This window comes from Rhizomicrobium sp. (assembly GCA_037200045.1).
Taxonomy (GTDB): Bacteria; Pseudomonadota; Alphaproteobacteria; order Micropepsales; family Micropepsaceae; genus Rhizomicrobium.
Window position 1 is genome coordinate 687,196 of sequence record JBBCHM010000001.1, and the last position, 115,343, is coordinate 802,538.

At 63.5% G+C, this 115,343-nt stretch carries 93 protein-coding genes, 1 tRNA gene and 1 pseudogene (2 of these 95 only partly in view); 52 read left to right on the top strand and 43 right to left on the bottom strand.

The window, feature by feature from the left end; all coding sequences use genetic code 11:
• From WDM86_03050 to WDM86_03065, 4 genes are all read left to right on the top strand, one after another.
• Positions 1-854 carry the 3' end of a prolyl oligopeptidase family serine peptidase gene (locus WDM86_03050; GenBank protein MEI9988993.1) on the top strand. Its footprint begins 958 nt before the window's first position, so the window shows 854 of its 1,812 coding nt (coding positions 959-1,812); its start codon lies off the left edge, out of view; it ends in the stop codon at positions 852-854.
• Positions 848-1,075: a hypothetical protein gene (locus WDM86_03055; GenBank protein MEI9988994.1), complete on the top strand. Its 228-nt coding sequence runs from the start codon at positions 848-850 to the stop codon at positions 1,073-1,075. The genes WDM86_03050 and WDM86_03055 overlap by 7 nt, the downstream gene beginning before the upstream one ends.
• Before the next feature lie 727 nt (positions 1,076-1,802).
• Positions 1,803-2,933: an alkene reductase gene (locus tag WDM86_03060; GenBank protein ID MEI9988995.1), complete on the top strand. Its 1,131-nt coding sequence runs from the start codon at positions 1,803-1,805 to the stop codon at positions 2,931-2,933.
• Positions 2,930-3,460: a flavin reductase family protein gene (locus WDM86_03065; GenBank protein ID MEI9988996.1), complete on the top strand. Its 531-nt coding sequence runs from the start codon at positions 2,930-2,932 to the stop codon at positions 3,458-3,460. Before WDM86_03060 ends, WDM86_03065 begins: the two co-directional genes overlap by 4 nt.
• A gap of 88 nt (positions 3,461-3,548) precedes the next feature.
• On the opposite strand, the gene WDM86_03070 is transcribed toward WDM86_03065, so the two are convergent.
• Both WDM86_03070 and WDM86_03075 read right to left on the bottom strand, forming a co-directional pair.
• Positions 3,549-6,362, bottom strand: coding sequence for an amino acid permease (locus WDM86_03070; protein MEI9988997.1), 2,814 nt, complete (start codon positions 6,360-6,362; stop codon positions 3,549-3,551).
• Between the two features lie 4 nt (positions 6,363-6,366).
• Positions 6,367-7,185, bottom strand: coding sequence for an SDR family NAD(P)-dependent oxidoreductase (locus tag WDM86_03075; GenBank protein ID MEI9988998.1), 819 nt, complete (start codon positions 7,183-7,185; stop codon positions 6,367-6,369).
• 98 nt (positions 7,186-7,283) lie between these two features.
• On the opposite strand from WDM86_03075, the gene WDM86_03080 reads away from it, so the two are divergent.
• A complete protein-coding gene (locus WDM86_03080; GenBank protein ID MEI9988999.1) occupies positions 7,284-7,892 on the top strand; it encodes a TetR/AcrR family transcriptional regulator in 609 nt (202 codons plus the stop codon).
• On the opposite strand, the gene WDM86_03085 is transcribed toward WDM86_03080, so the two are convergent.
• Entirely contained in the window at positions 7,889-9,127 is a 1,239-nt protein-coding gene (locus WDM86_03085; GenBank protein ID MEI9989000.1) for a hypothetical protein, read from the bottom strand. The genes WDM86_03080 and WDM86_03085 overlap by 4 nt on opposite strands.
• 175 nt (positions 9,128-9,302) lie before the next feature.
• On the opposite strand from WDM86_03085, the gene WDM86_03090 reads away from it, so the two are divergent.
• The 3 genes from WDM86_03090 (at position 9,303) to WDM86_03100 (ending at position 13,611) form a co-directional block, all read left to right on the top strand.
• The gene (locus WDM86_03090) at positions 9,303-10,010 is read left to right on the top strand and encodes a TetR/AcrR family transcriptional regulator (protein MEI9989001.1); all 708 of its coding nucleotides are present in this window, start codon (positions 9,303-9,305) and stop codon (positions 10,008-10,010) included.
• Between the two features lie 167 nt (positions 10,011-10,177).
• Positions 10,178-12,385, top strand: a complete 2,208-nt coding sequence (locus tag WDM86_03095) for a TonB-dependent receptor (protein MEI9989002.1) — start codon at positions 10,178-10,180, stop codon at positions 12,383-12,385.
• Positions 12,386-12,402: 17 nt separating this feature from the next.
• Positions 12,403-13,611 (top strand): aminotransferase class III-fold pyridoxal phosphate-dependent enzyme, encoded by a 1,209-nt coding sequence (locus tag WDM86_03100; protein MEI9989003.1) that lies wholly within the window; start codon positions 12,403-12,405, stop codon positions 13,609-13,611.
• A 50-nt stretch (positions 13,612-13,661) separates the two neighbouring features.
• Here the strand turns inward: WDM86_03100 and WDM86_03105 are convergent, their stop codons facing one another.
• Positions 13,662-15,281, bottom strand: coding sequence for a peptide ABC transporter substrate-binding protein (locus tag WDM86_03105; protein ID MEI9989004.1), 1,620 nt, complete (start codon positions 15,279-15,281; stop codon positions 13,662-13,664).
• Positions 15,282-15,343: 62 nt separating this feature from the next.
• The gene (locus tag WDM86_03110; protein ID MEI9989005.1) at positions 15,344-16,930 is read right to left on the bottom strand and encodes a peptide ABC transporter substrate-binding protein; all 1,587 of its coding nucleotides are present in this window, start codon (positions 16,928-16,930) and stop codon (positions 15,344-15,346) included.
• A gap of 96 nt (positions 16,931-17,026) precedes the next feature.
• Here WDM86_03110 and WDM86_03115 point away from each other — a divergent pair, with 96 nt between their 5' ends.
• The gene (locus WDM86_03115) at positions 17,027-17,707 is read left to right on the top strand and encodes a hypothetical protein (GenBank protein ID MEI9989006.1); all 681 of its coding nucleotides are present in this window, start codon (positions 17,027-17,029) and stop codon (positions 17,705-17,707) included.
• On the opposite strand, the gene WDM86_03120 is transcribed toward WDM86_03115, so the two are convergent.
• From WDM86_03120 to WDM86_03140, 5 genes are all read right to left on the bottom strand, one after another.
• Positions 17,708-19,516, bottom strand: a complete 1,809-nt coding sequence (locus tag WDM86_03120) for an ABC transporter ATP-binding protein (protein MEI9989007.1) — start codon at positions 19,514-19,516, stop codon at positions 17,708-17,710.
• 1 nt (position 19,517) lies between these two features.
• Positions 19,518-20,456: an ABC transporter permease subunit gene (locus WDM86_03125; GenBank protein MEI9989008.1), complete on the bottom strand. Its 939-nt coding sequence runs from the start codon at positions 20,454-20,456 to the stop codon at positions 19,518-19,520.
• Positions 20,453-21,400 carry an oligopeptide ABC transporter permease OppB gene (gene oppB, locus WDM86_03130; protein MEI9989009.1) on the bottom strand — a complete coding sequence of 316 codons (948 nt, stop codon included), beginning with the start codon at positions 21,398-21,400 and terminating at the stop codon, positions 20,453-20,455. Before oppB ends, WDM86_03125 begins: the two co-directional genes overlap by 4 nt.
• 152 nt (positions 21,401-21,552) lie before the next feature.
• The gene (locus WDM86_03135; GenBank protein ID MEI9989010.1) at positions 21,553-22,656 is read right to left on the bottom strand and encodes an extracellular solute-binding protein; all 1,104 of its coding nucleotides are present in this window, start codon (positions 22,654-22,656) and stop codon (positions 21,553-21,555) included.
• An 8-nt stretch (positions 22,657-22,664) separates the two neighbouring features.
• Positions 22,665-24,608: an AsmA family protein gene (locus tag WDM86_03140; GenBank protein ID MEI9989011.1), complete on the bottom strand. Its 1,944-nt coding sequence runs from the start codon at positions 24,606-24,608 to the stop codon at positions 22,665-22,667.
• Between the two features lie 113 nt (positions 24,609-24,721).
• On the opposite strand from WDM86_03140, the gene WDM86_03145 reads away from it, so the two are divergent.
• Positions 24,722-24,798: transfer RNA gene (locus WDM86_03145), tRNA-His, on the top strand.
• 424 nt (positions 24,799-25,222) lie between these two features.
• Here WDM86_03145 and WDM86_03150 read toward each other — a convergent pair.
• The 3 genes from WDM86_03150 to WDM86_03160 form a co-directional block, all read right to left on the bottom strand.
• A complete protein-coding gene (locus WDM86_03150) occupies positions 25,223-26,887 on the bottom strand; it encodes a recombinase family protein (protein ID MEI9989012.1) in 1,665 nt (554 codons plus the stop codon).
• A complete protein-coding gene (locus WDM86_03155; GenBank protein MEI9989013.1) occupies positions 26,884-27,390 on the bottom strand; it encodes a DUF2924 domain-containing protein in 507 nt (168 codons plus the stop codon). The genes WDM86_03150 and WDM86_03155 overlap by 4 nt, the downstream gene beginning before the upstream one ends.
• A gap of 319 nt (positions 27,391-27,709) precedes the next feature.
• Complete coding sequence (locus WDM86_03160; GenBank protein MEI9989014.1) at positions 27,710-28,912, bottom strand: ATP-binding domain-containing protein; 1,203 nt, start codon at positions 28,910-28,912, stop codon at positions 27,710-27,712.
• A gap of 121 nt (positions 28,913-29,033) precedes the next feature.
• Here WDM86_03160 and WDM86_03165 point away from each other — a divergent pair.
• A protein-coding gene (locus tag WDM86_03165) for an IS5 family transposase (protein MEI9989015.1) occupies positions 29,034-29,875 on the top strand; the annotation gives its coding sequence in 2 pieces (ribosomal slippage) (positions 29,034-29,421 and positions 29,421-29,875; 843 coding nt in all).
• Here the strand turns inward: WDM86_03165 and WDM86_03170 are convergent.
• Positions 29,867-30,271 carry a nuclease-related domain-containing protein gene (locus WDM86_03170; GenBank protein ID MEI9989016.1) on the bottom strand — a complete coding sequence of 135 codons (405 nt, stop codon included), beginning with the start codon at positions 30,269-30,271 and terminating at the stop codon, positions 29,867-29,869. The two genes, WDM86_03165 and WDM86_03170, sit on opposite strands and share 9 nt — an antisense overlap.
• Entirely contained in the window at positions 30,271-32,106 is a 1,836-nt protein-coding gene (gene drmB / locus WDM86_03175; protein MEI9989017.1) for a DrmB family protein, read from the bottom strand. The genes WDM86_03170 and drmB overlap by 1 nt, the downstream gene beginning before the upstream one ends.
• Positions 32,107-32,459: 353 nt before the next feature.
• On the opposite strand from drmB, the gene WDM86_03180 reads away from it, so the two are divergent.
• The 3 genes from WDM86_03180 to WDM86_03190 all read left to right on the top strand — a co-directional run bounded on the left by WDM86_03180 (position 32,460) and on the right by WDM86_03190 (position 34,849).
• A protein-coding gene (locus WDM86_03180) for an IS5 family transposase (GenBank protein MEI9989018.1) occupies positions 32,460-33,301 on the top strand; the annotation gives its coding sequence in 2 pieces (ribosomal slippage) (positions 32,460-32,847 and positions 32,847-33,301; 843 coding nt in all).
• Positions 33,302-33,434: 133 nt separating this feature from the next.
• Complete coding sequence (locus WDM86_03185) at positions 33,435-33,869, top strand: very short patch repair endonuclease (GenBank protein ID MEI9989019.1); 435 nt, start codon at positions 33,435-33,437, stop codon at positions 33,867-33,869.
• Between the two features lie 33 nt (positions 33,870-33,902).
• Positions 33,903-34,849 (top strand): IS630 family transposase gene (locus tag WDM86_03190; GenBank protein ID MEI9989020.1). Its coding sequence is split into 2 segments (ribosomal slippage): positions 33,903-34,242 and positions 34,242-34,849, totalling 948 coding nucleotides; the frame shifts between segments, so codons are not numbered across the junction.
• 196 nt (positions 34,850-35,045) lie between these two features.
• On the opposite strand, the gene WDM86_03195 is transcribed toward WDM86_03190, so the two are convergent.
• Positions 35,046-35,887 (bottom strand): IS5 family transposase gene (locus WDM86_03195; GenBank protein ID MEI9989021.1). Its coding sequence is split into 2 segments (ribosomal slippage): positions 35,046-35,500 and positions 35,500-35,887, totalling 843 coding nucleotides; the frame shifts between segments, so codons are not numbered across the junction.
• A 135-nt stretch (positions 35,888-36,022) separates the two neighbouring features.
• Here WDM86_03195 and WDM86_03200 point away from each other — a divergent pair.
• The 4 genes from WDM86_03200 to WDM86_03215 all read left to right on the top strand — a co-directional run bounded on the left by WDM86_03200 (position 36,023) and on the right by WDM86_03215 (position 40,527).
• Positions 36,023-36,223 carry a hypothetical protein gene (locus WDM86_03200; protein MEI9989022.1) on the top strand — a complete coding sequence of 67 codons (201 nt, stop codon included), beginning with the start codon at positions 36,023-36,025 and terminating at the stop codon, positions 36,221-36,223.
• 61 nt (positions 36,224-36,284) lie between these two features.
• Positions 36,285-37,577, top strand: a complete 1,293-nt coding sequence (locus tag WDM86_03205; GenBank protein MEI9989023.1) for an HlyD family efflux transporter periplasmic adaptor subunit — start codon at positions 36,285-36,287, stop codon at positions 37,575-37,577.
• On the top strand, positions 37,574-39,706 hold the full coding sequence (locus tag WDM86_03210) for a peptidase domain-containing ABC transporter (protein ID MEI9989024.1): 2,133 nt from the start codon (positions 37,574-37,576) through the stop codon (positions 39,704-39,706). The genes WDM86_03205 and WDM86_03210 overlap by 4 nt, the downstream gene beginning before the upstream one ends.
• A gap of 8 nt (positions 39,707-39,714) precedes the next feature.
• Positions 39,715-40,527: a Fic family protein gene (locus WDM86_03215; GenBank protein ID MEI9989025.1), complete on the top strand. Its 813-nt coding sequence runs from the start codon at positions 39,715-39,717 to the stop codon at positions 40,525-40,527.
• Here WDM86_03215 and WDM86_03220 read toward each other — a convergent pair.
• The gene (locus tag WDM86_03220; protein ID MEI9989026.1) at positions 40,524-41,279 is read right to left on the bottom strand and encodes a Stf0 family sulfotransferase; all 756 of its coding nucleotides are present in this window, start codon (positions 41,277-41,279) and stop codon (positions 40,524-40,526) included. The two genes, WDM86_03215 and WDM86_03220, sit on opposite strands and share 4 nt — an antisense overlap.
• Positions 41,280-41,482: 203 nt before the next feature.
• Here WDM86_03220 and WDM86_03225 point away from each other — a divergent pair, with 203 nt between their 5' ends.
• Genes WDM86_03225 through WDM86_03235 form a run of 3 tightly spaced genes read left to right on the top strand, consistent with a single transcriptional unit; the run spans position 41,483 to position 43,199 of the window.
• On the top strand, positions 41,483-42,010 hold the full coding sequence (locus tag WDM86_03225; protein MEI9989027.1) for a hypothetical protein: 528 nt from the start codon (positions 41,483-41,485) through the stop codon (positions 42,008-42,010).
• 54 nt (positions 42,011-42,064) lie between these two features.
• Positions 42,065-42,760: a hypothetical protein gene (locus WDM86_03230; GenBank protein MEI9989028.1), complete on the top strand. Its 696-nt coding sequence runs from the start codon at positions 42,065-42,067 to the stop codon at positions 42,758-42,760.
• Positions 42,723-43,199: a hypothetical protein gene (locus WDM86_03235; protein MEI9989029.1), complete on the top strand. Its 477-nt coding sequence runs from the start codon at positions 42,723-42,725 to the stop codon at positions 43,197-43,199. Before WDM86_03230 ends, WDM86_03235 begins: the two co-directional genes overlap by 38 nt.
• A gap of 112 nt (positions 43,200-43,311) precedes the next feature.
• Here WDM86_03235 and WDM86_03240 read toward each other — a convergent pair.
• Positions 43,312-44,072, bottom strand: a protein-coding gene (locus WDM86_03240) for an IS5 family transposase (protein ID MEI9989030.1) whose coding sequence is annotated in 2 segments (ribosomal slippage) — positions 43,312-43,745 and positions 43,745-44,072 — 762 coding nt in all. Because the reading frame shifts where the segments join, the coding sequence is not laid out codon by codon here.
• Between the two features lie 135 nt (positions 44,073-44,207).
• Between WDM86_03240 and WDM86_03245 the strand changes: the two genes are divergently transcribed.
• The 3 genes from WDM86_03245 to WDM86_03255 all read left to right on the top strand — a co-directional run bounded on the left by WDM86_03245 (position 44,208) and on the right by WDM86_03255 (position 46,355).
• Positions 44,208-44,807: a hypothetical protein gene (locus WDM86_03245; GenBank protein ID MEI9989031.1), complete on the top strand. Its 600-nt coding sequence runs from the start codon at positions 44,208-44,210 to the stop codon at positions 44,805-44,807.
• Positions 44,807-45,274, top strand: a complete 468-nt coding sequence (locus WDM86_03250) for a hypothetical protein (GenBank protein ID MEI9989032.1) — start codon at positions 44,807-44,809, stop codon at positions 45,272-45,274. Before WDM86_03245 ends, WDM86_03250 begins: the two co-directional genes overlap by 1 nt.
• A gap of 134 nt (positions 45,275-45,408) precedes the next feature.
• Positions 45,409-46,355 (top strand): IS630 family transposase gene (locus WDM86_03255; protein ID MEI9989033.1). Its coding sequence is split into 2 segments (ribosomal slippage): positions 45,409-45,748 and positions 45,748-46,355, totalling 948 coding nucleotides; the frame shifts between segments, so codons are not numbered across the junction.
• A 41-nt stretch (positions 46,356-46,396) separates the two neighbouring features.
• Here WDM86_03255 and WDM86_03260 read toward each other — a convergent pair.
• The 3 genes from WDM86_03260 to WDM86_03270 all read right to left on the bottom strand — a co-directional run bounded on the left by WDM86_03260 (position 46,397) and on the right by WDM86_03270 (position 48,261).
• On the bottom strand, positions 46,397-47,266 hold the full coding sequence (locus WDM86_03260) for an aspartyl protease family protein (GenBank protein MEI9989034.1): 870 nt from the start codon (positions 47,264-47,266) through the stop codon (positions 46,397-46,399).
• A 483-nt stretch (positions 47,267-47,749) separates the two neighbouring features.
• A complete protein-coding gene (locus WDM86_03265; GenBank protein ID MEI9989035.1) occupies positions 47,750-47,971 on the bottom strand; it encodes a hypothetical protein in 222 nt (73 codons plus the stop codon).
• Positions 47,968-48,261 carry a hypothetical protein gene (locus tag WDM86_03270; GenBank protein MEI9989036.1) on the bottom strand — a complete coding sequence of 98 codons (294 nt, stop codon included), beginning with the start codon at positions 48,259-48,261 and terminating at the stop codon, positions 47,968-47,970. Before WDM86_03270 ends, WDM86_03265 begins: the two co-directional genes overlap by 4 nt.
• Here WDM86_03270 and WDM86_03275 point away from each other — a divergent pair.
• Positions 48,145-48,768 (top strand): UDP-N-acetylglucosamine 2-epimerase, encoded by a 624-nt coding sequence (locus tag WDM86_03275; GenBank protein MEI9989037.1) that lies wholly within the window; start codon positions 48,145-48,147, stop codon positions 48,766-48,768. The two genes, WDM86_03270 and WDM86_03275, sit on opposite strands and share 117 nt — an antisense overlap.
• Before the next feature lie 186 nt (positions 48,769-48,954).
• Here the strand turns inward: WDM86_03275 and WDM86_03280 are convergent, their stop codons facing one another.
• The gene (locus tag WDM86_03280; protein MEI9989038.1) at positions 48,955-50,394 is read right to left on the bottom strand and encodes an efflux transporter outer membrane subunit; all 1,440 of its coding nucleotides are present in this window, start codon (positions 50,392-50,394) and stop codon (positions 48,955-48,957) included.
• A 91-nt stretch (positions 50,395-50,485) separates the two neighbouring features.
• Here WDM86_03280 and WDM86_03285 point away from each other — a divergent pair, with 91 nt between their 5' ends.
• From WDM86_03285 to WDM86_03295, 3 genes are all read left to right on the top strand, one after another.
• A complete protein-coding gene (locus WDM86_03285) occupies positions 50,486-51,115 on the top strand; it encodes a TetR/AcrR family transcriptional regulator (protein ID MEI9989039.1) in 630 nt (209 codons plus the stop codon).
• A gap of 83 nt (positions 51,116-51,198) precedes the next feature.
• Positions 51,199-52,281: an efflux RND transporter periplasmic adaptor subunit gene (locus WDM86_03290; protein MEI9989040.1), complete on the top strand. Its 1,083-nt coding sequence runs from the start codon at positions 51,199-51,201 to the stop codon at positions 52,279-52,281.
• Entirely contained in the window at positions 52,278-55,328 is a 3,051-nt protein-coding gene (locus WDM86_03295) for an efflux RND transporter permease subunit (GenBank protein ID MEI9989041.1), read from the top strand. Before WDM86_03290 ends, WDM86_03295 begins: the two co-directional genes overlap by 4 nt.
• Here WDM86_03295 and WDM86_03300 read toward each other — a convergent pair.
• The 3 genes and pseudogenes from WDM86_03300 to WDM86_03310 form a co-directional block, all read right to left on the bottom strand.
• Complete coding sequence (locus WDM86_03300) at positions 55,325-55,537, bottom strand: hypothetical protein (GenBank protein MEI9989042.1); 213 nt, start codon at positions 55,535-55,537, stop codon at positions 55,325-55,327. The genes WDM86_03295 and WDM86_03300 overlap by 4 nt on opposite strands.
• 225 nt (positions 55,538-55,762) lie before the next feature.
• Positions 55,763-56,422 carry an MFS transporter gene (locus WDM86_03305; protein MEI9989043.1) on the bottom strand — a complete coding sequence of 220 codons (660 nt, stop codon included), beginning with the start codon at positions 56,420-56,422 and terminating at the stop codon, positions 55,763-55,765.
• Positions 56,411-56,617 (bottom strand): annotated as a pseudogene (locus WDM86_03310) (MFS transporter). Before WDM86_03310 ends, WDM86_03305 begins: the two are co-directional and overlap by 12 nt.
• A 17-nt stretch (positions 56,618-56,634) precedes the next feature.
• Here WDM86_03310 and WDM86_03315 point away from each other — a divergent pair.
• Entirely contained in the window at positions 56,635-57,180 is a 546-nt protein-coding gene (locus WDM86_03315; protein MEI9989044.1) for a beta-propeller fold lactonase family protein, read from the top strand.
• A 64-nt stretch (positions 57,181-57,244) separates the two neighbouring features.
• On the top strand, positions 57,245-58,492 hold the full coding sequence (locus WDM86_03320; GenBank protein MEI9989045.1) for a mannonate dehydratase: 1,248 nt from the start codon (positions 57,245-57,247) through the stop codon (positions 58,490-58,492).
• Here WDM86_03320 and WDM86_03325 read toward each other — a convergent pair whose 3' ends face one another.
• On the bottom strand, positions 58,493-58,927 hold the full coding sequence (locus tag WDM86_03325) for an alkaline phosphatase family protein (protein ID MEI9989046.1): 435 nt from the start codon (positions 58,925-58,927) through the stop codon (positions 58,493-58,495).
• 118 nt (positions 58,928-59,045) lie between these two features.
• On the opposite strand from WDM86_03325, the gene WDM86_03330 reads away from it, so the two are divergent.
• From WDM86_03330 to WDM86_03340, 3 genes are all read left to right on the top strand, one after another.
• A complete protein-coding gene (locus WDM86_03330; protein MEI9989047.1) occupies positions 59,046-59,789 on the top strand; it encodes a phosphatase PAP2 family protein in 744 nt (247 codons plus the stop codon).
• A gap of 82 nt (positions 59,790-59,871) precedes the next feature.
• Complete coding sequence (locus WDM86_03335; protein ID MEI9989048.1) at positions 59,872-62,025, top strand: phospholipase C, phosphocholine-specific; 2,154 nt, start codon at positions 59,872-59,874, stop codon at positions 62,023-62,025.
• A gap of 73 nt (positions 62,026-62,098) precedes the next feature.
• Positions 62,099-62,677 (top strand): phosphonate degradation HD-domain oxygenase, encoded by a 579-nt coding sequence (locus WDM86_03340; GenBank protein ID MEI9989049.1) that lies wholly within the window; start codon positions 62,099-62,101, stop codon positions 62,675-62,677.
• 196 nt (positions 62,678-62,873) lie between these two features.
• Here the strand turns inward: WDM86_03340 and WDM86_03345 are convergent, their stop codons facing one another.
• Positions 62,874-63,707, bottom strand: coding sequence for a DeoR/GlpR family DNA-binding transcription regulator (locus WDM86_03345; protein ID MEI9989050.1), 834 nt, complete (start codon positions 63,705-63,707; stop codon positions 62,874-62,876).
• 284 nt (positions 63,708-63,991) lie between these two features.
• Between WDM86_03345 and WDM86_03350 the strand changes: the two genes are divergently transcribed.
• From WDM86_03350 to WDM86_03370, 5 genes are all read left to right on the top strand, one after another.
• The gene (locus WDM86_03350) at positions 63,992-66,781 is read left to right on the top strand and encodes a TonB-dependent receptor (protein ID MEI9989051.1); all 2,790 of its coding nucleotides are present in this window, start codon (positions 63,992-63,994) and stop codon (positions 66,779-66,781) included.
• Between the two features lie 75 nt (positions 66,782-66,856).
• A complete protein-coding gene (locus tag WDM86_03355; GenBank protein ID MEI9989052.1) occupies positions 66,857-67,495 on the top strand; it encodes a sulfotransferase family 2 domain-containing protein in 639 nt (212 codons plus the stop codon).
• The gene (locus tag WDM86_03360) at positions 67,492-68,109 is read left to right on the top strand and encodes an aspartyl/asparaginyl beta-hydroxylase domain-containing protein (protein MEI9989053.1); all 618 of its coding nucleotides are present in this window, start codon (positions 67,492-67,494) and stop codon (positions 68,107-68,109) included. The genes WDM86_03355 and WDM86_03360 overlap by 4 nt, the downstream gene beginning before the upstream one ends.
• Positions 68,106-70,025: a sulfotransferase gene (locus tag WDM86_03365; protein MEI9989054.1), complete on the top strand. Its 1,920-nt coding sequence runs from the start codon at positions 68,106-68,108 to the stop codon at positions 70,023-70,025. Before WDM86_03360 ends, WDM86_03365 begins: the two co-directional genes overlap by 4 nt.
• 3 nt (positions 70,026-70,028) lie before the next feature.
• Positions 70,029-71,009, top strand: a complete 981-nt coding sequence (locus WDM86_03370; GenBank protein ID MEI9989055.1) for an aspartyl/asparaginyl beta-hydroxylase domain-containing protein — start codon at positions 70,029-70,031, stop codon at positions 71,007-71,009.
• Here WDM86_03370 and WDM86_03375 read toward each other — a convergent pair.
• Entirely contained in the window at positions 71,006-71,413 is a 408-nt protein-coding gene (locus WDM86_03375; GenBank protein ID MEI9989056.1) for a MarR family transcriptional regulator, read from the bottom strand. The two genes, WDM86_03370 and WDM86_03375, sit on opposite strands and share 4 nt — an antisense overlap.
• Positions 71,414-71,497: 84 nt before the next feature.
• Here WDM86_03375 and WDM86_03380 point away from each other — a divergent pair, with 84 nt between their 5' ends.
• A complete protein-coding gene (locus WDM86_03380; protein ID MEI9989057.1) occupies positions 71,498-72,583 on the top strand; it encodes an aldo/keto reductase in 1,086 nt (361 codons plus the stop codon).
• A gap of 53 nt (positions 72,584-72,636) precedes the next feature.
• Here the strand turns inward: WDM86_03380 and WDM86_03385 are convergent, their stop codons facing one another.
• Entirely contained in the window at positions 72,637-78,756 is a 6,120-nt protein-coding gene (locus WDM86_03385; GenBank protein MEI9989058.1) for an autotransporter domain-containing protein, read from the bottom strand.
• Positions 78,757-78,890: 134 nt separating this feature from the next.
• Between WDM86_03385 and WDM86_03390 the strand changes: the two genes are divergently transcribed.
• A complete protein-coding gene (locus WDM86_03390; GenBank protein ID MEI9989059.1) occupies positions 78,891-80,015 on the top strand; it encodes a LuxR C-terminal-related transcriptional regulator in 1,125 nt (374 codons plus the stop codon).
• 7 nt (positions 80,016-80,022) lie between these two features.
• A complete protein-coding gene (locus tag WDM86_03395) occupies positions 80,023-80,865 on the top strand; it encodes a hypothetical protein (GenBank protein ID MEI9989060.1) in 843 nt (280 codons plus the stop codon).
• 303 nt (positions 80,866-81,168) lie between these two features.
• Here the strand turns inward: WDM86_03395 and WDM86_03400 are convergent, their stop codons facing one another.
• The 6 genes from WDM86_03400 to WDM86_03425 are packed head-to-tail and all read right to left on the bottom strand — an operon-like array spanning position 81,169 to position 87,709.
• Positions 81,169-83,133, bottom strand: a complete 1,965-nt coding sequence (locus WDM86_03400) for an acyltransferase family protein (GenBank protein ID MEI9989061.1) — start codon at positions 83,131-83,133, stop codon at positions 81,169-81,171.
• 3 nt (positions 83,134-83,136) lie between these two features.
• Positions 83,137-84,279 carry a nucleotidyltransferase family protein gene (locus WDM86_03405; GenBank protein MEI9989062.1) on the bottom strand — a complete coding sequence of 381 codons (1,143 nt, stop codon included), beginning with the start codon at positions 84,277-84,279 and terminating at the stop codon, positions 83,137-83,139.
• Positions 84,272-84,955: a glycosyltransferase family A protein gene (locus WDM86_03410; GenBank protein ID MEI9989063.1), complete on the bottom strand. Its 684-nt coding sequence runs from the start codon at positions 84,953-84,955 to the stop codon at positions 84,272-84,274. The genes WDM86_03405 and WDM86_03410 overlap by 8 nt, the downstream gene beginning before the upstream one ends.
• A gap of 19 nt (positions 84,956-84,974) precedes the next feature.
• Positions 84,975-86,132, bottom strand: coding sequence for a glycosyltransferase family 4 protein (locus tag WDM86_03415; protein MEI9989064.1), 1,158 nt, complete (start codon positions 86,130-86,132; stop codon positions 84,975-84,977).
• Positions 86,133-86,180: 48 nt separating this feature from the next.
• A complete protein-coding gene (locus tag WDM86_03420) occupies positions 86,181-87,236 on the bottom strand; it encodes a hypothetical protein (protein ID MEI9989065.1) in 1,056 nt (351 codons plus the stop codon).
• Positions 87,237-87,271: 35 nt separating this feature from the next.
• The gene (locus WDM86_03425; GenBank protein ID MEI9989066.1) at positions 87,272-87,709 is read right to left on the bottom strand and encodes a PqqD family protein; all 438 of its coding nucleotides are present in this window, start codon (positions 87,707-87,709) and stop codon (positions 87,272-87,274) included.
• A gap of 227 nt (positions 87,710-87,936) precedes the next feature.
• Between WDM86_03425 and WDM86_03430 the strand changes: the two genes are divergently transcribed.
• Both WDM86_03430 and WDM86_03435 read left to right on the top strand, forming a co-directional pair.
• On the top strand, positions 87,937-89,112 hold the full coding sequence (locus WDM86_03430; protein ID MEI9989067.1) for a nucleotidyltransferase family protein: 1,176 nt from the start codon (positions 87,937-87,939) through the stop codon (positions 89,110-89,112).
• Positions 89,109-90,860 carry an ABC transporter ATP-binding protein gene (locus WDM86_03435; GenBank protein MEI9989068.1) on the top strand — a complete coding sequence of 584 codons (1,752 nt, stop codon included), beginning with the start codon at positions 89,109-89,111 and terminating at the stop codon, positions 90,858-90,860. The genes WDM86_03430 and WDM86_03435 overlap by 4 nt, the downstream gene beginning before the upstream one ends.
• Before the next feature lie 128 nt (positions 90,861-90,988).
• Here WDM86_03435 and WDM86_03440 read toward each other — a convergent pair whose 3' ends face one another.
• Together WDM86_03440 and WDM86_03445 are read right to left on the bottom strand one after the other, a co-directional pair.
• Positions 90,989-91,783: a hypothetical protein gene (locus WDM86_03440; GenBank protein MEI9989069.1), complete on the bottom strand. Its 795-nt coding sequence runs from the start codon at positions 91,781-91,783 to the stop codon at positions 90,989-90,991.
• A gap of 702 nt (positions 91,784-92,485) precedes the next feature.
• Entirely contained in the window at positions 92,486-94,414 is a 1,929-nt protein-coding gene (locus tag WDM86_03445) for a hypothetical protein (GenBank protein MEI9989070.1), read from the bottom strand.
• On the opposite strand from WDM86_03445, the gene WDM86_03450 reads away from it, so the two are divergent.
• The 3 genes from WDM86_03450 (at position 94,397) to WDM86_03460 (ending at position 95,755) form a co-directional block, all read left to right on the top strand.
• Positions 94,397-94,696, top strand: a complete 300-nt coding sequence (locus WDM86_03450) for a hypothetical protein (GenBank protein ID MEI9989071.1) — start codon at positions 94,397-94,399, stop codon at positions 94,694-94,696. The two genes, WDM86_03445 and WDM86_03450, sit on opposite strands and share 18 nt — an antisense overlap.
• Before the next feature lie 9 nt (positions 94,697-94,705).
• Positions 94,706-95,182, top strand: a complete 477-nt coding sequence (locus WDM86_03455) for a hypothetical protein (GenBank protein MEI9989072.1) — start codon at positions 94,706-94,708, stop codon at positions 95,180-95,182.
• Positions 95,183-95,500: 318 nt separating this feature from the next.
• Positions 95,501-95,755, top strand: coding sequence for a hypothetical protein (locus WDM86_03460; GenBank protein ID MEI9989073.1), 255 nt, complete (start codon positions 95,501-95,503; stop codon positions 95,753-95,755).
• Between the two features lie 252 nt (positions 95,756-96,007).
• Here WDM86_03460 and WDM86_03465 read toward each other — a convergent pair whose 3' ends face one another.
• From WDM86_03465 to WDM86_03480, 4 genes are all read right to left on the bottom strand, one after another.
• A complete protein-coding gene (locus tag WDM86_03465) occupies positions 96,008-96,748 on the bottom strand; it encodes a hypothetical protein (GenBank protein ID MEI9989074.1) in 741 nt (246 codons plus the stop codon).
• A gap of 35 nt (positions 96,749-96,783) precedes the next feature.
• Entirely contained in the window at positions 96,784-99,519 is a 2,736-nt protein-coding gene (locus WDM86_03470) for a filamentous hemagglutinin N-terminal domain-containing protein (protein ID MEI9989075.1), read from the bottom strand.
• A 52-nt stretch (positions 99,520-99,571) separates the two neighbouring features.
• Positions 99,572-101,323, bottom strand: a complete 1,752-nt coding sequence (locus WDM86_03475) for a ShlB/FhaC/HecB family hemolysin secretion/activation protein (protein ID MEI9989076.1) — start codon at positions 101,321-101,323, stop codon at positions 99,572-99,574.
• A 346-nt stretch (positions 101,324-101,669) separates the two neighbouring features.
• Positions 101,670-103,355, bottom strand: a complete 1,686-nt coding sequence (locus tag WDM86_03480) for a DUF6065 family protein (GenBank protein ID MEI9989077.1) — start codon at positions 103,353-103,355, stop codon at positions 101,670-101,672.
• Positions 103,356-103,793: 438 nt separating this feature from the next.
• Here WDM86_03480 and WDM86_03485 point away from each other — a divergent pair, with 438 nt between their 5' ends.
• Positions 103,794-104,150 carry a hypothetical protein gene (locus tag WDM86_03485; GenBank protein ID MEI9989078.1) on the top strand — a complete coding sequence of 119 codons (357 nt, stop codon included), beginning with the start codon at positions 103,794-103,796 and terminating at the stop codon, positions 104,148-104,150.
• Between the two features lie 61 nt (positions 104,151-104,211).
• On the opposite strand, the gene WDM86_03490 is transcribed toward WDM86_03485, so the two are convergent.
• A complete protein-coding gene (locus WDM86_03490) occupies positions 104,212-107,220 on the bottom strand; it encodes a hypothetical protein (GenBank protein ID MEI9989079.1) in 3,009 nt (1,002 codons plus the stop codon).
• A gap of 19 nt (positions 107,221-107,239) precedes the next feature.
• Positions 107,240-108,877 (bottom strand): peptidoglycan-binding protein, encoded by a 1,638-nt coding sequence (locus tag WDM86_03495; GenBank protein ID MEI9989080.1) that lies wholly within the window; start codon positions 108,875-108,877, stop codon positions 107,240-107,242.
• 341 nt (positions 108,878-109,218) lie between these two features.
• Here WDM86_03495 and WDM86_03500 point away from each other — a divergent pair, with 341 nt between their 5' ends.
• The 5 genes from WDM86_03500 to WDM86_03520 form a co-directional block, all read left to right on the top strand.
• Positions 109,219-110,859 carry a Na+/H+ antiporter gene (locus tag WDM86_03500; GenBank protein ID MEI9989081.1) on the top strand — a complete coding sequence of 547 codons (1,641 nt, stop codon included), beginning with the start codon at positions 109,219-109,221 and terminating at the stop codon, positions 110,857-110,859.
• Positions 110,860-111,312: 453 nt separating this feature from the next.
• Positions 111,313-111,711: a spore coat protein U domain-containing protein gene (locus WDM86_03505; GenBank protein ID MEI9989082.1), complete on the top strand. Its 399-nt coding sequence runs from the start codon at positions 111,313-111,315 to the stop codon at positions 111,709-111,711.
• A 1-nt stretch (position 111,712) separates the two neighbouring features.
• A complete protein-coding gene (locus WDM86_03510; GenBank protein ID MEI9989083.1) occupies positions 111,713-112,447 on the top strand; it encodes a fimbria/pilus periplasmic chaperone in 735 nt (244 codons plus the stop codon).
• A 42-nt stretch (positions 112,448-112,489) separates the two neighbouring features.
• Positions 112,490-114,850 (top strand): fimbria/pilus outer membrane usher protein, encoded by a 2,361-nt coding sequence (locus WDM86_03515; protein ID MEI9989084.1) that lies wholly within the window; start codon positions 112,490-112,492, stop codon positions 114,848-114,850.
• Positions 114,829-115,343 carry the 5' portion of a spore coat U domain-containing protein gene (locus WDM86_03520; protein ID MEI9989085.1) on the top strand. It continues 397 nt past the right edge of the window, so 515 of the gene's 912 nt are visible here — the first part of the coding sequence; its start codon is at positions 114,829-114,831; its stop codon lies beyond the right edge, outside the window. Before WDM86_03515 ends, WDM86_03520 begins: the two co-directional genes overlap by 22 nt.

Consider the following 115,343-nt stretch of genomic DNA (forward strand, 5'->3'; position numbering starts at 1 on the left):
ATGGGCAAGGTGTTATCCACACGGAAGGGCGCTTCAACTCACGCGAGCTGTTCTCCACGTCTCTCGATGGACAATCTCGTGCGCTGACCAGGGGGCCAGGGCTTAACAGCGCGCCAAAATTCTCGAGTGATGGAAAATACCTCGTATGGCAATACACGTCGCTCGATCAGCGGCGGGTGCTGAGAATCGCCCGTTGGGGCGGCGGCGCCCTGATGGATGTCCGAGATTTGCTCGAATTGGAAAATCCTCTTGAAGGGTTTCGGGTTGGCCCGACCAAAGCCCTTCAGTGGAAAAGCGCGGATGGATCGATCGTCGACGGCGTGCTCATACTGCCACCGGATTATGACAGGCGACGTCGCTATCCGCTTATTGTCGATCTGCATGGTGGTCCGGAAGGTGTTAGTGCTACGCTGGCGCAATCGGGAATGCCAACTGAAGGCTTTTTCCCCTACATCATGGCGAACTTCGGCTATGCGATCCTTGTGCCGGATTATCGCGCGAGCGGCCTCATGGGGTACGACAAAATACTGTCGGCGCGCGATCACAATCAGCTGTTTGAGCCGGATTTCGAGGACATCGACAAGGGCGCGGATTCGCTCGTTGCAGGCGGCATCGCGGATCCACGGCGCTTGTTCTTGATCGGTCACAGCTGGGGCGGTGATGAGACCAATTATATCATCACACACAGCCATCGGTACCGCGCCGCGATCTCCTACGAAGGATCTGATGCGCTCACGAGTTGGGCCTGGATAAATGCTACCGTACACGGCGTGAATACCAGCAGCGAGTGGGACATGCGCGGCTCTCTCCCTTGGATCACATCGGCATGTACTTGCGAGAGTCCGCAGTGGTAAATGCCGCCGCCATCACCACTCCCACCTTATTCATCGCGTGTGAAAACGGGGTCAATGATCCGGCGTTGGAGTGGCTTTACGTGGTGTCGCAAAAGCTGAATGTGGATAGCCAATATCTTTTCTATCGCGGCGAACCGCACTCGATTGCCAAACCGGAAAACATTGCCGACTTGATGGGCCGTATAATTGGCTGGTTTGGGCAGCACGACAACCGGCATTGAAAGTTGACCACGAAGTGTTACGCGTAATTCACTCCCGACACGTTCCTGGAGTGACCAAGGGACTGCTTCCTCGCGAGCCGCTCAACATTAGAGACCGTACTCACGACGCACATAACTCATGTATGAGTCAAAAGGGCAGGCGAGCGAGAATGCCATGCAAAACACGCCGCCGATGGTCGTGGACGGCCACCTTCTGTCGCAGGACAAAGCTGCACTCGCTGCCCAAATTCTGAACAAGGCTGGGACGCTGCTCGACCGGTATCTTGACGCTCAAACTCGCGCCATAATTGGGAATACGGCCCTGTGCATTATTGTGGGAGATGTCAAATTTGGGCTCCAAAAGGCTAGCCGACATTCCGCCCTTTTCGGCCGAATTCGGAAGGCAGAATGTCTGAAATCGCTCGGAAACGCTGGTCCGCGCCGGTTTAGGAAACCGTTGCTCTATCCTGCTGAGTTACGGGGTCGTCTAATCGAAACAGATACTTGGCGATGCGTTCACGTGCAAGTTCTGACCGATTGCCACCGGACAGGCGCCCAATCGTTCGCGTTTGTACCCGGTTTCAGCACCTTGGAGAACGCCGAGTCGACGCGCTCCGCCGCGCGATTTCCGGCGGTGCGCCACAGACAAGGATCGGGCCTTGGGTTTGCGGCGGTTGCCTGACTTCCGTCAAAGATGATCGCGGCGCTGGCTGCTCTTGTAGCTAGACAGCAACCGCATGAGGCGATGATGACGACGACGATCCATTCGGCGGACAGCGACTTGTTCGAGCCGGTGCGGCTTGGCCGTTACCGGCTTTCCAACCGCATCGTCATGGCGCCGCTGACGCGCAGCCGCGCGACCGCGGACGGCGTGCCTCGGCCGATCATGACGGAGTATTATCAGCAGCGCGCCTCGGCCGGGTTGATCGTCTCGGAAGGAACCAACATCTCTCCGCAAGGTCGCGGCTATGCCTTCACGCCGGGGATTTACAGCCCGGCACAGATCGAAGCCTGGCAGCCGGTCACCGAGGCCGTTCACGGCCGGGGCGGGCGCATCTTCGTGCAGCTCTGGCATGTCGGGCGCATCTCGCATCCCTCCCTTCAGCCGGGCGGTGCGCTTCCGGTCGCGCCTTCGGCGATCAGGCCGGCGGGCCATGCCTTCACCGAGTCCGGCTATCAGCCCTGCGTCACGCCGCGCCCGCTACGGACGGACGAAATGCCCGAAATCGTCGAGCAATATCGCCTGGCGGCGCGGAACGCGCTGGCGGCCGGCTTCGACGGCGTCGAAATTCATGCGGCGAACGGCTATCTGATCGAGCAGTTCCTGCGCGACAGCACCAACCAGCGGACCGATGTCTATGGCGGCAGCCGCGAAAACCGCGCGCGGCTGTTGCTCGAAGTGACCGAGGCGGTGGCGTATATCTGCGGCGGCGATCGCGTCGGCATCCGGCTCTCGCCGGTGACGCCGGCCAACGATATCGGCCCCGACAGTGATCCGCAATCGACCTACGGCTACGCGGTCGACCAGCTCAATGCGTTCGACCTGGCGTATCTGCATGTGATCGAGGGCGCCACGCAGGGACCGCGCGAGGTGTCCGGCGGGTTCGATTTCCAGGCGCTGCGGCGGTCGTTCAAAAGTCTTTATGTCGCGAACAACGGGTACGATCGCGCTCTTGCGCTGGAGGCGCGCCGACACAACGACGCAGACCTGATCGCCTTCGGCAGACCGTTCATTTCCAATCCCGATCTGGTCGAGCGCCTACGCATCGGTGCGCCCCTGACGTCGCCCAACAGCGCGACGTTCTTCGGCGGCGGCAAGGAAGGCTACACGGACTATCCCGTCCTGACGAAGGATGAGCGCAAGGCGACGGCGGCATGAAGGGGCTTCCTCTCGCCAAGGTCTATCAACTGCTTGAGCCCGGCCCGGTGGTTCTCCTGACGACCGCGGATAAGGGCCGGCCGAACGTCATGACGATGTCGTGGCACATGATGCTCGATTTCGAGCCGCCGCTGCTTGCCTGCGTGGTCTCGCAAGGCGATTACAGCTTTGCCGCGCTGCGCCGACACGGCGAATGCGTGATCGCGATTCCCGCCGTGGCGCTCGCGTCCAAGGTGGTGAAGATCGGCAACGCGCATGGCGATGCCATCGACAAATTCAAGTCCTTCGGCCTTACGCCGGTTCCCGCGCAAAGCGTGGCCGCGCCGCTGGTCGCGGAATGTTTCGCCAATCTCGAATGCAAGGTCGTCGATACGCGCATGGTGAAACGGTACGATCTCTTCGTCCTGGAAGTGGTCAAGGCCTGGATCGAGCCCGCGCAGAAGAACCCCAGGACGATTCATCATCACGGCTACGGCACGTTCGTGGTGGATGGCCGAACGCTCAAGCTCAAATCGAAGATGCGGTGAATATAGCGCCGGTGTGACGAGCCCGCCGCCGATGGAAGATCGGGCCAAGAACCGCGCCGACCTCGGCGGCACCGGCTGCGCGCCGGTGCTATTTCTTGAGCGGCGCGTAGAGCGCGTCGCTTGGGTCGGGCCAGCCGAACTGCTCGCGGCGCTCCGCCAGGACGCGCCGATAGATCGCGACGTCGACATAGTTCGCATGTCGCGGCGAGTCGACATAGTTCTTCGTGCCGCGCAGATTGGGCCGGTCCTCGCGCTTCAGGCGCTCCCACTCCGCGGCGCCCTGTCCGCTCTGTTCGATCCACGCATCCATCGCCGCCATCTGGGCCATCTCGTCGAAGCGCTGATATCCGGCGGAGGCAAACTCCACGAATCCCACGATCGCCAGGCCGTGCAGACGGCGGTGGAAGATGTTGAGATACAGCTCCGGGTGACCCTGCTTCCAGCTGAACAGCTGCTCGTCGAGATAGGGAATCTTGTAGTTGTAGCCGGTCGCGAACAGGACGAGATCGAAGCTCTCCTCGCTGCCATCGGCGAAGATCGCGCCGGTCTCGGTGAAGGTCTTCACGTCGCGCTTGGCCTTCAGATCGCCATGCGCAAGGTAGTGCAGGATCTGGGTGTTCATGATCGGATGCGATTCCAGCGCCTTGTGATCGGGCGCCGGCAGGCCATAGCGCGTCAGGTCGCCGACGACCGCATCCAGCATCTTGCTGGGATCGTCCGGGATCACGACGCCCTTGGGCGGATGGACGCCGCTCAGGAACACGTCGGTCGGTATGCCGAAGATATGCTTGGGCACGAAGCGATAGCCGCGGCGAACGCTGATGAAGGCGGCATCCGCCGTGCGCGCCGCGTCGCAGGCGATATCGACGCCGGAATTGCCGGCGCCGACGATCAGCACACGCTTGCCGCGCAGGATGTCGGCGCTGCGATAGGACACCGTGTGCATGACCTGGCCTTTGAAGCGGTCGAGACCGGGATAGTCGGGCAGGCTCGCATGCCAGGTCACGCCATTGGCGCTGACGATGCCGCGATAGATCCGCGTCTCGCCGTTCGACAGCGTCACGCGCCAGCCGTCCTTCGCGTCCTCGCCCAACGGTTCGGCATGGCGCACTTCGGTGTTGAACGTGATCGCGCTTCGCAAGCCGAAGGTTTCGGCGAAATCGCGAATATAGGCGAGAAGCTGACGATAATTCGGATAGTCGGGATAGTCCTGCGGCATCGGTAGGCCGAAGAAGTTCGACGTGTATTTCGACGAGATGAAGTGCGCGGACTCGTACATCGACGAGCCCGGATTATCGATATCCCAGATGCCGCCGACATCGCCGTGGCGCTCGAATTGATCGTAGGGTATTCCGGCGAGCCGGAAGGCGCGCGCCGCAAGCAGGCCGCAAGGCCCCGCGCCGACGATGCAATAGCGGCCGTCATAATGCGTCATGGGCACCGCGCGTGCGCTCTCTGTGCGCAGATCGGCTTCGGCCATCACGCTGTAATCGGCCGGCCGGTTCGCCCGCATCCAGGCGGCGAAGCCGATGCCGGCGAGGATCACGGCGGGATAGATCGCCGGCAGCCACTTGACCCAGGCGAGGTCGGCCGTCGCCAGCAGCGGGAAGTTCACGGAAACCAGGATCGCCGCCGCTACAAGTCCCGCGGCGCCGATGACCGACGCCACCAGCAAGCCCACATTCCCCAGCATTTTGCGCCGCGCCAGCCACGCGATGATGGCAAGGGCCGCGAATGCCTGCAGCACGATGATGCCGAGCGTGCCGGTGCCGATCAGCACGGGGATGCCGGCCTGATAGGGATCGACGCCGCTCGCGGCGAAAGCTGCGACGCAGATGAGCGTGAGCACGCTGACGGCAAGGCTGGCATTCGACGGCGCATAGCGCGCCGGATGGAAACGGCCCAGAAACTGCGGCAGGAGCTTCTCGCGGCTGAGCGCAAAGAGGTAACGCGCGGCGGCGTTATGGATCGCGAGGTAGGACGCCAGGATCGAGGTGCAGACGAGAAGCGCCGAGATATCCGACATCGTCTGGCCGCAGAACCGTGCGAACAGGCTGAACATCAGCATGCCGCCGCCCGCCGCCGCCGCGCTTGCGGCATGCTCGAAGGTCAGCGCGCCCACCGTCACCCAGGCGGTGAAGAGATAGAACACGCCGATCAGGATCACCGCGGCATAGGTCGCGGTCGGAATGCTGCGCTTGGGGTCTTTCGCCTCCTCGCCATAGAGCGCGGCGGATTCGAAGCCGATGAAAGACGTGAAGGCGAACATCAGCGCCACGCCGAAGCCCGGCGAGAACAGCACCGCCGGCGCAAAGGAGTCGGCGGGAAATGCCATCAGGCCTTTCTGCGTGATCACGGCCGCGTCGAACACCGCCAGCACCAGGATTTCCGCCGTCATCAGCACGCCGAGGATCCGCGACGACAGGTCGATGGAGCGGTAGCCGAGCACGGCGACGATCGCGATGCCGCCGGCCGCATAGACCAGCCATGAGATCGTCACGCCCAACGGCGCCAGCGCAAGCGCCAGGAAGTATCCCAGGAACGCCGCCATGCCGATGGTGAAGCTGACATAAGCGATCATGGCGATGAACGCCGCGCCCACGCCAAGTGGCTTGCCCAGCCCCTGCGCGACATAGGTGAAGAACGCGCCGGTGCTCACGATGCGCCGGCTGATCGCGGCATAGCCGACGGAGAAGCAGATCAGCGTCAGCGTCGCGAACAGGAAGGCGGCCGGCACGCCGCCGCCATTGCCCCTGGCGAGCGCGATGGGAAGGTTGCCGATCATCGCCGCCAGCGGCGCGGCCGCGGCGACGACCAGGAAGATGATGCGCGGCGTGGAAAGGACGCGGCGGTGCTTGCCGGTCTCGAAACGTCGCGTGATGTCGCGGAGCGAGGCGTCCATCTGGTCAGCCCTCCGCCGTCAGGCCGCGGCTTTCCAGGAAGCGCTTCAGGCCCTTCTCGCCCTGCTTCTGGAAGGTCGGGATCATGCGCGGCAAAAGTCCCGGCGCGATGCAGACGATTTTCGCCGTCACGCTGTCCCAGAAGGGCAGGTGGGTCTCCAGCCTCGTGCCGTCGAGCGCGCGCAGGCAGGCGGCGGCGACGTCCTCGGCGCTCAGCACGTCCTTGTTGAGGAAATTCAGCACCGAGCCGCCATGGGTGGCTTCGTAGCGCAGCATCGGCGTGTCGACCGCGCCGGGAAACACGCCCACCACCTTCACGCCGTGCGGCGCAAGTTCGAGGCTTGCCGCCGTCAGGAACCCGCGCAGCCCGAATTTCGAGGCGCTGTACGCGGCGCTTCCCGGCAGCGCGACGAGACCGGCGGCGGAGACGATCGACAGGATCGCACCGGTCTTGCGCTTCACCATGACCTCGGCCGCCGCTTTGGTCAGTTGCATCGGCGCGATCAGGTTGATGGCGATGTGGCGCTCGATCTCGGCGAAGGAAAGATCGACGATATTGCCGGGGCGGATGATCCCGGCATTGTTGACCAGCAGATCGGGTTCGGGGCGCGCCTGGATAAGCTGGGCGACGGACTCGCGGCCCGCGCCGGTGGACAGGTCGGCGACCACCGTCTGCGTGCCGTCCGGCAGCGCGGACCGGTTGGTGGCCAGTCGCGCCTCGTCGATGTCCACGAGGGTGAGCGCATAGCCGCGCTCCGCCAGCTTGCGCGCCAGCGCCGCTGCGATGGCGCCGCCGCCGCCGGTGATGATCGCCGTTTTGCCCATGACCCGTCCGCACACAGATGTTGAATTTCAATACGTGATACAGTATCACGTTTTTCATGACAAGCTGGAACGCTCGGAAAAAGAAGCAGCCGCGCAAGGTGGCCCGGACGAAGGCGCAGCAGGTACGCTCGAAAGAGACCGTGCAGCGCATTCTCGATTCCGCGATGGCGCTGACGGCGGAGAAGGGCGAGGCGGTCACGATGTCGGAGATCGCCAAGCGATCGAGCGTCGTGATCGGCGCGGTCTATCGCTATTTCGCCGACAAACGCGCGATCAACCGCGCCATCCTGTTGCAGCATTTCGCGCAGGTGGAGGCGATGCTGCGCGAGCACATCTGGGCGGCCGCCAGCGCGGACGAGTTCATCGCCACGGTGCAGTCGGTCTATGAGCTCTATTTCGAGATGCACCAGCGCGATCCGCTCTATCGCAACATCTGGTCGGTCGTGCAGACCGACGCGGCGCTTCAGGCGCTGGACGTCGCCGATACGCTGAAGAACGCACGGTTATTTTACGATGTGGCACGGCCCTTCTTCCCGAAGGCCGACCGCGAGGAGTTGATGGCGGTCTGCGTGTTCCTGCTCCACTTCGCGGCATCGAGCAGCCGGCTCGCGCTCGCGCTGCCCCGGCCGATGGGCCGGCGGATGCGGCCGATCTATCAGGAGGTCATCGCCAATGCGCTGCAGAATCTCGTGCTTGCCGGGCGTTAACTCCCGGGCCGGGCACGGTAATGCGCGATCATCGACACCGCGAACATCGCCGACCCGAGCGTCGTGAGCGCGGCGGCGATCCAGAACGCGCCGCGCACATCGCCCGGCGTGACGCCGAACGAGGAGAGGAACGGCCCGGCGCTCAGGCCGAAGATGGTGATCGCGGTTCCCAGCATCACGGCGCGTCGCGACGGCTCCATGTCGATTAGCAGGCGCACCTGGAACGGATTGAGCGCCAGCCAGAACAGGCCGAACAGCGCCGTTGCCACGACATAGGCCGCGGTCGATTGCGCCGTCGCGATCAGCGCGATCACGATCGCCTGGCACAACGGCCCCAGCACGGTGACGGCGCGAAACGGCAGCCGCCAGGCGAAGCCCGCGACGGCGAAGGCGCCGGCCACCTGGGCCAGAAGGCTGAAGGCGAGCGCGGACCCCACGACGTCCGGCGCGATGTGATATTGCGCGGCGATGCGCTCAGCATAGTCCCACGCCCCGCCGATCGCGGCGTTCTGCAAGGTGATGCCCGCCAGGATCCCGATGACGGGCAGCGTCCACACCTTGCCGCCGGCCGCGGCTTCGGCGCTGGGCGGCGGCCGTCGCTCGGTGAGGACGAACGCCGCCGCGGCGGAAATCGCGGCTATCGCGGCCAGGATGAGAAAGCCGCCATCGGCGCCGATCCGCGGCAGCAGGATCGCGGGAAAGACATAGGCCAGCACGGCCTGCGGGATCGTCTGCAGCGCCAGGAACAGTCCGTTCAGGCGATCGGGACTCTTCGAATGGGTGATGACCACGATGGCGGCGCCCAGGATGAAGCCTTCCAGGAAACCGGCGGCGCCGCGCGTGGCGAACAGCATGAGCGTGGTGTGCGAGACATAGATCGCCGCATCCAGCAGCGCCAGCAACACCGCGCCGGCGGCGACCTTGGCGGCGATCCTGCCCCGGCTCAGGACCTGTGCGCCCACCGCCGATCCGATCGCCAGCGCCAGCACCTCCACCGTCGCGAGCCGGCCGAGCGAGGCTTCATCGACGCGGCCCTCCTGCGCCAGCGCGCCCAGCAGCACCGGCTGCACGCCCAATATCATCAGCGAGGCGGTGCCGATCACCATGCTGCTGGCGATGACGTGCCAGGAATCTCGCGGGCCGCTGGGCACGAGGCCCGATTCCAGTTCCAGCCCGGCGACGCCGCTCGGCGCCGGGCCGAGCGGGGGGACAGTTTCGGATGAAACGGATTGCATCTGGCCTTCACATCATCGCATGTCGCCGGCAGGCTAACAGCGGCGCCCCGGCACGGCCAGCGCACACCGCGTCCTGCGGCGAAGATTCTTCCGCGCACGGCGCGCGGTCCTTGCCAGAATAGTAGCGGTCGCTATCTTCTTTCGGTCGGTGAACACGGATGGTCGAGCTGTCGATATGCAGAAGCGGGTGACGCCACGCGCCGGCCGGCTCGCGAAGAAAAGCCGCCCGGCGCCGCCGAAGGTTCGGCTCGAGATGAACGGCCCGCCGCTGCAGGATCGCTCCCGCTCCACCTACGATGCGATCCTCAGGTCGGCCGGCGAGATTCTGGTCGAAGTGGGCATCGAGCGGCTGTCGACGAACCTCGTGTGCAAGCGCGCGGGGCTCACGCCGCCGGCACTCTATCGCTACTTCCCGAACAAATATTCGCTTCTGAAGGAGCTCGGCGCGCGCCTCATGACGGTGCAGGACAAGGCGGTCTTCGCCTGGCAGGACCGTTACGGCAGCGCCTGGCCGGCAAGCGTTGGCGGCATGGCGAAGGCGCGGCAGGCCATCCTGCGCGATGTCGATCGCATCACGAAGACATTCCCGGGCGGCGGCTGGATCATGCGCGCCCTGCGGGCCGTGCCGACGCTCAGCGCGGTGCGCATTGCGTCGCGCGAACAGGTGGCGGAGCGCGACTTTGCCGCGCTGGTCGAGCGCTATCCGGACGCCGACCGGAAGACGCTGCGCGTCGCGGCCACCCTGTGCGTCGAGGTCATGCACGCCACGCTGGAACTGGTCGTCGACCAGCCTGAACTCGACGGCGATCTCTTCCTGCGGGAGATTTCGTACATGACCGCGCTCTACGTGGCGTCGTTCGCGAAGCCGCGAGTCAAAAAATAACTTGCAAACTATAGTTATAGCTATCATATTTTTGTTGCACTTGCGTAGGGGGAATTATGTTGCGTATTCGCCTCCAGTCGGCAGTACTCTGTTTGGCCATTCCCTGTGCAATCGCTCCGGCATTTGCACAAACTTCGGACACCGCCGGCGGCGTCGAGACGGTGGTGGTGACGGCGGAGCGCCGCGGCGAAGACATCCAGGCCGTCCCCATCACGATCCAGGCGATCACCGGCAAGCAGATTTCCGACCTCGGCATCAAATCATCGACCGATCTCAGTCAGTTCACGCCGAATGTCGCCATCGCGCTGCCGGCCGGTGCGGGCAATCAGCCGATCATCACGATCCGCGGCGTCGGCCTGAACGATTACGACACCAACAATGCCGGCCCCAACGGCGTCTACATGGACGAGGTCTATCTCGCCTCGCCGGCGTCGCAGACCTTTCAGGCGTTCGACCTGGAACGGATCGAGGTCCTGAAAGGGCCGCAGGGCACGCTCTATGGCCGCAACACATCGGGTGGCGCGATCAACTTCATCTCGGCAAAGCCGACCGACGCCTTCACCGGCAACCTGCACGCCGAGTTCGGCTCCTTCGACGACTACCAGGTCGAAGGCGCGCTGGGCGGCGCCATCACCGATAACCTGGACGGCCGCATCGCCATCGTGAAGAACGGTTCGGGCGGCTACACCTACAACAGCTTCACGGGTACGCGCGAGAACGGCGCCAACAACATCGCCGGCCGCGCCCAGCTTCTCTGGAAGCCGACTTCGGACCTCACGTTCCTTTTGAACGTCCATGGCGGCTCAGTGGCGAACCGGCCCGCGGAATACCGCCACCTCGGCGCTCTCGATCCCAACACCTTCGCGGAATGCAGCCCGCAGCAGGTCTCCTCTGCGAACAGCACCTGCGTCGACCTGTTCGGCTATGGCACGCCGAAGAACTTCTACAGCGGCGCCTATAACCGGCGCGAGCATCTGGATGTCCGTTCGGGCGGGGTCTCGCTGCGCGCCGACTATACGCTGGGCTCGCTCACGATCACCTCGCTGTCCTCGTTCGAGCGGGACGACAAGAACCATCCGGAGGATACGGACTCCGGGCCGAACCGGCTGCTGGAGATCAATTTCGGCGTCCATTCGACGGACGTCTCGCAGGAACTGCGCATCTCGCAGTCCACCGATACCTACAATTGGCTCGTCGGCTTCTATTATCTCGGCGAGAACCTGCACCAGAACCAGCCGATCTCCGAATTGCTCGACGTCGACGATTTCTTCGGTCCGGGCGCCGGCGACGCTTCGCCCGACCCCAACAATCCCAACCCGCTGACCGCGACAATCCTTTTCGACAACAGCCGGCAGATCACGAACTCCTACGCGGTGTTCGGGCAGGGCGACTACAGCATCACCGATGCGCTGAAGGTCACGCTCGGCGCCCGCTTCACCGGCGAGAGCAAGAGCTTCCTCTACAATTCGGGGCAGCAGGTTCAGGTGAACGGGATCGACAATCTCGGCCCCGTCACGCCGATCGTGTCGGGGTATTTCAACAAGCTCGCCGACCAGTCGTTCAACTGGAAGGCGGCGGTGGATTATCACGTCAGCGACACGGTGATGACGTATGCATCGGTTTCGACCGGCTTCAAGAGCGGCGGCTTCAACGGCAGCTTCCTGTCCACCGACCCGGCGCAGGCCGTGGCCCAGCTCCAGCCGGTCAAGCCGGAGAACGTCACGTCGTTCGAGGTCGGCGCCAAGACGACGTTCTTCGACGACCGCCTGCTGTTCGACGCGTCGCTGTTCTACAACCAATACCGCGATCTGCAGATTTTCGTGCTGACGCCGGTTCTCGGCACGCTCACCGAAGCGAACGTGCTGTCCAATGCGCGGCATGCGCACATGATGGGCGCCGACCTCAGTGTCGTCGGCAAGCCGATCGACAACCTCACGCTGACGGCCCAGATGGGCCTTCTGCAGGCGAAGGTCGATTCCGACGAGACCCTGTCGCTCGATCTGGCGGGCAACCCCGTCACCGACCATGGGCACCAGCTTCCGCTGGCGCCGCATGTCACGCTGACCACGTCGGCCGACTATCGCGTGCCGTTCGAGGACGGCAATCTCGACTTCCAGGTGAATGCGTCGTTCAAGAGCCACCAACTCTTCGACATCGCCAACAGCCCGTATCTCGCCCAGCGGGCCTACTGGCTTGAGAATGCGCGCATCGCCTATTCCTTCGATGACGACCAGTGGGAAGTCGCGGGCTTCGTCCACAACCTGTCCGGCCAGAAATATTATCTCGACATCTTCGATCTGAGCTCGGTCGGCTTCTTTCAGGGCATCATGGGCGAACCGCGAACATTCGGCGGCGAGCTGAACTACCGTTTCTGAGGGCGCGCGCGATGGCCATGACGAACTCGCAAGACCGTGCGCTGCGCGACCGCGCCTTCGCGGTCATCCCCAACGGCATGTACGGGCACGAATCCGTGCGGATGCAACCGGAGAACTATCCGCAGTTCTTCGCGCGCGCCGAAGGCGCACGGCTCTGGGATGTCGACGGCAACGGCTACCTCGATTTCATGTGCGGATTCGGCCCCAATCTTCTCGGCTATGGCCATCCGGGCGTCGCCGAGGCGGCGGCGCGGCAACAAAAGCTGGGCGACGCCATGACAGGACCCGCTCCGGCGATGGTGGAATTCGCCGAGAAGCTCGTCGCGATGGTCGGCCATGCCGATTGGGCGATGTTCTGCAAGAACGGAACCGACGCCACGACGATGGCGATGATGGCGGCGCGGGCGCACACCAAGAAGCGCAAGATACTGGTTGCCAAGGGCGCCTATCATGGTGCCGCGCCTTGGTGCACGCCCAATCCGACGGGGACGCTGCCCGAAGACCGGGCGCACCTCATCACTTATATATACAACGATATCGAAAGCTTCGACGCCGCGGCAAAGGAAGCCGGAAACGATCTCGCCGGCGTCTTCGCCGCCCCGTTCAAGCACGACGCCTTTGTCGATCAGCAAATGCCCGACCCGGCCTATGCGAAGCGCGTCCGGCAGCTTTGCGACGAGCGGGAGGCGGTTCTGATCGTCGACGACGTGCGGGCCGGCTTCCGCCTGGCGCGCGATTGCAGCTGGTCGCTGGTCGGCGTGACGCCGGATCTCTCCTGCTGGGGAAAGGCCATCGCGAACGGCTATCCGATTTCCGCGCTGCTCGGCTCCGACAAGCTTCGCGCGGCCGCCGGCTCTCTCTACGTGACGGGGTCGTTCTGGTTCGCCGCCGTCGCGATGGCCGCGGGCGTCGCGGCCATGGAGATCATAAAGACCACCGATTATCTGGAGCATACGACGCGGGTCGGCCAGCGGTTGCGCAGCGGGCTCGCCGCCATCGCGCGGGACCGCGGCTTCGGCATCCGCCAGACCGGGCCGGCCCAGATGCCGCTGATCCTGTTCGACGGCGATCCGGAGCTCAAGAAGGGCTATGCCTGGGCATCGGAAATGGTCCGTCGCGGCATCTACGTTCATGCCTGGCACAACATGTTCATGTGCGCGGCAATGACCGACGCCGACATCGACGAGGCGCTGAACAAGGCCGACGAAGCCTTCGCCGCGCTCTAGAAAGCCGCTTGCGCGATATCACGGCACGAGCGCCGGGATGCCCGGCCAGTTCAGTTGCCGCGCTCGGGCGTCGCGGTCGGGTCGATCCATAGCCAGCGTGAGCGGTTCATGTCGCGGATGTTGGGAATCCACCCCTTCACATAGGGCTCCACGATGTCCTGCGTGACGTTGAAGCGGCCCGGAATGACGCCGACATCGTCCAGCACGATCTGTTCCGCGTCGCGCAAAAGCTCGCCGCGCGCCTTGAGGTCGAGCGTCTGGTAGGACTTCGCCAGCAGTGCGTCGAATTTCGGATTGTTGTACTTGCCGTAATTGTTGCCGCTCTCCGATTGCAGCAGATCGAGGAACGTGCCGGCGTCGTCGAAATCGCCGATCCAGGCGCTGGTGGCGATTTCGAACTGGCCTTCCTGCAATTTCTTGTAGAAGAACTGCCCATCCGAGGTGACGATATCCACGTCGATATAGACCGCGCGCAGCATCGATTGCAGCACCGCGGCGCTGCGCTTCGAGTCGGGCGTGGTCGAGGTGTCGAAGGTGGTGCGGAAGTGGTTGTTCGGGCCATAACCCATCTCGACCATCAGCGCACGGGCCTTGGCCAGGCGCTGCTCATGCGTCAGGGACTGGAAGTCCAGATGGGCGCCGCCCGGATAGTTCGCCACGCCCGGCGGCACGAAGTGATAGGCCGGAACGTCGCCCAGCCGCAGGATCTTGTTGCACAGGATCTCGCGGTCGAGGGCGAGCGCTATGGCCTCGCGCAGGCGGCGGTCCTGGAACGGCTTGCGCTGGAAATTGACCACCAGATAGCTCACCGCCAGCGTCGGGTTGAGCTGGAGGGCGCGGGGAATGTTGTGGCGCATCCAGGCGATCTCGGCCGCGGGGATGAGGGTCTGCGTGTCCTGCTCGCCGGCGCGGATCGATTTGAGCGCCGCCAGCGTGTCCGAGGTCGGCTTGTAGATGACGGTCTGCAGCCGCACATTGGCCGCGTCATAGAAGCGCGGATTCTTGACGAGCGTCAGATGGTCGTTCGGCACCCATTCCTTCGGCAGGAACGGGCCGTTTCCGACATAGTTTTCCGGCTTGGCCCAGGCGTCGCCCTTCGCCATCACGACGTGGCGCGGCACGGGAAACACCGCCTGGTGCAGAAGATATTCGAGCATGTAGGGCGCCGGATGTTCGAGCTGCACGACCAGCGTCTTGTCGTCCTTGGCGGCCACGCCGAGCGCGTCGGTCGGCAGCTTACCCTCGCTGATCTTCTGGGCGTTCTTGATCAGCCAGAGATAATAGGCATAGGGCGCGCCGCGCGCCGGCTCCAGGATGCGGCGCCAGGCGAACACGAAATCCTGCGCCGTCACCGGCACGCCGTCGGACCAGACATGGTCGCGCAGGTGGAAGGTCCAGGTCTTGCCGTCCGGCGAGGTCTCCCAGCTCGTCGCGGCGCCCGGGATCGGCTTGCCGTTGGCCGCCTCGGTCGTCAGCCCGACCAGCAGGTCGCCGACGACGAAGGCCTCCCAATTGCCGTCGATATAGTGCGGGTCGAGGCTCTTGATCTCGCTGCCATTGCCGCGGACGAGATAGTCGGGCGAATGGATCGTCCGGCTCGCCGTGCCGAACTTGGTGCAGGCGCTGAGCAGGATCAGGACGGCGATAGCGGCGAACCGCGCTGCGGACATGTACAAAAGCCCCTTGTCGACACAATCTATATAGCGGATTCGCCGGCGACCCGTGCTGCGGCTCAATGGGCCGCCCGGTCGAGCCACAGCCAGCGGGTCCGGTGCAGATCGCGCGGATTGTCCACCCAACCCTTTACATAAGGCTGAACGAGGTCCTGGCTGGTGCGGAAGCGCATCGGGATCCAGGGATAGTCCCTGAGCGCCACGCGTTCGGCCGCGGCCAGAAGCCGGCCGCGCCTGGCCGCGTCCGGTTCCTGCTGGGCCGTGTTCAGCATGGCGTCGAAAGCCGGGTTCCGGTAGCGGCCGTAATTGTTGCCGGCGTCGGACCGCAAGAGGTCGAGGAAATTGCTGGCGTCGTTGAAGTCGGCGTACCAGGACGCGGCGCCCAGGTCGAAATTGCCCTGGTTCATGTTGCGGCCGTGCACGGCGGCGTCGATGGCGCTGATGTCGATATAGACCCAGATCTCGCGCAGCATCGCCTGAAGCACGGCGGCGACGCGCTTGTTGTTCGGCTCGTCATAGGTCTCGAAATTGAGCCGCAACGGGTTGTCGGGCCCGTAGCCGGCGCGGTTCATCAGCCATTGGGCCTTTTTCAGGCGCTCGGCGGCGGAGAGGGGCCGGAAGTCGTAGGACTGCTCGCCCGGATAGTTCGCGGTGCCCGGCGGCACGATGCCATAGGCGGGCGGCTCGCCCAGCCGCAGGACCTTCTGCGTCACTATCTCGCGGTTGAAGGCGAGGTTGAGCGCGCGGCGCACGCGCAAATCGTTCAGCGGCGGGTGCTGCAGATTGATGGAGATGTAGGACAGGGCAAGCGCCGGCTTGGTGTGGAGCAGGGCCGGCATGGTCCGGCGAAGCCATTCGATCTGCGTCAGCGGGATCGGCGTCTGGATGTCGAGTTCGCCGGCGCGGATCTGGCGCAGCGCCGCGTTGCTGTCGGCCGTGGGATAGAAATTCACGACGTCGATCCGCACGCGCTGGGCGTCGTAGAAGCGCGGATTCTTGACCAGCGTCAGGTGGTCGTTCGGAACCCATTCGCGAGGCACGAACGGCCCGTTGCCGACGAAATTGCCGGGCCTGGACCAGCCATTGCCCTGGGCGAGCACGACATGGCGCGGCAAGGGATAGGTGGTGTCGTGGGTCAGAAGCTGCGGCAGATAGGCGGCCGGGTGCTCCAGCGTGACCACCAGGGTCCGGTCGTCGACCGCCTGAACGCCCAAGGCCGTGGGCGGCAGCGTCGCCGCGCTGATCGCATGGGCGTTCTTCACGACCCACAGATTATAGGCATAGGAGGCCCCGGTCCGGGGATCGAGCAGGCGCCGCCAGGCGAAGACGAAATCCGCCGCCGTCACCGGCCGCCCGTCCGACCAGACATGCTCGCGCAGGTGGAAGGTCCAGGTCTTGCCGTCGGGCGACACGGTCCAGTCCGTCGCCGCGCCGGGGATCGACACGCCCGCCGCGTCCGACGTCGTCAGGCCGATCAGGAGGTCGCCCTCGATGGTGGATTCGGCGACGCCGTCGATGAAATGGGGATCGAGGCTCCGGATTTCCGATCCGTTGCCGCGATTGAGCACCGTCAGGGCCGAGGCCGGCGCCGCGCCGGTGCCTGCGGCAAGCCCCGCAAGAAGGACGGCACGCGCCCATCGGTTCATTGCCATGCCGTTCGAAGCCCTCGCAGACCGCCCGTCGATACCATATTCTTCGCGCTCTCGACCGCCGGCCGGAAGCCTCAAGACGGATAACCATCGATGACATTCTCCCGCCTCGCCGCCGTTGCCCTCCTGGCGCTGATCCCGCTGGCCGCCCAGGCCGATCCCCGGCAGGATCTGGTGGACGGCTTGGCGAAATGCGGGGTGATCGCCGATAGCATCGACCGGCTCTCCTGCTACGACGCGCTTTATGCGCAGGCCCGGGCGGCGCCGCGCGTGGCGCCGTTCGTGGCGACGGGCCCTGCCGCGCCGGCAGCGACTGCGCCCGTTGCGGTGGCCCCGCCGGCCGCTGCCTCGCCAGTCGCTGCCGCACCGTCCACCCCGGCAGCCGCTCCGCCGGTCGCCGACAACCGGTCCCCGCAAGCCGCTACGCCCGCCTTGGGCGTGTCGCCCAACGCGCAGACCAAGCCGGAGCAGTTCGGCGGCGAGAACCTGGCGCCGCCGCCTCCGCCGCCGGGCGAAGTGGCCGCGAACCAGCCGCCGCCCGGGCTCGACAGCATCACCGCCATCGTACAGGACTATTCTTTCACCCCTTACGACAAGTTCATCGTAGTGCTGGACAACGGACAGATCTGGCGCCAGCTCGAGAGCGACAGCAACAAGGCGCACTTTATGAAAGGCGCGCAGAACACGGTCACCATCAGTCGCGGGCTGCTCGGTTCGTACAACCTCGTGGTGAACGACTCCATGATGCCGTTCAAGGTGAAGCGGCTGAAGTGATCAGGCGGGGTCGAACTCGGCGACGAGATGGCCGGGACCGACCTCCAGCAGCTTCGGCCGGTATTGCTCGACTTCGGGGTCGTCGACCAGCTTCGATTTGAGGAAGTTGAGCTGGGCCCGCGTGTCGAGCGGCGAGGGCAGATCGCCCGAAAGCTTGGCCCGCGACTTGGCGCGTTCGAGCTTGGGATCGGGGATCGGCACGGCCGAGATCAGCGCCTTGGTGTAGGGATGCCGCGCGTCCATATAGATCGCGTCGCGGTCGGCGAATTCCACGATGCGGCCGAGATAGAGCACCATCACGCGGTGGGAAATCTGGCGCACGACCGACAGGTCGTGGCTGATGAAGATCAGCGACATGCCCAGATCGGTCTGCAGCTTCACGATCAGATCGATGATCTGCGACTGGATGGAGACGTCGAGCGCGCTCACCGCCTCGTCGCAGATCACGAGCTTGGGCCCGACGATCATGGCGCGGGCGATGCCGACGCGCTGGTTCTGGCCGCCGGAGAATTCGTGCGGATAGCGGTTGATCCAGCCCGGTTCGAGCCCGACCTGCTGCATGATGGCGCGCACCTTGGCCTTGACCTGCTCGCGCGACAATTCGGGGTGCAGCGTGCGCAGCGGCTCGGCGATCGACTGGCCGATCGTCATGCGCGGATCGAGGCTGGCGAGCGGGTCCTGGAAGACGATCTGCAGGTCCTTGCGCAGCCGCCGCTGCTCGGCCGGCGAGATCGCGCCGAGGTCGCGCGTCATCCACACCACGGTGCCGTCGGTCTTGGGCAGGAGCTTCAGCACGGCGCGCGCCAGGGTGGACTTGCCGCAGCCGGATTCGCCGACGATGCCGAGCGTTTCGCCCTCGCGCAGCGTGAAGCTCACGCCGTCGACCGCGCGCAGCGGCTTGGGCTTGGCGAAGAAGCCATTGCCGCGCACCGGGAAATACACTTTCAGGTCGCGCACATCGAGGATCGGCTTGTCGCCGGTCGGCGCCGGGGCATGCGTGTGTCCTTCGCGCTCCGGCCGGTCGAGGCGCGGCATCGAGCTCAGCAGCATCTTCGTGTAGTCGTGGCGCGGCTTGTAGAAGATGTCGTCGACCGGTCCGCTCTCCACGATCGCGCCCTCGCGCATCACCTGGACGCGATCGGCGACGCCGGCGATCACGCCCATGTCGTGGCTGACGAGCACGATGGCGGTCTTCAGTTCGGTCTTGAGGTCGCGCATGATCTCCAGGATCTGCGCCTGCACCGTCACGTCGAGCGCGGTGGTCGGCTCGTCGGCGATCAGAAGGTCGGGGCCGCACGCGGTCGCCATCGCGATCATCACGCGCTGGCGCATGCCGCCGGAGAGCTCGTGCGGAAACTGCTTCATGCGGCGGCGCGCTTCGGGGATGCGCACCAGTTCGAGAACCTCGATGGCGCGCTTCTCCGCCTCGTCGCGCGGCAGGCCGGAATGGACGCGCAGCGCCTCGATGATCTGCGACCCCGCCGTCATGTGCGGCGTCAGGCTCGTGAGCGGATCCTGGAAGATCATCGTGATCTTGGAGCCGCGGAAGCGGTTCAGCTTCGTCTGGCTGACGCCGAGGATCTCCTGTCCGCGATATTTGACGCTGCCGGTCGCCTTGCCGTTGCCGGCGAGCAGGCCGATCGTCGCCATGAAAAGCTGGCTCTTGCCCGAGCCGGATTCGCCGACGACGCCCAGGCACTCGCCCTCGTCGATCGCGAAATTCGCGTTCTTGACGGCGTGGACCTCGCCGTCGGGCGTGGCGAAGCGGACGTCGAGATTCTTGACTTCCAGGATCGGGCCGGTGGGCATGTCAGCGGTCCTTCGGGTCGAGGGCGTCGCGCAACCCGTCGCCGATGAAATTGAAGCAGAACAGCGTCACCGCCATAAAGGTGGCCGGGAAGATGAGCATCCACGGCGCGGTTTCCATCTGCGCGGCGCCCTCCGAGATCAGCACGCCCCACGAGGTCAGCGGTTCCTGAATGCCGAGGCCGAGGAAGGAGAGGAAACTCTCGGCCAGGATCGATGCCGGAACGGTCAGCGTGACGTAGACGATCACCGGTCCGAACACGTTGGGGATGATGTGGCGGGTGACGATGCCGAAGCCGCTGACGCCGCCGGCGCGGGCGGCCTCGACGAATTCCTTCTGCTTGAGCGACAGGGTCTGGCCGCGCACGATGCGCGACATGGTGAGCCATTCCACCGCGCCGATGGCGACGAACAGAAGGTAGAAATTGCGGTTGAAGATCACCATCAGGATGATGACCAGGAAGATGTAGGGGATCGAATAGAGCACGTCGACGAAGCGCATCATCAACTCGTCGACCCGGCCGCCGATATAGCCGGCGGTGGCGCCGTAGGTGACGCCGATCACCAGGCTGACCAGCGTGGCGATCAGGCCCACCGCGAGCGACACGCGCGCGCCGACCAGGGTGCGGGCGAGAAGGTCGCGGCCGAGCGAATCGGTGCCGAACCAGTGCGTGCCGCCGGCATGGCACAGCACGACCTTGTCCGGCCACCAGTCCGGCGCGCAGGAGACGATGTCGTAGTTCTGGTAGGAATAGTCGTAGGCGAGCAGGAAGGGGCCGAAGATCGCGGCGAGCGCGATGAGGCCGAGGACCGCGATGCCGACCACGGCCGCGCGGTTGCGGATCAGGCGGCGAAACGCGTCGTCCCACAGGCTGCGGCCCTGCACGTCGAGCGTGCGCTCCATGACCTCTTCGATGCGGTCGGGCGTGAAGGGAATGCTCATCGCGCATACCTCACGCGCGGGTCGAGCACCGCATAGACCAGGTCGGCCAGGAGGTTCAGCAGGATCACCGCCGCGGCGTAGTAGATCAGGACGCCCATCACCAGCGTGTAGTCGCGGTTGAGCGCGCCCTGCACGAAATAGCGGCCAATGCCGGGAATGCCGAAGATCTGCTCGACGATCAGCGAGCCGGTCAGGATGCCCGCGATGGCCGGTCCCAGATAGGACACCAGCGGCAGGACGGCGGCGCGCAGGGCGTGGCGCACGACGATCATGAAGCTCGACAGGCCCTTGGCGCGGGCGGTGCGGACGTAGTTGGAATGCAGGACCTCGACCATGCTGCCGCGCGTCAGCCGCGCGATATAGGCGATCTGCGGCAGCGCCAGCACGACGACCGGCAGGATCATGTTGCGCAGCGCCCCGCCGCCCCATCCCGCCACCGGCAGCGACAGGTCGTAGCCGAACAGCGTGATGCCGTAGACGCCGAACAGCAGCGTCAGGATCGGGGCGGTGACGAAGGTCGGGATCGTGATGCCCACCATCGCGGCCGACATCACGGCATAGTCGGTGATCTTGTTCTGCTTCAGCGCCGCGAGCGTGCCCAGCAGCATGCCGATGAAGATCGCCAGCACGATGGCCGACAGGCCGAGCCGCACCGTCACCGGCAGCCCGTCGGCGATCAGCTCGGTGACCGTGAAATCCTTGGTCTTGTAGGACGGCCCGAAATCGCCATGCGCCAGCTTGCCCAGATAAATGAAATATTGCTCGTAGACGGGCTTGTCGAGGTTATAGGCCGCCTCGATGTTGTGCTCGATCTCGGGGGGCAGGCGGCGCTGGCTGTCGAACGGGCCGCCCGGCGCCATGCGCATCATGAAGAACGACAGGGTGATGATGATGAACAGCGTGGGGATCGCGCCCAGAAGCCGCCGGATAGCATAAGAGAACATCGCTTGCTGCCGGCCCCACCCACGCTGCTTCGGCGTTAATCAAACTCGGCGACGGTTAAGGCGATGTCAATGCGCGATAGCGCGCGACGGGGCGGACGCCGCCGAAGATTTCAGCGAATCGTGCGTGCACGTAATATTCGCAAAAAGCTGCCTCATTGAGCGGCGATCCAGACCTCCCAGCGCGGGTCGATGTCGGCGCCGTGGAGCTGCCACCACTCGTCGTCCACCGCGAAGGCGGTCGCGAAGTGCGACGGCACCGTGGGAAGGTAGGGCGTCATGTCGGTCCCAAGCTCCGGATTCTTCCCGACCAGGGGCAGGGCGGACCTGCGCGCCGGCCCATAGGGTACCCAGCTCGCGACGCCCGCGAGCCGCGGCGCGGCGGTCGCAAACCGTACGAAATCCATCGCGATGTCCTTGTGCGGACTGGCCTTGGGCACGCCGAACACGTCGAGCTCATAGAGCTGGTCGTCCCAGATCACGTCCACGGCCCGATGGTGCTGGGCGGCGTCGTAGACGTCGCCGTCGAGCACCGTCGCGAAGGCGGCCCGGCCGTCATTCAGCATGGCGATCGCGTCGGCCGAATTGCTCCACCAGACCAGCGAGCCCTTGAGGGTGGAGAGTTTGGTCAGCGCCCGGTCGATCCCGACCGGGGTCAACAGAGCATCGTAAACATCGTCCGGCTTCACGCCGTCGGCGAGGAGCGCGAGCTCCAGGTTGAACTTGGCGCCGCGGCGCAACGCCCGGGGGCCGGGAAACCGCTTCAGGTCGAAGAAATCGGCCGCCGTCTGCGGCCTGGCCTCGCCATAGCGGCGCGGCGCATAGGCAATCACCTGCGAATAGACCACGCTGCCGACCCAGCAGGGACCGATGGCGTTCTTCACGAAATCCTTCGCGGCCGGCGTTCCGTCGGCGCCCGGCGGCAGGCTGGCGACGTCGATATGCTCGAGCAGGCCCTGACGGCAGGCCGCGATGGCATCGGGCAGCTCGAAGTCCATCACGTCCCACTCGTAGCGGCGGTTGACGACCATCTGCTGCAGCTCGTTCAGGCCGCCATCGTAAAGCGCGATGCGGACGTCATAGCTCTTGGCCTCGCCGAAGGTGCGGAACATGGCGTTGGCCTGGGCGCGGCTGTAGGGCCCGGACCAAGTGGCGACGGTGAGCACGGGCAGGGTGCGCGTCAGCCAGAAATAAGCGCCCACGAGCACGACCAGCACCGCGCCGGCCACGCCCAGGATGATGATCGTGCGTCTCGCCATGCTTCGCCTCAGTGGATCCCGAACATGCCCTTTAACGTATCGCCGACCGATTTACTTTTCTTCTTCGTGCCCGCGGGCGGCCCCGCCAGGCCGTCCAGGAGCCCCTCGATGGGCGCGGTGCCCTTGCCCAGCACGCTGCCGATCAGGCCGCTCACGGCGCCGGCGAGGTCGGGCACATAGCGCAGATGGCTCCAGGACCCGGTGATGGCGAAGGGCACGCCGACATCCAGGAGGTTCAGTTTGCCGCCGATCGAGGCCTTGGGCTCGATCCGATAGGCGATGGTCTGGTTGCCCAGGTCGAGATGGCCGGCGCCCGTCATGTTGATGAAAGGACTGGATAGTTTGAGATCGTTGTTCGTCAGAATGCCGTTCGCGATCGTGAAACTGCCGCCGAACCGGTCGAAATCGGTGGCGGCGCTCGTCCCGGTCGCCCCGGCGCTCAGGATCGTGGTGACCGTCCGTGCGACCATGCCCATGTCGACGCCGCGGACGCTGCCATGCCCGATGACGACCGAGCCCTTGCCCGACAGGCCGCGCATGATGGCGTCCGGCGAGGCGCCCTTGGACGTGACGTCGAGCATGATCGTGCCGCGGCCGTCGATCTTGTCGACGCCGATCGTGTCGGCGAGGAACGGCCCGAATGCGATGTTGCTGAAAACAAGCTTGTTGGCGACGAGCGGTGCGGCCGCGCGGGCATCGACGATCAGCGTCGCCGCGCCGGTGCCGCCATAGAGCTGCATCGGGCTCATCGTCGCGGTCATCGATCCGCCGGCGAGCGTGGCGGCGATGACGGTTTTCCCGAGCTTGAGGTGCAGCACGTCCAGCCGGCCGACATTCAGCGTCAACCGTCCGTTCATCAGCTTGAGCAGGTCGAGATTGATCGCGGTCTTGCTCCAGCCGCCGCCCGGCGGCCTGATCGGGGCCGGGGCTTTCGGCGCCCCGGGAGCCGGCGGTCCGCCGCGCAGATAGGTGTTGAGATCGAGCCGGTCGACCGAAAGCACGCCGTTCACCGCCGGCACGGGCGCGCGCAGATCGGCGTCGAGATAGCCCGAGACGGTCATGCCGTCGATCTTCGCCGCAATATTGGTGAGCGACGCGCTGCGATCGTGCACCGCGACCGCGGCACGGATATCGAGCGGACCAAGACCGGCTCCGGCCGAGGCGGGACGGCCGAGCCACGCCGCCACGTCCTTCAAGGACGGCGTGCGCAGCGAACCGGTTCCGCTGATCAGCCCGTCGCTGCCGATTGCGCCGAAGAACCCGGCGTTGAGAAAATCCGACGCGATGGCGACCGTGACGCGGGTGCCCTTGCCGGCCAGCAGCGTCTGGGTCGTCGCGGCGGACAGGCTGTAGTTCAGGCGGCGGCCGCGAAACGCGAAGGCGCCGCTCACGCCGGCGGGGCGGTCGAGCCGGGTCAGCGCCACCCTGGCGCTGAGATGGTCGATCTCGCGGCGGCTGCCCAGCCGGGCATTGTCGTAGGTGACCGTGCCGTCGCTGACCGCGATGCCCGCGAATGCCGTCTTGACGGCGACGCCGGTGCCGGCCTCGGCGCCACGGCCCGGCCTGAGCTCCCAATTGGCGCGGCCGTCGCGCGCGACTTCGAGCGCGAGCAGCGGCCGGTCGCATTCGATCTCGTCCGCCTCGATCCGTCCCGACAGCAGCGGCAGCAGCTTGACGCCGATGCGCAGCACGTCGATCTCCGCCAGATGCGGCGCGCGCCCGCCGGGCATGTTCGCCAGCGTCACATGATGCGCGGTGAACCCCAGCGCCGGAAACAGCGTGAAGGCGAGGCCGCCCTCGATCTTGAAGGCGCGGCCCGTCGCCTGGCTGACGCGCTGCTCGATCTCGCCGCGAACCGCGCCGGTCGGCACGACGAAAGGAACGGCCGCGACGGCGACCGCGACCAGCGCGGCCAGTCCGCCCAGAAAAATGAGGAGAAATCGACGATTCATGGCGCGGCGAGCATAGCGCGCCGGCCTCGATTTCGCAGGCGGGATTGCCGGGGCGGAAAGCCTTGCTTTTGCGGGGGGCGGGCCATATTTTCCCGCTCCCCGCGCGGGAACGTGCAGTTGTAGCTCAGCTGGTTAGAGCGCCGGATTGTGGATCCGGAGGTCGGTGGTTCGAGCCCACCCAACTGTACCATTCCGTTTCCCAAAAACTCCGAACCTCCACTTGCCGGCGCGAATGACGCCGATTGCGGCGGCATTGGGCGCGTGTCCGGTCTCCGGCCTTACGGCAGAGACTCAAAGATCAGGGAATTTTGGCGCCATCCGGCCGCCAGTCTCCATCGCCAGATCGCAGACCTCCACTTCGGCCCGAACTGGAGGTTGGGAGTTTATGCCGGGGCAGTCTGATCGACGAACCATGCTCCCCCGCAGACGAAGTATCAGGGATAAATACAGGGAAGATTCCCAGTTGAGCGCACATTTCGCGCGCGTACGGGTCAGAAAACATCGATTCCATGGTTTTTTGTGCGATTTCTCTGCCCGAAATCGCGCTGGTGATAACAGGGAACGCGCGGCGCGATAACAGGGAAAGAATTTCAGGTAACAGGGAAGAATGGCGCTTACATCCCCTGTTTTTCGCGCACCGCCGTGTTCGGGAAAAATGCCAATTCCTGCTCTCGCCATGAGAGGGGTACCCCATCGCGAAGGAGACGATTGAGCCGCAGACCCGGGGGCTGCTCGCCGCGCACGATGGCACGAGTCAGGGTGGGGCTCAGGAAGGCAAGGTTCAGAGTGAGACCGACGTGCCCGCGATCCATACCGAAGCGCCTTGCCAGATCCTCCATCGAGGTGGCTTCGCCGCTCAGAAGCATCTTGCGCCACTGGTGGGCTCGGGCGAGGGCCTTGATAAGCGTCATGTCGGGGCGCGGCGCCGCCTTGCCGGCTGGGTCGGTCATCGTTGCGGCACCGCCCCGGAAGCGCGCGCGGATCGGCAGGGACAAGATGAGATGCTCGCCGTCATCGATGAGCGTCTCACCGGGTTGGAGAAGCTCCTGCCGGTCGCTGAGAATTTGCCGATCGGTCAGCGAATGGGCGCCAGGCACATCTGACCGCCAGGCTGCGAGTGCGTCGGCTCGCTTGAGGCGGATGACGATATCGTTGGCCCGAACATCCATCCGGTGCATAGCCGCCCACGGTTCGTCCGATGGAAGGCCCACTCGCCGCAACGCTCCGAACACGAGACTTTCAAGTGGCGGAGCCGAGATGTGGGAGATGGCGGCTTTGGAGGTTTCACCCTTCGTGGCTGGCCTACTCACATAATATCGATAGCGATGGCTCCCTCCTTTGACCGTATAGGTCGGAACCATCATCGTCCCCGTGTCGTCAAACAGTCGACCTGCAAGGGGGGCTTCCTGCGGCGCACGCGTGCCGGCAGTCACGGGTGGCCGCTGTTCCGCCAGCCTCCGATGGACTTGGTCAAACAGGCCGCGGGGCACGATGGCCTCGTGCTCACCAGGGTACGAGTTACCCTTGTGGGTAGTCTCGCCGATGTAGGCTCGGTTGTTGAGGATACAATAGATGGCACTGCGTTCGATCGGCTTGCTACCGCGCACAGCGCCAGTACCTGACAACCTGGGCTTGGACAGCACACCTCGTTCTTTGAGATCGATGCAAAGAAGACGCGCGCAGCCCAGGTCCAGGTACCGCTGGAAGATGAAACGGACTGTCGCTGCTTCGGCGGGTTTCACCACCAACTTGCGGTCCAAGACATCATATCCAAGAGGCGGGTTGCCTCCCATCCAGATGCCCTTGCGCTTGGAGGCGGCAAACTTGTCGCGGATGCGCTCGCCAGTAACCTCGCGCTCGAATTGGGCGAAGGACAACAGCACATTGAGCGTCAACCGCCCCATCGAGGTTGTCGTATTAAACGACTGGGTGACCGACACGAAGGTCACGCCAATTCGGTCGAACACCTCGACCAGCTTGGCGAAGTCCATCAGCGAGCGGCTGAGGCGGTCGATCTTGTAGACGACCACGACGTCGACGGCGCCGTGTTCGATATCCTTGAGGAGACGTTGCAGGGCAGGGCGCTCCAGCGTTCCGCCCGAATAGCCGCCGTCGTCGTATCGGCCGGCGACCGCGGTCCAGCCCTCGGTCTTCTGGCTGGTGATATAGGCAGCACATGCCTCCCGCTGGGCATCGAGGCTGTTGAAATCCTGCTCAAGACCCTCCTCAGTCGATTTGCGGGTGTAGATCGCGCAGCGGATCTGGCGTTTGGTGCTCATTGCGCAACCTCTCGCGAGGAGCGTTGCTCCCTTTGCTCCAACCCGAAAAATCGGGGACCAGACCAGCGCGTGCCGGTTATGGTGCGGGCTATGTCCGAAAGGCTACGGTACTTCTTACCCCGATAATCAAAGCCTTCGACGGCTACCGTCACGCGATGAACGATGCCCTTCCACTCGCGAGAAAATATCACGCCGGGCGAAAAACCACTTCGTATCTTGGGTTCGTATGAGCCGTCGCGCTGCAGGGCTTCTGCAATCTTCGTCAACGCGCGCTCGGTGGCGCTATCCAAGCTGCCAGCTGCGTCGGACTGAAGTTTCCACGCGAGCAGCTGGCATAGAATGGCGCGAGAGCGGATTGGCGGCGCATCGCCTGTGACCTGGGTCTTCCAAGCTTGGTGTAGTTCAGAAATGGTCAGCTCAGCGAGCGCCAGAATCCTGGCGTCAAGTAAGCGGGTACTGTCGTGGGAAACGGCCTTTGATCGGTGCCTTGCGCTGATGGCCAAATCCTCAATCTCCAGAGCTGCACGGGATGGACGCTCCAACAAGCGCCGAAGTCGAGGAAAAAGGAGAGCAATCTTCTGGCGAACTTTGCTCTGTTCACGCCACTAATGGGCAGCAGGCCTAAAGACCCTTTGTTACAAGTCGGGCGCCTGTAACAGCCGCCGCCCCAAGGAGAATATGAATATGCTCGTCCGGGCCTAGTGCAACCCCAGCCGAAATCGGCTTTCGGTAGCAATCGAATAGCTCGAGAAGGTCACCGGCACAGGAGAACGACGGCACACGCGGTAGCGCAATCTGCAAATTCAATATGCGGACGCACAATCAATGTGCTTTCAGCCAAGCGAGTATTTGCTTTTCGCCTACGACCACAAGGTGCGTACGAGCGCGCGAAAGCGCAACATATGCGAGCTCCGCTTCATCAGCCAACTCACGCGATGTTGCGAGAATAATTACCTTCCGCTCAAGGCCTTTGAAATTCCTGATAGTCGACACCTCCACGCCTTCAGGAAAACCAGTACGATTTCGTATGACTGCACCGGATTCCTCCTCTGCAGTAAGGACCACAATTTCTCCGGGAACGACTTTCTCTTTGATTAGACGTCTCGCGGCTGCCACCGCCGACGAATGAATCTCCCCACTACTTACCTCAAGCCATTCGACAGTCAGTCCTTCGGGGCCATCTGCCGTGATTGGAATGCCCCTATAAAAGCGTGAGGCTGTCTCATGGATGTTACGAGTGTTACGCAGATTGCGTGTCAGGTGAATCGGAACAATTTTGAACGCGGCAAGCTCCTTAGCCAAATCACCATATACGCTCTGGTTTGTGTCGAAATACGCGTGTAGCCACGAGGCCTCGTGATCCTTGACGGCTTCCTCTATAGCAATCCACCAGTGAGTCCGGAAATCCTGCGCTTCATCGACGACTATCGCGTCGAATTTCAGCGACGGCTTTGCTCGAACCGCTTTCATGAGACACTCAATGCGCCTTTCCACGTCGTTTGTTGCTTCGCAGTCATATCCAGCATCTTGTGAAAGTGCAGAACACAGTGCGCCCAGACTCCATACACCGACGCTCGGGACGACCTTCGACAGCTTTTTCCGCATGTACGCTGCCAACGGTTCTGAATAACAAATAAGGGCTGTTCTCAGGCCGCGCTGCGCCAAGCGCACCGCGTCTTCCATGGCGAGAATGGTCTTGCCGGTGCCCGCTCCTCCACCAGCGGCAACGCGGTTCAGGTGGCCGACGGAATCCAGAATATGAAATTGTTGTGGTGTAAGAGCCGCTATTACCTGATCGTCGTCGTCCAGATAATGCCCCAGCGGAACGCGAAGCGTAAACGGCTTGGCAAGCAACTCTTCAAACGCGCGTATGCCATCTGCTCCCAGTTCATCTGCCGTTCCATCTGAAAGCCGGGACTTGATCCAGCGAGCGATTGTAGGCAGTTCACTCCTGCAGCAGAAGATCTCGCGCGGACTATCAGCGCCGAGTTTGCCGGGTGGGGTTTCAGAGTCCGGAAAGATCACCCCGTGCCTCTGCCTGATGAATCTGCCCGGCCAGCTACTGAGAGCCGATCCGGAAAGAAGTTGAGTCGGGTGAATCGGTTGTGATTCCGTTGTGGGTGCTGATTCGCAACAGGAGCACCCGATGTGGAAGCCGGAGCACCGGCTGTCGGCGAGACGCAATGGTCTTCGCTATTCCAGCGACATGACGGATGAGGAATGGTCACTTGCGGCGCCGTTGATACCCCCGGCCAAGCGCGGCGGGCGCAAGCGCACGACGGATGTGCGTGAAGTCTTGAACGCCATTTTCTATGTGCTTTGGACGGGCTGCCAATGGCAGGCGCTGCCGAAGGATTTTCCGCCCAAGAGCACGGTTCACGACTATCTCGAACTGTGGAACTGGGACGGGACGTTGGAGCGCATCCATCACGCGCTCTATGTGGCAGTGCGCGAGAGCCAAGGCCGCGAGGCCAGCCCCACCGCCGCCATCATCGACAGCCAGAGCGCCAAGGGAGCGCTCAAAGGGGGGCTCTGCTCGATCCTTCAGGCTACGACGCGGGCAAGAAGGTCAAGGGCCGCAAGAGGCACATCCTCGTCGATACGCTCGGCCTGTTGCTGAGCGTCGCCGTCCACAGCGCCGACATCCAGGATCGCGACGGCGCAGCGCTGGTCCTCGACAAGCGGACGCGGCGATCGTTTCCCTTCATCGAACGTATCTTCGCCGACGGCGGTTACAACGCCAAAAAGACCGCCGATGCCGTCGCCGCCACCGGAACCTGGGTCATCGAGATCGTCAAGCGCAGCGATGCCCACCGCTTCGTGGTCATGCCAAAACGCTGGATCGTCGAACGCACCCTGGCCTGGATCAGCCGCAACCGACGCCTGGCGCGCGACTTCGAGCGCTACGCCACAACCGTCGCGGCCTTCATCCGCCTCGCCATGATCCGCATCATGCTCAGGCGACTTGCCGCAAATCCCTCAAAATGATTCAGTTCTTTCCGGATCGGCTCTGAGAGTTTTCACCTGTTTAAGCAGTTCATGCTTGGACGCAACTGCCTGTCTGACGGGGTTTTTGATGTTGTGCCGAATATTGTGACGATCAATTGTTCTCCATTGGTCTTTCACGGGGTCATACGAAATTCCTCCGCCCTTAACCTCCAATGTCAGATAGCCCCAGGCTGGATGCATCACGACGAAATCACACTCTCCATCTTTCTCTTCGCCCGAAGGGGTCATGCCAAGCCAGGGGCGGCTGTAAAACACTACCCATCCACTGCCGAGTGTATTTGCCAGCAGATCGTATACCTTCACCTCAGAAGCGCGCAGTGAACTCTCGCGTATCTGACGTGGCAGGATCGCTGGCCACATGCGCGGTCCGGCCATCATGCAGCTCCCGGAAGCAAGCCCTTGAAAAAGCCAGAGTCGGGATCAGCTGGCGTCCCCACCAGCGTTGCCCGGTCGAGAAATCTGTTGAACTCCTCGCAGGAGGTCTCCGGAGAAAGTACACACGAGTGGCAGGCAGCAAGAGAAAGTCCATCATCTCCGCTGAGTACATTTTCGATACAGAGGGGATCAGACGAACACCACGTCTGCGCTTTCAGAGCCGATCTTACGGTGCGTTCAATACGAACTGGGTCGCCCTCACGTTGAAGCCCACCAAGCGTGCCATCGTCATCAGTGGTCGCTGTGTAGATAAGTACTCCCGCCATCGCGGTGTCACCACTTTCGACGTAGAGGCGCTCCCGCAACGCTGTTGATGAATAACCACATTCAAGGGTCAACTGACGCATCAATGCATGGGCAAATGTATGTACGAGCAGAAAGCGCGGTGTGATCTCCCGCGGCGACACTGAATCCGCTCCATGACGCTCCTTCCATTCCTTAGACCAGCGAGCCTGAATTTCGGCGGCCCGCGCAGCCATATTTGAGCCCGCTTCCCACGACGCAAGTTCGGCGGCCGCGAATTCCAGAAAAATACCCTCGCCACGTACTTCTATCGCAGGGAGCCAGCCCAGTTCCTCATTTATGGATAGCGGAGCTATATTGGTGTCCGATGAATCCCCCGGAGGCTGAATCCTTGTAAACCCTATCAGCGCCCTCACTTCGCGCAGGCGAGTAACTTTTAACAGCCTGGAAAACCATTTCTGCAGGGCAGCTGGCACGGGCTGAGGTCGAATTTCAAATTCGCGATCCAGGCCCTGCACCGGAACGCCGCCAGTAAATTGCCGATACTCCTCCAGGCGGAGATTATCTGTATCAATTGCATCCTGTGCACGCAGCCGCCTGTCGATCTCGCCTGCCAGATCTTCCGGAGAAAGATTCAGTTCCTGAAGGACTGCAGCCAAATCAGCCTTTGCAACCATCCGGATATATTGTGCACGGTCCTCCGGCTCAACGCTGATGATCGTATTCCAGTGGACTCCCAGCGCTTCCTGCAACCGGTCCGACCATGGCGGAATGCTCAGTGCTGATTCAATTAACGGGAAATAGAGATTGGATGCTCCGCGCTGTACGGTCCGGGGCTTATGCGGACAGAGTTCAGGACCGGTGGCCAGCCAGGGGCGGCGCCCCCTACAATTGGAGAAGCGCTTCCATGTATCCTTGGAAAAAATGCCGTCCATCGAACGTCGGGCATTGCATTTCGGACAGCTGAGAATGAGACCTGCGAGGCCGGGCTGCTCCGATTGCAATTTCAAGAGGCCTTCGCGATTGGTACATCCTTCGCGGTGCCCAACCCACATGTGCCAGGGAAACTCATCAAGGTGACCAGCCTCACAGGCCATGACGAAACGCACCGGGATAGCAAAAACGTTCTGACGTGACGGCGCCTTGTTTGTGCAGCTCTGGCAGATACGGCCAGCACGTCCCGGTTCATCGTTCCAGCGATCTTCTTGCCCGATCCGGTCACATTGGGGGCATTGCAGCCATAGGGGGAAACGCACGGCGACGAGCGCGCGTTCGTTGTCGGACTCCTTCGCAGGGTCTCTTACCGGAGGAAGGCGAAAGCCCCTGACGTTCAGCTTTTTCTGAAGCCGCTCCTCCCTGATGGCCTGCGGATGCAGCATCCCCCCAGGAGGAAAATTACGGTCCCATTCTTCAAGGCCTGCGACAATAGCTGAAATTGTTGCTTCACCAGCCCGAAAATCTACGACAGCACCAGGACCAAAGGTCGTAGCGGCTGCGCTTCTTCGCAACGGTCCGATTTCGTTGGACGTCATCAGGTCGCCCTCCTGAGTCCGTTCACCAACTTGTAAATCGTAGCCGGCTCAACCCCGCGCATTGAATTAGGCGTTGGCCAAGCTTGCCCCACTATACGTCCTGCGGCACGCAATGCGGCAGCTCTCTCTGCGCTCTGGAGCAGAGAAGTCTTCGGATACTGACTCCAATATTGCTGGGGAGCGCGGCGGACCCAGCGTGCAAGTCTCTCTCTCAGCTCAATTTCCACACCGGTCTCAAACGGGTCGACGCGTTGTGCCCGTGCGCCGGTCTAAGAGCCGATCTGGAAAGAAGTTGAGTCGGGTGAATCGGTTGTGATTCCGTTGTGGGTGCTGATTCGCAACAGGAGCACCCGATGTGGAAGCCGGAGCACCGGCTGTCGGCGAGACGCAATGGTCTTCGCTATTCCAGCGACATGACGGATGAGGAATGGTCACTTGCGGCGCCGTTGATACCCCCGGCCAAGCGCGGCGGGCGCAAGCGCACGACGGATGTGCGTGAAGTCTTGAACGCCATTTTCTATGTGCTTTGGACGGGCTGCCAATGGCAGGCGCTGCCGAAGGATTTTCCGCCCAAGAGCACGGTTCACGACTATCTCGAACTGTGGAACTGGGACGGGACGTTGGAGCGCATCCATCACGCGCTCTATGTGGCAGTGCGCGAGAGCCAAGGCCGCGAGGCCAGCCCCACCGCCGCCATCATCGACAGCCAGAGCGCCAAGGGAGCGCTCAAAGGGGGGCTCTGCTCGATCCTTCAGGCTACGACGCGGGCAAGAAGGTCAAGGGCCGCAAGAGGCACATCCTCGTCGATACGCTCGGCCTGTTGCTGAGCGTCGCCGTCCACAGCGCCGACATCCAGGATCGCGACGGCGCAGCGCTGGTCCTCGACAAGCGGACGCGGCGATCGTTTCCCTTCATCGAACGTATCTTCGCCGACGGCGGTTACAACGCCAAAAAGACCGCCGATGCCGTCGCCGCCACCGGAACCTGGGTCATCGAGATCGTCAAGCGCAGCGATGCCCACCGCTTCGTGGTCATGCCAAAACGCTGGATCGTCGAACGCACCCTGGCCTGGATCAGCCGCAACCGACGCCTGGCGCGCGACTTCGAGCGCTACGCCACAACCGTCGCGGCCTTCATCCGCCTCGCCATGATCCGCATCATGCTCAAGCGACTTGCCGCAAATCCCTCAAAATGATTCAGTTCTTTCCGGATCGGCTCTCAGCCAAAACAGGTTGTTCCGCATCCCAATGCCTCCGAATCACGAAGCAACGGAATCATCAACCGATTCAACCGACAATGACTTTTTTGGGTTTCGGCCCTAGTGTTTTATGGCGGATGTTCTCACCACTGAGCAACGACGGCTCAATATGAGCCGCATACGCGGTAAAAACACGAAGCCAGAGATGCTTTTGCGTAAGGCACTTTATTCCAAGGGATTGCGTTTCCGGATTCACCGCAATGATCTTCCAGGCGCGCCGGATATCGTTTTCGCATCTCAGAAAATTGCAGTTTTTGTAGACGGCTGTTTCTGGCACGGGTGCCCAGATCATGCGGTTGAACCGAAAACGAATCGCCTGTTCTGGCGAGACAAAATTGATAAGAACAAAAAAAGGGATGATCGGGCTACTGACGAATTAAGGGCGCTTGGGTGGAAAGTCATACGCATCTGGGAGCATGACATTAAGCAAAGTATTTCTCACGCCGCTAGAGCATCTTCCCTGAAACGCGAGTCGGAAGGGATTCCCGGCTTGTGCGATCTGTGATTCGCTTCATCTGGATTTTGGCAGGAGATTCGGGTGGGCAAGCCCTACAGCATGGATTTACGCGAGCGCGTGATCGCGGCGATTGAAGGCGGGGAGTCGACGGGGGAGGCGGCGAAGCGGTTTGCGATCGGCAAGGCGACGGCGGGGGCCTGGGCGCGGCTGAAGCGGGCGACGGGGGGCGTGAAGCCGCCCCAGCAAGGCAAGCCGAAGGGTTCGGTGCTGGACGCCCATGCAGACTTCATCTTCGAGCTGATCGAGGCTCGGCGCGACATCACGCTGGAGGAGATCGCGGACCGTGTCGCCAGCGAGCGCGGTGTTCGGGTGGTGTCGACGGCGGTGTGGAAGTTCCTCGATCGCCACGCCATGACACACAAAAAAAGACCGCTCATGCCAGCGAACAAGAGCGCGCCGATGTGAAGGCGGCGCGCCGGGCATGGTTCGCGCGCCAGCCCGAACTCGATCCAGCGCACCTGTTCTTCGTCGATGAGAGCGGCCTGTCGACGAAGATGGCGCGGCTGCGCGGCTGGGCGCCCAGAGGTGAGCGCTGTCGGGCATCGGTTCCGCACGGCCATTGGAAGACAACGACCTTCGTCGGCGCGCTGAGCCTGTCGGGCATGGGCGCACCCATGCTGATCGATGGGGCAATGGACGGCGAAGCCTTCCGGGACTGGTGCGAGCAGATGCTGGCGCCGCTCCTGGAGCCGGGCGACAGCGTCATTATGGACAACCTGCCGGCCCACAAGGTCGCCGGCGTGCGCGAAGCCATCGAAGCGACCGGGGCGACGCTGACCTACCTGCCGCCCTACAGTCCCGACTTCAACCCCATCGAGAACGCCTTCTCAAAGCTCAAAGCCCACGTGCGAAAGGCCGCCGCAAGAACCGTCGAAGCCTTGGACGAAGCCGTCGCAACAGCACTGCTGACCTTCAACCCGAGCGAATGCGCAAACTTCTTCGCTCATGCCGGATACGACTTGGATTAATGGGAGTCTGCTCTAGTTCACTTGAACGAGTTGTGCGAGCGAGGAGGAGGAAGACATGACAACGTCTTGGTCGAATCTCCTTACTCAGAGTGATCTCCTTATCGACAAGGTCTACACGGGCGGTCGTAATGGAAATTCGTCCGATGATCCGCTTTCACATCTCACCGGTGTTAGAGCCGATCCGGAAAGAACTGAATCATTTTGAGGGATTTGCGGCAAGTCGCCTGAGCATGATGCGGATCATGGCGAGGCGGATGAAGGCCGCGACGGTTGTGGCGTAGCGCTCGAAGTCGCGCGCCAGGCGTCGGTTGCGGCTGATCCAGGCCAGGGTGCGTTCGACGATCCAGCGTTTTGGCATGACCACGAAGCGGTGGGCATCGCTGCGCTTGACGATCTCGATGACCCAGGTTCCGGTGGCGGCGACGGCATCGGCGGTCTTTTTGGCGTTGTAACCGCCGTCGGCGAAGATACGTTCGATGAAGGGAAACGATCGCCGCGTCCGCTTGTCGAGGACCAGCGCTGCGCCGTCGCGATCCTGGATGTCGGCGCTGTGGACGGCGACGCTCAGCAACAGGCCGAGCGTATCGACGAGGATGTGCCTCTTGCGGCCCTTGACCTTCTTGCCCGCGTCGTAGCCTGAAGGATCGAGCAGAGCCCCCCTTTGAGCGCTCCCTTGGCGCTCTGGCTGTCGATGATGGCGGCGGTGGGGCTGGCCTCGCGGCCTTGGCTCTCGCGCACTGCCACATAGAGCGCGTGATGGATGCGCTCCAACGTCCCGTCCCAGTTCCACAGTTCGAGATAGTCGTGAACCGTGCTCTTGGGCGGAAAATCCTTCGGCAGCGCCTGCCATTGGCAGCCCGTCCAAAGCACATAGAAAATGGCGTTCAAGACTTCACGCACATCCGTCGTGCGCTTGCGCCCGCCGCGCTTGGCCGGGGGTATCAACGGCGCCGCAAGTGACCATTCCTCATCCGTCATGTCGCTGGAATAGCGAAGACCATTGCGTCTCGCCGACAGCCGGTGCTCCGGCTTCCACATCGGGTGCTCCTGTTGCGAATCAGCACCCACAACGGAATCACAACCGATTCACCCGACTCAACTTCTTTCCAGATCGGCTCTTAGCGCGCGGGATCGGAACGAAGCGCCACCGGCGTGAGACTTTCGAAGTCTCACATGAGACTTGGGGCCGGCATGCCCGTCACTCGCCATCGCATCCTTGAACATCGCGGACCGTCCGGCGACGGCTGGATGCGCCAGTTCGCCCTCACGGGCGGCGATGTCGAGGCCTTCGTGCGCTACATCGCGATGGACCATGGCCACAACTACAAGCCTGCGCTGGCGCCGCGTGGGCCGCAAAGTGTTAGTTTAATATAAGACATAGTACTCGATTCATTTGAATTGCAGAAGAAGTGTCTTTTGTGGTTAATTGTTTGTGATGAGCCAATCAGATGGTGGTTCCGACGAGATTGGCGCCGTTGCACCAATTAACTTGTTTCGCCCTGAGGCGCTGCAGGCAAGATCAGCTTCGCTGGATGGCGATGTCATCATACCTTCAAGCAAATTCATCAGGATCGCGTCTGGGGCATTGTTCGCAATACTTCTGCTGATCGCCGTCAGTCTTTGCTTCGTACAGTTCTCCCGCGTGCAACAAGTTCCAGGCTGGTTGACCACAACGCGGGGCCTTGTGCTCGTGCAGCCCTTCCGGGCCGGCGTCGTGGAGTCCGTGCGGGTCGCCGAAGGACAGTTGGTGAAGCCCGGCGATGTCCTCGCGACGGTGCGGATCGAGGAAATGCAACCCGATATCGGCGGGACCCCGCAGGTGGCATCCCTTGCGTATATCGCGCAACAGGATGGGTGGCTGAAACAGCAAATCGATATTACGGCGCAGCAGACGGAAGAAGATCGCAAGCGGTTGCAGGACCAGATTTCGATGCTGCATCTCGAGATCGCGGATCTGGATGCGCAGATCGTTCAGCAGCAGGTGGTTGCAGCGGTCGCCCATCAGGACGCCGACGCGGGCAAGAGCCTGGCCGAACAGGGCTACCTGCCGCAGCGCGAAGCGAGCAACCGGCAGAGCGCGTGGGCGGTTACAGTCCGTGACCTGGCAGCCTTGCGCGAACGGCGCGCCGCGCTGGGAGAGCAGATGTCGGCGGCTGAAAACGCCTTGGGCAAGCTGGATACCGACAAGGCTTCGAAGATCGCCGATCTTCAAGGCAGCCGCGCTGCGCTCCTGCAACACCGTGCCGAAACACAGGGCGAAAGGCTGTATGCGCTTACGGCGCCGATAGCGGGCCGTGTCTCGAACCTCAGTGCCCGGCCCGGCTACCCGGCCGATACCAAGCGTCCGCTGCTCGCCATTGTGCCGCAAGGCGCGGCGCTCGAGGCGGAGTTGTTCGTTCCTTCGAGTGCTGCGGCGTTCATTCGGCCGTCGCAGGAGGTACGACTGCTTTTCGACGCCTTTCCCTTCGAACGGTTTGGCAGTCAGGCCGGCCATATCAAGATCATCTCGGGAAATGCCATCTTGCCGACAGACGTGGCGGCGCCCGTCGAGATCAAGGAGCCCGTATATCTCGCCTCCGTCACGCTGGACCAGCAGGCGGTCCAGGCTTTCGGCTCGCGTGTTCCCTTGCAGCCCGGGATGACGCTGCGCGCCGACGTGATACTGGAACATCGCTCGCTGTTCGAATGGATTTTCGAGCCGTTGTTTGCCGTCAAGGGGCGACTGTGACCGGCGCGGCAGATCTCTTGCGGACGTTCTCCAACCGCAAGCTTCCTTTGATCCTTCAAACGGAAGTGACGGAATGCGGCCTTGCCTGCCTGGCAATGATCGCTGGCTATCATGGACTGAACGTCGATTTGACGGCGCTGCGACGGCGGTTTTCGGTATCCCTCAAGGGAACCTCGCTCAAAAGCCTTATGACGATCGCCGATGCGTTGGGCTTCTCGTCGCGCGCGGTCAGACTTGAAATCTCCGAATTGTCGTCCTTCCAATCGCCCGTGATTTTGCATTGGCATATGAGCCACTTTGTGGTTTTGAAAGGCCGTTCGGGAGACCGCTGGGTCATTCACGACCCGGTGGCTGGCGTCAAAAAATTGAGCGCTGCCGAGATGTCCGCCGCATTCACCGGCGTCGCTCTCGAGTTGACGCCCGCAGTCAATTTTCAGGAAACGCCGAAAATTCCGGGCATCAAGCTCACACAGCTATGGACGCGGATGGTCGGACTCGGCCAATCGCTTACCCAGGCGTTGATGCTCACTTTCGTTTTGCAGGCCTGGGTCATCGGCAGTCCGCTTTTTCTCCAGATTGCCATAGACGACGTCCTGCCCCGCAGCGACATGCCGCTGCTCAGCGTTCTGCTGGTCGCATTTGCGTCCTTCGCCATCATCAACGCCGTGGCATCCGGCGTCCGGCAATTGCTTTTTTTGGTCGTGGGAAACCTGCTCAGTTTTCAAATCGCGTCGAACGTCGCCAAGCATCTGCTGAGGCTGCCCATCTCCTATTTCGAGCGGCGCCATGCCGGCGACATTATTTCTCGCTTCGGCAGCATCCTGCCGATCCAGAACGTCCTCACGAGCGGACTTATCGATGGTGCGATCGGTGGGCTCATGGCGCTCATCCTGTTGATTTTGATGCTCGTCTACAATCCATGGCTCGCGCTGATCGCGGTGGTGGCCGTCGGATTGATCGCCATCGCGCGGCTTTCGTCGTTTCAGGCGATGAAGCGCAGAAATGACAGCTCCATCGTCGCGCAGGCAAAACAGGACACCTACCTGCTTGAAACCGTACGGGGCATATCCACGCTGCGCCTGTTTGCTGCGGAGATTCCACGTCATGCCGCGTGGCAGGCGAAAATGGTGGACGTTACGAATGCCCGCATCGGATATGGCCGGCTGCAGGCTTTTTACAACGCCTCGAACGAGGCGCTGGTTGGCCTGGAACTCGTCATCAGTGGCTATGTCGCCGTGCGCCTTTCGCTCGATGGCGGATTTTCCGTCGGCATGCTGTTCGCGTACATGGCTTACAAGGGCCAGTTCATATCCAAGGCAAACACGCTTCTCGACCGCTGGATGGATTATCGGATGCTCGACCTTTATCTGCGGCGGCTGGGCGATATTGCTCTCAGTCCCGCCGACCCGGCTCTCGCCAGGCCGACGGCATACGAGCGCTTGACGCCACTCGAAGGCTCGCTGGAGTTGCGCGGCATCTCCTACCGGTATGGCGAAGGCGAGCCTATGGTTCTGCGTGATCTCGATTTCACGGTGGCGCCGGGCGAGCATGTGGCGATCATCGGCCCGAGCGGCGGCGGCAAGACCACGCTCATGAAGATAATGGTCGGGCTGCTGCGGCCCGACCAGGGGCTGATCCTGATCGACGGTGAGCCCGTCGATCAGTTCGGTCAGCGCGAATTCCGCCGCCAGATCGCGGCCGTGATGCAGGAGGACCGTCTTTTCGCCGGCTCGATCGCCGACAATGTTGCCTTGTTCGATCCGCAGCCCGATATGGCGCTGCTGCAGCATTGCGCCCAGCTCGCCGGCATTCATGTCGAAATACAGAAAATGCCGATGCGCTATGAAACGCTCGTGGGAGACATGGGCAGCTCGCTTTCGGGTGGGCAAAAGCAGCGCGTCCTTCTCGCGAGGGCGCTATATCGCAAGCCCAGGATGTTGTTCATGGACGAGGGGACTTCGCATTTGGACCCGCTGAACGAAGCGTCCGTGAACAAGGCCATATCGGAACTGGGCATAACACGGATCGTCATCGCGCACCGGCATGAGACGATAAGGCATGCCGATCGCGTCCTGCTGCTGGCCGATGGACGCATCGCCAGCCAGCGGGTGCGCGCGGTCAAGCCGTAGAGACCGCGGTGAGCGGGCCGGCCAAAACGTTGCGGTATGGGCGCAAGATCGCACCGCTCTTTCCGATTCCCGCTCTCGATTCCATCTCGCGGGCTGGGCGCGGATTGTTGGAGCAGATCGACTGCCTTGCCGGCTCGGCGCGCGAGTCGGACATGCATTTCATCTTGCAATGGCTTGCAAAAGACCCCGCGAACAATCCGCGCACGCAGCCTTTGCCGGTTGCCGTCCTGCGGCACGATCTGTCCGAGTATTTCATGGCGCTGTCGCCGCCGAAATCGCGCCCCGCGCGATCTTTGGCCGAAATCGGCGCACTGTCGGCCTTGTCGACAAGCGCCCGCGAGCTCTTCACAAAAACGCCGGACGGGATGCAGCAGGCCGTCGTGCGGATTGCGGGGACAGTTTCCGGTGACGATGCCGCATTGCGCTCGGGTCCGGTGCGCACGACACAAGACCTCGCAGGAAATTATGTTCTTTACCCGCCAGCAGCGGACGTTCCCGCCCGGCTCGACGCGCTCGGACTGTTCCTTGAGCGTTATGGAACGTGCGCGCCGTCCTTTGCCGCGATGGTGGTGATGAACGGAATTTGCAATTGCCATCCCATCGCCGACGGCAATGGGCGGGTTTCGCGCATTGTGTTCAACGCGATACTGCGAGAACGAGCCGGGACGCGCTTCTATCTGCCCCTGTACGAGCTGGCCGCGCTCTCCGACGGCGGCTTCACCATCCGCCAGCGGCAGGCGCAATACCGCGGCGACTGGGATCCTCTTATCGCCTATTTGTTCGACGCGGCGCGCATCGTGCTTTGCCGCGGGGATCGCTAGATACTGGCGGCTGCCGCGCTTTGCGCGTGGGCCTCTTTGCGATAACGGGCGAGCCATTCGCGATTGATGGCGTCCGACTGTACATCCGTGCCGGGAATATCGAGCCTGGCGTCGGCGGATACTGCGACGCCGATATGGGCGGCGACCCGCTCAATGGTCCCGGCAGGGTCCTTTCTCACTTCGCCATATTCCAGGCGCAAGGGACAGGCGTTCGTTAGATTGAAGATCCGTTCCCACGTTGCTTCCTGGTTGTCGATCATTCCAAGGCAGCGGCTGATCGCTTCAAAGCTGTACTCCGGCGCGCGCTCGGGCTCGACGCCGGCAAACCAGATTCGGGTCTGCATCGCGCGCGCGTAAGAAACAGCCTGCGCGAGCTTGTCGCCGCGGACGAGATAGATCACGTGCGCGGGCGCCAGATGCGGCAGCAGCTGCGGAAATCGCCGGCTGATGTTGAGAAAATTCATCGCGAACGACTTGTAGCCGAACACCCCGTTCGGCCCCGTTCGCCGGGCCTGCACCTCCGACCAGTAGCGCAGGATGTCGCCGCCCCCCAAACGCCCCGTGATGGCGCCGATGTTGCCGACGTTTATATATTCGAGCGGCGACCCGAGTACGCCGCTGCGCCACAGCTCGATGGACAAATGTGTGCTGCCCGATCGCGGCAGTGTCGCAATCGTATAGGAAATATCCGGCGCCTCCGTTCTCAATGGAAAGTCGAACTCGTCACTATAAAGGCGGCCGATGACGTGCATGTGCTGTCTCATTTCTGCAATCTTCGTACGAAGCGCGAGTGTTGCGGCCGGGCACAAGAATAGAATAGCGAACGACGAAGTGGAAAGTTCGATATTGTTCTGATGACCGGTTGTCAGAAAAATAATGAGATTTCAGTGAGAGAATTCTTGATCGCGTATTCTTTGAGTCTTATCTTAGCGACAGACGATCGGCAGGCTGAAACATGCGTGGATTGACGCCGGAAGAATTGGAGCTCGTCGCAGGTGGTTATGACACTGCATATACAAACGTCACCGGGACGGGGGGCGTAAGCGAGCAAGACGATCCCTTTGCATTGTCGTTGTCGGTCGGTGCGCTGCACGGCACTGGGTACGGCGATACCGTTGCCCATGCTGCGCCCGCCCATTATGCCGTCGTCAACAATCCGGCAATGACTTTCGACAACCTCGACCATGTGGAAGCCGGCGTATCAGCGATGACGACGAGGGATGCCGCGGATTCTCATTTGCGACCGGGCGAAATGGACGAAATCGGCGCCAATGCGGGGAACCATGCCGTTGAGCAAAACCTGGTGGTGTTGACGATCGAGGATTCGGCTGGCGTTGCGCATAGCTATTCGTACGCGCCGGAGTCCTATTATCGAAGTTTGAATCCGATGATGACGGCAGCCGCCGCGCATTTGAGCGCTGATGGCGAGACCAGCGCCTCGGTTTCGCCGTCGCGTGGTGTGATATCTGCGCAGTCTGGCTGAATTGAATCGTCAATGGCTTGGTGAAGAAGCGGAATAAAATCACGGAGATATCAAATGCGCGCATTGACCAGGGAAGAACTGGAACTTGTAGCGGGTGGTGACGGGACGACCGGGTCGGGCCCGACCGAAACGGTCACCGTGACAGGGACGTACGATCCTTATGGCGGAGACGGCGGCGGCTTCGACCCGGGTGGCGACGGTGGTGGTGGCGGCGGCGGCAACCCGGGCGATCCTCCGCCGCAGAACACCTTCGAAGGGCAGCATTGCGCGGTCAACGCGATTAAGGACGACATCGCCCAACAGTCGGACCACACGTCAGCGGAGCATCTCGGGATCGTCTATCACGACAGCACCGGCTACCACACGAGTCCGACCTTCACCGGAAACGGATCGCAGGCCTCTCTGACATCCCTGTTCACATGGATGACCGACAATGGCGTTGCCTTCAGCGAGGTCACGGATTTTTACCACAACCATGATCAGGCCCAATATGGCCAGGATTCCGCGACGGCGGAGGTGAATCGCTATCCATCGGGTACGACGGCGCTGGGCGGCCAGGATTGGAATACCGCGGATTATTTCGTCGCGCATGGCGCTGATGCCAGTGTTTTCACCATGACCGTTGAGGATACAAATGGGGTCGCGCGCGATTTCGCCTATTCGCAGGAGTCGACTTACAAGGGATTGTCGCTTGGTCAGCTGGAGGCGGGACATGATCTGCCAACGGCTGATGCGCCTTGCGGCGGTTGATCCCATGCATCGTCTCAAGAGTGTGGCTATAGGGCTGGTGGCGGCAGGCATGCTTGCCGCCCCAGCGCTGGCGGGTGCGGCGCCGAATGTCATGGTGGACGGCGGCAGCCATGCGCCAAGCCGAACGCAAAAGTCGCTCGTCTTCGAATGCGATGGGCAGCGATATGCCATTGCTCTGGATATGCACCCGGCGCGGCAAGACGTGCGTCTGGTTCGCCTCGACGTGGCCGGCCGCGCCTTATCGTCCGGCGACCGCGCCAAGGTCCAGGCGGCGCTGGATAGGTTTTTCGTGGTGTACGAGATTGGACTGCGCTGCGGTGATAAGGACGATTTCTATATCAACGGGCCGCCGCGCTTCAGCGGCACGACGCCGGCGGCCGGAAACTTGGGTCTCGTCCTCAGGTTTAACGACGGTCACCTAGTTTCTGTCATTGAATAGGGTTGGCGTTTTAAGGCGCAGCTTTCAACTTTCTTTGGATTTCATAACTGCAACACCGGAGTTAGGGGTCGCACAATGCGCGCTTTGACACGAGAAGAACTAGGGTCCAGACTCATAAAGTCCACCACACGATAGCAGCGACGAGGCATACGGAGGCTAGGAAGTTTCTGGCGAGCCTGTCGTAGCGTGTGGCGATGCGCCTGAAGTCCTTGAGGCGGCAGAAGGCGTTCTCGATCTTGTGTCGCTGCTTGTAGGATTTTCTGTCGAAGCTGAAGGGCTGCTTGCGGTTCGATCTGTTGGGCACGACGGGTTTTGTGCCGCGCGCCGTCAGCCATAATCGCAGTTCTTCGCTGTCATAGGCTTTGTCGCCGAGCAGCTTCCTGGCGATCTTGCTTCGGCGGATGAGACGCTGGGCTGGCGGGCAATCGTGCGCCTGGCCGCCGGTCAGGAGGATGGAAAGAAGACGGCCCTTAGCATCTGCGATTGCGTGGATTTTCGTGTTTCGCCCGCCGCGCGAGCGGCCGATCGCCAGCTTAAGCTCCCCCTTTTTGCGCCCGAGGCCGAGCGGTGGGCTTTGACATGCGTCGAGTCGATCATCTGGGTATCGGTGGATCGTCCGCGCTCCGCCAATTTGCGGAACAGCCGCTCCCAGATGCCGCGCTCGGCCCAGCGCACGAAGCGATTGTAGATTGTCGTATGGGGGCCGTATTCCGGCGGGCAGTCGCACCACCGGCAGCCGCTCTTCAAGACATGTAGGATGCCGCTGATTACGCGACGGTCGTCCACACGATCTTTGCCGCGCACGTCCGTCGGCAAGTGCGGCGCGATCCGAAGCCATTGCTCGTCGCTCAGCCAAAACAGGTTGTTCCGCATCCCAATGCCTCCGAATCACGAAGCAACGGAATCATCAACCGATTCAACCGACAATGACTTTTTTGGGTTTCGGCCCTAGAACTGGTGGCCGGGGGCGACGGGACAACGGGATCGGGTCCGACCGAAACGGTGACCGTGACGGGGACGTACGACCCTTATGGCGGAGACGGCGGCGGCTTCGACCCGGGCGGCGATGGCGGCGGCGGTGGTGGAAGCGGGGGCTCTGGAGACGACGGTCATCCGGGGGGAGTTGCGCTGGATCATGAAGACTGCAAGGCCAATCACATCGCGGCGGATATAAAATCGCAGGGCGATTACGCCGGCTCCGCCGACCAGCATGCGGCGCATGAGTTCGGCAGCCTCCTGTATCTGGATCCGGACGGCAATCTGCAGTCGACGACACTGTCGGAAAGTCCGGCAAGCCTGACCGAGCATCTGTCGATTTCCGGCGGCATTCCGGCCGGGTCCACGATTGTCGGCATCATTCACGATCATCCCGCCGCAGCGGGCACGGATGAAAGCGAGCCGAGCGCCTACGACTGGGGTCAGGTGCGGAGCCTGGAAGACACCAGTTCAAGCGGCTTGCTGGCGCAGCTCGGGCTGCACGACATCAACGTCGACCCCAACCTCGAAGAATACATTTTGGACGACAAGTCGGGGCAGCTCTTCCGGTACGATATGAGTCAGATAGACGACACCACGCACCCGGGCACGGCGGTCGCGCCATGCGGCTAATGCTGCGCGGTCTCGCCGCGATGGTGCTGATCGCTTCGCCGGCGCTTGGCCAAAATCGGATCGTGACGATGCAGACGTCCGAGCCGTCGCCTGCACAGGGCGCGCACCAAATCGCCGCGGGCTTATGTGATGGCGAGACTGTTTCGGTTCTTGTGCAACCAAGAGGGCAGGATATCGACGGGAAAATCGTTTTCCAGATCGGGCGGCACACGGCCGAGGTACCGCGGGACAGCGCGTTCTCGTCCGATCTCACCAGTCCGCGCCGTATCTTCCGCCTGGTATTGCGGTGTACCGATGACTGGGACCCGCACATCGAACTCGGCTGCATCGGCGCGGAATTCGACCGCGACGGAACGATGCGCGCCTTTCGCCTGAAGGCCGAAGTGTCGTCCAAAGGCATCATCGAGCAATACTCGGGCCTGGACTACAGGGATCCGGCGGAGTTTGGGCATGGCTTGTCTGATTGAGTGCAGGCCAAGTTTTATGCCCGGCAGTTGCGAGAAGGCGCGCTAGAGCATCTTCCCTGAAACGCGAGTCGGAAGGGATTCCCGGCTTGTGCGATCTGTGATTCGCTTCATCTGGATTTTGGCAGGAGATTCGGGTGGGCAAGCCCTACAGCATGGATTTACGCGAGCGCGTGATCGCGGCGATTGAAGGCGGGGAGTCGACGGGGGAGGCGGCGAAGCGGTTTGCGATCGGCAAGGCGACGGCGGGGGCCTGGGCGCGGCTGAAGCGGGCGACGGGGGGCGTGAAGCCGCCCCAGCAAGGCAAGCCGAAGGGTTCGGTGCTGGACGCCCATGCAGACTTCATCTTCGAGCTGATCGAGGCTCGGCGCGACATCACGCTGGAGGAGATCGCGGACCGTGTCGCCAGCGAGCGCGGTGTTCGGGTGGTGTCGACGGCGGTGTGGAAGTTCCTCGATCGCCACGCCATGACACACAAAAAAAGACCGCTCATGCCAGCGAACAAGAGCGCGCCGATGTGAAGGCGGCGCGCCGGGCATGGTTCGCGCGCCAGCCCGAACTCGATCCAGCGCACCTGTTCTTCGTCGATGAGAGCGGCCTGTCGACGAAGATGGCGCGGCTGCGCGGCTGGGCGCCCAGAGGTGAGCGCTGTCGGGCATCGGTTCCGCACGGCCATTGGAAGACAACGACCTTCGTCGGCGCGCTGAGCCTGTCGGGCATGGGCGCACCCATGCTGATCGATGGGGCAATGGACGGCGAAGCCTTCCGGGACTGGTGCGAGCAGATGCTGGCGCCGCTCCTGGAGCCGGGCGACAGCGTCATTATGGACAACCTGCCGGCCCACAAGGTCGCCGGCGTGCGCGAAGCCATCGAAGCGACCGGGGCGACGCTGACCTACCTGCCGCCCTACAGTCCCGACTTCAACCCCATCGAGAACGCCTTCTCAAAGCTCAAAGCCCACGTGCGAAAGGCCGCCGCAAGAACCGTCGAAGCCTTGGACGAAGCCGTCGCAACAGCACTGCTGACCTTCAACCCGAGCGAATGCGCAAACTTCTTCGCTCATGCCGGATACGACTTGGATTAATGGGTGTCTGCTCTAGAACCACGATATGAACTTGCACGCCTTCAACGCGCCGGCGCGATATAGAGCGTCTGCGTGTTCGCTGCCATGAACAGCCGGAACATCTTCAGCGTGTTCATTCCGATGATAAGGCGCGGCTGGCGCGGTCCCGGCTTGCTCGAGAGGCGGACAGGCACGCTGCCCAAGTCAAGACTTCCCAGATGCAGAGACTTCAGCACCAGAAGGTCGTTTCCGCGCGCATCGGGTTTTGAGTCGACGGCGTCCTCCCGCCAACCCAGGGCAGTGCGCGCATCGTCCTGGTTCATATGCGTGATGCTGCTTCCCGTATCAATCAGGACCTCGATGGGCCGTCCGTCTGCGTCGGCCGATGAGAGAATGTGACCGAAGGCGTCGCGATGAATGGGAACGGCGGAATAGCCGGCATCGTCCGGGAGCGGCGGCGGGCTGGAACAACTGCCCCCCGCGAACAATGCCAGTTTTCCGAGCGCAAAATCGAAGGCCAAGTCGGAGCTGGCAAAAACGTCGAGTGCGAGGGTGCCGGCGTCGCTCGCCGGCACCACGCCGTCTGGAATGACAAGAAAGTGGAGATCGGATACTGCAAGACCGCCAAACGACAGCTTCTTGACGATCGCGCTTTCGCGGATCGCAACGCCGTGCGCCGTCAGCGCAAGGCGCGGTGGCAACGGGCGTCGCGCAAGCGCCAGCTGATCGCTGACGGTCCGGGTCAGCATGCTTGCGGCGCCGCCGGTATCGATGAGCATGGTCTCGGGGTGATCGTTGATGGTTGCAGCAACGGTCGGACCGCCAGCCGGATCCATGCCGAGATCGAGCACCGCCAGCTTTTCGCACTCGCCTTCGGCCGCAAGAGGACTAAAAATCACAAGACATATGCAGAGCGCAATCGGGATTCTCATGGTTTGGAGCCTCTGCCGATGCGACGCGGAGATTATACAGCGCCAGATTAGTTCAGGCTGCAAAAAAAAGTCTTTCGACGCTCGTGCCGCTTCGGGAATCTTGAGCAGATTTTCGCCGCCAGGAATTCACCTACGGCGTCGACGATAACCGACGCCGCCTTGGTCTGAGCCGCGGGAAGTTGGGGCGAATATGCTCTTGCGAATAGCTTTTATTGCGGAGCAAATTTCAGGCAAAAAGCCCGCTGTACCATTCCGTTTCCCAAAAACTCCGAACCTCCACTTGCCTTCGCGAATGAGGCCGATTGCGGCGGCATTGGGCGCGTGCCCGGTCTCCGGCCCTTCGGCAGAGACCCGCAGATCAGGGAATTTACGCGCCGCCCGGCCGCCAGTCTCCATCCCCAGATGGGAGACCTCCGCTTCGGCCCGTACTGGAGGTCGGAGTTTATGCCTGCTCGGGCTGATCGATCGAACGGTGCTCCCCCCTCAAGCAAGAATATCAGGGATAAAAACAGGGAAGATTCTCCGTTGAGCGCAAATTCGGTCCGCCGGCGTGTCCGGAAAGCGCGATTCCATGGGCACGTGTTCGATTTTTGTGCCTGAAATCGCGTTGGTGAAAACAGGGAACGCGCGGCGCGCATCCAGTTCGGCGGCGGTCCGCAAGGTGATGGCATTGTCGAAGATGGACGGTGCTGTACCGGTTCTCACAATCTGAGCGCCACGCCAACGCCGACCGCGATCTGATAGATCACCGCGGTGATGTCCTTGAGGATCGCTAGAGTCTCGGGGGGCTCTTCGGGCAGCACGATGATGCGATCGCCGGCGCGCACCGGCGTCGAGACGCCCAAAACGGTCTCGCCGCTCGCCCGCTGCACGATGACATGACTCGTATCGCCGCGCGCCGTCACGCCGCCGGCGAGTTCGAGATAGTCCGAGGCCGAGAGCTTCTCGTCCCACACCACGGCCTGGGGAATGGTCACCTCGCCCGTGACGTCCACCAGATCGGTTCGCGGCGGAATGACGATGACGTCGAAGCTCTGCGCACACTATCGGAGCGTGGCGATGTCGAAATCGTCTACCCGGTCCACCTCAATCCCAATGTCGCCGGCCCGGTGCGGAAGATACTGGGCGGTCTCGCCAACGTTCATCGTATCGCGCCGCAAGGTTACATCGCCTTCGTCCATCTGATGAAGAGCTGCGATTTGATCCTGACCGACTCGGATGGCGTTCAGGAGGAGGCACCGTCCCTGAACAAGCCGGTGCTGGTGATGCGCGGCATGACCGAGCGTCCCGAAGCCGTCGAGGTCGGCACTGCGCGTCTCGTCGGCGCGATCCGCGAGAAAATCGTGGAGGGGGGGCATGGCCTGCTCGACGACGCCGGTGCGGCGCGCCGGATGACCGGCGTCGCCAATCCCTATGGGGATGGCCACGCGGCGGCGCGCATCGTGCGGTCGCTGCTCGACACGGTGGCAGTGCACCCGGGTCAGCGTGCTCGTTCTTGCTGACATGCGTGGCGAAAGCGGTCTTGCCGCTCTCGACATTGGGCGCGGTCAGGATGGTTTCGGTGATAAAAAACTGCGGTTCGGTCTGGCGGCGGGGCCGGGTTCCAGAAGCATTCGAACTGCTCCGCCGCAAAGCCGATTACAGATCCAGACAAACACTCCCAACCGGAGCGCGGTGAACAGTTGCTCCTATCCCTGCCAACCACCGCCCAAAGCGCGAAAAGACGAAACCGCCGCACGCGCCGCGTCCGATTGGGCAGTAACACGCGCATCGCGCGCTTGAAGCAGCTGACCGGTGGATTGCAGCACGTCGATCAAGCTGACGACTCCGCGCGCCTGTGCCGCACGAAGACTCTGGAGCTCCCGGTCGAGCGAACCTTCGCTCGACTCAAGCAGGCGTGCCCGCTCCTGATTCTTGGCCAGCGATGTGAAGGCATTCTCCACGTCGGACGTGGCTTGGAGTACCGAAAGTCGATAAGCGGCCAAGGCTTCGGCATAGCGCCCATGTGCCGTGGCGACTTCGGAATCGACGCGACCGAAATCGAACAGGCGCCAGCGCACGCCCGCAATCGCCTGTGCCTGTGCCGCGCCGGAACCGAACAGGCTCGCCGCCGATGCGCTCGAAAAGCCGAGAAGCGCGGAAATCGAGAAGTGCGGGTAATATTCGGCAATCGCGGCGCCGATCCGTGCGCTGGCGGCGGCGAGCCTGCGCTCGGCGACGATGATGTCCGGGCGGCGGCGCAGCAGGCTTACAGGACCCTCCGCGTCCACAATGGCGGGCGGGGCAGGGATGGGGGAAGGCGCGGCGAGCGCCGCATGCCAGCTTCCCGGCGCTGCTCCCATCAGCACCTCGAGCGCATTGGTGGCCGTCTCGAGCGACGATTCGAGCACCGGGACTTGGGCGGAGACAGTGCTGCAGACGCTTTCGGCCTGGTGCAGGCTGGCGCCGGCGATGACGCCGCGCGAGAATTGCTGGCGCACAAGGTTCAACAAATGCTCCTGCGTCGCCAGTTCCTCGTGCGCGACGGTCAGGCGCGCTTGCAGCGTGCGCACGAGGATGTAGATGTCGGCTGCCTCGGCGACCACCTCGACGCGCGCTGCGGCCGAACCGGCATCGGCGGCTTGGTAGTCCGCCAGCGCCGCCTGCCGGTCTCGCCGCAGGCCACCGAAAATATCGGCCTCCCAGCTCACGCTGCCATCGACGTCGTAGAGATTGCCGTCACGGTCGACGCCGAGGGCTTGCTCGATTTGTCCAATAGGAGTCTCCACCGATTGATGGGCAGCCGCCGCCGAAGCATCGAACGCGCCGCTCGGCAGCAACGCCGCACGGGCGACGTCCGCGGCGGCGCGCGCCTGGCGGACACGCGCGACGGCTTGCGCGAGATCGAGATTCTCGGCGAGCGCCTGGTCAATCACCTTATCGAGCATCGGATCGCCGAATGCGCGCCACCAGGAAGCGAGGTCGGCTTGCGGCGCCGCTGCGGGCGGCAGGCCGGCGGTGGCGCGGAAGCTGGCAGCCATCAGGGGATGCGGTGGCGTATAATCCGGACCGACCGCGCAACCGCTCAACACGATGCCGGCGGCGAGCAGGACGGTGAACCGCATTGAGCGTGCCAGAAGGTTCGGCATGTGGGGCTCCTCCGTGGGCGCGCGGGACGAGTGACGAAAATACATATCCGTCACTATCCGTCAATCGGGAAACTGGTGTAGGAAAAGAAGCATGGACAGCGTCACCGACAAGCGGCGCCCCAAGCGGACCGGGCAGCGCGGGCCCGTCGAGCATCAGCGGCGCGAGCAGATCATCCGCGCGGCCGAGCAGCACATCCACCAGGTCGGCTATCGCCGCACCTCGGTCGTCGATCTCGCGCGCGCGATCGGCTTCTCGACGGCCTATATCTACAAATTCTTCGATTCGAAGCGGGCGATCGGCGAGGCGATCTGCGCGATGACGCTGGGCGGGATCGACGAGGCGCTCTGGGCGATCGCCGAAGGGCCCGGCTCGGCCGAGACGCGGCTCGGGCAGATATATAAAGCGCTGGCAGAGCAGGGGCGCGCGCTGTTCTTCAACGATCGCCAGCTTCACGAAATCACGCTGGTCGCCGTGGAGGAGAATTGGAGCTCGGTCGGTGAGCATGTCGAGGCGCTGCGGCAGATCATCCGCCGCATCGTGCTCGATGGGCGCGAGGCCGGCGAATTCGAGCGCAAGACGCCGATCGACGAAGTATCCGGCGCCATCCTCCAGACGATGGCGCCTTTCTCCCATCCGATGCTTCTCCAGGCCAGGCTGGATCATCTGGAGGAGAGTGCCGGCGCCGTGGCGCGGCTGGTGCTGCGCAGCCTGGCGCCGTGACGTCGCAGCCTGAGAGTGACGGATTGACTGGATCGTCACTGAGTGACAGTTTGTAAAAATCGTCACTCATTCAGGGTTGTTCCATGCGCGGTCCGTTTCCTTCGTCGCGGTCGGCGGCCGCGACGCTCGTCCTGCTTTTGGCCGGCTGCGGCGGTGCCGCCGATCGCGATCCGCGCGCTGAGCCGCCGCTGGTGCAGGTCGCGACCGTCCGCCCGGCGAGCAACGCCAGCCGCAGCTTCACCGGCGTGGTCGCAGCGCGCGTGCAGAGCGACCTCGGCTTCCGCGTTGGCGGCAAGGTAGTCGAGCGGCTCGTAAACGTCGGCGACCTTGTGCGCCGCGGCCAGCCTTTGATGCGCATCGATCCCACCGACCTCGGGCTCGCGGTTGCCGAACAGCAGCAAGCCGTCGCGGCCGCCCGCGCCCGCGCGGCACAGACCGCAGCCGACGAGAGGCGGCTGCGCGGGCTCGATCAGACAGGCGCGATCTCGGCCCAGGCCTATGACCAGGCCAAGGCGGCCGCGGACAGCGCGCGGGCGCAGCTTGCCGCAGCCGAAGCCATCGCTCGCACGGCCGGCAATGCGCGCGACTATGCGGTGCTGCGGGCCGATGCCGACGGCGTGGTGGTGGATACGCTCGCCGAGCCGGGCCAGGTGGTCGCGGCCGGGCAGGTGGTGGTCCGGCTCGCCCAAGGAGGGCCGCGCGAAGCCGCCGTCAGCCTGCCGGAAAGCGTCCACCCGGCGATCGGCTCGACGGCAGTGGCGACGATCGAGGGCGCCACCGCCGCTTCGCCCGCGCGGCTGCGCCAGCTCTCCGACGCCGCCGATCCGCGCACGCGCACCTTCGACGCGCGCTATGTGCTGACGGGCGATGCCGCGCAGGTGCCCCTGGGGCGCACGGTCGATGTCGCGCTCGTCATGCGTGGCGACGGCAACGTCGCCGTGCCGCTCGGCGCGTTACATGATTTCGGCTCCGGGCCGGGCGTCTGGGTGCTACCGCCCGGCACCGGCCGGGTGCAGTGGCGCGGTGTGCGCGTCGCGCGGCTCGATGCCGAAAGCGCCGTGGTGGCCGCTGAGCTGCGCCCAGGCGAGCGCGTGATCGCGCTCGGCGCCGACCAGCTTCACGCGGGCGAGATCGTCCGCATCCTCGGGGCTGAGGCGGCACGGTGAGCGGCTTCAATCTTTCCGCGCTCGCGGTGCGCGAGCGCGCCGTCACGCTGTTTGTGCTGATCATCGTGGTCGTCGCCGGCGCGCTTGCTTTTCTGAACCTTGGCCGCGCCGAGGATCCGACATTCACGGTAAAGGTGCTGACCGTGACGGCCGCGTGGCCCGGCGCGACGGCGCAGGAAATGCAGGACCTGGTCGCCGAACCCCTCGAGAAGCGCCTCCAGGAGCTGGAATATTACGACCGGGTGGAGACCTTCACCCGGCCCGGTCTCGCCTTTCTCATACTTACGCTGAAGGATTCGACTCCTCCCGGTGCCGGGCCCGATCAATTCTACCAGGCGCGCAAGAAGCTGGGAGACGAAGCCTCGCGCCTGCCGCAAGGCGCGCTCGGGCCTTTCATCAATGACGAATATTCGGACACCGATTTCGCCCTTTATGCGGTCAAGGCCAGGGGAATGCCGCCGCGCGAACTCGCCCGCCATGCCGAAACGCTGCGCCAACGGCTGCTGCACGTGCCCGGCGTCAAGAAGATCGACCTGATCGGCGAGCAGCCCGAACGCATCTTCGTGGATTTCGCCTTCCCGAAGCTGGCGACGTTGGGCGTGCCGGTCGGCGACGTGCTGAGCGCGCTCGCCCGGCAGAACATCGTGGCGCCGGCCGGCTCGATCGAGACGGCGGGGCCGCGCGTGTTCGTCCGGCTGGACGGCGCTTATTCGGATCTCGACCAGATCCGCGCCACGCCGATCGTGGCCGGCGGCCGCACGTTCCGCCTCTCCGATATCGCGACGGTTTCGCGCGGCTATGAGGACCCGCCCACCTTCCTGGTCCGCAACGGCGGCGAGCCGGCGATTCTCCTCGGCATCGTGATGCGCGACGGCTGGAACGGTCTTTCGCTCGGCAAGGCGCTGGAAGCAGAAGAGCAGGCGATCACGCGCGACTTGCCGCTGGGGCTGCAGCTCAGCAAGGTCTCCGACCAGGCCGTGAACATCGACGAGGCGGTCGGCGAGTTCATGCTGAAGTTCTTCGTGGCGCTCGCCGTGGTGATGGTGGTGAGCCTGATCAGCCTCGGCTGGCGCGTGGGCATCGTCGTCGCCGCCGCCGTGCCGATCACGCTCGCCGCGGTGTTCGTGGTGATGGAAGCAACCGGCCGCGTGTTCGACCGGATCACGCTCGGCGCGCTGATCCTCGCCCTCGGGTTGCTCGTGGACGACGCGATCATCGCCATCGAAATGATGCTGGTGAAGATGGAGGAGGGCTGGGAGCGCACCAAGGCCGCAGCCTACGCCTGGACCTCCACCGCCGCGCCGATGCTCGCAGGCACGCTGGTGACGATCATCGGGCTGATGCCGGTGGGATTCGCCAAGTCGAGCTCGGGCGAATATGCCGGCAACATCTTCTGGGTGGTGGGTTTCGCGCTCATCGTATCCTGGATCGTGGCGGTGACCTTCACGCCCTATCTCGGGGTGCGATTGCTGCCGGCGATCAAGCCGGTGCCGGGCGGGCACCAGGCGATCTATGCGACGCCGCGCTATGAGCGCTTCCGCGCGCTCGTCCGCCGCGCGATCGCGGGCAAGTGGATCGCGGCGGGCGCCGTGGTGGCCGCGTTCCTGCTCTCGGCGCTGGGCATGGGGCTGGTGAAGCAGCAATTCTTCCCGATTTCCGAGCGGCCCGAGCTGATCACCGAAATCTACATGCCCGAAGGCAGCAGCATCGAGGCGACCGAGGCCGCCACGCGCAAGGTCGAGCAATGGCTGCGCGCCCAGCCCGAGGCGAACGTGGTGACGAGCTATGTGGGACAGGGTGCGCCGCGCTTCTTCCTTTCGCTCAGCCCCGAACTGCCGGACCCGGCCTTCGCCAAGATCATCACGCTCGCACCCGACGCCAAGGCGCGCGATACGCTCAAGGCGCGGTTGCGCGCGCGCATCGCCGGGGGCCTGGCGCCTGAAGCGCGCGTACGCGTGACACAGCTCCTGTTCGGCCCGCCGGTGCCCTATCCCGTGTCGTTCCGCGTCGGCGGTCCCGATCTCGATCGGCTGCGCGCGATCGCGGATCAGGTCGCGGCCGCCCTGCGCGCCAACCCACACACGCGCCAGGTCAACACCGATTGGGGCGACCGCGTGCCGACCGCGCATTTCGTCCTCGACCAGGCGCGGCTGCGGGCGATCGGACTCGACCCGCAGTCGGCGGCGCAGCAACTTCAGCTCCTGCTGAGCGGCGTGCCGGTGACGCAAGTGCGCGAGGACATCCGCACGGTGGAAATCGACGCCCGCGCCGGGGGCGCGCAGCGCTTCGATCCCGCGCGACTCGCCGACCTGTCGCTGGCTACGGCGGACGGGCGAAGCGTGCCGCTCGACCAGATCGGCCGCGTCGAATACCGGCCCGAAGCGCCGATCCTCAAGCGCCGCGACCGCGTTCCCACCATCACCGTGCGCGGCGACATCGACGAAAGTCTCCAGCCTGCCGAAGTGAGCGCACAGGTGGAAGAGGCATTGGCGCCGATCCGCACCGCGCTGCCGCAGGGCTACAGTATTGACACCGGCGGCGCCGTGGAGGAATCCGTTAAGGCCAATGTGGCGCTGGCAGCGGTGTTCCCGACAATGATCGTGCTGATGCTTGCGGTGATCATGCTGCAGGTCCGCTCTTTCGCGGCAACGGCGATGGTGTTCCTGACGGCGCCGCTCGGGCTGGTGGGTGCCGTTCCGGCGCTCCTGCTCTTCCAGCAGCCGTTCGGGTTCAATGCCATCCTGGGCATGATCGGCCTCGGCGGCATCCTGATGCGCAACACGCTGATCCTGATCGGCCAGATCCACGACAACCAGAAGGCCGGGCTTTCCACCCATGACGCAATCGTCGAGGCGACGGTGCAGCGGGCGCGGCCGGTCCTGCTGACCGCGCTCGCGGCCGTGCTCGCCTTCATCCCGCTGACGACGTCCAGCTTCTGGGGACCTATGGCCTTCGTGCTGATCGGCGGCACCGCGGCTGGCACGCTGCTGACTTTGCTTTTCCTGCCGGCACTCTACGCCATTTGGTTTCGCGTCGCGGCGAACTAGCGATCTCGTTTGGGCGTCGCCACATGACGTCGGTTTGAGACGCGGAAGCGCTCGGCACCGCGATCGCGATCCAGCTCACGCAAAATTCCGATTTCCGGAAGAAATACGAGGCCGCTGCCACCGAACTCACTGACGCGCATCTTCGATAGCGCGACCGCATCGAGGAGGAAGCCTTCAGAGGTGCCTGGCATGTCCGCGCCAAGGATCACGCGCCCCGAATCTCGCAGATCTGTATCCTTGCGCGAACGCGATCAGACGCGAGCGGAGCGCGGCCTTCTCCTGGTCGATGACTGTGGTTTGTTGCGTCGGCTTGATCCGAATTGCCCACGAGTCCGTTGGCTGTCCGCGCTCGCCTGTTCGAAATCCCGTCAGTGTGCTGCGTTTGCCCGACGATGGGCGGCGGCCGACCCTGTCGTCTCCGACCGCCGACATATTCAAATCTGTGTCGTCGATCCGGCCGTGGCTGGCGGCGTGATGCCGCTGTCCGCCGGACGGCGCATCGCCAACGAAGCGACGAGGGCGAGGGCGAATGCAGCGGTCATATACCAGTAAAACCAGGTCTCGTGCCCGGCCTTCTTGAAGCTGAGGGCGATCAGTTCCGACGTTCCGCCGAAGATCGACACGGAGGTGGCGAAGGATATGCCAACTGCCATGGCGCGGATTTCGGTAGGGAACAGTTCCGCCTTGAAGATCGCGCTCACGGCGGTGTAGGGGCAAAGCAGCACCATGTCCAGCAGCAGCACCCCGAACGCCAAGTGAGGATCGGTCGTGGTCGACAGAGTCATCATGATCGGCACGGTGGCGACGAGGCCTGCCGCGGAAAATGCGATCAGCATGGGCTTTCGTCCGATTCTGTCGGAGAGCCAGCCCATGGGGGGATGGATGACGGTGTAGACCAATAGGGCTGCCATGGTGATTTCGGTCGACAGGTCAGGGCTGAAGCCCGTGGTGTTGACCAGATATTTCGGCATATAGGTGCCGTAGGTCTGGAACGCGATCGTGCCCGCCATGGTGATGACGAAGACGATGAGCAATTCGCGCCAGTGCTTGGCGAACAGCGCGCCGTGGCCGGCACGGGCGGTGTTCGTTTGCACGGCGGCGAAGGAGTCGCTTTCCTTGACGTTGAGCGTGATGAGCAAGGCGAGGATCGCCAGCAGCGCGCCGACGAAGAACGGTATGCGCCATGCCCATGCCGCGATCTCCTTGTTGGCGACCGTATGCTGAAGCACGTACAGCAGACCGATGGCGAGCAGGAGGCCAAGCAGCAGCGTCACATAGTGGAAACTCGTCCAGAAGCCGCAATCGCATGGACGTCTATGGCATTAACGCGGACAGCACGCTCACGCGCGAGGCGCTTTTCATGCGAAGCACGCTGCGCGATCCGAACGACACCCACATACTGGGTCAGGGACCGGGACCGATCCACGCCCATCCCAATGGCCGCATCGTCTATGTCGGCAATCGCAGCGAGCGCACGGCGGATTGGCAGGGAAAGAAGGTCTGGATCGGCGGCGAGAACAACATCGCGGTGTTCTCCATCGATCAGAGCACCGGCGAGCCCACGTTGATCCAGACGGCCGACACGAACAGCATCGAGCCGCGCACCTTTGCGATGGACCCGAGCACGAGGATTCTCGTCGCGGCCAGTCAAGAAGCCATGCCGATCCTGACGCAGGATAAGGGCATCGCGCCATCGATGATGAGCGCCGGGCTTTCCGTCTTCCGCATCGGCGACGGCGGCAAGCTTGCCTTCGTGCACAAGTACGACGTGGACACCGCGTGCTGCAAGCTGGGCGAGTCGCCGGCCGCCGCGGGCATCCAGTTCTGGTGCGGCACGCTGGCGGTCGTGTGAAACGGCTTGGGCAAAGCGGTGTGGAACGTCGGCATGGGGCAGTCGACTCGAAAAGGATAACCTCATGAAAGACGAACAGCCGGATTTCGCGCACCGCGCCAAGCGGTCACGGCAGTATTTCGAGACGGACGCCGGACTTTCAAGGCGGGCGCTCGGCCTTATTGCGATGGGCGGGGCGGCCGCGGTGGCGGCGCTGGGCAACCTGCGCGCGGCCAATGCCATGGCAAGCGACTCTCTCAAGAACGGCGGCGGCATCAAATTGTGCGGTCAGGGAAGCACCAATCCGACTGACGACGACCTCAAATTTATGAATGAGGTGGGCTACAACTATGTCTACGCCACCGCGACCCGAGGCGCGATGTTGACGACCGATGAGCAGCTCGCGGCGAAGAAGCGTTATGCGGATGCGGGCATTACCCTGCATTCGATCCGTTATCTGCTGGGCGGCAAGGGCGGAAACGACATCAATACAATGCTGCTGGGTCTTCCGGGCGCCGACGAGTCGCTCGAAAGCGTGAGGTCCTGGATTCGCAGCACCGGAAAGGATGGCGCAGGCTTCGACTATACCGGCTCACGGCTGATGATCACCGGCGTGTGGGAGGACGGCATGGTCGACATACGCGGCGGCGCCATGGAGCGCGAATTCGACCCCACGAATCCGAACGTGCATCGCGGAGATTTTCTCGGCGATCTGGCGCCGGATGCCAAGCATCCGGAACGTGGCCTGAATACGCTCTACTGGGGTCGCGAGTGCGGTTACGACGAGGTCATGGCCAATTTCAAGAAATACATCGCCGAGGGCCTTGGTCCGGTGCTGGACGAGAACAATGTGTTTCTCGCCTTCCATCCTGATGATCCGCCAGTATTCGAGAGTCTTGGCGGCGTGGCGCGCATCATGTGCAATTATGCACGCTACAAAGCCATGTTCGCGGCGGCCAACAGCTCCCATATCGGCATCCAGATGTGTTGCGGCACCTGGAACGAAGGCGGCCCTAAGATGGGCAAGGATCTGCTGTCGGTGTTGAAGGAATTCAACACACTCAAGAAATACCGCGAGATCCATTTCCGCAACATCTCGAGTCCGCCGGTCAAGGGCGTACCGAACTTCCATGAGACATTTCAGGACAACGGCTATTACGACATGTACAAGATCATGAAGACGCTGATGGATATCGCCTTCCAGGGTCTGGTGCATCTCGACCACCATCCCAACAATATGCCCGGTTCGCCCTATTCATATCTGGCCTACGTGGCCGGTTTCATGCATGCCTGCCTGGTCCGTGCCAAAGCTGAACCGAAGGGCACGCTATAGCTACGGGGAAAGATGGCTGAGCGGCGGCCGACGCTCGGCCGGGAAATCGAAATCAGTTTGGCATGCTGCTCCAATTCTTGAGACAATGGCGAGCAGAGTTAGGTTCAGGCGGCGCGCTGTACCAGCCGTCTCTCCGCAAAATGCCCCGCTTCTCCGGACCTCGCGAACGCCGCCCCTGACGCCGCGCATCGTGCCGAAATAATGGTCGAAGGAGCGGTTCTCCTGCGTGAGGATGACGACATGGCCGACATCCTTCAACGTGCCCGTCCGGCGATCGGCGGGGATCTTCAGGGCGCGGGCGATGGCGGGGGTGTAGGCCGCCGCCGCGCCCGCCGTCGCCATCATGGCGCGGATGAAGCTGCGACGATTCTGCATCGTTACCATGCTGGTCTTCCTGATCGATTGCAGTGAACAAGAATCCGCAGGCGCTTTCACGCGGCATCGAATCCTGCGGGGCCTGTGCGGGCAGATGCCGCGATCGATTCGTCGCCAGTCCGTCGCACTACCGTGATGTAGACCACAGCTGTGGCGGTTGGGTGACGGGAAAGCTGCGATGTGGAAGACGGCAGCCGCGCTCGTGGCCAGTTTCGTCCTGTCGGCGAACGGCGCCTATCTGTCGCCGGAGGCCACGCCGGACGGCATCCGCATCCTGCCGCCGCCACCGGCACCGCGCAGTCCGGTCGCGATTGCGGATCGTCAGGTGTTCGCGGCGACGCGCCGGCTTAAGGGCTCGCCGCGATGGAAGGTGGCGACGTCCGACGTCGACACCGGGCCCTTCGAGCACTTCGCCTGCGCCCTGGGCGTCAAGCTGACTCCGCAGACGGCGCCGGCCCTGGCGCGTCTCCTGGGCCGCGCCGAGACCTCCGGGGTGGTCGATCCGGTCAAGCAATTCTATCGCGTGCCGCGTCCCTATATCGGCTCGGCGGCGCCGATCTGCCAGGCCAGGACGGCCGCTCTCGCCGCCAATGGCGACTATCCGTCCGGCCATGCCGCGAACGGGTGGATGGAGGCGCTGATCCTCGCGGAGCTCGCGCCGGACCGGGCGACCGAGATCCTGGCACGCGGACGCGCCTTCGGCGAAAGCCGGCTGATCTGCGGCGCGCACAGCCTGAGCGCGGTCGAGGCGGGATGGCTGGCCGGCGCCGCAGCGACCGCGGCCCTGCACGGCTCCGCCGCGTTTCGCGCTGATCTGGATGCCGCGCGCGCCGAGATGACGACAGTCCGCGCGAGCGCGCCGGCGCCCGACGCCGCAACCTGCCGCGCCGAGGCGGCCGCGCTGGCGAAAGCGGCCTATTAGGTTTGCAGCGGTCAGGTTTGCGCGGGGTCACGAAACCATTGCCGATTTCGTTGTAGTCCAAACCACCTATTGGGAGAGTGATATGCGGACCGATCGGCGCGATTTCCTGCAACGGATGGGAGGCGGCTTGGCCGCCGGCGTCGGGCTCGGCGCTCTGCCGGCGAGCATCGCCAAGGCGATGGCCATCCCCGCCCACAGCGCCAGCGGTTCGATCATGGATGTCGAGCATGTGGTGATCTACATGCAGGAGAACCGTTCGTTCGATCACTATTTCGGGGCGTTTCGCGGCGTGCGCGGGTTCGGCGATCCGCGCCCCTTGCGCCTGCCCGGAGGCGCCGCGGTCTGGCGCCAGCCCAGCGGCGAGCATCCGGACGGCTACGTCATGCCGTTCCACGGCGATGCGCGGACAACGGATGCCTATGTCGTCGACGGCGCGGAGCAGAGCCATCAGGAGAACACCACGATCGTTCATGGCGGCCGCTACGACCGCTGGGGGCATACCGGCGAACTCCACAAGCGGATGGCGTATTACCGGGGTTCGGATCTGCCTTATTATTATGCCCTGGCGAGCGCCTTCACCATTTGCGACGCCTATCATTGCTCGACCCTGACCCAGACCTACCCGAACCGGCTGCATCTGTGGACCGGGTGCAACGGAGGCGGCAAGGTCGGCGGCGATCCGGAGATGAGCAATTACGGGGAGGACGAAACCCCGAGCGCCGACATGGCCGAGGACCGCCCCATGGCGCAGGGGCCGCATGCGTGGACGACCTATGCGGAGCGGCTGCAGGCGGCGGGAATTTCCTGGAAGGTTTATCAGGAATACGACAATTTCGGCGACAACATCCTGTCCGTGTTTAAGCCGTTCCGGCCGTGCGCCAAGGATTCGGCGCTATACGAACGCGGCCGCTCCTGGGTGTCGGAGCATAAGCCGGGCGTGGATCGCACGCGCTCGGACGGCGAGCAGCTGGTGGAGGCGTTCCGCGCCGACATCGCCGCCGGCCGGTTGCCGCAAGTGTCCTGGATCGTCACCGCGGCGGATTTGTCCGAGCATCCGACGGCCGTGCCGTCCAAGGGCGAGCATGTCTGCGCCAAGCTGATCGAGGCCCTGGTCGAACATCCCGAGGTGTTCGCCAAGACGGTCTTCATCATCAACTATGACGAGGCGGGCGGCTTCTACGACCATATGCTCCCGCCGATGCCGCCGCTCGCCGAGGCGGACGGGTTCAGCACCGTTTCGACCGAAGGCGAGGCCAAGGACTATCGGGATGTCGCCGGGGTCGCCAATCGCGGCCGCTATCCGCTCGGGCTTGGCATCCGGGTGCCGGCGATCATCGTGTCGCCGTGGAGTCGCGGCGGGTTCGTCTGCTCGGAAGTCTTCGACCATACCTCGACCCTGCGGTTCATCGAGAAACGCTTCGGAGTGGGGGAGCCGAACATCAGCGACTGGCGGCGTGCGGTGTGCGGCGACCTGACGTCGGCCTTCGATTTCAGGTCGCCCAACCGCGACTGGACGAGCCTGGCCCTGCCGGACACCGCCGATTACCTGCAAAGGGTCGCGCGGTCCTTGGCCTCGCCGAGCCTGAGGATACCGGCGCAGCAGGCCGCGTCTTACCAGGATGAGGGCCAGCGGCCGTCACGCCCCTTGCCCTATCAACTTTCCGCCGACGCCCGTGTCGAGCACGGGCGGTTGTGGATCGACCTGGTCAACACCGGAAAGACGGGGGCGGTGTTTCAGGTGTTCGACGCCACCGATTCCGTGGGCGACTCCGCGGGTCCTTGGCGCTTCACCCTGGGCGCCGGCGAGCGCTATGCGGCCGGTCACTGGAACGGGGTAAAGCCTCTCGAGGCCTATGACCTGATCGTGCATGGCCCGAACGGTTTCTATCGGCGCTTCGCGGGTCGGAGCGATCAGGAGCTCTCGGTTACCCTGACGGAAACGGCCGCGGGCGACGTCGTTCTGAACGTCGCCAACCCCGGCGCGGCGCTCCGTGAGGTCGAGGTCGCGATGGACGAATCATATCCGATCGCGGGTGGAGAACTCCGCCGGCGCACGGTCGCCGTCGGACCTGGCCAATCCACGCGAACGGTCTGGAACTTGGCGGCGAGCGATCACTGGTACAGCCTGACGGTCTCTGCCGAAGGTCTTCCCGATTTCCTCCGACATTTCGCCGGCCACGCCGAGACGGGGAGCGCCAGCCGGACCGATCCGGACATCGGCCTGATGCGACTCTAGGTCCCCCGCTGCCGTCACCAGGTGTTCTGTCGCTTGGTATAGTCCGATTGCTGTGTTGATCGATGGATCGTTCATGACCGCCACCTCCTTCGCCGAGCGCTTTGTCGACCGGCTGTTTGATTTGTTCGCCGAGCGGGGCCAGCGCCACTATGGCGAGGGGGTCAGTCAATTGGACCACGCGCTGCAGACGGCGCATCGCGCCAAGCTCGACGGCGCCTCGCCGGCGCTGATTACGGCGGCGCTGCTGCACGACATCGGGCATCTGCTGCAGCGTCTGGGCGAGGATGCCGCCGATCGCGGCCTGGAAAGCCAACACGAAAAGATCGGCGCCGGCTATCTGGCCAAGGCTTTTGGGCCGGCGGTCACCGAGCCGGTCCTCTGGCACGTGGACGCGAAACGCTATCTGGCGGCGTTCGAGCCCGGCTATATCGAGCTTCTCAGCCCGGCCTCGCTGCAGAGCCTGGCCTTGCAGGGCGGGCCCATGACCGCGGCCGAGGCGGAGACGTTCCTGAACCGTCCAATGGCCGCCGACACCCTTCGCCTGCGTCGTTACGACGAGATGGGCAAGGTGACCGGCGCCGAGATCGAAGGCCTCAGCGCCTATCGGCCGCTGGTGCTGTCCCAGGTCATCGATCGCGCTTCGGAACAGTGACCTGACGACATTTTGGATGATTCAATTCATTCCAAAACAGCTCTAGCAGGCTGTTGAAAAAGTCTATGATCAGTATGCTGAACAACAATGATCGAATCGAATGGCACGTTACTTTGAATCATTCGTGCCGATTTGTAGCGGAGAATGAATCAAAGTTGCCTGGCAGGCCAGGGCAAAATCGTTTTTCAACGGCCTGCTAGCCCAAATCGGCGCTGCCCTTGTGATGATCGCCGGGCGCGTCCTCGCTGAAATGAAGCCTCGTGCCCGACAGCGAGGCGGCCCGCACGGTGTCAGCCGGCGGTTCCCGATCCGTCACCAGATCCTGAACATCGGCGAAGGACGCGACCAGGATGAAGCCGGACTTGGCGAATTTCGTATGGTCGGCAAGCACGACGACCCGCCTTGCCCGTTCGAGCAGGGGCTGTTTGAACGCAGCCTCGTCGGCGTCGAAATCGAGAAAGCCCCGCTCCGCGTCGACCGCGCTCATCGAGAGGACTGTGAGGTCGGGCGCGAAGCGGCGGCAAAAGGCGCTCGCTTCCGGGCCGAACGCGGCATGATGAATCTGGTTGACCGGCCCGCCCGCAAGCAGCAGCCGCTGCCCCGGATTGCCGAGGATTTCGTGGCCGATCTCGACGCTGTTGGTCACGATCGTGAGGTTTTGCATATGCGCGAGGCTGCGTGCCAGCCAATGGCAGCTCGTGCCCGAATCGAGCAGTAGCGTCATCCCCTCGCTCACCAGCGCCGCGGCCGTTTGTGCCATGCGCTGCTTCGCCGCGACATTTTCACGAAAACGGATTCGATAGGGCGCCTCGATCTTGTTGCTGGTTGCCGAGATGCCGCCATGCATTTTCTGGATAACACCGCTCTGCTCAAGATGGCGCGCGTCGCGGCGGATGGTCTCCTCGGAAACCTCAAAACGGTCCGCAAGCTCCGAGACAGCCCAAAAGGCCTTCTCTTCCAGCAATTGGAGGATCGCCGCGAGCCGAGCGCCCTGGCTCAATTGCTTCGTGCTTGAGTTCGAACTGATCATCGTGCGGCTGCTCTATTACTTAGCTCTTTGTCTGGCCGAGGTTAGGGACGGAAAACCTTGGTGCCCTCTATATATCCTAGAACCGCTCCAGCAAGGCAAAATCCACACGAAACTCACATATTGCCAATTTAATTCCCACAATATGTCACACGGATGCAATGGGCCCGAACCATGATCGCGGTGGGCCAGAACCAAACACTGCGCAACCACGTGGAACGTCGGTGTGAATTTCTGGCGGCCGCTCGATCAAGCGGCTGGGTTCATATCAGCTGGATGGGGTAATCATGTCGAAGCAATATCTCGCTCGGGCGACGCGCCCGAGCCTCAGGAGCTTTTTGCTGGCCAGCGTCGCGGCGGTGGCCACCGGCGCCAGTCCTTCGGTGGCTGTCGCGCAGCAGGCCCCCGGTGAGCAAATCGAGACGGTGGTCGTCACCGGCTACGCGCAGTCGCTGAGCAATGCACGCGACATCAAGAAGGATGCGAACATCCAGGAAGACGTGATCGTCGCCGAAGACATGGCGAAGTTCCCGGAACTGAACCTGGCCGAATCGTTGCAGCGCCTGCCGGGCGTGGAGATCACCCGCGAGGGGGGCGAGGGCCGGGAAATCTCTCTGCAAGGCCTTGGCCCGGATTTCACCCGCGTGCAGCTCAACGGCATGGAAGTGCTGGGCAACGACGACTCCGCGTTGGATGCCCGCGGCCAGCGTTCGCGCGACCGCGCCTTCGACTTCAACATCTTCGCCTCGGAAATGTTCTCGAAGGTGGTGGTCGAAAAGACCTTCCAGGCGGCCCAGAACGAGGGCGGCATGGCCGGCACGGTCGGCCTGTTCACCGGCAAGCCCTTCGACTACGCGGAGGGATTCCAGGGTGCGGTGTCGTTCAAGCTGGGCACCAACCAGTATACCGGGGATCCGCAGCCGCGCGTGGCTGCGTTGCTCAGCTACAATTGGAACGACAAGTTCGGCGTGGCGGTTTCGGTCGCCTATAGCCACCGCAAGACCACGGAAGAGGGCGTCGACAATTACAACTACGACCAGCTGAGCGCGGACGACGCGCAGAACCTGGTCAATAACGGCCTGGACCTCTCCCATCTGACCGCCGCTCAACAAGACAAGTTCCTGGCCGGCGGCCTCTATATCCCGGACGGCAACCGCATCGACTCCTTTAACGCGAAGCAGGACCGCCTCGGCGTGACGGCCGCGCTGCAGTGGAAGCCGGTGGACAACGTGCTGCTGACGCTCGACGCATTGCACAGCGATTTCACCACCCACCGCGACGAGTATCACCTCGCGTCGCGGCCGCTCGCGTCCGGGACGGCCTCCTGGGCGTTCGATACCCCGGCCGGCGCGCCCTGGCCGGCCATCTTCCAGAAGCCCTCGATCATCAACAACCTTGAATGGGATTCGAACGATTACGTCACCGACATCGACGTCACCAACTCGACCTTCGGCAGCGAGCACCGCCGGGAGCTGAACGAATCCGAATTCAACCAGTTGGCTCTGACCGGCAAGTGGGATGTGTCCGACGACCTCTCGATCGACGGGCATATCGGCTACGAGAAATCGAGCTACGACACCCCCTATGACGATAAGCTATATATGCGCGCCGAGGGCAACCTGATCGCCAATTATGGCACCGACGGCAAGTCGGCTTCGTTCCAGTATCCGGGCTTCAATACGACCGATCCCGCCAATTATGCGATGGATGACTTCTACTACCGCGCCTTCAACAACGGATCGGAACTGAAAGAGGGCACGCTGAACCTGCACTACAAGCTGGACGACACCTGGACGCTGCGCGCGGGGGTGGCCTATCACCGCTTCTCGAACAATGGCGCCAACTATTTCTATGACGGCAACGTCAATGGAACCAATGGCGAGACGCGGGGCACGTCCGTCGCCGACATCACCTCCGTGTTCACGAACAGCTTGGGGTCGTGGCTGGTGGGCGATTTTACCAAGGCCTTCGCGAAGTATGACGAGTACCACCGGCTCGGGCCCAAGCCCGACGGGACGGGTGGTCAGATCCAGGACATCGAGCAGGTGTTCAACGTCTCGGAAGGGACGACTTCCCAGTACGTGCAGGTGGACTGGGACAGCGAACTCTTCGGCAAGCGTTTCCGCGGCAATATCGGCCTGCGCGGCTACGAAACCGAAACCCGCAGCACCGGCTGGATCCAGGGCGACAGCTATGCCTATCTCGGCACGGCGGACGTGAAAGGCCACTATTCGGGCGTGCTGCCGGCCTTGAACACGGTGCTGGAGTTGACGCCGGATATGCTGGTGCGCTTCTCCGCCACGCAGAACCTGAACCGTCCGACGCTGAGTTCGCTGGCGGCCCAAGGCAGTGCGTCGCTGGACGATTCCGGCCAGATCGAAGCGTCCCGCGGCAATCCCAACCTCAAGCCGTTCCTGGACTCCACGGTGGACCTGGCGGCGGAATATTATTTCGGCAAGGTGGGCCTGATTTCGGTGGGCGTGTTCCAGAAATATCTGAAGAACTTCATCGGCTCGGAGACCCTCGAGAATATCCCCTTCAGCCAGACGGGCGTGCCGTTCAGCACGGTCGCGGGTGCGACGGCGAACTCGATCGTCAAGGAATTCTCGATGCCGATCAACATCCCGGGCACGAAGAAGCTGACCGGTGTGGAACTGGCCGCGCAGAGCCAGTTCTGGTTCCTGCCGGCGCCGTTCGACGATCTGGGCGGGGTGGTGAACTACACCTATGTGGACGCGGACCAGGCGATCACCGGCATTTCGCCGGTCAGTTATAACGCCACGCTCTACTACGAAACCCCCATCTGGAGCGTCCGCGGTTCATTGAACCACCGCAACAGCTGGTACACGGGGCGGGATACCTCCTCCGCCATAAGCGCCAGCACGCGCGGCTTCGAGGGAACCACCTATGTGGACGCCGCGGCCTCCTACAACTTCACCGACAAGCTCCAGTTCACGTTTGATGCGATCAATCTGACGAACGCGAAGGAGACGGAGTTCTTCGGCCAGAACCATTACCTTTACACCCAGACCCAGAGCGGCACGACTTACATGGTCGGTGTCGGCTACAAGCTCTGAGACGACGGCCTTATGATAGACTGGGCGCCCACCTCCCGCGGGGGGAGGGGGCGCCTTTTCCATGTGTCCTGAAACGTGATTGTTTCCCATCGCCACCGTTTCATCTTCGCCGCCGTGCCCAAGACTGGCACCCATTCCGTGCGGCAGGCCCTGCGCGAGCAACTGGGCGACGGGGACGTCGAGCAGGTGGGGCTGTTCGTCAACAAGCGTTTTCCGTGGGAAGATCTGGCGGCGATCCAGCATGGCCACCTGTCTCTGCGGCAGGTGCGTCCCTATCTCGGCGAGGATGCCTTCGGCAGCTATTTCAAGTTCGCCTTCGTGCGCAACCCGTTCGACCGCTTCGTGTCGTACTGCGCCTTCATGCTGCGCGGCGGCGACATGTTCCGGCAGCGGCCGCGGGAGGTGATGCGCCACTTTCTTTTCGGGGAGCCGCCGGAACATCATATCCTGTTCCAGCCGCAAGCTTCGCTGCTGGTGGGCGAGGACGGCAAGACCTTGTTGACCGACATGATCGGCCGCGTCGAGGAGATGCAGGGCTCATATGATGCGATCTGCGCGCGTATCGGCATTCCCTCCCGCCCGCTCGACCGCGTCAACGGCAGCCGGCGCGGGGACTATCGTCATTATTATGACCGGGCACTGATCGACGGCGTCGCCACGCGCTATGCTCAGGATCTGGAATTGTTCGGCTACACCTTCGAAGGCCTGCGATGAGCCCCCTCGCCGCCAACCCGCGCAAGACCACGACTATCCGCAAGCTCGGTCCGGTCGACATCGCGGCCTTGCGCGCGGCCGTGCTGGCGATCCCCGAGGACGTCTGGAACGCGGAGAACGCGAGCAAGCCGAACAAGTTCGGGGTTCTGGATGAGACCCGCCACATCGTTTTCCGCTTCCTCCACAGCCCGCGCGACTGGCGCAGGTCCTATGATCGCGAAGCTTGGCCCCAATGGCGCGGTTTGCTGGAGCCCGTGCTGGCTGAGGCCGTCCGCGACTACAATTATGCTCGTGGGATCTTTCCGCGGGTGATGTTCGCAAAGCTACCGCCAGGTGCGGTGATCCGCCCGCACATCGATGACCAGCCCGCGGCGAAGTGGCCGCACAAGATTCACGTGCCGGTGTCGAGCAATGCCGGCGTGGCGTGCTTCTTCGGCGGCAGCGAGCATTATTTTCCGCCGGGCGAGGCGGTGGAGGTCAACAATCTGGGCCCGCACTGGGTGCGCAATAGCGGCGACACCGACCGCGTCCATCTGATCTTCGAATACTACGACGCCGACCAGCCGGAACCGCGCTGGCTGGCGCCGCTGTTGCTTGCCGGCGCGGCGCGGTGAGCGCTTCCGCCGATTTCAGCGCTCGCGACGCGCTGCTGCGGGAGGCCCAGGATCTGCACTCCCGCCGGCGCATTCCGGAAGCGCTGGTCGTCCTCGCGCGGCTGCAGATGCTGCATCCCCGGTTCAGCCGTCTGTATCAGGAGCGCGGCCACTGCCATGTCCTGCGTGGCGATGCGCCGGCGGCCATCGACGCGCTGCGCGAAGCGGTTCGTCTCAATCCGACGCTGCCGGCGAGCTGGGATATGCTGGAACAGCTTTACCGCATGCTAGGGGACACCGCCCAGGCGGCCATGGCGGCGCAGCATCTGGCCATACTGAAACAACTGCCTCCGAAGGTGGTGGTGGCGAACAGCCTGTTCGCCGACGGCGACCTGGCGCCGGCGGCGGAGGTCATCCGGGATTACCTACGAAAGGATGGCGATAATGTAGGCGCCCTGCGCTTGCTGGCGCGTATCCGCCAGGAGCAGGACGCGCTCGATGACGCCGAGGCGTTGCTGAGATCGGTGCTCGATCGCGCGCCGGACTACCACGCGGCGCGCCTCGACTATGCCATGGCGCTCTTGCAGCGGCAAAAGCACCTGCAGGCGCGGCAGGAGGCCGAGCGCTTGCTCAGGCATGATCCGGACAACCGCGAATACCTCAAGCTGTATGGCGCGGCCTGCGTCGGCCTGGGCGACCACGAGCCGGTGATCGATCTCTATGAGAGGCTACTGGCCGGCCAAGTTCAGTCGGAAACGGAAGCCGCCGACCTGCGTCTGTGGCGGGCGAACGCCCTGAAGATCACGGGCCGGAGCCAGGAAGCCATTACGGACTATCGCGCCTCCCTGGCGGCGCGGCCGGACTATGGCGTGGCCTGGTTCGGCCTCGCCAACCTCAAGACTTATCGCTTCACCGACGATGAAGTCGCGCGGCTGCGCGCCGCCGAATCGCAAGCCGCCATCCAGGATATGGACCGCATCTATCTGTGCTTCGCCTTGGGCAAAGCGCTGGAGGACCGCGGCGACTATGCATCCTCTTGGGCGTATTACAGCAAAGGCAATGCGCTGCGGCGCGCCGCCAGCCGCTATCGCCCGGACGTCGCGGAATCCTGCGCCCTGCGACTGAAGCGGGTCTTCACCGCCGAATTCTTCGCCGCGCGCGCGGGCTGGGGCGCGGACGATCCGGCGCCGATATTCATCCTGGGGCTGCCGCGTTCGGGCTCGACCCTGATCGAGCAGATCTTGGCCTCCCATTCCCGCGTGGAAGGCACGCAGGAACTGACCGAAATCGACCGCTATGCGGGCGAACTCTGCGGCCGCGACCCGGATTGCAGCCTGCCGCTGCAACCCGAGGCGTTGTCGCGCCTGACGCCTAAAGAGGCCCGCCTGCTCGGCGAGCGCTTCCTGGCCGAAACCCGCGCCTATCGCAGGCTGGGCAGGCCGTTCTTCATCGACAAGATGCCGAACAATTTCTGGCATATCGGCCTGATCCACCTGATACTGCCAGGGTCGACCATCATCGATATGCGGCGCGAACCCATGGCCTGCTGCTTCAGCAACCTCAAACAGCTATTCGGCACCACCAACCAGGAATTCACCTACGGCGTCGATCCTATCGCCCGCCACTACCGCGCCTATCTCGACCTCATGCGGCACTGGGACGACGTGCTGCCGGGACGCGTGCTGAGAGTGCAATATGAGGATGTGGTCGAGGATCTCGAAGGCAGCGTGCGCCGTCTGCTGGAGTATTGCGGATTGCCCTTCGAGCCGGCCTGCCTGGCTTTCCACGAGACAAGGCGCAGCGTGCGCACGCCCAGTTCCGAGCAGGTGCGCCAGCCCATCGGCCGCGAGGGTCTGGAGCAATGGCGGCGCTACGCATCCTTTCTTGCGCCGCTGCGGGACGCGCTGGGCGACGCCTTGACCAGCTACAGGGCTTGATCCATGCGGCTGTCCCGCCCTTTTTTCCAGCTCCCCGTGCTCTTCGAGGTGGAGCGTCTGCAGGCCGAGGTCGCGGCGTTGCCGGACCAGGCATGGGCACCGCACCCGGACCGCGTGCCCGGCAACAGCGCGGCGCGGTTGATCAGCGCCGGCGGCGGCGAGACGGATTCCCACAACGGGCGGATGCTGCCGACGCGCTGGCTTGGCGCCATGCCTTACCTGCGCCAGGTCCTCGCGGGCTTCGGCGTGGTGTGGAGCCGCTCGCGGCTGATGCGCCTGGAGCCGGGCACGGGCGTGCCCGAGCATGCCGATATCAATTATCACTGGTATACGCGGGTAAGGCTGCACATCCCGATTTTCACTTGGCCGGAAGTGCGCTTTCACTGCGACGGGCAATCCGTGCACATGGCTGCGGGCGAAGCCTGGATCTTCGACAACTGGCGCCGGCATCATGTGGAGAACAAGTCCAGCGCGGAGCGCATCCATCTCGTTGCGGACACCACGGGCACGGCGGCGTTCTGGCAGTTCGCTTGCGGGCAGGCGCCGCCACGCGAGCAATGGCGGACGATAGCCTGGGACCCCGCGATCCGTCGGGAGCTGCTCACCGAGATCGACCAGCGCTTGCCGATAATGCCTGCCGCCGAGGTGCAGCTGCTGGTCGACGACTTGCGCGCCGAACTGGCGGTCGCCACGGATGCCGCTGACGTCAGGGCGCGCGCCGCGCAGTTCGGCGTGCTGCTGGAGAGCTTCGTGTTCGACTGGCGTCAATTGTGCGCGCTACATGGCACAGACGGACGGGGGCGAGCGGACTTCCTGCGCCTGGCCGGCGCCGTGCACGAGGCCGCCAAGCCGCTCGCCGATGGGCTCGTCATGCGCACCAACAACGCCAACGCGCTGCTGGTGCTTGAAAAACGCGTGCTGCAGTACCTCGTAGCGGACGAAGTCGCGCCGCCGGTGTTGGCGGAGCGAAGCAGCTCCCGTTAGAGCATCCGCACAAGCAGGTTTCTGAGCTCGTGCTGTTGCGCGGTGCTTAAGCGGTTCAGGCATGGTTCAAATGCCCGCGCCAGAAGTTTCATCCCCCGACGGACACTTGTCCGCCCCAAAGGGGTCAGCTTCAGGCGATGCCGTCTCAGATCGCCGGCGTCGATCTCGCGCCCCAAATATCCGGAAGCTTCCAGGCGCTTCACGTATAGTGTGACGGTGGCCTTGGGCATGTTCAGGGCTTCCGCGAGCTCGGCCGGATAGGGATGCGCATCGATCTGCGCCAAGACGAAAAGTTCCTTGGTTTCGATGCCAAGGTTTTCTATGCCAGGCGATGCCGCGGCAATCGCCGACATCAGAAGGCGGTAATTCAGGCCCCAAATCTCGGCGGCGTCGATTTTCGCCATTGCCCCCTTGTTGCTCCCCTGGCGCCATCCTAAGTTAGTTCAGAACTGAACTATCTCGAAGTGCAGCAAAACGAGGGTTAGCACATGGCGCTCGAACATTACATCACCCTTGGCCGTTCCGGACTTCGCGTCAGCCCGTTCTGCCTGGGCGCCATGACCTTCGGCGAAGATCTCGGATGGGGATCATCGGTCGAGGAATCCAAACAGATCATCGACCGCTATATCGAACTCGGCGGCAATTTCATCGATACCGCGAACTTCTACACCAAGAGTCATTCGGAAAAGATTCTCGGCGATCACATCGGGAAGGACAAGGCGCGCCGCGATCGGCTGGTGATCGCGACCAAGTTCAGCGGCAATCTCTATCCCGGCGATCCCAACGGCGGCGGTTCGAGCCGCAAGGCCATCGTCAACGCGGCCGAGAATTCCCTGCGGCGCCTGCAGACGGATTATATCGACCTCTATTGGCTGCACATCTGGGACCAGAACACGCCGATCGACGAGACCATGGCCGCGCTCGACGATCTCGTGCGCGCCGGCAAGGTCCGCTATATCGGCGTCTCCGACACGCCGGCCTGGAAGATCGCCCAGGCCAACACCATGGCGCAGTTTCGCGGCTGGTCGGCTTTCGTGGCGCTGCAGATCGAGTACTCGCTCCTGGAACGCAGCGTCGAACAGGAGCTCGTGCCACTCGCTCTGGAGTTTGGTCTCGGCATCACACCCTGGTCGCCTCTCAAGAGCGGCGCGTTGAGCGGCAAATATACCCGCGCCAACGCGGGAACGGTGAAGGGCGATCGTGGTGCGTTCCTTGAGGGATCCCTCAACGAGAAGACTTACGCGGTGATCGACCAGATCGAGATCATTGCCAAGGCCCACGACACGTCGGTGGCCGCTGTCTCGCTTGCCTGGCTTTCGGCCAAGCCCGGCGTCACATCGCCGATCATCGGTGCGCGGCGCCTCGGTCAGTTGGAGGACAATATCAAAGCGCTCGACGTCAAACTGACGACGGACGAAATCGCAAAGCTCGATACGCTGACCCAGCCCAAATTCGGCTTCCCGCAAAGCATGCTGCCGATGGCGCCCGCGATTCTCAATGGTGGTACGAGCGTAAACGGCGTTTCGGCGCCTGCATCGGGCTTCGTTATTCTGAAGGGCGATAAGCCTTACTGACAACCAAGCGCAAGACCGATTCCGGGGAAGCGCCAAGTCTATCGCGCGCGATTTCACCATTCGGTCCTGAGGCCAAGCTCGACGGATTGGCTGGTCTGGCGTGACCGGACTTCGACGTGATACTCGCCGAAAAGGTTCACGCTGTCGTTGATCTGTGCCGAGGTGTTAAGCGTGGCGATGCCGGCGTCAAGGCCCACGCGGCTGGACAGGGCGGTAAAGCCGGTGAGCGGCGAACCGGCCAGCGCGGCGTCGGAAAGCCCATCGATCCGCTTGATATCGTGGGCGTAAGCGAGCCGGAGGTTCACGACGAGCGTTGAGGGCGTGTCGCTCGCCAGTCCATCCAGATCGAAGTCGGCGCCGGCCGTGAAGCGCGGCGTGTCGAGGCTCTGCTTCTGTACGATGAGCGAGAGATCGCCGGCGCCCGTTTCCGTGAATCCCGACCGGCTGACATAGTCGTAGCGCGCTTCCACGAAGGGCGCCGCGAAGCCGAGGTCGTAGTGGAGGCTGCCGTCCGCGGCGAAGGCCCAGCCATTGGAGTTGCCGAGCGCGGTACGGGTGAGCGCACCGATCTCAATCAGCCGTTTGGAACGGTACTGATCGACGGCAACCGCGACTTCGCCGTTGAGCCGCCAGGCGCCATGCACCATGTCGCCGTAGCCGGTCAGACGTTCGGTCTGGACCGTGGCGGTCGCCGCATCCTTGGTGCGCACATCCGACTTCGCGTAGCCGACGGCGAGGCCGAAGGCTTTGTCGTCTTGCGCCACCAGATCGACGCCGGCCAGCACACCCCCGGCATCGGCGGAGTAGCCCGCCGCGTTGCCGTCGCCGGACGCATGCGACCAGGAGCCGAGACCGATCGCCCAGAACGGCGAAGCGCTGTCGAGGCTTGCCTCGCGCGGCGATGCGACGGTGTTGATCGCCGCGAAGGTCCCGGTGGGAAGACGATCGATAAACGCCACCATCTGGCCACCGGCGCCGCGGTGATCGCCGATCGCCGAGTCGAACAAGCGGTTCATGCCGAGCGCGACGTTCAGGACGTCGCCATGCACGCTGCCGGCAATTCGGTCCAGCGACGCACCGATGCTGCCGGCGGGCAGTCCGTACAGCGCCGTGAGGACCGTGTTGCGGTCGCCCGTCATGCGCTGGCCGGGCGCCAGGCGATAGGAGTCGAGTGCGCCGCCCACGCCCAGGCGGTTCGCGGTCTCCGCGACGCCGAGCGGCGCCAGATTTGCGTAGGAGACCGGCGTCACGACCAGGTCGATATCCGTGGTGGAATAGAGCGCGTCGAATTGCGTGCCTGCCGGCAGCCCAGCCATCGGCTCCGTAAGGCTGGAGAAGCTTCCGACGACGCCGGCATCGGTGTGCACGACGTTGAATTGCTCGCCGGCGACGGGCGTGAAGTTGTTGCTGGCCGGCGGCGTGATGCCGCGCAGGTTGACCACGAGTTGCCCGCCGGCGGTGAAGCTGTGTCCCGCGCCCGTCAGGACGAAGCGGTCATAGTTGCCCATCGTGGGCCCGTCGATGTCGACGCTCGTCACCGATCCGAAGCCAAGCGCCGCGGTATCGAGCACCAGTTGGCCGACGCCGGAGCCGCCGGGCGACAGGACGCTTCCGGGCGCCGCGACAAGCGCCGCGACGAAACCCGAGCCGGTCAGCGAACCGCCGCTGCCCAGGACGACCGTCGAATCGGGCAATGAACCGCTCAGCACCAGGGATCCATCCGTCACCGTCGTCGGCCCGGAATAGGTATTGGTGCCCGTCAGCGTTTCGGTGCCGCCGGTGATCGCGACGCCGCCGGTGCCGCTGATCGAACCGGCGAAGGTGTCCGTCGCGTCCGTCAGTGTCAGCGTCTGCGTGCCCAGCGCGACCTGCCCCGATCCGGACAATGTCGGGATCGACGCGCCGCCGTTCGACTGGGATATGTCCAGCACGCCGTTGTCGACGACGCCGCTCGACGCCGCGATCGAGCCGTCGCCGACGATTGCCAGCGTGCCGCCGCCGATGGTGGTGGTGCCGGTATAGGTGTTGGCGCCGGACAGCAAGACGGTGCCCCCGCCCGCCGTCGTCAGGCCGGAGCCGGGCACGGATTCGGAGATCACGCCGGAGAGCAGCCCCGTCCCGCCGGCCTGGTCGACCTGCAAGTTGTCTTGCAGGTCGATATCATTGGCAATCTCGACGCCGTCCGCCAGGCCGATTTCCGGATCGTATATGTGAATCTTTCCGTTTCCGAAGGCGCCGGTCGCCATCGCATAGATGCCGCCGCCATAGACATTGATGTCGGAATACAGCGTCGCGCGGTTGTCCCGCCCGAAAACGAGTTCCCCCGTGCCGCCGGCGCCGTTGACGCTGATCGCGTTGTTGAAAGAGGGGTTGGCGGAACCGCCGGTTAAGACGCCGTTCAGCGTATAGGTCGCGCCTGCGGCGACGTCGAAACCGCCGGTAAATCCGCTGCCTGACAAGATGGCTATGCTGCGATTGCTGGTCGTCGTGGCGGTGGCCTGCAGATAGCCGGAGCTGTAGTCGAAATATAACGGGCCGGTACCGAGCGCGCGGTCGTCGGCGACGGTAAGCACGCCGCCTTGAATGTCCCATCGGGCGTTCAGTGCGCTTGGGCCGCCGGCGACCGTTATGCGTCCGTCTCCTCCAACCTGAACGTCGTGAAACCCCGACAATTGCGATCCCGTCACGGTTACCCCGGCGTAAAGCACGAGCTCGGCGTTCGAGACGCTCATCGTGGGCGTGAACTGCACCTTTCCCGTGACCGTCGATCCCGGCATCAGATAAACGTTCGCCGTGTAGCCGTGGAGCGTAAGGTCGCCGGTGATCAAGCCGCTGTTCTGCACCTGGAGCGAGCCGGGGATCGCGCCATCGTCGATCGAGACCGAACCGTCGATCGTGCCCGTGTTCACCAGCACAAAATTGCCGCCGGTCGCCGAGACGGCCGTCCCGGACGTACCGACGATCATTCCGCCGTTCGTCAGCGACGTTTGCGGGGGAGAGCTGGTGCTTCCATTTGTTTGCGTCTTTATGCCGATGGTCCCCGAGATGCGGCCCGAATTTGCGATATTCGAATTTATGCTGGAGACGCTCAGGAGGCCGATGCCGCTTGACGACGAAGAATCTCCCGAAAGAACAATGGTATTGACGAAGCTCCCGGCCGCGCCCGTCCTTGCCTGCAAATCGTACGCCTCGATCGCGTCGGCGCCGGTCCCCGTGGCTGTGACGGATTGGAGGGTCAGATTGTTCGCGACGGCATTCGGCGACGTGCCCGTGTTGCCGACATAGACGGCCGCCGTGCCGCTTGCCGAGTTGGAGATATTTTGAGCGACCAGCTTAACGCCGGCGTCCGATTGCGCGGATATGGCGCCGCCGCCGGTCGCCGTGGTCGTGCCTGCGTTGATCGTGACCGCACCGCCGGTCGCAATGGCATAGATCGCGGCGGATGTTCCGGAACTGGTGGCCGTCCCGCTGTTTACGGTGATGCTTCCCCCCGTCGACTGTGCGTTGATGGCCGAATTCCCGGTGCCAGTGGCCGTCGCGCTGGTCACCGAGATATTGCCTTCGGCCCTGGCCACGACACCGGAAGCGCCCGTCCCCGTGCCTTCTGCCGTGCTAGAGTCGATCGTCACGCTGCCGCCGGAATTGTTGGCGTAGATCGCCGAGGCCGTCGCGCCCGTGGTCTCGGAGTCGCTGCTCGTGATGCTGATCGATCCGCCGCTGGTGGTCGCGTTGATGCCGTCCGCATAGACGCCGCCGACCGGTCCCACGCCACCATTGTCGACATTGACGATGCCGCTGACGATGGTCACGCCGCCGGCGCCGGCGGCAGCGTGGATGCCCTGGAGCGTCGCGTCGATGCGGGTCGTGTTGGTGACGGAAACGGCGGAGCCGGACGCGACGATTCCGCTGTTCTGGCTCGCGAGCGTCCCGCTGGCGATGGACACCGCACCGCTGGAATTTGCGTACAAGCCGATGCCGCCGGATGTGAGGGTGGTGCTGGAAAGCGTGACGGCGCCCGTGCCGTCCGACACGAAAATCCCGTAGCCGTTGGAAGCAGTGATCGTGCCGCTGGTGATCTTGATCGCGCCCGACCCGCCGAGCACCTCGATGCCGCTGCCGCCGGCGGTTGTGATCGTGCCCGACGTCACGGTCGCGCCGCCCGCGCCGACCGAAAGATCGATGCCGTCCGCCGCGATCGTGGCGGCCGGCGCGACGTCGGTCATGAGCGGCAAGCCGGCCGGACCCGCGCCGCCCGGGAAGGCGAAGGACGCGCCTGATGTCGCGATTGTCGTCGAATTGATTGTCGCACCCACCGCCGTGGCGAATATGCCGACGGAACCGGCTCCCACCGTCGTTATGCTCCCGCTTGTCAGCGTCACGGTCCCGGAATCCGCCTGGGCATAGACGCCAGCGGCATAGAGGCCCGCGGTCGAAAGCGTCGCACCGTCGATTGTGACGTTTCCGCTCTGGCTCAGCGCCGCAATCGCATTGGCGACGACGTTCTGACCGGCCTGCGCGCCCCTACCGAACTGCGAATCGCCGCTCGTGGTCGCAAAGCCGCTGGTGATCGAGACGTCGCCGCCGCCGAACCCGATGATGCCCGGCGCGCTGGCGCCGCTCGCGATGACGCTTTGGCTCGATACCGTCACCTTGCCAAAGCTTTCCACCACGATGCCGACATCGCCGGTGCTGGTCGCCGATGCGCTGGTGACGGAGGCGTCGCCGACGGCGAGCACCGCGATGTCGATCGCGCCGGATGTCGTTCCGGAGGTCAGCGTCACGGGGCCGCCGGTGTTGTTAATGCCGATGGCGTGCTCGAGATTGCCGGAAGCGACCTCCGCATCGGTGCTGGTGACCGTGACCGGACCGCCGCTGCTGCTGATGTTGATGCCGTAGGATCCCGCGCCCGTTGTCTTCACCGTGTCGCTGGTCAACGTGACCGCGGACTGATCGGAGGCGATGTAGATGCCATCGGCGCCCTGGCCGCTGGTCGAGATGCTGGCGCTCGTGATCGTGATCGGCTTGCTGTCGGGGTGGTCGTTGGCATCGGGGATCGAGGTGATCTGCGTGCCGGTCTCGACCCGGATGCCATAGGCCTCGTCGCCGGTCGTGATGATCGAGCCCTGGTTCTTGATGGAGACGCTGTTCGTCGGGTCCATCACCCAGATTCCGGTGGCGAAGCGCGGATCCGTCTGGGTGCCGCCGGCCACCCTGGGATCGTTCACGAAGCGCGGACCGCCATTGGTCCGGATCGTTCCGGTCGAAGTGATGTCAACCGCCGACGGACCGATGGCCGAGATGCCGTACTGGCCAGGACCGATGGCGGTGATGGAACCGCTGACGATCGTCGTCTTCCCGTTAACGGTCGCTGACTGCGTACTGATTCCACCGACGCCGTTGCTTCCCGACGCGCTGATGCTGCCGCTGGTGACGCTGATATCGCCCTGGCCGGAGAGCGCGTCCGCCTGGATGCCGACGCCGGTGAACATGCCATTGTCGATCACGTTGATCGTGTCGCTGTTGACGGTCACGCCGCCGGCATCGCCGAAGGCGACGATGCCGCGCAACGTGGCGTCGATCTGCCCGGCGGTGACCGAGACGCTGGCGCCCTCGGCATTGATGCCGACGGCGGAGAGGCCCGTCTGCTGGACGTGAGTCGTCTGGATCGTCACCGCACCCGAATTGGAATAGCCGCCGATGCCGACCGCGCCGCCGGACATGGTGGTCGTCGCCTGGCCGATCGTGAGCGCGACCGGCCCGGTGCTCGAATAGCCCAGGACTCCATAATAGATGCCGGGCCGGAAATTCGGACCGGAGAACGAAAAGTTCGCGTTCACGCCGCTGCCTGTCGTGCTGGCGTTGAGCGCATTCAGCGCCAGTGGGCCTGTTCCCTCCAGGTCGATCGCCCCGGAGCCGCCCGCATTCGTGACAGTCGTTCCCGAAGCGACATTCACCGTGAGGCCCGACGTCCCCTTATAGGTGATCCCGCTGGGGTAGGTCGGCGCGGAGCAGGCGACGGTCCCGGCTGGCGCCGCCGGGCCGCATTCATTTGCGGCGAAAGCGAAATCCGGTTCGAGCGTCAGAAAGAAGCCGCACGCTCCGGCGGCCGCCGCAAAGCGCCAGCATCTTCCGCGTCTCACATGAATGCGACGCGTCGAGAATTCCATGGTCATCGTGTGCTGTCCCCCGCGGCACCGGCCGAACACCAAACGGCACCGTGTCCGAATATTGGCGGAATGTTTGCCGGAACGCGCTACCCGATCGAGTAGTCTTGAGATATCGTACAACGTTGCCTTGGGGGGCTTCGATGCAAGATCAAGATCTGCTTGACACGGTCGGCGCGTTCTACGCCGCCGCCGCCGATCCCGGTGGATGGGCACACGCCGTCGAAAAGCTGCGCGTCTTGTGCAACGCCGATTCGGCAAATTTCGGTATATTCGATCCCTCGATCCCGACGCCGGTGATCTCGGCCAATTGCGGCGCGTGGACGAATGACGTCATGGATCGCTATGTGCGCGATTTCATCGGGCTCGATCCCGCGCCGGTCGAGTTTTCGCGGCACGCCGCCTGTAACGTGATCAGCACAAACCAGCTGTTCTCGAGCGACTATCTGAGAACCAGCGCCGTCTATAACGAGTTCCTGCGGCCCTTGGGGCTGACCGATTGCATGGGCGGAAGGCTGGTCGATATCTCCAACGGCATCAGCCTTGTGAGCATCCACCGCGATCGCGAGCGCCACCCCTTCTCGGATCGCGAAACGGCCATTCTGGAAAATGCGCTGCCGCATATGGCGCGCGCCTTTCAGCTGCGCCGGTTGCTGCAACGGCAAAGCATGCAGGCCACGGCTTTGGCCGGCGCGATCGACCGGTTGGCGGTCGGATTGATCGTTCTGGATTCGGAAGGCGTCGTCCTTCACGTCAACACGGTGGCGCGCGACATTGCTGCGCGGGCCGACGGCTTGCGGCTGTCGCGCGAAGGTCATCTTCGCGCGCTGAACAGCGCCGCCGATGCGAGGCTTGATGCCCTGCAGAAAGACGTGCTGGCCGGCGGCGCGGGAGGGATCGCGCGCGCTCCCGGTCGAAACGCCGCGCGCCGCTATGCGGTTCTCGTCTCTCCACTGCCGATCGGCTTTGGATTGACTGGCGGCGGCGAAAGACGGGGCGTAATACTGACGATCGCCGATCCCGCAAGGCAAACACAATCGTCTGAAAAGGTCCTGTCGGACGTATTTGGATTGACGGCTCGCGGTGCTCAGTTGGTGGTGGCACTGGTGAATGGAGCCGAACTGCGTGACTATGCCGAACAAGCCGGCATAACGCTGCATACCGCCCGATTCCATCTCAAGTCGGTATTCGCGAAGATGGACGTCCGCAGCCAGACGCAGTGCGTTCGCCTCGCGGTCCGCACGCTGGCAGAACTTCAGTTGCGGTAGAGCGATCGTGAAGAGATTTTGGACTGCAACGGCAGCCGCGCTGATTGTCAGCGCTCTGGGAGTACAGCCCGGGATCGCGGCGAGTGCCTGGGACGGTCTGTGGGTGCTCGATGATGGCGCCAGTCATTATGCCGACCACAGCTTCACGCTGGCTCAGGGGGCCGACGGGACCTGGCGCTACGACGATGGCAGTTCTAACTATAATTTCCGCACCGATGGCCGGCCTTGGCCGGAGCCGCGTGCTCCGGGCTTCAGTGTGGTCGCGAGCGTGGCGGGCAACCTGCTCGACATCGTCGAGCGTGGATATGGCCGGGACATGGAACGCTGGCATCGCATTCTGTCGCCCGACGGCAATCGCCTCACCGGCAGCGACACGTATGTGTATCCGGACGGTCGAGAAACGACATCGTCCATATTCGCGTTGCGCGTGGGATCCGGCAACGGTTTCGATGGCAAATGGAATCAGCCTGCGGACGTGCCTTCCGACACGCAACCATTGAGACCGTCCTCGCCCGTCAAAGCCGTGGCCACGACGTCACGGCCGCATTTTGTGATCTCGACCGCTGACGACGGAACGATGACGTGGTTTCTACCGGCCACCGGCGAGCTTATTCGAGGGCGCGTGGATGGACGCTCCCGACCCCTTCTCGGTCCGCAGCAGCCGTTGCGGCGAACTTTTGCGTGGCGGCGGCTCGGTCCACGCAAGCTCCTGTTCACCTGCCGCGATAGCGACCAGGTCATCGAGACGGCAATCGAGGAACTTTCGCCGGACGGTCGCTCCTTCACAGACACCTTGTGGAATGCGGGGCACGACAACGAGAAAGATGTGCGCGTGCTCGTGAAACAGTAACTGTTTCTTTGGCCTGTATTTGCGCCGTGGTTGACCGAACCTCCACTGTTTGAGCCGCCGCTCCGGTTTAGCGACATGCCGGGCCAAGTGCCGGCGGCCGTCCGCTAGATTTCCGAATGATCGCTTGCCATGTCGCCGGCTCCCGCTCTGGTGACACGGATGCCCGATCCGCAAACCCGGAATGGGTGCGTCGGCCAAGTGACGCGCGCAGGATCATGCGATCAAAGCCGGCGTAAGCTGGACCTTCTGATCGAGATACGCTCTTCGGGAACGAGGGCATATCGGGTGCACGTACCGCTCTAATCAAAAAGCGGCTGGCCCGTGCAAGACGCGGGCAAGGTCGGGCTCCAAGGCGACGGCGGATACGAAACGAGCTCCGGCAAGCGTCAGATGCGTGGAATCGCCCTGAAAGGGAATATTGCCGTCGGCCAGAAACGGACACGGCTTCGCCTTGCAAATTCGATCGATCAAGGAAATGTAGGCCACGCCGGGAACCGCGCCAAACGCGGCCTTCATTGCGCGGTCCAGGACATCGGAACCCGGATCCAGGAAGTTGGAAGGCCGCAACTTGGGCTCGTCGCCGGACTCGGCGTAACGCGCGAGAATGATGGGGAGCGCCGCCGAGTATCGAAATGTCGGCCCGATCAGAAATACGGGAATATGCTCTTTGCGCAGGAAATCGATGGTCGCACGCAGCTCCGAAAGCAGCGTCGCGGTATCGCGGTTGTTCGCCGAGTAGCGATACCAATCGGCGGAAAGCATTACGCCGTCGATTTTGTGCGTCGATATCCATGCGTAAATCTTGGCGTTGAATTCGTGGCATCCGTCAAAAACGGGGAAGCTGTTGCGGACAAAGGGCGGGCAAACACCGCGCGTAGCCTGAAGAAGGTGGCCGTTCTGCTTTGCGATCATCTCGTCGACGGCGAGGCCGAACTGGGCGGCGAGGCTATCGCCGAACAGAAGGATGTTCTTTTTGCCTCCAACGGTTTTCAGGCAAAGGTCGGCTCGAAACTCGTGCGCCCGCGCCACACTGAAACATGTCCCGATCCTGAAGGCCTTCCGATTTTCCGGACTCCAGAAATAGTCTTCGTATTGGGCGTAGGCGTTGGCGGCGGGTGAAAATCGTTGCGGCAGTCCGTCCGCAAAATACGCCAGCGACCCCAGCGCCACAAAAACCGCGCTCGTCGCCCCAGCCAGCGCGAACAGTGGCCTGCGTCCGATCACACCGCCTCTCTTGCGAAAGGGTTGCTCGATCAGAAATGTCGATGCCGTCGCAAGCATCACGGCGGCAACGAGCAATCCTTCATGCAGTTCGGGCGACACTTTGCCCAACCGCCAGACGGATGTCAGGACTCCAAGCGGCCAATGCCAAAGATAGAGGGCATAGGATATACGGCCGACGAACACGACAGGTGGTAACGACAAGACGCGGCTTGCCATGCTTGGGCCGGATGCGCCCGCATAGATCACCGCGCAGGTCGCAAGACACGGCAACATCGCTGCATAGCCGGGGTACACCATTGTGCCTGAATAGAGGAACACGCTCGCGCCGATGCCGAACAACCCGACCATACCCAGCGTTTCTCGAGAAATCCCATTGAGGCGATTGCCGGATCGCACCTGCGCGAGAAGGCCACCGAGTAGCAGTTCCCAGGCGCGGGCGGGGCCGAGATAGAAAGCGGCAACCTGGTCTTGATGCGTCAGAAAGATTTCAATCAGGAACGAGAAAACGAGAAGGCTGAGAATCCCGGCCAGAACGGCGCGTGGGCCGCGGCGTGCGAGAAACAGCAAGATGGGCGGATAGAGAAGATAGTACTGCTCTTCAATGGCGAGCGACCATGTGTGGAGCAACGGAACATAGTCCGCGTTGTTGAAATAGTCCGTGTGGCTCCAAAAAAAGAAGTTCGACACAAAGAGCGTAGCGGTTATCAGGCTCTGCGAAGTCTCCAGGAGATTGTGCGGAAGCATGACAAAGTAGCTGGCCACCGCGACGAACAGGAATACGGGTACGAGCGGTGGAACGATCCTGCGGACGCGCCGCTCGTAGAATTCGATGATCGAAAAACGCCCGTTCGCGAGATCGCGGCTCAGCGTCTGCGTGATGAGATATCCCGAAATGACAAAGAACACGTCCACGCCGACATAACCGCCGGGGACCAGCCTCATGGTGTAGTGATAGAGCACCACGGCCACGACCGCGACGGCGCGAAGACCGTCTATGTCGGGCCGGTATTTGATGGAACTGTGCGCTGACGATGCCTCGGACACTTTTCATGCCGCCTTATGCCAAAGACGTGCGACCCGGCGCACAGCTTCCGGCAGGACATGAGTTGGCGAGCACAGGCCCCACCGCATTTGAAAGTGGCCAAGAAAGCTCGCGGGCGAACCCGGCAAACGCGAATTGCGGCGGTACTGTAGATAGGCATGGCCCGCGCGCGTGAGTGCCGGCGAGATCTGCCCACGCATTAAAATCGCTTCGATCCGGTCAGCGGCCGAAAGCGGCGATGCCGCCAACTCGGCGATGACGGAATCCGGAATGGCGGCCGCAAACGTCTCCTTGAGGTAGGCCAGCGCGTAGCGAAACCGTTGAACCAATCCGCTGACCCGAACCTGGTTTGTGAGATGGTGCCAATCGATCTGCGCGCCGTGAAGGATCGCGAGCGCATCCGCCACCCAGTGCGGCGCCCAAATTGCGTCCGGGCCGGTTCCTTGCGCGCATACGCAAAAGAATTGGCTGGTATCGCCCAATGTCGGCACGGATGCGTCCTGAACGGAGATCGTCCGCGACCGTCCCCAAAAACCATCGTTCGGATATTCCGGATAGAAATCGCGCAGCACGTGCCGCTGCAATCGGGGCTCGATGTCGTGCAGCTTCTTATGAAAGACGATGACGCTCGGCCGCAACGCCGTGCTTTCCGCGTCTCGCTCCGGTTTCCATCCTGCGGACGCAAACCGGGACATCACCTCGGTCACCGACGTCCACGGCACCAGGAGCGAGAAATCGTCCACCGGCCGCAGGCCAAGATCGCGATAATACAAAAGCGCCAGCGCGCAACCACCCAGCAGGAGCACGTTCGCTTCGATGCCGTTCAACAGACCCAGCAGATGCGCTGTCTGGCGAAGATGAAGCTGGTTTTCCGTCCAACGGTATCGCGCAACGCTTTTGTACCGCTCGACATCGGGATGAGCGACGCCCAACGCGTTCAATCGGTTGTAAAGCAGAGGAAGGAGCCTCTGCGAAGGAAAATCCAGCCCGTCGACGGTGGTGCGCTTTCGCCATTCGGTCCAGCTCTCGATGGCGGCGGTCCCATCCAGGAAGATGCTCTTGAGCAGCAGCTCCTCTTCCGGCGTTGGCAGGAATGGCAGTCTGCGGCTGGTCATGCCGCCCCGGCGTGCCGCTGCGCCATCACGCACGCTGCCGTCTGCGGTCGATAATGCGCTTCATCACCCGGGCAAAGTCCACACGATTCCCAAGGTCGCGCCGACCCATGTTGTCGCGATGCAAACGCCGGCGGCACACAATTTCGGGCAGTACCACCGTGCTGATTCCGATGTCTTGCGCTCGCCCGTACCATTCGATGAATTCCGCGACCCGCAAGGAGGTATCGAAAGGCCCGGCCAATTCGAAATCCGCGTTTCGCAAAAGCAGGGCGGAAGCAAAGATCGCGGCCGAGGGCGTGGGATCGAATTTCAGCCGAGCTTGTTCTTCGGTGTTAAGATCGGGACTCACGAATTGAACAACCTGGCCAAAAATCATGGCAGGGCCGGCTTCCCGCGCCAACGCGGAAAGCTGCCATTCGATCTTGCGTGGATGCCAAAGATCGTCGCAGTCCAGGAACGCGATGATGCTGGTCTTCGCAAGTGCGCGCCCGGCATTTCGCGATGCGCTCAGGCCGGCATTGTCCTGCCTGACATACCGGATTCTTGTTCCGAAGCTGTTCGCGACATCCGGGGTGGCGTCGGTGGATCCATCATCGACGATGATGATGTCGGCCGGTCGATGCGACTGGGCGAGAACGCTTTCGACGGCCTCGCCGAGGTAGCGCGCGCCGTTGAATACCGGAATGATTACGCTGACGTCGTCGGCCATGACTTGCCTGGAAAGTCCCCTAATGCGGCGTCTGGCCCGCGATCTGAAGCGTGCGCCAGTACGCCGTTTCATACGCTTCCACCAGCGCATCGAAATCGAAAACCGACATTGCCCGCTCGCGCGCCCGCCGCCCCATTTCGCGCGCGGCTGCCGCATCACTTAACAATAGCGCGATGGCATCGGCAAGCGCAGAGGGATCGTCGGGCGGCACCAGAATTCCGGTCTGCCGATCTTCGATCACTTCCGGAAGTCCGCCGACGCGCGAAGCGATGACAGGACGCGCCATCTGTGCCGCCTGCAAGGCGACCAGCCCAAACGGCTCGGGCCAGCGCGATGGCATCAGAACGGCCGTCGCCTCTGCGATGGCTTCGGCGACCGCCTCGGGCTCCACCCACTTTGTGAAGTGAACATATTGGCCAATGTCCAGCTCTCGGACCATCTCTTCGAGTCGCAGCCTTTCAATGCCGTTTCCGGAAATGACGAGTTGCGCGCTCGTATGACGTTGCCGCGCCAAGGCAAAGGCCCGGACGGCGACATCAAACCCCTTATCCGCGACGACCCTGCCCAAGCAAAGCAGGACCGGCGGCTCGAAGGGCAACGCGGTCGGTTCCAATGCCGGCATCGGAAGCGCGTTCGGAATGACGATGAGCTTCTCCCGGATCGCAGGCGTGTGAGCGATGGCATCCGCTCCCACTGCGTTCGACACGGCGACGACACAGTCGGCCTCCCGAACGAGACGGGTTTGCAAGCCGTCGCTCCCCGCCTGCCGTATCGGCGAATGCAAGGTAAGGGTGCGCGGCAGATTCTTTATCGCGCGTTGCCGCAGGAAGAAAAAACTCGGCGTGTTCGTGTCGTTGATGTGCAGGACGTCCGGCGCGAATTCGGCAATCGCGCGGTCCACCTCGTGGCCCAGGCGCAGCGTGGTGGCGATCTGCCGATCCATGAGGGCTTCGACAAAATTCAACTTGAGAATATCGATGCCGTTGTAGCTTGTGCGCCCCTGCGGTTGCCCCCCGACGCTCGAGGTGATGACCAGCACCTGATGTCCGCGCGCCATCAGCCGGGGCAAAAAATGCGCGGCGAGAACCTCGATACCGCCAATGACATCGGGCAGGAAAGCGTTGCTCTGAAAGACGATGCGCAGTGGTCTTTTGCTGTTCAAGAAGGTCGATTCCATCCGGTCGTTTGAATTCTATTTGCTGGCACTTGGATTCGCCATCGTTGACTATGCCTGGCCAAACCGATCCAGAAGCCGCTCCAGTTGCGCAAGCGCATCCTTCGGGCGGCGGCCGATGCGCAACTCATAACACGGCAGGGCTCGGACAAGCGCGGCGACCCGCGAAAAGGTGAATGCCGCCGTCCAGGGCGAGAGTTCTATCGTACTTGTCGCGATCGCTTTTTGCGCGGCCGCCGTGGACGCCGGAACGAGTTGGCTGTCTTCATCGTGGACAATGCGCGGAGTAACGATGGCGCGCAGCGGCATGGTGCGAAGCAATTTTTCAGGGAAGCGTTCCTGGAGGAAGAACAGCGCCTTTTCGCGATCAAGGCTGTCCGCGTTGCTTTCAAGTCCCTGCAGGTAGGGATGCCTATGCAGATCGCCGGCAGCCAGCTTTCCGGTGGAATAAAGGCTGTGAACGGTCCATGCCGGCGACTGCGAAAGGACGCAGAAGTCGTCGCTGGCGTACAGCAACGAGGAGGCGATGGCGGAGAGCGACAGGTTGGATTTTCCTGTACCGCCCGCGCCGGCAAGCAGGACGCCGCCATCGCGATTTCCGATCGCTCCGCCGTGGACCGGCAACAAGTCGCACGAACGCAGCCATTCGTGAAGCAGAGGCCGCAGCGGTGCGCCTTTCTCCCAAACCGGTAAGCCGGCGGCAGACGGAGTCCAGTAGATAGCGCGGCATCTCCTTGCATCCACCATGCGAAAGATGCTCGGCCCGGCCTGTATCGCGGTATGGAAACCATCGTCGTTGAAACCGGAAATCAGGCCATGCTGACCAAAGGCGTCCAGTGTCCATGCCGGGCGCAAAGGCCCAAATCCGCTATCCTCGCTATCCCAGGCGTAGATCGTGAAATCCGGCTCGGCGGCATCCGTCGCCAAGTGTGCGAGCGCGCGCGAGACGTGCCGCCGCATCGCGCCCGGGCTGCTCCTGATTTGAACGATTTTACCGGCAATGGAGAAAAAGTCGGACACCGATCCGTTGAGCCTTGCGCCGTTCTCGAAAATGTCCTGCGCGGCATCGAAGTACTTTGCCGCACCCGGCGCGGTCAAATTCTGCATGCGTACAATGTGTCGAAGCGCATTTTGTGACGCGATCAGGTTGTTGCTTTCTTTGCTTCGGGCCAGCCATAGAGGTCGACCTCGTGAACGGGGTCGAGCTGAAGCAGCTCTTCCATGTCGGTATACTTCTCGATGGACGGAGCGACGAAGACTTTTTTCTCGCCCGCCATTTCATGGTTTTCGTTCACAGCGTCCCCAAGCTCGGCAGCGATGGGATCGACCAGCGCTTCTTCCACTAGCCGATCGAGAAAGGCTTGAGTTTGCTGTGCCAGTCGCACAGGATCGCCTGAATATTCCGACAACACACGTTGGACTATGCCATCGCGCGAGCCGTTTGCAACAACCCAGGCCCAAATCGTGTCTCCAACGCCCTGAACGCTGTAGTAGCAACCGGTGTCGAGATTTACGATAACCGTCTCGTCGCCGAACTGCTCATGCACCACCGATTTCTTTGCGCGTAGCTTTGTCGTCATTCGAATAGCTCAAGCCCCTAAACCTTTGTGCATCTAACATGATTTCCTTGCTGGGCCAATTGCTCTGCGTCACTTCCCGACAGCGCGCCGGTTGATTGTTTTTCAGGTTCCAAAGTCATATTTTGCGCAGGTCGTTTTTTTTGCGATACTGGCTCAGACACAACCCAACTGGCTATTTTTGATGTTTGCCGCCACCTCCTGCATTCCAATATCCCGGTTTTGAATCCATGTATCGCGTGGTCGGACATGGAAGCGGATGCTGGCCGACCGCACGCCAGCGTCTGCTGATCGAAGGCTGCGTCGGCCGGCGCGACAGTGACGCCGCGTGGCTGGAATACGCCGCGGAGGTTGGCGAAGGCGGTGTGAACGAAGGCGATGTTCGGCTGTTTCCGCTTCTGGCAAGCCGCATATCGGCCAAGGCCGGTCAAGACCCTCGTTTCGGTCCGCTTCGCCGGGAGAGGCTGCGCGCTGTTGCCGCCAGCGCCAAGCTGGAACGAGCAGCGCGAAACGTAAGCGACTTCTTCGCGCAGGCTGGCATCGATTTCGTCGTGTTGAAGGGATTTGCGCTCACGGCCACCGTCTATCGCGAGTCTGGCCTGCGGCCGTTCGCCGATATCGATCTGATGGTGCGACCGGAGGCGGTGCCCAAGATCGTTGACCTGCTTCAAAAAGCCGGTTGGCTTCCCAAACGCAAATATCCCGATCTGACCGCGGAGAGGCTGCTTTATTTGCGCGCCTTCGCGTTCACCTCACCCGACGGCCTGGATGTCGATATCCATTGGCGACAGCGTGGCGCGTTTCAATGGGACATGCGTGTCGATCGGGATTTCTGGGCCAACCTGCGAAGCGCGGAATGGAAAGACAGAAGCTGGCGTGTTCCTGGGTTCGACTGGATGCTGCTCGATACGATCGAACACGGCACGGAATGGAACGAAGTTCATTCCATCCGATGGGTCGTTGACAGCGTATTGCTGCTCGACCGTGCGGAGATAGACTGGGAGAAAGTGCTTTCTTATGTGATTGCCAATCGCCGCGCTTCGTCCTTTCACAAGGCGCTGGCTTTGATCCATGACTGCGGCGGGAAAGTTCCCGCCACCGTTTTGGAAAAACTGGCCGACGCAAAGCCCAGCGCGCTTGAGCGCCTCGAAATGCGTCTGCGCATGCGGCCGGAAGGTTTTTTCGGGCCTTACCTGAAGTCGATGCTGGTCAACTATTTTTTGCACGCACCTGGCGGGTTTCGCGCACGCTTGTTCGGTGTCTGGGGATATGCCCTGCGTCATATTCTGGGTTATGGCTCCGGTGAAAGCCTTGGTTCGATCGTGACGCGGAAATATCGCACCCGTAGGAAAGAGTTCTTGGCCAGGACGAATGCGAACGCCGCCAATCGCGAACGATCGATATGACGCGCGTGTTTCAAGCCGCACTTCAGGCGCTGGGCTATCGAAGGGCCGCCGCGGCGGTTGCCTCGGTGCTGTTGTCAGCGGCGCTCGAGCTTCTGTCCGTCCTGCTGCTCCGTTCTTATTTTCTTTTGTTGCTGGGCCATCAGATCGGCAATTCGCCGGAAGGCTCCACATGGCAACTCTTTTTCGGAAAGCCCCCCAATCTTCTATTCGTCGGCGTCTGCCTATTGGCGTTTTTCCTTGTGAAAAGCCTGATGCTGGCCGCCATTTGGCGCGCGCTGCTTGGCCTGCTTGCCGTGCAACAGGCGAATGTCACGACGCAGCTCTTCGAGGTCTATTTGAGAACGGCCTACCGATCGCGTCAGCAATGGTCGCGTCCGCTTCTTCAGCAGAAGCTGCACGTCGCGGCGACGGGGTTGTTCCACGAATTGCTGTTTCCAGCACTGTTGCTGGCCGCGGACGGCACCGCGGCAGCGGCGATTTTCCTATATCTGCTGGTGCTGGAACCGCTGCCGACTTTGGCGGTGGGACTATGGCTGGCATTCGCGGTGTTCGTTTACCAGGGGATTACACACAAGGCGTCCGTCGCGAGCGGCCGGCAACGGTGGCGTGGCCTGGAGCGGATGATGCATCTTGCCAGCGACAGCCTTGGCGACATCGTCAGCGTCATGCTCATGGCACATGAAAGATTCCTTTCAGCGGCTTTCGGTGTGGTTGCTGGGGAATATGCGACGGCGCTCGCGGCCGATCGTTTCTTCGCGCTCATGCCGCGCTTCGTCTTTGAATTTCTCGTTGTCGGCACCATCGTCGTGCTGATCGTCTTCATGCCGTCGGGGCAGTCCGGTGCGGTCCCGGTATTGACGCTCTTTGCGGCCGCAACCTTGCGCCTGGCGCCCGCCATCCAGCGCGTGATGACGGTCGGCCATGCGCTGCGCGTCAACCGGCCGGACATGCGTTCGATCTTCGCGGATTTGTCGCAGCGTCCGCCCGAACTGCCGGAACGGCCTCAGGGACATCTTCCCGCGCCGTTCGAAAGAACGATGGAACTGAAGAACGTCGTCTGCGGCTATGACGGCAAAACCATCCTGTCCGGTTTCGATTTCACCTTGCACCGGAGCGAAACGGTCGTGATCACGGGGCCGTCGGGGGCCGGGAAGACGACGTTTCTGAACACCATCCTGGGTCTGGTGGTTCCGGCCGAGGGGACTGTCCTGATTGATGGCGCGACACAGGAACTGCTGCCCCGGATGCGCGTCTCTTCGGTTGCTTATGTTCCGCAGAAGGTTTTCGTTCTGGACGGCACATTGGCCCAAAATATCGCGTTCGACGATGCAGCAGGAAAAGTCGATGAGGGATATATTCGCGAACTGCTCGACCTCGTCGGACTCGATGCGCGGTTCCGCGACGAGCCGCTGTGTCTCGAAACGCATGTGGGCGAAGACGGCGTGAAATTGTCCGGCGGCGAACGCCAACGCCTGGCGTTGGCGCGTGCGCTTTACTCCCGCCCGTCCTTCCTGGTGCTGGACGAAGCGACGTCTCAGCTCGACGGCGAAACGGAGGCAAGGATATACGAGGTCATAAACCGCGTATTGCCGGGGGCTACCATCCTTGCCGTGACCCACCGCCCGGTGCCGGCAGGTTTCTTCCATCGCAAATTTCTGCTGCGAGACGGCCGCCTGACGGAAGTCGCGGCGCCCACTGAAAAAGCGCAGATCGATGCAATGGCTCCCGTCAGGCGTTCCTCGAACTGAATCCATTGCGGCACAGCATGCTGCGATCCATGCTCATCCGGCGGAGCGGGGTTCGTCGAGTTCTCCCGCTGTACTATTCTCTTAGGGCTTCAACGCGGCTTGTATCGGGTGCGAAAATTCAAAGGCGTTCAGAGGGACGTTGCGCCCATGGCAGCAGGGGAATCGGCGGTCAATCTTCGGTTCTCGGCGGCGCTCGGGTTGGCGGCCGTGAAGAAGACTTCCAGAATTGATCTGATCTCCGGCAGGATATAGACGATGCCGCGTGTTCCCGCGAACGTCGGATGCACGACGCTCTCGTAGAATTTCGCTGGGACTTCGATGCAGCCAAAGGTGATGCGTTTGTCGAGCGGCGAGGCCGTCGCGATCCGCTGCATGCGCCGCCGCTCTTTGACGTTGGCCGCCAACAGGCGATGCAGCGCCAAGGCTGCGTCGTAGTCCACCCAGAGAACGTCCTGCTTGCTCAGATCGCGACCCAGCGTAGCCTCGAAGCGTCCCGCCGGCGTGGTGCGCTCCTCCTGGGGGATGTCCGACAATTTCCGGTCCCCTATCCCGGGGGCCGAGTCGTCCCCCAAGGCTGATCCGAGCAGCGCGGGCGTGGCGCCGAGGAGCCGTCCTTCGTCATCGAACACGAAAACCTTGGCGCTCTTCTTGTCGACGATCACGAAGGGCGAGCCGCGATTGTCACTGGTACCGAGCACCCAATCCGCCACTTGCCGCGCCTCGCTGGACGCGGGTTCTCCCAGGAAGTTGGCCGGCTTTGGACGCGACGTCGTCGAAGGCTGCGTCTGCGCGGAGGAGGCGCCCGCGATAAAGGGATATGAACGTTGCTCCGCTCCTGCTTGAGAGGATATGGAACCGACCGCGAGCAAGCCGAGGAAAAGGTTCGCCGCCATGATCGTCTTCGATGCCACGCGGTTGGACATGGTCGGCCTCCGGGTCGTCGCTTGAGCGGCATGAGGCTTGGATCCTCATGACGGTCGATTTGCTCGCCCGATCGGATGGGCACGGTACGGCCGCTCGTTTGAGGCCGCTGCCGGCGGGACATTCCGATCGCCGTGCCGCTGCCGTCAGCCGAGCAATGTCCATGCCAGGCGAATTGCGGATTTTTGGGCGCTTCCCGTCTCGTTGTGAGACGTGGTCCGCGGGCAGCCGCAGGCCGAACAGTCCCGGGAATTGAGGAGTGCGGGCAGGTAACGCCGCGGTCTGGTATGGAACGAGATGCCTGCCGCTGTCACGCGGCGCGAAAGCTCCGCTCGCCGCATCGCGCGGACGCTTGCCGCCTCGTCGGTAGCATTATGGAGCAGGACGGAATTGGCGCGGGCGCCGGCGCGACCGGGATCAGCCGTTGGGCCGGCTTATCTCCGCACCAGAAGGACGATCTCTTTTGTGAGAGCTAGGCGAACTCCAGTGTTGATCTTCAAGGCGTCTTCGCTTTGCGTCCGACCGGACCTGGGCGCTAGTAGCGATCCTGCTTGGGCGGATATTCCGGCGCCACATAGGGCGTCGGCGCTACGGGCGCCGTCGCCACGGGCGTTGGCGCTAGCGGCTGGACCGGCATTCTGACGCCACCGCCGAGTACGGCGAACTCCACGCCTCCGATCATCTCGATCGCCGGGGAAGGGACCTCAGATATCACGGTCGAAGGCGTTGTCGGCGTTGGTGTCGGTGTCGGCGTTGGCGTTGGCGTTGGCGTGGGAGTCGGAGTTGGGGCCGGCGTTGGCGTGGGTGTCGGTGTAGGCGTCGGAGTCGGGGTCGGCGTTGGGGTTGGTGTTGGCGTCGGAGTTGGCGTTGGTGTGGGGGTCGGCGTCGGCGTCGGAGTCGGGGTCGGCGTTGGGGTTGGTGTTGGCGTCGGAGTTGGGGTCGGCGTTGGCGTGGGAGTCGGTATTGGAGTCGGCGTCGGAGTAGGCGTCGGAGTCGGAGTGGGGGTCGGCGTCGGAGTAGGCGTTGGCGTTGGGGTTGGTGTCGGCGTTGGTGTGGGAGTCGGCGTTGGTGTCGGAGTTGGGGTCGGCGTGGGAGTCAGTGTCGGTGTCGGCGTTGGCGTCGGTGTGGGAGTTGATGTCGGTGTAGGCGTCGGAGTCGGAGTCGGAGTCGGAGTTGGTGTCGGCGTCGGAGTAGGCGTTGGCGTGGGGGTTGGCGCCGGTGTCGGAGTTGGAGTGGGGGTCGGCGTAGGCGTCGGCGTCGGTGTCGGTGTGGGAGTCGGCGTCGGAGTTGGCGTGGGTGTCGGAGTCGGCGTCGGAGTGGGGGTCGGCGTAGGCGTCGGTGTCGGCGTAGGTGTGGGCGTAGGCGTCGGTGTCGGCGTGGGCGTCGGAGTTGGCGCGGGTGTTGGTGTTGGCGTTGGTGTGGGGGTCGGCGTAGGCGTCGGTGTCGGTGTGGGAGTCGGCGTCGGAGTTGGAGTTGGAGTTGGAGTTGGAGTTGGAGTTGGAGTGGGTGTCGGTGTCGGAGTCGGAGTCGGAGTCGGCGTCGGAGTAGGCGTTGGCGTGGGGGTTGGCGCCGGCGTGGGTGTCGGCGTCGGTGTCGGTGTCGGCGTCGGTGTCGGTGTCGGTGTCGGTGTTGGTGTAGGCGTTGGTGTGGGGGTCGGCGTCGGCGTCGGCGTTGGCGTGGGTGTCGGCGTGGGAGTCGGTGTCGGAGTCGGAGTCGGAGTCGGCGTCGGAGTAGGCGTGGGGGTTGGCGCCGGCGTGGGTGTCGGTGTCGGAGTCGGCGTCGGTGTCGGTGTCGGTGTTGGTGTAGGCGTCGGCGTGGGAGTCGGCGTCGGCGTTGGCGTGGGTGTCGGCGTGGGAGTCGGTGTCGGTGTCGGTGTAGGCGTCGGAGTCGGGGTCGGGGTCGGAGTAGGCGTTGGCGTGGGGGTTGGTGTCGGCGTGGGTGTAGGCGTCGGGGTGGGAGTCGGCGTTGGCGTAGGCGTTGGCGTCGGGGTTGGAGTCGGCGTAGGCGTAGGCGTAGGCGTAGGCGTAGGCGTCGGCGTAGGTGTTGGTGTCGGCGGAGGTGTTATAGCCGGGGTTATGGTTCCGGCGGTTCTTGACCCTGGCACGCAGCAGGAAACCGGCAGGGCGTACAGGGCCGCATTGGGGCCGGTAAGGCTGTAGCCGGAATAGGTGATGCCGATGCCGGTCCCGACGCTCGGGTCGTCGAAAGCGGCGGTGGCGTCGGGACCGGCAACCAGGGTGACGCCGGTTGGGGTGCCGCTGTCGGGGGTGCTCTTGAGGGATGTGAGCGTTGTCGCGGTCGTGCCGTCGAACACCTTGTCGCCGTCGGGGAACACGAGCATGTGCTGGGTCAGCGTCGCGCCGCCGGTCAGGGTGAAATTGACGGAATAATCGGTCGGCGCGGCGTAGGAGACCGGATCGTAGTTGATGGTGACCGGCGCATTCGGGCCCGTGACGGTCGTGCGGGGGGCGAGGGGAACGAAGATCAGCGTGCCGCCGGCGACGCCCGGTCCGGTGCCGCCATTGCCGGCGATCATCAGCAGGCCGAGGGTCAGGCCGAGGCTCTGAGCGGGGATCGCGGCCCCCCCGGTGAGGGTGATCGCCGCGTCCACCGTGATGTCCACCGCGGCGCAAATCGTGACGTTTCCATCGGTCGTCGTCATGGAGCCGACCGGGTTCAGGAACACGTTGCGTCCGGCGCTCAGCAGGACGCTGCCATTGGTCGTGGTGATGGCCGCGTTCAGATTGATGTCGCGGCCGCAACAGACGACGAAGTTGCCGTTCGTGGCGGTGATCGCCGCGTTCAGGTTCACGTCGCGCGCCGCGTTCAGCGTCAGCGTGGTGGTGGTGGGAGCCGCCGTCCAGCTGACGGCCTCGTTGATGTTGATGTCGCCGTTGCCGGGTGTGGTTGAGTGAAGGCCGGATGTGGGCGGGGTGCCGGGCGTCGTCGTGTCGGGCGCATCCACCGTGTCGATCGTCACGCTGTTGGTGACCAGAAGGGCCGACAGCGTGGCGCCGGAGATGTTGCCCGTGGTGCCGCCGACGGTGAAGTCCTGCGGATCGATGTGCCAGGTGCCTGTCAGCCCCAGGGGCGCGGCGGTGGTGATCCTGGCGACGTCCGCGATATTGACGGTCTGGGCCGAGGTCTCGATCGCCCCGCCATTGCCGCCCTGGGGCGCGCTGGCATCCAGCGTTCCGCTTATGTTCGTCGTGCCGTTCTGCATGTCGCCCAGCAGCCGGATCGTGCCGCTGCGGTTCTCGAGGGTGCGCGCCTCGACGACGCCGGTGTTGTTGACCGCCGCCCGCAGGAACTGGCTTGCCGACTGCGCCGTCATCAGCACCTGGCCGCCATCGGCCTGGATCAGGCCGCCATTCTGCGCCAGGGCGCTCATCGCGCCCTGATCGACGGTGACGTTCAGCAGGCCGTTGCCCGCGACGTCGAGCGTCATGGCGTTGCCGGCGGCGAGGGCCACGGTCCCCAGCTTGGCGGAGATCACGCCGTTGTTGCCGACATTGGCGCCCAGCAGGGCGACATAGCCGCCATCCGCGGTGATCGCGCCGTCATTCCGCACCGCGCCGCCGGTTCCGGCGAACTGATAGCGTGCGGCCATGAGGTTGGCGTCGGTGATGTCGAGCGTCGAAGCGACCAGGCCGCCGACATTCACCTGGGCGCCGCGGCCGAACAGAATGCCGTTGGGGTTGACCAGGAATATGTTGCCGTTGGCCGATATGCTGCCGAGGATCGTCGAGGGGTCGCCACCGACCACCCGATTGAGGGCGACCGAGCTTCTGTTGGGCTGCACGAAGGTGACGGATTCGGCGCGGCCGACGCTGAAGCTCTGCCAGTTGATCGCCGCGTTCTGGCTCGACTGGTGGATCGTGAGGGCGTCCGGAGCGCTGGTGATGCTCGCGCTGCCCGCCGAAACCACGCCGCCCGCCGGCATGGCCTGGGCGGTCGAGGCAAGCGTCAGGTAGAGGATCCCGGCGACGGCCGTGGTGTTGTTCAGAACGTTCTTCCACCGCGAGACGGCGGGCGCGGGACGCGCGCCGTCAAGGCCGGTGGCGGGGGCTCGAATGGGCTGGCGTTCGGTATGCATAGGCGTGTCCTTTGACAAAGCATCGCGTATGCGTGCCGACGCGCCGACATTAGAAAAACTTCACCACTTCGAACCAGAACTGACCGGTACCCGGCGCCGAGATCGGCTTCGAACCGAGGATGTGGGCGTATTACCGATCGGGGGCCTTGACGCCGGACATCGCGAAAACATCCGCGATCTTCTTGATCTCCGGCAGGATGTAGATGACGCCGTTCGTGCCGGTGAATGTCTTGAGCACGACGTCTTCGTAGAATTTCACCGGAACGTTGATGCAGCCATAGGTGATGCGCTTGTCGAGCGGCGAAGGCGTCGCCAATCGCTGCAATCGATGATCGCCGGGATTGCCGGTGATCACGCGGTGCATGGAGATCGAAGCGCCGTAGTCGATCCAGAGAATGTCCTGCTTGAAGTCGTGGCCGAGGGCGGCCACGAACCGGCCCGCCGGAGTCGTTCGGTCTTGCGGACCTATCGCCGATAGTTTCCGGCTGCCTATGCCGGGAACGGAGTCGTCGCCGCGGGCCGTGCCCAAAAGCGCGAAGGTGGCGCCGCGCAACTGCCCAACATTGTCGAAGACGAATACTTTCGCCCTGATCTTGTCGACGATCGCGAAGGGCAGGCCGTGATTGTCACCCGAGGCCACCACCCAATCGGCAACGAGCCGCGCGTCGTTCGAGGCGACTTCTCCCAGGAAATTCGCTCCTTGGGGCTTGCCCGCTGGTGACGATGGCGCAAGCCGCGTGGACGTATCGGAGTTGGCGGGAATTGCCTCGTCGGCCATGGCGAAGCGCGGAGCGTCACCCGCCGAAGCGAGGGTCGGCCACGCCAGCACGGCCGCCGCTAGGGCCAGGCGAATTCCAGTGTTGATCCTCATGACTTCTCCGCTTTGCGTCCGATCGGACCCGGGCCCTAGTAGCGATCCTGCTTGGGCGGATACACCGGCGCCACATAGGGCGCGGGCGCCACGGGCGTTGGCGCTACCGGCTGGACCGGCATTCTGACGCCACCGCCGAGCACGGCGAACTCCACGCCTCCGATCATCTCGATCGCCGGGGAAGGGACCTCAGATATCACAATCGGCGGCGTCGTCGGTGTCGGTGTCGGCGTCGGTGTTGGTGTGGGGGTCGGTGTTGGAGTCGGAGTCGGCGTAGGCGTCGGTGTCGGTGTCGGTGTGGGAGTCGGCGTCGGAGTGGGGGTCGGCGTAGGCGTCGGTGTCGGCGTGGGCGTTGGCGTCGGCGTTGGTGTGGGGGTCGGCGTAGGCGTCGGCGTCGGTGTCGGTGTGGGAGTCGGCGTCGGAGTTGGCGTCGGTGTGGGAGTTGGTGTCGGTGTAGGCGTGGGAGTCGGCGTTGGCGTGGGTGTCGGTGTCGGTGTCGGTGTCGGTGTCGGTGTCGGAGTCGGAGTCGGAGTCGGAGTCGGAGTAGGCGTTGGAGTCGGCGCCGGCGTGGGAGTCGGCGTGGGTGTGGGTGTTGGCGTAGGTGTCGGGGTTGGTGTCGGGGTGGGAGTCGGCGTAGGCGTAGGCGTAGGTGTCGGAGTTGGTGTCGGAGTCGGAGTCGGCGTAGGCGTAGGCGTAGGCGTAGGCGTAGGCGTAGGTGTTGGTGTCGGCGGAGGTGTTATAGCCGGGGTTATGGTTCCGGCGGTTCTTGACCCTGGCACGCAGCAGGAAACCGGCAGGGCGTACAGGGCCGCATTGGGGCCGGTAAGGCTGTAGCCGGAATAGGTGATGCCGATGCCGGTCCCGACGCTCGGGTCGTCGAAAGCGGCGGTGGCGTCGGGACCGGCAACCAGGGTGACGCCGGTTGGGGTGCCGCTGTCGGGGGTGCTCTTGAGGGATGTGAGCGTTGTCGCGGTCGTGCCGTCGAACACCTTGTCGCCGTCGGGGAACACGAGCATGTGCTGGGTCAGCGTCGCGCCGCCGGTCAGGGTGAAATTGACGGAATAATCGGTCGGCGCGGCGTAGGAGACCGGATCGTAGTTGATGGTGACCGGCGCATTCGGGCCCGTGACGGTCGTGCGGGGGGCGAGGGGAACGAAGATCAGCGTGCCGCCGGCGACGCCCGGTCCGGTGCCGCCATTGCCGGCGATCATCAGCAGGCCGAGGGTCAGGCCGAGGCTCTGAGCGGGGATCGCGGCCCCCCCGGTGAGGGTGATCGCCGCGTCCACCGTGATGTCCACCGCGGCGCAAATCGTGACGTTTCCATCGGTCGTCGTCATGGAGCCGACCGGGTTCAGGAACACGTTGCGTCCGGCGCTCAGCAGGACGCTGCCATTGGTCGTGGTGATGGCCGCGTTCAGATTGATGTCGCGGCCGCAACAGACGACGAAGTTGCCGTTCGTGGCGGTGATCGCCGCGTTCAGGTTCACGTCGCGCGCCGCGTTCAGCGTCAGCGTGGTGGTGGTGGGAGCCGCCGTCCAGCTGACGGCCTCGTTGATGTTGATGTCGCCGTTGCCGGGTGTGGTTGAGTGAAGGCCGGATGTGGGCGGGGTGCCGGGCGTCGTCGTGTCGGGCGCATCCACCGTGTCGATCGTCACGCTGTTGGTGACCAGAAGGGCCGACAGCGTGGCGCCGGAGATGTTGCCCGTGGTGCCGCCGACGGTGAAGTCCTGCGGATCGATGTGCCAGGTGCCTGTCAGCCCCAGGGGCGCGGCGGTGGTGATCCTGGCGACGTCCGCGATATTGACGGTCTGGGCCGAGGTCTCGATCGCCCCGCCATTGCCGCCCTGGGGCGCGCTGGCATCCAGCGTTCCGCTTATGTTCGTCGTGCCGTTCTGCATGTCGCCCAGCAGCCGGATCGTGCCGCTGCGGTTCTCGAGGGTGCGCGCCTCGACGACGCCGGTGTTGTTGACCGCCGCCCGCAGGAACTGGCTTGCCGACTGCGCCGTCATCAGCACCTGGCCGCCATCGGCCTGGATCAGGCCGCCATTCTGCGCCAGGGCGCTCATCGCGCCCTGATCGACGGTGACGTTCAGCAGGCCGTTGCCCGCGACGTCGAGCGTCATGGCGTTGCCGGCGGCGAGGGCCACGGTTCCCAGCTTGGCGGAGATCACGCCGTTGTTGCCGACATTGGCGCCCAGCAGGGCGACATAGCCGCCATCCGCGGTGATCGCGCCGTCATTCCGCACCGCGCCGCCGGTTCCGGCGAACTGATAGCGTGCGGCCATGAGGTTGGCGTCGGTGATGTCGAGCGTCGAAGCGACGAGGCCGCCGACATTCACCTGGGCGCCGCGGCCGAACAGAATGCCGTTGGGGTTGACCAGGAATATGTTGCCGTTGGCCGATATGCTGCCGAGGATCGTCGAGGGGTCGCCGCCGACCACCCGATTGAGGGCGACCGAGCTTGTGTTGGGCTGCACGAAGGTGACGGATTCGGCGCGGCCGACGCTGAAGCTCTGCCAGTTGATCGCCGCGTTCTGGCTCGACTGGTGGATCGTGAGGGCGTCCGGAGCGCTGGTGATGCTCGCGCTGCCCGCCGAAACCACGCCGCCCGCCGGCATGGCCTGGGCGGTCGAGGCGAGCGTCAGGTAGAGGATCCCGGCGACGGCCGTGGTGTTGTTCAGAACGTTCTTCCACCGCGAGACGGCGGGCGCGGGACGGGCGCCGTGACGGCTGACGACGGGGGCTCGAATGGGCTGGCGTTCGGTATGCATAGGCGTGTCCTTTGACAAAAGTATCGCGCGTATGCATGCCGACGCGCCGACATTAGAAAAACTTCACCACTTCGAACCAGAACTGACCGGTACCCGGCGCCGAGATCGGCTTCGAACCGAGGATGTGGGCGTAGGCTAGCCGGACCGCGAAATCGTCGTTGTCCGCCCAGTTGAGCCCGACGCCGGCACCGCTGCGCGTCGCGCTGTTCGGGCCGGGGAAGAAGGGCGACTTGTCAAACCGGACCCAGCCCGTATCGACGAAGCCCACAAACTGCATCCGGCCCGGAAGCTCGTCCCACACCTTGGGGAGCCACACCCGCCCTTCCAACGTGGCTACGTAGCCCTCGTCGCCATAGTCTTCGCCTTCCGGATAGGCGCGTACGCCATAGGCGCCGCCCAGTTCCATCTTCTCGGTGATGTCGAGGTTTTTGCCCGCAAACTGTCCCCTGACGCCCGCGAAGATCTCGAAGGGGCCATAGACGGTCTGCAGCCGATCCACGCTGAAATTCAGCTTGCTGTATCCGCCCTGGGTTCGCAGCGATGCCGCGTCCAGCGCGCGCGCCAGCGGCGTCTTGATGTCGAGATTGCCGATGGAGACATAGAGCGAATAGTTGTCCCAGCCGCCGCCGCCGAGGGAATCGCGGTGGTCGCCGGTCACGCCGAGGGTCACCACGTTCGCCGTCTTGTCGGTGACGGTCGAGAAGGCATCGATCCGGTCCTGGAAGATGCGGTGATCGGCGTCGACCAGTACACGCAGATTGTCGTCATACGATCGAATCACCGGGTAGCTGGCATAGAGACTGGCGGCCTGTTCCCAGCCATTCGCGTCCAGGATCTCGAACTGCTTGCCGAGGCGGTAGTGAAAATAGGCGTAGGCTGCGCCGACGGTCACGTCGCCCAGTTGTCCCTGGTACGAGCCGCGGACGTATTGCATGCCGTCGCCGGAGGTCAGCACGCGCACGCTGGCGACGTCGCCCCATCCCAAGGGCTCGTTGAAGTTCACGGTCCCGCCGCCCTGATAGGCGCCGGTGTAGGGACTGCCGTAATTGTCCGCATCGATTTCGCCCGTGACCGTAGGGCCGGGGTTCAGGTCGACCAGCAAATCGGAGGTGCCGACGTCGGAGCCGGGGCTCAGCGTAGATCTGACATCGACGCCGGGAAGGTCTGAGAGCAGCAAAAGCCTGCGATCGAGAGGCCCCGCCTCGACGAGATCCCCTTTATCCAGGCCGTCCAGGATGTCCTGCGCCACGCCGTCATGGACTTTGGACTGATTGCGCAATTTCACCGCGCCATAGCGGCCCTCGATCACTGCGATCGTCACCACGCCGTCCTTGATTTCTTGCGCCGGCAGATAGGCCTGGGCGACGACGTAGCCATGCGCGTTGTAAAAGTCGGTGATCGCCACGGCCATGTGCCGCAAGTCGGAAAGATTCGCCTCGTGCCCCGGCGTGAACCCCGTCACCGCGATGAGCTGCGCCTCCGAGAACCGCGTTGCGCCGGTGATGTGCAACGCATTGACCACGACGGAAGGCCCGACCGGTCCGGTCTCCGGCGGGGCGCCGCGATGCTCGATGCGGACATCGGGGATCGCCTGTGGCGCGACAGGAGCCGGCGGCAACTGCGAGCTTTGGCCGGGCACGATGGCCTGACCGGCAGCATTGTTGCTTAGTGCCATTGGCATGATCACCGGAAGTATTAACCCATAAACCAATCTGATTTTCATTTGCCCTTCTCCATATTTAACATTCGACAAGTTAAGGAATAATTCGTATTTGCAGACTGCGATCTTGTATTTATTTTCCAAATATTGGAACTATCGTTTGGGGAACGTTTGCGGTCGACGTCCGCGGCGACCGATTCATTCCGAGGTTTGGCGAGGGCGCACAGCCGTTCCACCGCGCGCCCGTCATGGCGCGTGCTTCGAGCGGAGCCTGTGACCGAGAAAGCCGGTATCGCCTGGCGAAGACGCTGGGCGACAGGTCATCCGGCCGGAAAGACGGCCAGAACCGCAGCCACAGCGTACGCGAGAGCATTACCGGCCTATCAACCGAACATAGGCTCAACGGCTGGCTACGAATTATGGTTGCACAGGGCCGACCATTTATTTGGCGCCCGTTTTCCGCGCAGTCCGCCGCTTTTTGAGCGTTTTGCTAGCCCCGCGGATAGTCGGCGTGGAAGTCGTTGCGCCAGCGGAAATTCGTGAAGGTGATGGTCACGCTGAAATCGAGCGACTTTACCTGATGCCACCAGCCCAGCGGCATGAAGAGAATCTCTCCCGGCGCAAGCAGCACATCGTAGAAGCGCAGCCCGGCCAGACGCGGGTGGCGCGCCAGATCGATGTCGGGATCTTCGAGATCCGGAATCTCGCTGAATACATGCCGGACGTTATAGATCTTGCCGACCTCGGCGGCGGGCGCGAGCCTGACGCGTTTGCGGCCGACGATCTGGGCGATGAAATTGTTGGTGAGGTCGTGGTGGAGGGAGGTCACGGTGCCGGCGGGACCGATCCACATCATTCCGTGGGGAACCGCGGCTTGGCGATCGAGAAACTTGTCCAAAAACCCAAGGTCGCCATGCAATCCCGATAAGACGTCCGCGTTGCGCTCCGAATTGTAGGCGGTGAGATAGGCGTCGTTTCCCGCGCCGGGACGCTGGATCTGGTCGATGAAAACATCGAAGGGCGCCTCTTGGCGGTGGGCGTCCTTGTTCAGCTCGAATTGCCGATCGCCGACGCGTCCGCCCTGGAACTCGATCGGCCGAGCGCCGATAGCGGTCTTGAGGTAATCCGGCGTCCAGCGCGCCAGGGCTGGCCAGTCCGCCATTTCGCCCGTCAGGATCACCGGCCGGTTCGCCGCGTAGTACCGCTCAAGAAACTCTTCGGTGCTGAGTCCGGAACGCCGCTCGATGGTAGTCAGGCCGGGCGCCAGGTCGCGCTGGCGCTCCAAGGCTTCCAACAGCCATTCGCGTTTCGCGAGGGCCAGACGCAGCGCGGCGTTCCCCTCGGATGCGTCCGGGATGTTCGCGGGGAGGGGCGGTTGCACCGCCTTTCGCGGCGGAGCGTCATCGTCCGGCGCGGCGGGGACAGCGGGCGCGGCGCTCCGGTCGAACCGCGGCAACCGCAGCTTGGCGCGATGATCCTTGGCGAGGCTCTCGCCGCTGGCGTCGACGCCGCGATAGTAGTGCTTTTGCCAGCGGTCCGCCGGTGCGCTGGGCGGGTTGGTCGCCATGCGCTGATGAAATTCGTCGCGCGCCCGGCTCCAGGCCCGAAATCGCTCCATCGTCGCCGGATCGGCTTCCAGGGGCTCGAATTTCGGCGTGAAAGCTTCGATCGCCGTCCGCTGGAGGGGAAAGAGGAAGCAGATCGGTTCCAGCGCGTCGAAATGGACCCATTGGCCGGGCTGCGTGAAGCGCCAATTCATGGTGAACGTGAACGGCGACCAGTCGGTCTCGACGATCCCGGTCAGGGGTGAGATGCCGTTCTTCGCCCGGTTGGGTGATCCGCCCACCCAAAGGTTCCATCCTTCCGGCGTGCGAAAGATTCCCTCGATGTGGAAGGTGATCACGCCCTGGCCGAACAGCGATACCGGAACGCTTTCCGGCTTGGCGCCTTGCTCCGGCCGGATGGTAATCGCGTCCACACCCGCTTCGCCGTTCCAGATGGCGTCGAACGCGCAGGGGCTGAGTACCTCCCAGCCGTGAGCGTTGGCGATATTGAGCGGCAGGCATCGATAGGCGAAGGCCTCCGGCGTTTCGTCCATCCAGCGGCGCGTCGCGGGCGCCGGCCGAATAAGCGGCGCCCATCCGGGGTGAAGGTAGCAAATCAGGTCCATATGCATCCTCGCCGCCGAACTTGCCGAATGCGACTTTGCCGCCGGCAACGCCCGCCAGTGCCGGGACGCGCGCGCTTCCGTCAGATCGCCCGTTGGCGGCTGTCCGACTTGAACGAACGATGTCAGCTAATCGTGGCCGGCGCATCACAAATATTCGGCGACATCGACGATGAGTCGCCAAGACATGGCGCCCCACATGAGCGAAGCTGGACTCGGACACGGCCCTGTACCAGCGCATCAACCGGTTGGAGCGGGAATGGCGCAAAACGCCATCCGAAGCGCCGCTTGCGCCGACCGACCTGAATGGCAAAAATCCGGGCCTCGCTGGCGTCGACGGCGTGCTTTCCTGGATAAAGCGCTGGGTGTTCTACCCGGTCCGTCCTTCACCAACGCCGCTCTTTGCGTGTATCATTGTCGGGGCTTGGCTGGGGAGCGCGTAACGCAATGGTCAATAGGTCGAACTGGACAAGAGCGATTGCTTGCATTTCGCTGATTGGCGTTTTGTCGGGCGTCACGGTCGCCGCCACGGGCTTCAACCGCTTGTCACGGGAGGTGACGATCAAGAACGGCACCCGGACGGCAATAGTGTCCCTCCAGGCGAAAGCGCCTGGGGCGGAGGCTTGGCCGCTCGATCTGCTCAATCGCAGGAATCTCGGCGTGCAAAAAAGCGTAACGCTTTCGCTCCACGCGACCCCTGAGTGCCTCTACGATCTCAAGGTGGTGTTCGAGGACGGCCATCGCATCCTCAAGCAGCGCGTCGATCTTTGCAGGCAGCCCGCTTTTCTCCTGACGGATTTCTAGACCGCGATCCGGCGGCGCCGTCAGATTGCGTGGCACGTCTTCGAACCAGGCGAATGCGGCTCTAGTGGCCGGAAGCCGGTGCGCAACCCGTCGCGTTTTTCCGCGCGGCGAGCGTGCACAGGACGCGTCGATAGGAACCGAGCACGCGATCGACGTCCTGATCGTCGTCTTGCGTCGAAATGCTCGTCGTCGGCGGTTTCGTCCGGACGCTCGCGGATTCCATGCCGTCCACGGCATTGTCCATCGACTGTCGGCCGTTGCTCGAGAGCACCCAGGATAGGGGGATCTCCGTTCTGGTGTGGTTGCGAAACCGCAAGGTCACGGCACAGACGCGGTAGTCGCATCCGATGTCGTCATTGGCGCTCGCGGCGGCCTGCGCGGGCGCGGCGCCCTGTGCCGTGAGCTGCTCCACGAGCGCGGACACGGCTCCCAAACTGTCGAGCGAGTATTCGGCGCGTTCGTCGCGCGTCGACAACAGGGCGCGGAGCGGTGAGAGCATCTCGTTCCAGCTGTTGTCGGAAGCCGTTGCGTCTTCGTCGCAGCCGGTCTCGATGGAGTTGCGGGTGCACGGCTCGGACTGGATCACGATAACGATGAAAACGGCGTTGCGCGCTGCGTCGAGCTGCGCGCTCTTGCCGGTGGGATAGGAAAGTTGCTGGCCGATCAGATATTGGACCATGCCGGAGAGCAGCCAGGTCCCCGAATTCTCGAAATAGCCTCCGTCGACATAGTGGCCTCCGCTATAGGAAAGCCGGCCGGCGGGCGTCAGATACGGAAATCGCGCGCTGACCACGGCCGCGGTGCTCAGGGGAATCCGGTCGTCGACCATTCTGTCCTGCAGGGTCAGCCGCTCGATCTGGCTGGGCGCCGGCTTCACATTGTCGAACGCGCCCTCGTCGATTTGCGCCTTGTCGCGGAAAGGCGTCGCGAGCCCGGGCAGGTGCACCGTCGCATAGGGAATGACGCGGCCGGTCCCGGCCTCCGTGGTGTTCAGGAAGAGATAGGGCACCGCGCTTTGAGAGGCGGGGCTCCCGTAGAGATTGAGCGCGTTTTCCGCCATCCGCGACTGGTCGCAGAGGCCGCAATTGCCGGTCGTCGCTTTTGCCCATGCGCCCTCGATGGCGTATTCGATCGCGCGCGATCGGTCGAATTGCTCGATGGGCACCGGAACGAGCCGTTGGAGCGCATCCGGAAACAGCGTTGCGCCAAGCAGGGGCGAGAGCAGATCGGCCGACAATGTCGTGCGCGCCCGCGCGACGATGGCGCCGGTCTTTGCGAGGCCGTCGATATTGCAGCCGGGCGCCGCCAGATTGCGGGCATGGTCGGCCGCGAGGCCGGCGAAAACGGCGGAGCCGACGCTGCCGCCCGACACGCCGCTGATCAGCAGCGTGTGCTGTGCAAACGCCGGGCAGCGTTCCTGCAGGGCGGCGAGAACCGATGCGGTGAAATAGGCGGCGCGGATTCCGCCGCCCTCGGTCGCGATCAGGAAGACCGGATAGTGATCATAGGCGTTCCAGTCGCGCCGGCTTGCGATCCAGCCGGCGAAGTCCAGATCCGGCCGGCGGTCGGGCTGAACCGTGCCACTCACCGCCGCCGTATCGACGATGCGCAATTCGTGATTGTCGTTCAGGTCGAAGCCGGCGAAAGTGATCGCGGCGACCAGCAGGATGATCAGCAGCGGGAGCCGCGTCATGTGCGACAGATAGGCGAGATGAAAGAACAGGATCGACGCCGCGGCGCCCCAGAGCAGAATGACGGCGGCCGGCCCCAGATATTGCGCGATCCAGAAATTGCGCAGATCGACGAACAGCAGGAATATCAGGACGCCAATCAGAAACAGGCTCCCGATAAACCAGCGCCAACGGATATCCAGCGCGACAATGCGGGCCGCGGCGCCCGTAAACCGGCGTCCGACGCTTCGGGATTCGCGCGGCGCCCCGCTCGCGGCGAACACGCTGCCGGCGCCAAGGCTCGCCAGCACGCTGATGGCGGCATAGAGCGCGCCGATGGCCCATACGGAGAAGATTTCCGTCTGGGACAAACCGAGTTTGGCCGAGGGTCTCAGATAGACGTAGAACAACTGCCCGGCGAGCGCGAAGCCGAGACCGATCGACGCCAGCCGCGGCAGCCATCGGCGAAAATCGCGCGCGATGCGTCCGCCGGTTCCAAGACGCGGCACGGTCAAATCGAGAAAGATCGCGGTCGCGAGCCGCGCCGCGATGCAGCCGGCGTAGAGGGAGATCAGTTCGAGAATGACCTGCAGCGGCGATACGTTGGAAACCGCGAAAGGCGCGGCGCGAATGTAAGGCTGATAGCGCAGGATCGGCGCGCCGCTCGGATCGTGCACCAGCCTTCCCAGCAGGCCGTTGGGCGACGAGCCGTCGTCGAGGAGCCCGACGAACGCCGCGATATAACGCTCCACCGCGTCATAGGCGGTTCCGGTGCCGCTCCGCCAAATCCCGAGAATCGCGCCGGCGAACATGATCGCAAGCATCAGCGGGAAAAGCGCGAAGCTCCACGTTATGAGCAGCGTGGGCTTGCCGGTCGTCAGCGGCCGCGATGCCGGTCCCTTCGGCAGCGCCGCGACGGCGAAGCCGATGGCGGCAAAGCCCAGGCCGGCGATTCCGGCGATGGTCCGTTGTGCTCCCGTTGCGAGCGCATTCTGCTCCAGGGCGAGTTGCAGGATCGGGATGCCCGTCGCGACCGCGACCGCGACAGGCAGAAACCGCGGCAGAAGATTCGCGAGGAGGCGCGAATTGCCGATCCCGGTATAGAGCTCGGGCGCCACGAGTTCGATCATCGCTTCGCCCGTGTAGCGAATCGCCAGGCAGGCGAGCAGCAAGGCTCCGGCGATGACCACCAATTGATACGGCTGGTCGACGATCGAGTAGCGCAATGCTTCGCGCATCGAGTCCGGAATTGCGACGTCCGACAGGATGAAGACCAGCACGAGCGAAACGAGCAGCGGAACGCGCGCAAGAAGGATCGTATAGACCCCCGCGCCATAGGCCCGGACCGGTATTGACTCGTCCGACCCGGTTGGCCCGTCCGCCGCACTCAACTCTGCCATGGCCCCCGCCCCGCCGCGCCTATGAAAGCTGGCTCTGGATATCGTGCGCGATGTTCTCGACCGTCTTTTCGTCGGCCTGTGCCTGGGCCAGCGCGCTTTGGACCTTCTTCAAATCGATGCGAGAGGCGACCAGGCGGTACAGCGCGTAGCAGATCAGCGCCAGCGCAAGAATCCGAATGCGGAACAGCCATTCGTTGGGGATGGCTTCGGCGATCGCCTGCGCATAGGCGCCCGCGTGCGACAGAAATGACGACAAGTCCGTGGTCGATTGGGGAAGGTTCGGCACGGCCACGGTACTGAAGGCGGCGCCTGGCTTGGTCGCAGACGTCCACGGCCCGGCCTGAACCCAGGCAATGGCATCGCGCGCCTGGGCAAGACCCAGGATGGCGACACTGGCGGTCGCGGCAAGCACCGGACGGCTCTTGGCCATCACGTTTTCCAGTACGGTGCTGATCGCCTTGCCGTCGGGGAGCGAGGCGGCAACGGCGGCCGGTCGCTCGGTCGAGACTTGACGTATCAGCTCCTTATGCCCGTCCGCGATGCTCTTTTGGATTTTCTGGACGCCGGATTGCACCTCGGCGCTGACATGCTGCTTGATATCGGAGGACGGATCGCCGCTTGACGGAGCCGGCGCGGCGGCGGGCGGCGCTACCGGTCGAGGCTGCGCCATGGCGGGCATCGGCTCGTCCGCGACGGCGGTGGCCGGCGAAGCCGGCGCCGACAGCGGCATGTCTTCGAGCAGGGTCCGTGTCACCGGACCCACGATGCCGTCAGCCTTCAGATCGTTCGCCGATTGGAAAGCCCGAACGGCCGCGTCGGTCGCGGCGCCGAAAGTCCCATCATCCGCCACGCGGATTCCGGCGCGGGTAAGGCGTTGTTGGAGCCAGCTGACATCGGGGCCGGTCATCGGCGGATTCTTGAGGCGCAGTTGGCGGCGCGGCGTACCCTCGGCCGGCACCTTGACCGGATCGCCGACGTTGAAGGCCTCCGCCGAGATGGTAAGGCCGCGAACCTGAAGCGGCAGGTTGAGCGTCCAGTTGCCGGCTTTGGCGATCTGCTTGAGTGCGTCCATCCGATAGACGGTCTTGTGCAGAAGCGCGTTCGGCGAGGACGCCAGCCAGGCGCGACGCGTATCGAGGTAATGGCCCATCCAGGCGTCCTCGCCGATATCGCGAAGCTCGCCGTATTTCTGTCTCGTGCGGTCGCGCACGCGGGCCCAGGAGCCGTGCACGGTGCTGTCGTAAACGATCGCGGCGCCCAGCGCCGATTGAACGCCCAGCGCATCGGCGGAACGCGCCGCGGGATCCCAATAAACGCGATCGAAGAAGCTATCCTGGACCTCGCGCATGACCGGATCGTCGCCCGCGTCCTTCAGCAGGCTGCGGAGCGCGAGATCATGGTCCAGCGCCGGATCGCATGCTTCCAGTTTGGCAAGATAGGGCTTGAAGTCAGTGCTCAACTGGCCGTCGGGGCGCTGGCAATAGTCTTGAATCAGGAGCGCGAGGTTGCCGCTTGCGAGCGTCGTCTGGGATCGCCCATAGGTGAGCAATCCGGTGTCGCCAGACATGAGGGTGACGTTGCTGTAGTCGCCCTTAATCGACCCAGTCTCGAAAATATTTACAATTGCTTGTGCCGCTGCCTTCTGCAGCGCTGCCAATTGCATAGGTGCCCCCCACCCGAGCTACCAACGAACTATAATACGTCAAATTGACTCTAAAGCCAAACGTGACAGCAATACGACAAGTGGCGAGCTTGGATTGCCTTGAGCCGCTGTTGGGTGATCGCGCTGCTAACGGGTCCGGCGTTGGAAGCGCGGTGCCATCAAGCTACGCCGAGCGTCGCCACGATCGCCGGAACGACGATTCAGAGCATGATGGCGATGGAAGCACCGCCCGTTTGCCGCGCTGCAAGCCAGCCATTGCAATGAGAGCGTCCGGCTTGCGAGAAACCCCGCACGTGTCCTCGAGGCGGGGGCAACGAGCTTTAGGGAGCGGCTTTTTGGAAGCTATAACGATCATCCTGGTTCTTCTGGCCGCCGTCGTCGCAAGCAGCGCCATCGTGCGCATGGCGCCGCTGCCGCTGCCTCTTCCTTTCGTCCAGATCGCGCTCGGCGCCCTGATCGCCTTCACCTTCAACTTCCGGATCGCGCTCGATCCGCAGATATTCCTGCTGCTGTTCATCGCGCCTCTGCTCTTCCTCGACGGCTGGCGCATTCCGAAGGAAGGATTGTTTCAGGACAAATGGACGATCGTCGCGCTCGCGCTTGGCCTGGTCGTGTTCACCGTCATCGGAGCCGGCTTCTTCATCCACTGGATGATTCCGGCGATGCCGCTGGCGGTCGCATTCGCGCTCGCCGCGGTTCTTTCGCCGACCGATGCGGTCTCCGTGTCCGCCATCGCCGCGCGGACACCCATCCCCAAGCGGCTGATGCACATCCTCGAAGGCGAGTCGCTGCTGAACGACGCGTCGGGCCTGGTATGCCTGCGCTTCGCGGTTGCCGCCGCGGTGACCGGCACCTTCTCCCTCGTCGAGGCCTCCGCCATCTTCCTCTGGCTGGCGGCGGGCGGCATCGCGGTCGGCGTCCTCGTGAGCGTGCTGACGAATGTGGTGAAGGATTGGATCTCCAGGCACTTCGGCGAGGAGACGGGGACGCAGATCCTGGTCAGCCTGCTCATCCCGTTCGTGGCCTATATCGTGGCCGAGGATTTGAAGGCATCGGGTATTCTGGCGGCCGTCGCCGCCGGAATCGTGATGAGCTACGAAGAGCGGACCGGACGGGCTTTGGCGATCACGCGCATCCGCCGCACCGCGGTGTGGGACGCCGTTCAATTCGCCGGCAACGGCGCGATCTTCGTGCTGCTCGGACAGCAGCTTCCCGGCATTGTCGCCGGCGCGGGGCAGGTGATCCACGAAACGGCGCAGCAAGGCGAGTTGCGGCTGCTGATCTATGTCGTGGCCATCAGTTGCGTGCTCATCGCCCTGCGGGCCTTGTGGGCGTGGGCGACGCTCGGCTTGATCCTGTTTCGCGCGGCCCGTAGCCGGCAGACGGTCCAGACACCCGGCTGGCGCGTGATCGCGGCGATGTCGCTGGCCGGTGTGCGCGGCGCCCTGACGCTCTCCGGCGTGATGACCCTGCCTTTGACGCTGCTGGATGGCGAGGCGTTCCCGGCGCGCGATCTTGCGATCATCCTGGCGGCCGGCGCGATCCTGATGTCGCTGATCGCGGCGAATATCGGACTGCCCTATGTGATGAAGGGTATGACGCTGCCGCCGGACACGCGGCCCCAGAAAGAAGAGGACGAGGCACGCCTTGCGGCGGCGCAGGCGGCGATCAAGGCGCTCGAACACGATCTGCGCCAGACGGGCAAGGAAAGGGAGGATGCCGACCTCTACATGCAAATCGGCGCGCAGCTCATGGAAAACTACCGGCAGCGGATCGAGACCCGGCTGAAAACCAGCAAGGACAACGATCTCGCCCGGAAGGTCGATGCGATCGAGCGCAAGCTTCGCCTCGTTGCCCTTGGCGCCGAGCGCAAGGAGCTCTATCGCATCGGTCATTCGGGCAAGCTGGCGGAGGAACTGATCCGCAAATTGGTGCGCGAGGTCGATCTGCAGGAATCTCGGTTCAGCGTCCGCTAGCCCCGAGGCACCACGGTGGTCTTTGCGAAGGCAGCCGCCCACCCACATTGTCAGCTTACAGATCAAGCGCATGCTCTTGCGGTGCGCCGGGAACTCCGAATTGCAGAAAGCGATCGTCCTTGTCCGCGTCTAAGTAATTATCCTCGCTACTTTTGCGACATATTTAGTAGTAAGAGCATCAATACAGAATTATGCCGGTAGAACGCGCCGAAATATTTGCTGTCGCGGCAGTTATTATTTCTCTATCCAGGAGATATCGCCATGTCCTTCGCGCAGGCCCGGGTGTCCGTCCCGCAAGCTCGTCAAGTGGCCAGCGGGGCACTTGTCTCGGTTTGGCACGGCTGGCGACCGCGATCCCGGAGGCTGAAAGGCGCCGGCGCGAAATTTCTGAGCGCGGCGCTTCTTGTCGTTCTGCCCGCGGCTTCCGCGTTGGCCGCGACGACGACCGCTTCGGTGGCTGTCTCGGCAACCGTCGTCGCAACTTGCGTGGTTTCGGCCAGCCCATTGGCGTTCGGCAATTATACCGGCGTCCAGTCGGACTCGACCGCCACCTTGACGCTCACCTGCACCAACACCACGCCCTACAATGTCGGTCTGGGCGTCGGTCTTGCGACCGGCGCGACGGTGACGACGCGGGCGATGACGGGTCCGTCGGCGGCGACTCTGCCCTACGCGATGTTCTCGGATGCCGTCCGGACCGCTAACTGGGGTCAGACTATCGCGACCGACACCGTTCCAGGTACTGGCACGGGCTCTGTACAAACCCTGACCGTTTATGGACGCATCGCGGGCGGTCTGTATACCGCGCCGGGCGCCTACAACGATACGGTCACGGCAACGGTGACCTACTAAAATGGAAAAGCAACGAATTGCGGCAACGATCGTCGCCACGTTCTTCCTGATTTGCGCCGCCGGATCGGCGCAAGCGCAATCGATCACGGTGCTGCCGGTCAGCATTCAGATGCTGCCGGGACAGCAGGCCACGACGCTCACCATCATCAATCAGGGCAGCGTCGAAAACGCGGTGCAGATTCGCGCCTTCACTTGGACGCAGGTCAACGGCGAGGAGCAACTGACGGCTTCCGACGACGTCCTGGCCAGTCCGCCGCTCGCGACCATCGCTCCCGGCGCCACGCAGGTCGTCCGCGTGGTCCTGCGTAACCCGGCGGCGGGCAAGGAGGCGACCTATCGCATCCTGCTCGACCAGATTCCGCCGGCCGCGGCGCCGGGAACCGTGCGCATAGCCCTGCGCCTGTCCATTCCGGTGTTCGCTCCTCCGCCCGTCAGGGTGGCGCCGCATTTGGCGTTTCGCGTGGAAAAATCCGCGTCCGGGCAATCCTATCTCGTCGCGGACAACACCGGCACGGCCCACGAAATGCTGCGCGACATGCAGCTGACGACGACGGGCGACGGCGCCAAATTGAACGTGCGATCCGGACCGTCGCCGTATCTGCTCGCGGGGACCACGCGTCGTTGGGCCATCGCTTCGGACTCTCTGCCCGCGACCGGCAACAGCCTGCACCTCACGGCGCATGGCGTGGACCACGACATTGTCGAGGACGTCCCAATCGTCGTTGAGCGTCCCTAGTGGCCGATGCAAGGCTTGCCGCGACCGTTCCTCACGGGGATCATGACACTCGCGTTCGCGGCAATACTGCAACCGGCCGAGGCGGCCGACCAGAAGCTTCTGCTCGACGTCTATGTCAACGGCTATGCCATCGGGGTCATCGGGCAGTTCACGCTGCGCGACGACGCGCTGTTCACGCGGCGGAGCGAGCTCAGCTATCTCGCGTTCCAGGTTCCGCCCTCCCTGATCGCCCAGCCGGATGATCTTATTCCTCTGGCGCTCTTGCCGGGGGTGACCTGGCGGCTCGATATGGCGAACCAGAGAATTTATGTCACCGCGGCGAATGACCGGCGATTGCCGAAGCAGTTGGAGACCGAGGGCGGCCCGACCGGCGATGTGAGCATCCAGAGCGGTACTGGCCTGACATTGAACTACGATGTCCAGGGCAGCATTTCCGGAGGCGAGAAGCAGGCGACCGGCCTGTTCGACCTGCGCGGGTTTTCGCTGTGGGGGGTGGTCAATTCCGGGCTTCTCGTTCGCGCCGTGGCGGGCAACGGCTACGGTGCCGGCACGACGGTCATCCGTCTCGATTCGACGGCGGAATATTCCGATGTCGATACGCTGCGCCGCTACATGATCGGCGATTTCGTCACCGATGATTTGAGCTGGATGCGTTCGGTTCGCTTTGCCGGCGCCCAGATGCGATCGGACTTCAGCATGAAGCCGGATCTGGTGACGTTCCCGCTGCCGACATTGGCCGGCGCGGCGGCGGTGCCGTCGACCCTGGACGTGTTCGCCAACGGCGCCCATGTGCTGTCGAGCCAGGTCCAACCTGGCCCTTTCGAAGTTCCCAATCTGCCGATGGTCACCGGGGCCGGCGATATTTCCATGACGCTGACGAACGCCCTGGGCAATCAAATAACGTCGACGGCGTCCATTTATGTCGCGCCCACTTTGCTCGCGCCCGGCCTTGAGACATTCGCGCTACAAGGCGGTTTTGTGCGGCGCTATTTCGGCGTGCTCAGCAACGATTATGGCGCGCTGGCGGGCAGCGCCGTGTATCGCCGCGGCCTGACCGACGATTTGACCGTGGAGGCCGGTGCGGAAGCGACGTCCGGCATGTACATGGCGGGCGGTGGCATCAATTGGAACGCCTTCAACTGGGCGGTTCTCGACGCCGCCACCTCCGTCAGCCATGGTCTCGGCCACACCGGAATGCAGATAGCCCTCGGCATCCAGCATCTCGGAACGGACTTCAGCTATTCCGGCACGGCCATCTACGCCGACAAGAACTATCTCGACATCGCGGCGATGAACGGCGACCCCGTGCCGCGATTGCAGCTCACCGCGACCTTGGGCATCACTTTGGGGTCGTATGGCGCGCTCGGAATCGCCTATGCCCGCATCGACCAGGCCGCCACGCCGGTGCCTGGATCCAACCCGCTGTCGTCTCAGTCGATCAACGATCCATCGAACGGAACGCTCGGTATTGTCGATCGCGATCGGCCCGCGCGGCTGTTGTCCGCGAGCTATTCGATCCAGATCCAAGACATCTCGCTCAGCGCCACGGCGTTTCACAATTTCGCCAGCGATAGCGGCAGCGGGGCATTGCTGAGCCTGACGCTGCCGCTGGGGCCCCGCAGCTCCGCCAGCGCCAGCGTCGGCGGCAGCCCGTCGGGCGGGGGCTTCGCGCAGATACAGGCGCAGCAATCGGCGTCCGACGTCGGCGATTGGGGCTATCAGGCCTACGCCTCCGAAGGCGAGGGCACCCATGCGTTCGGGGAGGTGCAATACAAATCGCCCTACCGCCTGTACTCCGTCGGCGTCGACCAAAATGCCGGTCAGACGCAGGTCCAGGTGGAGACCCAGGGGGCATTCTCGTTGGTCGAAGGCAACTATTTCGGCTCCAACCCCATTCCGGACAGCTTCGCTCTCGTCAAGACCGGCAACGTGCCGGACGTTCACGTCCTGCAGGAAAATCGCGACGCCGGGACCACGAACCATAGAGGGCTGCTGGTCGTGCCGGACCTGCGTTCGTTCGAAATCAACCATCTCGCCATCGATCCCAGCGATATCCCGCCCGACGCGACGATCGACACGACCGCGCTGGAAATCCGCCCGCAGGACCGGTCAGGGGTCGTGGTCGATTTCCAGGTCAAGTTCAACCATGGCGCCCTGCTGAAATTGGTGGACGAGGGCGGCAAACCGATGCCGGTCGGGAGCAAGGTTACGCTGTTGGCGACGGGAACCGGCTATCCCGTCGGGTATGACGGCGATGCCTATGTCGAAAATTTGCAAGCTCATAACGTGATAGAGGTCGAACGGCTGGACGGAATGAGTTGTAGGATCGCCTTCGACTACAAGCCGATACGCGGCGACATCCCCAAGATCGGGCCGCTGTCATGCCGGATGGGCGCGCCATGAAACAGAAAACCTGGTCCGTCGCTGCGGCGGCGTGGCGGATGGTGGGCGCGGCATTGCTCTTGCTGCTGATGATGCCATCCACGGCATCGGCGGTGAGCTGCAGCGGCTCGTTCGGGACGGACAATTTGGGCTTATATCGCGGAGTGTTGCTGAGCGCGGGCACGACCCCGGGTTCGATCACCTGTCCGCGGAATTTCTCCTACAGCATCGGATTTTCCGCCGGCACCGGCAGCGGCGCGACCACGACGCTGCGCAAGATGACCGGGCCAAACGGCGCCACGCTGAACTATAGGGTATTCCAGGATTCCGCCTATACGGTGAACTGGGGCAACACCAACAGGGGCGACGCGAAATCCGGCATCGGCACCGGCGGGGCACAGTCGGTTCCCGTCTATGCGCAGATCCCGGCAAATCAGTTTGTCGCACCGGGAACCTATCAGGACACGATCACCGTCACCGTGTTCAATACGTCCCCGTTGACCACCTTCACCTT

Coding starts and splice junctions, on each gene's coding strand:
- WDM86_03140 (MEI9989011.1), bottom strand. CDS start 24,608: ATGAATCGTCGATTTCTCCTCATTTTTCTGGGCGGACTGGCCGCGCTG.
- WDM86_03170 (MEI9989016.1), bottom strand. CDS start 30,271: ATGGCCGGACCGCGCATGTGGCCAGCGATCCTGCCACGTCAGATACGC.
- WDM86_03290 (MEI9989040.1), top strand. CDS start 51,199: ATGCGCGGTCCGTTTCCTTCGTCGCGGTCGGCGGCCGCGACGCTCGTC.
- WDM86_03330 (MEI9989047.1), top strand. CDS start 59,046: ATGTGGAAGACGGCAGCCGCGCTCGTGGCCAGTTTCGTCCTGTCGGCG.
- WDM86_03135 (MEI9989010.1), bottom strand. CDS start 22,656: ATGGCGAGACGCACGATCATCATCCTGGGCGTGGCCGGCGCGGTGCTG.
- WDM86_03115 (MEI9989006.1), top strand. CDS start 17,027: ATGACATTCTCCCGCCTCGCCGCCGTTGCCCTCCTGGCGCTGATCCCG.
- WDM86_03060 (MEI9988995.1), top strand. CDS start 1,803: ATGACGACGACGATCCATTCGGCGGACAGCGACTTGTTCGAGCCGGTG.
- WDM86_03065 (MEI9988996.1), top strand. CDS start 2,930: ATGAAGGGGCTTCCTCTCGCCAAGGTCTATCAACTGCTTGAGCCCGGC.
- WDM86_03275 (MEI9989037.1), top strand. CDS start 48,145: ATGACTCGTATCGCCGCGCGCCGTCACGCCGCCGGCGAGTTCGAGATA.
- WDM86_03450 (MEI9989071.1), top strand. CDS start 94,397: ATGTCCACCGCGGCGCAAATCGTGACGTTTCCATCGGTCGTCGTCATG.
- oppB (MEI9989009.1), bottom strand. CDS start 21,400: ATGTTCTCTTATGCTATCCGGCGGCTTCTGGGCGCGATCCCCACGCTG.
- WDM86_03470 (MEI9989075.1), bottom strand. CDS start 99,519: ATGCATACCGAACGCCAGCCCATTCGAGCCCCCGTCGTCAGCCGTCAC.
- WDM86_03285 (MEI9989039.1), top strand. CDS start 50,486: ATGGACAGCGTCACCGACAAGCGGCGCCCCAAGCGGACCGGGCAGCGC.
- drmB (MEI9989017.1), bottom strand. CDS start 32,106: ATGACGTCCAACGAAATCGGACCGTTGCGAAGAAGCGCAGCCGCTACG.
- WDM86_03490 (MEI9989079.1), bottom strand. CDS start 107,220: ATGGCAGAGTTGAGTGCGGCGGACGGGCCAACCGGGTCGGACGAGTCA.
- WDM86_03125 (MEI9989008.1), bottom strand. CDS start 20,456: ATGAGCATTCCCTTCACGCCCGACCGCATCGAAGAGGTCATGGAGCGC.
- WDM86_03200 (MEI9989022.1), top strand. CDS start 36,023: ATGAGACTTGGGGCCGGCATGCCCGTCACTCGCCATCGCATCCTTGAA.
- WDM86_03435 (MEI9989068.1), top strand. CDS start 89,109: ATGACGCGCGTGTTTCAAGCCGCACTTCAGGCGCTGGGCTATCGAAGG.
- WDM86_03465 (MEI9989074.1), bottom strand. CDS start 96,748: ATGAGGATCAACACTGGAATTCGCCTGGCCCTAGCGGCGGCCGTGCTG.
- WDM86_03235 (MEI9989029.1), top strand. CDS start 42,723: ATGATCTGCCAACGGCTGATGCGCCTTGCGGCGGTTGATCCCATGCAT.
- WDM86_03070 (MEI9988997.1), bottom strand. CDS start 6,362: ATGGACGCCTCGCTCCGCGACATCACGCGACGTTTCGAGACCGGCAAG.
- WDM86_03385 (MEI9989058.1), bottom strand. CDS start 78,756: ATGACCATGGAATTCTCGACGCGTCGCATTCATGTGAGACGCGGAAGA.
- WDM86_03335 (MEI9989048.1), top strand. CDS start 59,872: ATGCGGACCGATCGGCGCGATTTCCTGCAACGGATGGGAGGCGGCTTG.
- WDM86_03370 (MEI9989055.1), top strand. CDS start 70,029: ATGCGGCTGTCCCGCCCTTTTTTCCAGCTCCCCGTGCTCTTCGAGGTG.
- WDM86_03440 (MEI9989069.1), bottom strand. CDS start 91,783: ATGTCCAACCGCGTGGCATCGAAGACGATCATGGCGGCGAACCTTTTC.
- WDM86_03225 (MEI9989027.1), top strand. CDS start 41,483: ATGCGTGGATTGACGCCGGAAGAATTGGAGCTCGTCGCAGGTGGTTAT.
- WDM86_03350 (MEI9989051.1), top strand. CDS start 63,992: ATGTCGAAGCAATATCTCGCTCGGGCGACGCGCCCGAGCCTCAGGAGC.
- WDM86_03105 (MEI9989004.1), bottom strand. CDS start 15,281: ATGTCCGCAGCGCGGTTCGCCGCTATCGCCGTCCTGATCCTGCTCAGC.
- WDM86_03360 (MEI9989053.1), top strand. CDS start 67,492: ATGAGCCCCCTCGCCGCCAACCCGCGCAAGACCACGACTATCCGCAAG.
- WDM86_03345 (MEI9989050.1), bottom strand. CDS start 63,707: ATGATCAGTTCGAACTCAAGCACGAAGCAATTGAGCCAGGGCGCTCGG.
- WDM86_03185 (MEI9989019.1), top strand. CDS start 33,435: ATGGCGGATGTTCTCACCACTGAGCAACGACGGCTCAATATGAGCCGC.
- WDM86_03380 (MEI9989057.1), top strand. CDS start 71,498: ATGGCGCTCGAACATTACATCACCCTTGGCCGTTCCGGACTTCGCGTC.
- WDM86_03110 (MEI9989005.1), bottom strand. CDS start 16,930: ATGAACCGATGGGCGCGTGCCGTCCTTCTTGCGGGGCTTGCCGCAGGC.
- WDM86_03410 (MEI9989063.1), bottom strand. CDS start 84,955: ATGGCCGACGACGTCAGCGTAATCATTCCGGTATTCAACGGCGCGCGC.
- WDM86_03100 (MEI9989003.1), top strand. CDS start 12,403: ATGACGAACTCGCAAGACCGTGCGCTGCGCGACCGCGCCTTCGCGGTC.
- WDM86_03485 (MEI9989078.1), top strand. CDS start 103,794: ATGGTCAATAGGTCGAACTGGACAAGAGCGATTGCTTGCATTTCGCTG.
- WDM86_03510 (MEI9989083.1), top strand. CDS start 111,713: ATGGAAAAGCAACGAATTGCGGCAACGATCGTCGCCACGTTCTTCCTG.
- WDM86_03280 (MEI9989038.1), bottom strand. CDS start 50,394: ATGCCGAACCTTCTGGCACGCTCAATGCGGTTCACCGTCCTGCTCGCC.
- WDM86_03250 (MEI9989032.1), top strand. CDS start 44,807: ATGCTGCGCGGTCTCGCCGCGATGGTGCTGATCGCTTCGCCGGCGCTT.
- WDM86_03315 (MEI9989044.1), top strand. CDS start 56,635: ATGGACGTCTATGGCATTAACGCGGACAGCACGCTCACGCGCGAGGCG.
- WDM86_03430 (MEI9989067.1), top strand. CDS start 87,937: ATGTATCGCGTGGTCGGACATGGAAGCGGATGCTGGCCGACCGCACGC.
- WDM86_03150 (MEI9989012.1), bottom strand. CDS start 26,887: ATGAGCACCAAACGCCAGATCCGCTGCGCGATCTACACCCGCAAATCG.
- WDM86_03260 (MEI9989034.1), bottom strand. CDS start 47,266: ATGAGAATCCCGATTGCGCTCTGCATATGTCTTGTGATTTTTAGTCCT.
- WDM86_03420 (MEI9989065.1), bottom strand. CDS start 87,236: ATGCAGAATTTGACCGCGCCGGGTGCGGCAAAGTACTTCGATGCCGCG.
- WDM86_03415 (MEI9989064.1), bottom strand. CDS start 86,132: ATGGAATCGACCTTCTTGAACAGCAAAAGACCACTGCGCATCGTCTTT.
- WDM86_03320 (MEI9989045.1), top strand. CDS start 57,245: ATGAAAGACGAACAGCCGGATTTCGCGCACCGCGCCAAGCGGTCACGG.
- WDM86_03090 (MEI9989001.1), top strand. CDS start 9,303: ATGCAGAAGCGGGTGACGCCACGCGCCGGCCGGCTCGCGAAGAAAAGC.
- WDM86_03515 (MEI9989084.1), top strand. CDS start 112,490: ATGACACTCGCGTTCGCGGCAATACTGCAACCGGCCGAGGCGGCCGAC.
- WDM86_03220 (MEI9989026.1), bottom strand. CDS start 41,279: ATGCACGTCATCGGCCGCCTTTATAGTGACGAGTTCGACTTTCCATTG.
- WDM86_03230 (MEI9989028.1), top strand. CDS start 42,065: ATGCGCGCATTGACCAGGGAAGAACTGGAACTTGTAGCGGGTGGTGAC.
- WDM86_03375 (MEI9989056.1), bottom strand. CDS start 71,413: ATGGCGAAAATCGACGCCGCCGAGATTTGGGGCCTGAATTACCGCCTT.
- WDM86_03480 (MEI9989077.1), bottom strand. CDS start 103,355: ATGCATATGGACCTGATTTGCTACCTTCACCCCGGATGGGCGCCGCTT.
- WDM86_03390 (MEI9989059.1), top strand. CDS start 78,891: ATGCAAGATCAAGATCTGCTTGACACGGTCGGCGCGTTCTACGCCGCC.
- WDM86_03205 (MEI9989023.1), top strand. CDS start 36,285: ATGAGCCAATCAGATGGTGGTTCCGACGAGATTGGCGCCGTTGCACCA.
- WDM86_03075 (MEI9988998.1), bottom strand. CDS start 7,185: ATGGGCAAAACGGCGATCATCACCGGCGGCGGCGGCGCCATCGCAGCG.
- WDM86_03085 (MEI9989000.1), bottom strand. CDS start 9,127: ATGCAATCCGTTTCATCCGAAACTGTCCCCCCGCTCGGCCCGGCGCCG.
- WDM86_03425 (MEI9989066.1), bottom strand. CDS start 87,709: ATGACGACAAAGCTACGCGCAAAGAAATCGGTGGTGCATGAGCAGTTC.
- WDM86_03120 (MEI9989007.1), bottom strand. CDS start 19,516: ATGCCCACCGGCCCGATCCTGGAAGTCAAGAATCTCGACGTCCGCTTC.
- WDM86_03340 (MEI9989049.1), top strand. CDS start 62,099: ATGACCGCCACCTCCTTCGCCGAGCGCTTTGTCGACCGGCTGTTTGAT.